Raw genomic sequence first — 115343 nt, 5'->3', positions numbered from 1 at the left:
GAACGGTTCCTCCTGGCGCTCGCGGACGATCGCCGCGGCGATCTTGCCCGCGAACTTCTCCTCGCCGTAGGTGCGCAGCACGCGCGCCAGCTCGTTCGCCGAGTAGGTGTTGAGCACGTCCGCAGCGGTGCGTGGCGCGCCGGGGTCCATCCGCATGTCCAGCGGGGCGTCCTGCGCGTAGGCGAAACCGCGGTCCGCCTCGTCCAGCTGCAGCGAGGAGACCCCGAGGTCGAACAGCGCTGCGTCCACCTCGGACAGTCCGAGGTCGGCGAGCACTTCGGACCACTGGTCGTAGACCGCGTGCACCAAGTGGACCCGCGAGGCGTGGGGCGCGAGCCGCTCCCCGGCCAGCCGGAGGGCGTCGGGGTCGCGGTCCAGGCCGACCAGCGTCAGCCCCGGGTGCGCGGCCAGCATCGCCTCGGAGTGCCCGCCCATCCCGAGCGTGGCGTCCACGACCACCGCGCCGTCGCGGGACAGCGCGGGCTCGAGCAGTTCCAACGTCCGTTCCAACAGCACCGGCACGTGCCTGTCGCGGGCGGACCCGCCCTGATCACACCGCTGTTCGGCCACGGCGGTCCCCTCCCTCCCGCGTGCCGTTCCCGTCGTGCTCCGCCAACCGGCACGCGCGGGCCCGCAGGCCCGCGCGTGGCGATGTCGGTGTTGCCGATCCGTGCAGGGGCTCGGCGGCGCCGGGATCCGGCTGGACATGTTCTGGCATCCCAGTGTCCCCTGCGGACTTCCGGATCCCGTCAGGTCCCCGCCCGCCCGTCGCGTCCTGGTGCCGGGGAAGATGCACCAGGCGTGCGAAAGCCGAGCGGACCGAGGCCTCACGAAACCCGGGTCCCCGCCGTCAACGCCTGCACCGCTCAGAAGACGCCCGGCAACACCTCCTCCCGTGCCTGCGCATAGCCCTCCTCGTGCTCCTCGAGGTAGCTCTGCCACCTCTCCGACTGCCAGATCTCCAGCCGGTTGATCGCACCGATGACCACGCACTCCTTGGTCAGCCCGGCGTAGCGCCGCAGCTCGGCCGCGATCTTGATCCGCCCCTGCCCGTCCGGCTCCTGCTCGTCGGTCCCGGCGAACAGGTAGCGCTGGTAGGCGCGGACCGCCTCGTTGGTGAACGGAGCCTCGGCGACCTTGCGCGCCATCTGCTCGAACTCGTCGCGCGGGAAGACGTAGAGGCAGTGGTCCTGGCCCTTGGTGACCATCAACCCCCCTGCCAGTGCTTCCCGGAACTTCGCCGGCAGCGTCAAGCGCCCCTTGTCGTCGAGCTTCGGGTGGTGGGTGCCGAGGAACATCCCGGTCCACCTCCCCCGATCCCGAGCCGCTCGTCCTGCGGCCCCGGACCCGCCGCAGCGGTGCTGCGACCCCGACGAGGACCTCCCACCGGTCGTACTCAGCGGTGGCCGGTGAAAGCAGTAGGACCCCCGTTTGCCCCACCTTCCCCCACAGTACCCCACTTCACTCCACCGTCAACACGAATCGCCCCGGTTCGCCCACCCGCGTCGACACCGTTTGCGCAGGTAGTCCCCGGTGGGGGCGAGGTGGGGGGCGGCGCGGGCCAAACCTTGATCAACCCCTTCGGGTCCGCGGTTATGCTCAGTGCGCGCCCGCCCCGCCCCCGACCGCGGCCCGCGCCCGGTGGGGCGGAGTGGGGCGGCGCCGGGATCGGTGCGGGGTGGCCCACCGGGTACCACCGGTTTGGCACACTGCACGTGCACACCGCCCCGGCCCAGCCGCCGGGAGCGGGGTGACCCGCGGACCACGCGGAGGCGTCTTGAGCGGCACCCGCGCGCTCCCCTCCGCGCAGGCGCCCCGCGGAGGACGGCGGCAACCCGCTCGGGCCAACCCGGGCGCCGCGACGAGCAGGAGGTGGCGTGACGCCCAGAGCCGAGTTGTCCGGTGCTCCGACGACCGGTGCCGGCGACGCGCCGGAGGTCCCCGGCGTCGACCAGCTGCACGCGACCATCCAGCGCATCGCCGCCAACGTCGAGCAGGTGCTGGTGGGCAAGCCCGAGGTGGTGCGGGTGGCGCTGGTCACCATGCTGGCCGAGGGGCACCTGCTGGTCGAGGACGTGCCCGGGGTCGGCAAAACCTCGCTGGCCAAGGCGCTGGCCCGGTCGATCGACTGCGCGGTCAGCCGCATCCAGTTCACCCCCGACCTGCTGCCCAGCGACATCACCGGCGTGTCGGTGTACAACCGGCAGACGGAGAGCTTCGAGTTCCGCCCCGGGCCGGTGTTCGCCAACATCGTGGTCGGCGACGAGATCAACCGCGCCTCCCCCAAGACGCAGTCCGCGCTGCTGGAGTGCATGGAGGAGAAGCAGGTCACCGTCGACGGCGACACCTACCCGCTGAGCGCGCCGTTCATGGTCATCGCCACCCAGAACCCGATCGAGATGGAGGGCACCTACGCGCTGCCGGAGGCCCAGCGGGACCGGTTCACCGCCCGCGTGTCGATCGGCTACCCCGACATCAAGGCCGAGCTGGCGATGGTCGACGAGCACGCCGGGCACGACCCGCTGGCCGCCCTGCAGCCGGTCGCCGACGGCGCCGAGGTGCAGGGCCTGCTGCGGGCCGTGCGCCAGGTGCACGTCTCCACCGAGGTCCGCCGGTACGCGGTTGAGCTGGTGGCCGCCACCCGCCAGCTGTCCGAGCTGCGGCTGGGCGCCTCGCCCCGGTCGACGCTGCAGCTGGTGCGGGCCGCCCGCGCGCAGGCCGCGCTGGCCGGGCGCGAGTACGCCATCCCGGACGACGTGCAGGCGGTCGCGGTCCCGGTGCTGGCCCACCGCCTGGTGCTGACCGGCGAAGCCCGCGCCGCCCGCCGCTCCACCACCGACCTGGTCCGCCAGCTGCTCAGCCGGACCCCGGTGCCACGCGGCGACACCGAACGCGAACGCAGGTAAGGATGCTGTCCGGCCTGACCATCCGCGGGCGCTGCCTGTTGGCTGCGGGCGTGGCCGCCGGGATCTGCGCGCTGGTCCTCGACGAACGCGACCTGCTGCGGGTTGCCGCGTTCGTGATCGCGCTGCCGCTGCTGGCACTGCTGCTGACCAGCCGCACCCGGTTCGGCGTCACCGCCCGCCGCGAAGTGGAGCCGCCGCGCATCCCGGTCGGCGGGCAGGCCACCGTCCTGCTGCACGTCAGCGCCAGCGGTCGGCTGCCGATCGGCGGGCTGCAGCTGGAGGACGGCACACCGCACGCGCTCGGCGGGCGGCACCGGTTCCGGCTGGACGCCGTGCCCAAGCACGGCGGCACCGTGCTGAAGTACCCGGTGTCGCCCTCGCTGCGGGGCATCCACCAGATCGGACCGCTGCGCACCCACATCGACGACCCCTTCGGGCTGGCCGAGTTCGAGCGCGAGCTGGCCGGTCGCAGCCGGTTCGTCGCGGTGCCGCACGTCGTCGCGCTCCACGGCCTGCCCGCCGGGTCCGGCCTGGGCACCGGTGAGGACGGCGCGACGCGGCTGCGCGCCGGGCACGGCGAGGACGACGCGGTGGTGCGCCAGTACCGGCACGGCGACGACATCCGCCGGGTGCACTGGAAGTCCACCGCGCGCCGCGACGAGCTGATGGTCCGCGTCGAGGAGCGCCCCTGGCACGCCGGGGTGACGGTGCTGCTCGACCGGCGCTCGGCCGCGCACCGGGGCAGCGGCGCGCGCAGCAGCCTGGAGTGGGCGGTGTCCGCGGTGGCCAGCTTCTGCCTGCACCTGCACCAGCACGGCCAGCAGGTGCAGCTGATCACGGAGGACTGCGCGCAGCTGGCGGCCGGGGCCGAGACCTCCAGCGACGGGCACGACGACGCGGTGCTGGACGCGCTGGCCGCGGTGCGCCCCTCGCCGCAGCGCGACCTGGTGTTCAGCCGCGACCCCGGTGCCGGGCAGCAGCTGATCGCGGTGCTGGGCGAGACCACGGCCCCGGCGGTCGACGAGCTGACCAAGCTCCGCCCGCAGGAGACGCGGAGCCTCGCGGTGCTGCTCGACGTCCCCTCCTGGAACGGCGAGGGCAGCGGCTACGACCCGCAGCTGGCCGCGCGGCGGCTGCGCGCGGCGGGTTGGACCGCGGTCGTCGCCGCTGGCCCGCGGACCTCGATCAACGCGGTCTGGCAGCAGCTGTGCCGGGAGACCACCGCGCCGGAATCGGAGGTGCTGCCGTGACCGAGCGCCGGATGGTGGCTGCCGTCGACACCTCGCTGGTGACGACGGCAGCGGCGGCGTTCGCGGTGCTGTGCGCCTCGACGGCGTTCGGCGGCGTGCTGGCCGACAGCCGGTGGGTGTTCCCCGCCGTGCTCACCATCCTCGCCGTCGCGGCGCTCGGGGTGCTGGGGCGCCGGTTGCACTGGCCGCTGGGCGCCACCGCGATCACCCAGCTGGCCGGGGTCCTGGTCATGCTCACCGCGCAGTTCACCGAGCGGGCCGTGCTCGGGGTGCTGCCCGGCCCGGCGGCGATCGGCGAGCTTGGCGGACTGCTGGCCAGCGCCGCCGACATCGTGCGCACCGGGGTCCCGCCGGTTCCCGCCGAACCCGCCCTGCAGGCCCTGGTCTGCCTGGGCCTGGGCGTGGTCGCGATGGTCGTCGACCTCATCGTGGTGGGGTTGCGCAGCCCGGCGGTGAGCGGACTGCTGCTGCTGTGCGTGTTCGCCATCCCCGCCTCGCTGTCCGACGCCATGCTGCCCTGGTGGACCTTCGTCGTGGGCGGGGCGGGTTTCGCCGTGCTGCTCGCCACGGGCGGCCAACACCGCCGCTGGCGCCGCCGCGAGGACCGCGCGCAGGTGACGAACGCGCTGTTCGGGCCCACGACCGCCGCGGTGGCCGGGACGGCCGGGGTGATCGCGATGCTCACCGGCGTGGTGTTCACCGGGGTCGGCACCGAGGGCCGGTTGCCCGGCTCGGTCCCGGAGCAGTTCGGCGGCACCGACGGGATCGGCCTGCAGCCGTTCACCTCGCTGCGCGGGCAGCTCAACCGGGACCGGGAGGTGGAGCTGTTCCGCGTCCGGGGCCTGCGCGAGCCGACCTACCTGCGCGCGCTGACGCTGCGCAAGTTCAACCCGGAGCGCGGCTGGGAGCTGGAGGGCCTGACCCAGGGGGTGGAGGCCAACGGGCAGCTCCCGCTGCCGGAGGGCACCGACATCGACGAGGGCAGCCCCGAGCGGGTCGAGATCTCCCCGGTCGGCTACCGGGACCCGTGGTTGCCGGTGTTCGGCATGCCCCGCTTCCTGTCCGGGATGGGGGTGAACTGGCGCTACGACCCCGCCTCCGGGATCGTCTTCACCCAGACCAACCAGGAGAGCCGCCCCTACGTCCAGCAGCTGGTGGTGCCCAAGCCGTCGCCGGACCAGCTGCGCAACGCGCAAGGGCCGCTGCGGGTGGCGCCGGAGTACCTGGACACCACCGGCATCCCGCCGCAGGTCGCCGACCTGGCCCGCCGGTTGACGGCGAACGCCCCCACCCGGTTCGACAAGGCGGTGGCGCTGAACCGGTTCTTCACCGATCCGCGCAACGGGTTCCGCTACGACCTGCGGACCGCTCCGGCTGGTGGCGGCGACGCCCTCTCCGAGTTCCTGTTCCGCGGCAAGCGCGGGTTCTGCGAGCAGTACGCCTCGTCGATGGCCGCCCTGCTGCGCTCGGTCGGCATCCCGTCGCGGGTGGCCATCGGGTTCACCGCGGGCTACCGGGACGGCGACGAGCGGGTGATCACCACCGAGGACGCGCACGCCTGGGTGGAGGCCTACTTCCCGGGCTGGGGCTGGCAGACCTTCGACCCGACGCCGCTGAGCGACGGCCGCACCGCGCTGCCGCAGTACCTGGACAGCGAGCTGAACCCGGCCCAGCAGCCCGCACCGCCCGGGCAGGAGCTGCCGAGCACGCCGCCGACCGCCGAACCGACCCCCGGCGGTGAGCGCCCGGAGGACCACACCGGTGTCGCGCCCGTGGACCCGCGGGAGACCGAGCCGGGCAACCCGTGGCCGATCGCGACCGGCGTGCTGGTCCTCGTGCTCGCGCTGCTGGCCGCCCCCGGCGCGGTGCGGGAGGTCCGACGGCGCCAGCGCCTGCGCGCGGTGGCCGGTGGAGCGGCGGGCGCGGCCGGTCTGGCCTGGCAGGAGGTGCTCGACGAGTTCCGGGACCGCGGTGATCGACCAGCAGCAGCGGACACCGCCCGCCAGGTCGCGACCAAGCTCCTCGAACACCACGGCCTCGACGAGTCCGGCGCCAAGGCCATGCGAGCCCTGGTGACAGCGGTGGAACGGGAGTGGTACGCCCCACCAGGCGCCGAACCAGACCCCGCCCTCCCAGAAACCCTGCGAACGGTCCTGACGAGCCTCCGCAGCGCGTCCCCCCTGGACCTCCGCTCCCGCCTCTTCCCCCGCTCAGTCCTCCACCTCACCCCCACCACATGAGCCCAGGCCCCGAGCGGGCAACGCGAAACCCACCACCAACCCAGACCCCAAGGTGGTTTCTTGGCGGCCGCCGAACGCCGACCCCACCTCAACCGGGAGAGCCCACACACCCAAGCACACGCGCCCACAAGACAACGAAAATCCGGTGCACGACCAAAGGCCGTGCACCGGATCCACAAGTATCAAGCCCTGCTCAACCGCACCTCAGGGGACCGTGACGCAACCCAACCCCGGAAACCCCCGAACCGCGAAGCCACCTCGAAAGCGCAACCACCACTGAAAAACCCGGAGAGGCGGTACTGAAACCCCGGAGAGGCGGTACTGCGGTACAGCTACTCGAAGCGTTTGCGGAAGCGCTCCTCCATGCGCTGGGCGAAGGAGCTGCGTCCGGCGGTGCCCCGGTTCGAACCCCGCTTGGGGCGCGCGCCGCTGCTGCCCTCCTCGGGCCCCGACTCGATGTCGTCCCCGCCACCGCGCAACGCGGACAGGACGATCACTGCTCCGCCGAACATCACGAGGAAGCCGACCACGCTCAACACGGGGATGGCGGCCGGCCGCAGAGCCGGGATCACCGCACCGATTACCAGCAGGGCCAATCCCAGCACGAAGACGGCGATGCCCTGCAGCCGCCGACGTCGGGATGGGCGTTGCAGTCGTCCTCCGCGCACGGTGGAGGCGAACTTGGGGTCCTCGGCGTAGAGCGCGCGCTCGATTTGTTCGAGCTGTCGCTGCTCGTGCTCGGAGAGTGGCATGACTCCTCCTCCGGCACAGGGTCTCAGTGGCACCGGAGACCGGGATGATCATCTCACCCTGGTCGGGGACCGGCGAACGCTTGGGGGCGTCACCACTGAGGATACGGTTCCCGCGACGCGAGTACTACCCGGTCCTGCCAGCTGGCTGTGCGAGGTTGCCGACATCATCCCCTCGGGGCAGTGATCGTCCCGCGCCTGGACCCGCCCCGGGACACATTGCCCCTGCTCACCCGGTCGAGTGCGGGGCACATCACCGGTCCGGGCGCACCGGTGGTCACACCGAGTGGTCGGCGGTCAGGCGCGGGCGATCGCGTGCAGGCGGGTGGCGATGTCGCGCATCGGGGACCGCACGGCCGCGAGCCGCTCCAGCTCCGCCATCTCGTCGGCCGCCCTCGGGTTGTTGTCCAGCACCGAGCCGGGCACCAGGTCGCTGAGCACGGCCTGCCCCTGGACCAGCTCGACCCGCAGGCCTCCGGCGGTCAGCACCTGTTCGAGGCCTTCGGTGTCGAAGCGCCGCAGGAGGGTGTCCGAGGCGGCGTCGAGCCGACCGTCGACGTCCTGCATCAGCTGCAGGGCGTCGGTGACCCGACCGGCCAGCGCCCGCCCGAGGACCGCCGCGTACCTGTTGGCGACCAGCACCGAGAGAGCACCGCCCGGGGCGGTCGCCGCGGCCAGCGCGGAGACAGCGGCGGCGACGTCGTCGACGACCTCCAGCACACCGTGCGCGAGCACCAGGTCCGCGCCGTCGTCCGGGCTCAGCGCCGCGAGCGCGTCGGTGTCGCCCTGCAGCGGCGTGATCCGGTCGGCGACCCCGGCGTCGACCGCCCGCCGCTGGAGCGTGGCCAGCGCGTTCGGGCTGGGGTCGACCACCGTGACCGCGCAGCCCGCGGAGGCCAGCGGCACCGCCCACACCCCGCTGCCGCCACCGACGTCGAGCACGCGCGGAGGTTGCCCACCGCGTCGCCGCCGGACGTCGGCGAGTTCGGCTTCCAGCACCTGGTGGACGGCGTCGGATCTCATGGTGAGCAGCGTAATGGCCGGTCGCAGGCACCTCCCAGCCACGTGGCGATCGTCTCGGCGCCCCGCACCCGATCCGGTCGCTCAGCTGATCAGCCGAAGCCCGCACCGCCGGGCGAGCCAACGGGATCCGGCGACCGGACAGCCCCCGCCGTCCGCACCGCGGCGGAATCATGGCGAACTCCAGGGACGAGTTCTGAGATGGTCTCCAATTCCGTAGGCTACGGGCGTGCAGACCGTGGCAGTGCTGAGCCTCAAGGGCGGCGTGGGGAAGACGACCGTGGTGCTTGGTCTCGCCTCGGCCGCCATGCGGCGCGGCGTCCGGACGTTGGTGGTCGACCTCGACCCACAGTGCAACGCGACCTCGTGCCTGGAACCGGAGGAGACCACCAAGGGGCTCAGCGACGTGCTCGCCGACCCGCGCCCCGAGGTGCTCCGGGAAGCCGTGACCGGGAGTTCGTGGGGCGAGGAGGTCGACGTCCTGGTCGGCTCCGAGGACGCCGAGAGCCACAACGGCCACCACGACGAGGAACACCTGTCCCGGCTGACCACCGCGTTGTCCGAACTGGACGGTCTGATCGCGGACGGCGAACTGCCCTACCAGCTGGTCCTGCTGGACTGCCCGCCCTCGCTCGGCCGCTTGACCCGCTCGGCGCTGGTCGCCGCGGACCGCGCGCTGCTGGTCACCGAGCCGACGATCTTCGCGGTCTCGGGCGTGCAGCGCGCCTTCGAGGCCGTGCAGGCCGAGCGGAAGACCACCAACCCGAAGCTGCAGCCGCTCGGCGTGATCGTCAACCGGGTGCGCCCCAGGTCCCACGAGCACCAGTTCCGCATCGACGAACTGCGGGACATCTTCGGCCCCCTGGTGCTGCCCGTGGCGCTGCCCGACCGCCTGGCGGTCCAGCAGGCCCAAGGCGCCTGCATGCCGATCCACCAATGGGGCACCCCAGGCGCGCGAGAAGTAGCGCTCGCGTTCAACCTGGTCCTCGCCCGCACCCTCCGAGCAGGCCGCCAACGCCGCCCAGAAGAAGACGAAGACCTCCTCGAAGAAGAAGCCTGACGCCAAGCAACCGGAGCCAACCGGCAGAACCGCGATCACTACCGCCGACGGCACGGGAACTCGTCGAGACCCGCCCCAGGCCTGACGGCGAGCACCAACTCCTGCCTAACCAACCAAGCGACCAGCAAGCTGAACCACGCACACCGAAGAACCAGAACCACCAGCAGCAAGGCGCTCACCCAAGCGCAACCACGTGGTACCAAGCAGTGGCGGAACCACCAGGACCCACCCCTGCTCAACCGCACCTCAGGGGACCGTGAAGCAACCCAGCCACGGAAACCCCCACACTGCAAGCTCACCGCAAAAACGCAACCACCACTGATAATCGCGGAGAGGCGGAACTGGAGGCGGGACCGTGAGTGCTGGGACTTTCACTGCTTTTGCGTTGGTCGCCCTGGTGGGTGTGCTGACGCCGGGGTTGGACACCATGCTGGTCCTCCGGCACTCGCTGCTCGGCGGGCGGCGGGCCGGGGTGGCGGCGTTCCTGGGGATCAACCTCGGCTGCCTGGTCTGGGGCACCGCCAGCATCGCCGGGCTGACCGCGCTGCTGACGGCGTCCCAGCTGGCCTACGACGTCGTGCGGGTGGCCGGTGCGGCGTACCTGCTGTGGTTGGGTGGTTCGGCGCTGTGGAAGTCGTTGCCGCGCAACCAGTCCCCGCAGCCCGCGGACCTGCCGGTGGCGTCGACCGGCGGCTGGGCGGCGCTGCGGGCCGGTCTGACCACGAACCTGCTCAACCCCAAGGTCGGCGTGTTCTACATCAGCCTGCTGCCGCAGTTCCTGCCCGCTGGTCCGGCCGCGTTCGCCTGGGGTCCGCTGCTGGTGGCCACGCACATCTCCATCGGCCTGCTCTGGTCGACCGCGCTGGTGTGGGCCGCCGGTCGCGCGCGGGCGCTGTTCCAGCGGCGGCGGGTGCGCGCGTGGCTGGACCGGATCACCGCGACGGTGCTGGTCGGCCTGGGCATCAAGCTGGCGGTCGAGGGGTGAGCTGACCCTGCCCGAGGGCGACACCGTCTTCCTCACCTGCCACCGGCTGCACGAGGCGCTGGCCGGGCAGGTGCTCACGCGCGGCGAGCTGCGCCACCCGCGCCTGGCCGCGTTGGACCTGTCGGGCCACCGGGTGCGGGAGGTGCGGCCGGTCGGCAAGCACCTGCTGATCCGCTTCGAGGACGGCCACACCCTGCACAACCACCTGCGGATGGACGGTTCCTGGCACCTCTACCCGCCCGGCGCGCGGTGGCGCCGCCCGGCGCACCAGGCGCGGGCGGTGCTGGCCACGGCGGAGCGCGTCGCGGTCGGGTTCAACCTGCACGACCTGCGCTGGCTACCGACCGCGGCGGAGTCCCGGCTGGTCGGCCACCTCGGCCCGGACCTGCTCGACCCGGACTGGGGCGAGGCGCACGAGGCGGAGGCGGTGCGGCGGCTCACCGCCGACCCGGACCGGGAGATCGGCCTGGCGCTCCTGGACCAGCAGGTGGTGGCCGGGGTCGGCAACATGTACCGGGTCGAGGTCTGCTTCCTGCTGGGCCGATCGCCGCGGACGCCGGTTGCCGAGGTCGACGCGACCCGCACGGTCCACCTGTCCCGCGACCTGCTGCTGCGCAACGCCTGGCACCCGGAGCAGTCCACGACCGGACGGACCCGCCGGGGTTCCGAGCACTGGGTCTACGGCCGCCGCACCTGCCTCCGCTGCGGCGGCCCGGTCACCCGCACCACCCAGGGCGAGGACGTCGAAGCCCGGGTGACCTACCACTGCCCCCGCTGCCAACCTTGACCCCGCCGCGCCGGACGCGATCCCCATTGGGCTGATCTCAGTGGAATTCCCCCGGCGCACCACCGGCGTGTCGGCACCCGACACACCAGTAGTGCACAGTTTCAACTGAAACCGTGCCGACAGGTGACTCGCCCGAGAGCTCTGGTGAGATCACTTCGTGGAAATCGCCTGCGGTACGTCGGTGGATCAGGGTTCTCGGGACCTGTCGCGGAAGTCGGCGATGCTGCGGAGCAGCGGGTAGACCAGGACGATGCCCACCGAGCCCCACACGATGCCGGTCACCCGGAGGTCGCCCAGGTGCAGGGTCAGGTCGCCCACCCCGGCGATCACCGCCGTGCCCAGCACCACCAGGTTCACCGGATCGGAGAAGTCGGTGCGCGCGTCCAGCCAGATCCGCACGCCCACCAGGGCCAGCATCCCGAACAGCACCAGCGTCGCCCCGCCGAGCACGCCCAACGGGATGGTGTTGATCAGGGCAGCCAGCTTCGGCGAGAACGAGAGCACGATCGCGGCGATCGCCGCGACCATGCAGGCCGCCGTCGAGTACACCCGCGTCGCCGCCATCACCCCGACGTTCGCCGCGTAGCTGCTCAGCGACGAACCGCCCGCCGATCCCGCCAGCGTGGTCGCCAGCCCGCCGCTGATCAGCGCGTCGCCCACGTGCGGGTCCAGGTCGCGGCCGCTCATCGCGGCCACCGCCTTGAGGTAGGCCACGTGCTCGGCGACCAGCACGATCACCAGCGGCAGCACGAACGGCATCACCGAGACGTGCACCTGCGGCGCGATGAGCTGCGGCAGGCCGAACCAGGGCGCGTCGGACAGCTCCGCCACGCGCTCCGGCACGAGGTACCCGGCCAGCGCCGCGTAGCACCACCCGACGAGCACGCCGATCAGCACCGCGATCCGGGCCGCCATGCCGCGGCTGATCACGATGAGCAGCACGACCGTGCCCAGGGTCAGCGCGGCGGGCACCCGCTGCTGGTCGAAGGACGACACCGACTGCGGGGCCAGGCTCAACCCGATCATCAGGATGATCGCGCCGGTCACCACCGGCGGCATCGCCGTCTCCAGCAGCCGCACGCCCAGCGCCTTGACCGCCACGCCGACGCTGAACACCACGATGCCGACCACCACGATCCCGCCGAGCAGCGCGGCCGGGCTCGCCCCGGCTTCCTTGGCCGCGGCGTTCAGCGGGACCACGAAGGCCACCGAAGCGCCGAGGTAGCCCGGCACCCGGTTGCGGGTGAGCAGCAGGAACAGCAGGGTGCCCAGCCCGGACATCAGCAGGGTGGTGCCGACCGGGAAGCCGGTAAGCAGCGGGACCAGCGTGGTGGTGCCGAACATGGCCAGCAGGTGCTGCACGCCGAACCCGATGGTCAGCGGCCAGCTCAACCGCTCTTCCGAGGCCACGACGGCATCGCGCACCGGGCGTCGACCGTTGCCGTGCACGGTCCACAACGCCACGTCGCCTCCCCCGACCACCCGTTCAGGCGGGTCTCATGTCACGGCCTGTGATGATGAGGGAAGATTACTATTTCGCATCGCACAATCAAGCCCGCACCAGCAGAACCACTGCTACCAGCGGTGATGGCGTGTCGCGGCGAACTACCGACGTCCCCCGGGGCCGAACAGCTCGCGCAACCCATCGGCCAACCCGGCCAACCGGTCGGTCGCGTCCTGCAACAGGTGCTTCTGCTCCGAGGCCCCGCTGGCCGCGACCGCGCGCCCCGCAGCGGCCACCAGGGCGCCGTAACCGTCCACGCCCTCGTCCAGCTCCTCGCGGAGCCGCTCGACGTCCGCGCGCAGCGCGGCCTTCTCCGCCGCTGGCGCGTGCGGGATCGCCGCCTCCACGGCCATCAGCCGCTCCGCGCCCCGCCGCAGCTCCGCAGCGGCGCCGTCCGCGGTCCCACGCGCCTCCGCTGCGGCGCTGCCCGCGCCCGCGGTGGTCAACTGCCCCACCGCCGCGTGCAAGGTCTGCTCCGCGTCGCGCAGCCGCTCCATCGGTTCCCGCGCCGCCGACCCGAACGGCGGCAGCGAGACCGGTTCCGGCGGCGCTTCGGGCAGCGGTGTCCGCTTCAGCCGCCGGTACTTCACCCCAGCTCCGACCGCGGTGGCCCCGCCGAGCACGGCGAGGCCACCCAGTCCGAACGTCGTCACGTCCTGCAGGAGGAACCCCGCAGAACCGCCCCACTCCCACAGTGAGGAGACGGAGGCCGAGGTCACCGCCCCGGCACCGAACACACCCGCGGTCGCCGCGCTGCCGGTCGCGGCCCGCCTGGCCCGCTTGCGCTGCCGGATCGCCCGCGCCCGCGGGTCCCGCCACTTGGCGATCGTCCGGCGCACCGCGGCCATGCCAGGACCACGCAGCTGCTCGAGAGCGGCCTCACCCAGCTGCGCCAGCTCCTGCTTACGGGACGAACTCACCCGGCACCTGCTCAGGCCTGCCCGGCCTGCGGGTTCTGCTGCTGCTGGGGCTCGGCGGGCGTCTGCGCACCGCCGGAGATCTGCTGCTGCTGACCACCGGACACCTGCTGCTGGCCGGTGCCCATGGAGGCGCGCAGCTGGGCCAGCCGGCTGGCACCGGCGGCGTCGATGGACGCCTGCTCGACCTCCATCATGCGGCCCTGCACGCTGTTCTGCGCCAACTCGGCCTGCCCCAACGCGGTGGTGTAGCGGCGCTCGATCTTGTCGCGCACCTCGTCCAGGGACGGCGTGTTGCCCGGCGCGGCCACCTCGGTCATCTGGCGCATCGAGGACGAGACCTGCTCCTGCATCTTCGCCTGCTCGAGCTGGCTGAGCAGCTTGGTGCGCTCGGCGATCTTCTGCTGCAGGACCTGGGCGTTGCGCTCGACAGCCTGCTTGGCCTGCTCGGCGGCCCCCAGCGACTGGTCGTGCAGCGTCTTGAGGTCCTCGACGCCCTGCTCCGCGGTGACCAGCTGGCTGGCCAGCTGGGTGGCGGTCTCCTCGTACTTCTGCGCGTTGGCCTCGTCACCGTTGGCCCGCGCCTGGTCGGCCATCACCAGCGCCTGCTTCGCCGACGCCTGCAGCTTCTCGACCTCGCCGAGCTGCCGGTTGAGCTTCATCTCCAGCTGCCGCTGGTTGCCGATCACCGAGGCGGCCTGCTGGGAAAGCGCCTGATGCTGCCGCTGGGCTTCCTCGATGGCCTGCTGGATCTGCACCTTGGGGTCAGCGTGCTCGTCCACCTTCGACGAGAACGATGCCATCAGGTACTTCCACGCCTTCACGAACGGATTGGCCATCTCCTCCGCCTGCCTTCTCTGCTGCTGCTCGGCTGCCCCACTGCCGACACAACGCACCGGGCGTGTCGGCTGGTTCCATCGTGTCAGGTAGTTGTGTCCGCTTCCACCAAACACTGCAGATCTCCGGGATCACCCGGAGTCACGCCTAAGATCGAACCAGCTCGCCACCAGGCACCGCGCACCGGGTACCGAAAACGGTCGTGAGTGCTGATTCGGGCTTACCCGTTCCAGCACCCACGACCAGACTCCTGCTCCGCCGCGCACCTCAGGCGCGTGCGAAGCCTCGTTCCGCTACGGCCTGAGGCTACGCGGCGACCACCACACCGCCCGGCTTGCGCACCGGGGCGCTGATGCGCTGGCTGAGCATCGGCTGCAGGCGGTCCGCGCAGGCGCGCGGATCCGCGTCCGCGCCCGCTTCGGCCCCGGCCAGCTGCTGCTTCGCCAGCTCGGTCTCGCTGAGTTCGGTGCCGAGCAGGCTGGGCACCAGACGGTCGCCCTCCAGCTCCGCGGCCCGGTCGACGCCGGACGGCACCATCAACGTCTCATCCAGGTCACCGGCCACGGTCACCAGCAGCTCTGGCAACGGCAGGTCGAGGGCGTCGCAGATCGAGGCGAGCAGCTCGCTGGACGCCTCCTTGCGGCCCCGTTCGACCTCGGAGAGATATCCGAGGCTCACCCGGGCAGCGCGCGAAACGTCCCGCAAGGTCCGAGACTGTGCGGTCCGGGCGCGGCGCAGCCGTTCACCGACCGCCTCCCGCAACAATACGGTCATCGCGCGCCTCCCTTCCTTCGTCGCCTACCGCGTGCACCACGCGTGAACGCCCCCTACGTTACTCATCCCACGGCCCGAACGAGAACGATCGTGGACAAGTCCGCCGAGGGCGAACGTCCGGTGCTCGACCGGCCCCGTCCGGGACGACACCGCGTTCCGCCAGCGCACGGCATCTTCCTGGATCAACGCAACAGGTCCGCGAAGTGTTCCAGCGCCACCCGAACGGCCGCAGCCCGCACGCCGTGCCGATCACCCGGCAAGCGCACCGTGCGCACCGCCGCGCCGCCCGGCCCGGCGAACCCCAGGTGCACGGTGCCGGGTGCCACGCCGTCCTGCGGGTCCGGCCCGGCGACCCCGGTCAACCCGATGCCCCAGTCCGCCCGGCACTGGGTGCGCGCGCCCTCGGCGAGCATCTCCGCGACCCGCGGGTGCACCGCACCGCGCTCGGCGAGCAGGTCGCGGTCCACGCCCGCCAGCTCCGCCTTGAGGTCGGTCGCGTAGACGACCAGCCCGCCGCGGACCACGTCGCTGGCACCGGGCACGTCGGTCAGCGCGGCGGCCACCAGTCCGGCGGTCAGCGACTCCGCGGTGGCGACCGTGAGGTCACGGGTGCGCAGCGTGTCGAGCAGTCCCGCCACCTGCGAGAACGGCAGGCCGACCAGCTCCAGGATCATGCGTCGGCCTTCGCCCGCCCGGTCGCGCGCAGCCGGATCGCCCGGACCACGTAGTCCAGCCCGGTCCCGACGGTGGCCACCAGCGCGGCGCCCATCACGATCCAGCGCGGCAGCTCGGCCCAGTCGCCGAAGGGCATCAGGTAGAGGCCGATCGCGACGGCCTGCAGCAGCGTCTTGACCTTCCCGCCGTAGCTGGCCGCGATCACGCCGTGCCGGATGACCCAGAACCGCAGCAGCGTGATGGCCAGCTCGCGGCCGATGATCACCCAGGTGACCCACCAGGCGAGGTCGCCGAGGAGGCTGAGGCCGACCAGCGCGGCGCCGGTGAGCGCCTTGTCCGCGATCGGGTCGGCGACCTTGCCGAAGTCGGTGACCAGGTTGCGGCGGCGGGCCAGGTCGCCGTCGATGCGGTCGGTGATCGAGGCGACCACGAACACCCCGGTGGCGATCCAGCGCCACAGCTCGTCGTGCCCGTCGTTCCAGAACAGCGCGACCAGGAACACCGGCACCAGCGCCAACCGGGACACGGTCAGCACGTTGGCGATGTTGAGCAGGGGCGCCGGCTCGGGCCGGACCGCCTGCGGGTTGGATGCCGCGCCATCGGCCGTCATGGTTGCTCCCCGGACCGGTCCTCCGCGGGCGCGCCGCCCACCGGACGCACGACGAGGTCCACGCCCTCGCTCGCCTCGACCCGGCAGCGCAGCACTTCACCCACGCCGACCTCTCCAGGATCTGCGACGAGGCACTCGCCGTCCACCTCCGGCCCCTGGTGGTCGGCACGCCCGATCACCTCGCCGTCGTCGATCCGCTCGACCAGGACCCGCACCTCGGTGCCGACGCGGTCCTCCGCGCGCTGCGCGATCAGCTCGTCGACCAGGTCGGACAGCTTCTCGACGCGCTCGTCGACGGCGTCCGGGTCGATCTTGTCGGCGAACCCGGCCGCCTCGGTGCCGTCCTCGTCGGAGTAGCCGAACACGCCGACGGCGTCCAGCCGGGCCCGGGTGAGGAAGTCCTGCAGCTCGGCGAAGTCCTCCTCGGTCTCGCCGGGGAACCCGACGATGAAGTTGCTGCGGATGCCCGCCTCCGGCGCCAGCTCGCGGATCTGCCCGATCAGCTCCAGGAAGGACTCGGTGGAGCCGAACCGGCGCATCCGCCGCAGCACCGACTCGCTGGAGTGCTGGAAGGACAGGTCGAAGTAGGGCGCGACACCGGGCGTGGTGGCGATGGTCCGCACCAGGCCGGGCCGGGTCTCGGCGGGCTGCAGGTAGGAGACGCGGACCCGCTCGACGCCCTCGACCGCGGCCAGCCGCGGCAGCAGCAGCTCCAGAGCCCGCGGGTCGGCGAGGTCCTTGCCGTAGGAGGTGGAGTTCTCGCTGACCAGGAACAGCTCCTTGGCGCCGTGCTCGGCCAGCCACACGGCCTCGCCCAGCACCTCCTCGGGCTGCCGGGACAGGAAGGAGCCGCGGAAGGACGGGATGGCGCAGAACGAGCAGCGCCGGTCGCAGCCGGAGGCCAGCTTCAGCGCGGCCACGGGCGAGTCGTCGAGGCGGCGGCGGGCGACCGCGCGCGCGGCGGGCACCCAGCCGTGGCCGGGCACCGCGACGTCGGCGGCCGCGGCGGGACGGGACACCGGCGAGATCGGCAGCATCTTGCGCCGGTCACGCGGTTCGTGCGCCTGGATGGCCTTGCCCTCGAGGACGTCGTCGAGGCGGTCGGCGAGCTGGCTGTAGTGGTCGAAGCCGAGCACCGCGTCGGCTTCCGGCAGGTGCTCGGCCAGCTCGGCGCCGTAGCGCTCGGCCATGCAACCCACCGCGACGACCTTCGCGCCGGTGTCGGAGGCGGCCAGCAGCGTGTCGACGGAGTCCTTCTTGGCCGACTCGACGAAGCCGCAGGTGTTCACGACCACCACGTCGGCGGCGTCCTCGGCCTCGACCAGGTCCCAGCCGCGGCTGTGCAGGTTCCCGGCGAGCTCTTCGGAGTCGACTTCATTGCGGGCGCAACCGAGCGTGACCATGGCGACTCGGCGGTGATTCTGCTCGGCTGACATGCGTCGAGCCTAACCTCTGGGCCTCCGGCTCCTGCCTGAACCCGGCCCTGCGCACCGCTGCCGCCGTCACCCGGGGTGGTGCCGATTTCGCGAGTATTCGCCGGTTCACTCGGGCGGCGGTCGACCGCGCGCCGGAACGACCCCCACCCACGCGCCTGACCTGGGACAGAGCCGAGCAGTGGGCGAGATTACGACCGCGGGTCACTCGACCCCCACCTCTTTTGGTTAGGCTTACCTAACGTGAATGCTCCGGTAGAGATCCGCCCGGCCCGAGTGCGCGACGTCCGCGACATCAAGGCGCTGATCGACCACTACGCCGGGAAGGTGGTGCTGGGCAAGGACCTCGTCACCCTCTACGAGGACGTCCAGGAGTTCTGGGTCGCCGAGTCCGGTGGCGAGCTGGTGGGCTGCGGCGCACTGCACGTGCTGTGGGAGGACCTCGCCGAGATCCGCACCGTCGCGGTCGACCCGGTCTGCAAGGGCCGTGGCGTCGGGCACGCGATCGTGGCCCGGCTGGTCGAGGAGGCCCAGGAGCTCGGCCTGGCCCGGATCTTCGTGCTGACCTTCGAGACGGACTTCTTCGGCAGGCACGGCTTCCTGCCGATCGCCGACACCCCGGTGCCGCCCGAGGTCTACGAGGAGATCCGGCGGTCGCCGGACGAGGGCGTGGCCCAGTTCCTGGACCTGGCCCACGTCAAGCCGAACACCCTCGGCAACACCAGGATGCTGCTGCACCTCGGCGCGTGATGCACACTCCCCCGAGCCGCGGCGCTACGATACCTGCATGAATGACTATGCATTGTCGGCGATAGCGATTCGGCGGGCGCGGATTGCCGACGTCCCGTCGATCAAGGCGCTGGTCGACACCTACGCCGGCGAGGTGCTGCTGGCCAAGAACCTGGTCACCCTCTACGAGGACGTCCAGGAGTTCTGGGTCGCCGAGCTGGCCGAACCCGACCAGGCGACCCGCGTGGTCGGCTGCGGTGCGCTGCACGTGCTGTGGGAGGACCTCGCCGAGATCCGCACCGTCGCGGTCGACCCGTCGGTCAAGGGCGCCGGCATCGGGCACCGCCTGGTCCAGCAGCTGGTGGCGCTGGCCCGCGAGCTGGGCTTGGCCCGGCTGTTCGTGCTGACCTTCGAGACGGATTTCTTCGGCAAGCACGGCTTCCGCACCGTGGACGGCGCCCCGGTCAGCCCGGAGGTCTACGCGGAGATGCGCCGCTCGGTCGACGCGGGCGTGGCCGAGTTCCTCGACCTGGCCAACATCAAGCCCAACACCCTCGGCAACACCCGAATGCTCCTCGACCTCACCTGATCCCGGACTCCGGCGGAACGACCTTCTCCACAAGGCGCCACATGCCGCTGGACGGGTTGCGGAGGTGCTCCCTGCCGAAGTCACAGCGCCGCTTCGCGCGTGCGACTGCTTCGCACACGCCGGACTCGAAATCCACGAACCTCACATCGGTCTTGTCGTAGTCCGGGAGGTGCTTGCGGAGGCGCGCATCCACATCCGCCGGGGTCCGGAAGGCGGTCTCGCAGTCCTCGAAGTGGAGCAGCAGCCAGTACTCGAAGCACAGGTTCGACACAGCGATGTTCACCCCCTCCTCCTCGGCGAGGCGGACGGCTGACTGCACGTCGAACTCATCGACGTCGACCACGCACCAGACCTCGTCGAACTCCGCGGGATGCAGGTCCCGAATCTTGGCGGCCTTGCGCACCAGCGTTCGTGGGTCGACCCCATCCGTCATCACGACCAACCTGGCCGAACGGCCTCGGTACTTGCGGTTCAACGCACGCAAATACTGGCTCTCCGTGCAATTCGCGCCGCACACCACGAGCAGACATTTGGCCGAATCGAACTTCGGAGCTCCGCGCCTCCTCCTGTTCTCACGCCTGGTGAGGCCTCGCCTAGTCACGTTCTCCCCGGACGGCCATCACGAACTCGTCGTGGTCGACGAAGGGAACCGCGCCGTAACTGCCCCTGAGGTACCGACGTTCCGCGTTCTCCCCTTGGCGGGGCTTGAAGTCGCTGAGGGCGTACAAGCTCGTGTCGCCGCGTTCCTCCTTGCTCACGAACCACACTTCGTCGCGCTTGAGCACCTCGTCGCCGAGCATCGTCCCGAGGAGGCTCGTGTCATGCGTGGTGAAGATCAACTGCGCACCGTTCGGGTTGGTCCGCTCGTCGCGGAAGAGGCCGACCAGCCTGGCCGTCAACAGCGGGTGCAGGCTGGAATCGATCTCGTCGACGAGCAGCACTGATCCCCTGTCCAAGGCACTCAGCGCAATGGGGATGAGCCGCAACCAGGACCGGGTTCCATGCGATTCGTCCGAGATGTCGAATGGTGCACCAAGATCACCGTGAACGGTTTTCAGGCGATATACCTTCCTCGGCCCAGCACGGCGCAGGTCGTCCAACCGACTGCGAACCACGTTCCGGTACTCCTCGTCAACGTCACCCGCCTCTTCGGACCTGGCTACCCTCTTCCACTCCGCCTCAGTTCTCTCGAGGTAACGCGACCACCTCGGATCTTCGCACTCCTCCACCAACAAGTCGGTGATTCCCAAATCGGCAGCACGGAGCAGATCCACCACTCTGCTCCGGTTGCCGGGATCACGCGCGACGAACCGACCAAGCGCTTCATTCCCAAGGCGCGACAGCCCTTCGGATTGCGAGAACACCAGGTCACGGGAGATGAAGCTGTACGCGGGCATGGCGAATTCGAGGTTCAGCTGCACAGCAACGCTCAGCAGGAGGGCGTTGCTCCTCGTCATCTGCCCGAGCACACCCAACTCCGCCTTGGAATCCCGCAGCGTGCTGCCGAACTTGACCTCGCCCCCGGCCCTCTCGAAGACGACCCTCTTCCGCTTCTCCGGATACGAGTACAACCACTCCTCGAGGACCCGTTCGTCGTCCAGCGCGAACCCGTAGGTGTAAGCCACGTCGTCCGTCTTGAACTCCACGACGAAGACGGACGGAGCCCCGGCCGCATCCGGCGCGAGCCTGAAGGGAACTCTCGGCACCCCTTCGAGGGCGTCCCAGCGCTGGAAGGACGACGTCACAGCCGACTGCATGAACTCCAAGCCGCTCAGCAGGTTCGACTTCCCCGACGCGTTCGCCCCGTAGACCGCGGTCACCGGCAGCACGTAGCGGGTCTTGTCGCGGCTGGGCATCAACAGCAACTCCTGCTCGGTCAGGAAAGACCTGTGGTTGCCCAGCCGGAAGCTTCGAAGCACGCAGACACCTCCCACGGACAGCTTCGCCGTCTTGTCTGCAAGTAAACCGCACAGAACGGGCTGTGGACATGGTCAAGCTGACAGTTGGCTGAAGATCACCAGGTGGTGTGGTCCACGTGCCCCGCTCCGCACATCCACTCTTCCGGTGGACCCGCCGCAACTGCACCGCGAGCACCACGTGCACCGGCTATAACACGGGGAGTGATCACACCGGATCCGAGGAGACCTGCCGTGCACCGATCCCCCGCTCGCCGCGGCGCGTTCACCACCGCCGTCGCCGCCGGCGCGCTGCTGCTCACCACCGGCACCGCCCACGCCGACCTCAGTCCCGGCGAACTGCGGGCCACCACCGACCAGTACCTCTTCGAGCTCTCCCTCGACGACTTCACCCGGACCAGGGCCCAGCAGCCGCACGCCGACCAGCTCGACTGGTCCTCCGACGGCTGCTCGCTGTCCCCGGACGAGCCGCTGGGCTTCAAGTTCACCACCAGCTGCGACCGGCACGACTTCGGCTACCGCAACTACAAGAAGCAGGAGCGGTTCACCGAACCGAGCCGCAAGGAGATCGACGACAACTTCCGCGACGACATGTACACCGCCTGCGGCGACAACCTGGTGTGCAAGGGCACCGCGAACATCTACTACTTCGCGGTGCGCGAGTTCGGCGGCATGACCGGCTCCACCGCCGAGGCCGTCGAGCACGCGCAAATCCAACTGCTGCCCTCCGCCCCCGGCGAGCTGCGCTACCAGGCGATCAACTCCGCGGGCCAGATCGTCCAGCTCAGCGTGGCCGGATGACGCGGCCGGGGGGCGTGCCCACCCCGGGCACGCCCCGCTCGACCGCGGAGTTCGGCCGGAACCTGGTGCCCTGCCGAGCTGACCGCTGCGACCGGTGGTCGTCCGAGCTCCCGGATCCGCGGCTCCTTCGCGGAGCGCGGAGGTAGTGTCGCCTCGCGACGAAGGGAGCTCGAATGGTCAAGCGGCAACTTCCGCGCTGGTCCGAACTGCGTCCCCTCCTGCGGGTCAAGCCCCCGCAGCTCAACCCCACCGCGCGTCGGCTGTCCGCCGCGCACTCCATCGCCGACCTGCGGACCATCGCCCGCCTGCGCACGCCGCGCGCCGTGTTCGACTACACCGACGGTGCCGCCGAGGCCGAGATCAGCCTGCGCCGCGCTCGGCAGGCCTTCCGCGACGTCGAGTTCCGCCCCTCCGTGCTGCGAGACGTGTCCAAGGTGGACACCTCCACCCCGATCCTCGGCAAGCCCTCGGCACTGCCGTTCTCCTTCGCTCCCACTGGGTTCACGCGGATGATGAACCACGAGGGCGAACCGGCGGTGGCCCGCGTCGCCGAGCGCACCGGCATCCCCTACGCGCTGTCCACGATGGGCACCACCTCGGTCGAGGACCTCGCCACCGCGGCCCCGGACGCCCGCAAGTGGTTCCAGCTCTACCTGTGGAAGGACCGCGAGGCCAGCCGCTCACTGGTCCAGCGCGCGCAGGACGCCGGTTACGAGGCGCTGATCCTCACCGTGGACACCCCCGTCGGCGGCGCTCGGCTGCGCGACACCCGCAACGGCCTGACCATCCCGCCCGAGCTGACGCTCAAGACCATCGTGGACGGCGCGATGCACCCGGCCTGGTGGTTCAACCTGCTCACCACCGAGCCGCTGACCTTCGCCTCCTTCCACCACTGGTCGGGCACCGCGCACGACCTGATCAACGCGATGTTCGACCCGTCGCTGAACTACGCGGACCTGGAGTGGCTGCGGGAGCTCTGGCAGGGCCCGCTGCTGGTCAAGGGCATCCAGAACCCCGACGACGCCCGCCGCGTGGTCGAGCTGGGCGCGGACGGCGTGATCCTGTCCAACCACGGCGGACGCCAGCTGGACCGCGCGCCGACCATGCTGGAGCTGCTCCCCGCGGTGCGCGACCAGGTCGGCGACCGGGCCGAGATCCTGCTGGACACCGGCATCACCAGCGGCGCGGACATCGTCGCGGCGATCGCCCTGGGCGCCGACTCGTGCCTGGTCGGCCGCGCCTACCTGTACGGCCTGATGGCGGGCGGCGAGCGAGGCGTCCAGAAGGCGGTGGACATCCTGCGCACCGAGATCGTCCGCACCCTCCAGCTGCTCGGCGTCCACTCGATCTCCGAGCTGAACAGCACACACGCGGTGCTGCGCCGCTGACCTCGTGAGCGGCGATGGTCGCAAGAGCAACCATCGCCACTCACAACCCCCTCGTGAGCGGCGATGGTCGCAAGAACCACCATCGCCACTCACGAGTCGGTCAGCGGCCCGGGCGCGGGTCCAACGGGCGGACCTGGGGTGGCGCGGCCGTGGTGGCGCCGTCGATCGGGCCGGTGGCGTGGAAGGCCTCGCACGGGCCGCCGATGTACTTCTCGAAGTCGGTGGTGACGTGGATGACCGACTGGCCGTCGCGGGTCGGCAGCAGCGTAGGGCTGAAGTTGCGGCACACGCTGCCCTTGTTGTAGCTGATCTGCACCGGCGACGGGATCTCCCGCCACCCCCGCGCCAGGTCGGAGGGGTTGTCGTTGACCATCAGCGTGCGCCCGTTGCCCGGCGCCCAGCCGCCGTTGTCGTTGGCCAGCATCTGGTAGGCCAGCAGCAGCCTGCCGTTCGGGTTCGGCCCCGGTGCCCAGGCGATGGTCGGCGTGCCCAGCGGCTGGCCACCGGTCTCCGACACGATCTCGGTACCCAGGTCGTACGGGTCGCCGAAGTCCCAGCCGTCCTGGGAGGTGCGCATCCAGACCGTGCAGATGTGCACCGGGTCGTAGTTGCAGACCTCGTAGACCATCACGTAGGTGCCGTCCGGCAGCTGCCGCACGCCCGCCATCCCGGGCCGCACGGTGAACTTGTCGTTCTTGATGGTTTCCCGCAGGTCGGTCCAGCTCCGGCCGTCGGCGGAGCGCATCTGGACCATCTTCTGGTCGTGCTCCGGGTCCCCGTCGTCGGAGTAGAACACGACCAGCTCGCCCTGCGCGGAGACGGTGAATTCCGGTTCCCAGACACCCGGCCCCTGCGGGGCCTGCACGATGGTGGACAGGAAGCTCCAGGTGCGGCCGTGGTCGTCGCTGCGCCACAGGCGGATGCTGCTGCGCCGCTCCTCGGGGTCGGCGCCGACGCCCGCGGTGCCCGCCCACAGCAGCGTCCCGGCGGGCATGTCCCCGACCTGCCGCGGCAGCTCGTACAGCGTCGAGCAGCACATGCCCTTCTCGTCCGCGCCCTCCGGATCGCGGATCTCGCCGACCGGTTGGAACGTGGCGCCGTCGTCCTGGCTCTCGTGGATGACCGCGAATCCGGTGCGGTCCGCGTAGGTCGTCATGCTGACCAGCACCCGACCGTTGGCCGCACCGGAGTTCTGCAACCGCACGAGCCGGGGATAACTGCTGCCGCCGGTGCGCAACAGCTCACCCCGGTCCACATCGGACGGACCGGTGTCCCCGGCCGCGACCTGCTGAAACCCGACCAGCAGCAAAACCGACAGCGAAATGGACAGAACAGCGCGTAATTTCCGGACGAGCATGCGCGAACCTCACGACATCGCGGGCGGACAAGAACCGTCAGCGGGCCGGAGACTATCTCAAAGATGTTGAAATTCGTCCGGTTCGACAATTCCGTTCAGCGCAATTCCACCGCGCAAACGGAGCAGTGCGAATCGAGGTTGAACGAGCGCGGAAATACTGGTGAAAACGCGTGAGCGGCGGTGCCCCCGCACCGCCGCTCACCGCATCACTCGTCGTCCGGCGGTGGTCCACCGCGGATCGAGTACAGGGCGTTCTCCAGCTCGTCGGGCTTGACCAGGACCTCGCGCGCCTTCGAGCCCTCGGAAGGACCCACCACGCCGCGCGACTCCAGCAGGTCCATCAACCGCCCGGCCTTGGCGAATCCGACCCGCAACTTGCGCTGCAGCATCGACGTGGAGCCGAACTGGCTGGTCACCACGAGCTCGGCGGCCTGCAGCAGAACGTCCAGGTCGTCGCCGATGTCGGAGTCGATCTCCTTCTTGTCGCCCGCCTTGGCCGCGGTGACCCCGTCGGTGTACTCGGGTTCGGCCTGGTCCTTGGTGAACGAGACGATGCGGTGGATCTCGTCGTCGGAGACGAACGAGCCCTGCACCCGCGCCGGGCGCGACGCGCCCATCGGCAGGTACAGCGCGTCGCCCATGCCGATCAGCTTCTCCGCACCGGGCTGGTCCAGGATGACCCGCGAGTCGGTCAGCGACGAGGTGGCGAAGGCCAGCCGGGACGGCACGTTGGTCTTGATCAGGCCGGTCACCACGTCCACCGACGGCCGCTGGGTGGCCAGCACCAGGTGGATGCCCGCGGCCCGCGCCTTCTGCGTGATGCGCACGATGGCGTCCTCGACATCGCGCGGCGCGGTCATCATCAGGTCGGCGAGCTCGTCGACGATGGCCAGGATGTAGGGGTAGGGCCGGTACTCCCGCTCACTGCCCAGCGGGGCGGTGATCTCGCCGGACTTCACCTTCCGGTTGAAGTCGTCGATGTGCCGCACCCGGTTGGCCTGCATGTCCTGGTAGCGCTGCTCCATCTCCTCCACCAGCCAGGCCAGCGCGGCGGCGGCCTTCTTCGGCTGGGTGATGATGGGCGTGATCAGGTGCGGGATGCCCTCGTAGGGCGTCAGCTCCACCATCTTCGGGTCGATCAGGATCATCCTGACCTCCTGCGGCGTGGCCCGCGCCAGCAGCGACACCAGCATGGAGTTGACGAAGCTGGACTTGCCGGAACCGGTGGAACCAGCCACCAGCAGGTGCGGCATCTTGGCCAGGTTCGCGGTGACCATGTGGCCCTCGATGTCCTTGCCCAGGCCCATCACCAGCGGGTGGCTGTCCTTGGCTGCCTCACCGGAGCGCAGCACGTCGCCGAGGCGCACCATCTCCCGGTCGCTGTTGGGCACCTCGATGCCCACCGCGGACTTGCCGGGGATCGGCGCCAGCAGCCGCACGTTGTCGGTGGCCGCCGCGTAGGCGATGTTCTTGGTCAGCGCGGTGATCTTCTCGACCTTCACGCCGGGCCCGAGCTCGACCTCGTAACGGGTGACGGTCGGGCCGCGGGTGAAGCCGGTGACCTGGGCGTCGATGTTGAACTGCTCCAGCACCGCGGTGATCGCCTCGATCATCGCGTCGTTGACCCGGCTACGGCTCTTCGGCGGTTCGCCGTCGGTGAGCACGTCCAGCGGCGGCAGCTTGTAGTCGCCCTCGACGCTGCGGCTGATCTGCGGCTTCTCGCTCTTCTTCAGCTTCTCCGGCGCGGGCTGGTTGGCCGGGACCACGGCGGCCTTCGGCTTGGGCTTGGGCTCCTCGGGCACGTCGTCGAGCGACAGCTGCGCGTCCTCGTCGGCCATCGCCGCCTGGCGCCGCCGCGACGGGCGGCGCAGCTTGACCTCGGTCGCCTCCGCGTCCTCGGCCTTCGACCCGGCCTTCGACCGGGGCTTCTTCGGCTCCTCGACGTCCTCCTCGTACTCGCCGCCGCGCAGCCAGTCGCCGATGTCGCGCACCGAGGTGCCGGTGAGCACCAGCAGTCCGAACAGCCCGACCAGCACCAGCACCGGCACGGCGACCCACGCGGTGAGCCCGTACTCCAGCGGACCGCCCGCGACGAAGCCGAGCGCGCCACCGGCCTGCGGCCAGCTGTCGGGCTCCAGCGGGGAGCCGTTGACGATGTGGATCACACCGAGCGTGGTGAAGATCAGCAGCATCGAGCCGATCACCACCCGCGGCCGGGCCTCGGCGGTGCTCTCGGTGCGCATCAGCAGGACCGCGGTGCCCAGCAGCACGAGTGGCAGCACCACGGCGGCCGAGCCGATGACCGAGCGCAGCGCCAGGTCGAACCCGTGCCCGACCGGCCCACCGGCCTGCCACCAGACCCCGGCGGCCGCGATCACGGCGGTGGCCAGGAAGAACAGTGCGAGCCCGTCGCGCCGGTGCGCCGGGTCGAGCTCCCGGGTCCTGCCCATCGCCCGCACCACGCTGCCGACGCCGCGGCCGACCCCGCCGCCGCGGGACTTCGCGGGTCGCTTCGCCGGCTGCCTGCGCGGTGCGTGCGTCGAGCCGCGCGGCTTGGCCGAGCTCCTCCTGCTGGTGCCCGACTTCGCCCGGGGCTTGCCCTGGGTCGATCCGCCACTGCGGGAGGTGGCGCCGCTACTCTTCGTGGCGCTCTTGCTGCGCGCCGAGCCACGCCCCCCGTTCGATGTCCGGCTCGCCATACCCCACACGGTATCCGCACCCGCCTCTCCCGTCACAACAGCCACGGCGGACGCGGGCTCGGACGCTTTCTCGGGCGATGCGCCCCGATCGGGGCATCAAGCGTGAGATCCTCAACCATCATGGTTGCCCTCCCGACCGGTCCGCACGAGCCGACACGCCGAACCGACCGCGAGACGCTGTTCCGCGGCGCGCCACTGCTGTGGCGCGCGCTGACGCGGGTGGACCGCGCGATCATCGGCGCCACCGGACGGCTGGAGGTCACCGGAGACGTGCCGGACGACCTGTGCGGCAAGCCGCTGCTGCTGGCCGCCAACCACATCGGCAACCTGGACGCCCTGGTGCTGATCGCGGCCTGCCGCAGCCGTCGGCTGGCCCCCCGCTTCCTGGCCACCGGCGGGCTGTTCGACGCACCGGTGCTGGGCGGGGTCCTGCGCCGCTGCCGCCACGTCCGCGTGGACCGCGGCAAGAGCACCGCGGGCCAGGCCATGGCCCGGGTGGTCGCGGCGCTGACCAGCGACCACCAACCGGTGCTGGTGTACCCGGAGGGCCGGATCACGCTCGAACCGGACATGTGGCCGGAGCGCGGGAAGACCGGCGTGGCCCGGATGGCGCTGGCCTCCGGTGCGGCCGTGGTGCCGATCAGCCAGTGGGGCGCGCACGAGGCGATGTGCTACGGCATGGTCCGCGTGGAGAGCGCCCGCGACCTGTGGGTCCTGTTCGCCTCGTGGCTGCGCGCGGTGCGCCGCCGCCCGACGCTGCGCGTCCACTTCGGAGCCCCGGTGGACCTCAGCGACCTGTCCGCCGACCGCGTCGGTGACGCGGTCCGAGCCCGCGACCGCATCATGCGGGCCATCACCGACGGCCTCACCCCGCTGCGCGCGGGGGAACTCGGCACCCCGCACCACCTCGACCCGACCCGCCCGGTCACGGACAAACCCAGCCCCTGGCGGCCGAGCGCGAGCTGACCAGTCGGGCGCGACTCCGCGGCCAGGTGAGGCCACCCAGCCGCGGAGCGCGAGGCGGAACCGGGTCGCCCGGGCAGACCATTTCTCGCCAACCAGGCCGCTTTGGCGCGGACCATCCCGTTTACTGTCCACATTGCTCACCGCCCGGTGGGCGCCAACCGGACGAACGGGGGGCTTCAGTGCGAAAAGTCGTCACCGCCGCGCTGGCGGTCGGAATCCTGGCGGGCGCGGCACCCGCGGTCGCGAACGCGGCACCGGAGTACGACCCGCCGCCGGTCCAGTGGGGCCCGTGCACCGACGAGGCGCTGCAGAAGGCGGGGGCGGAGTGCGGGATGCTGCGGGTCCCGCTGGACTACGCCGACCCGGCGGGCGAGCACATCTCGCTCGCGGTGTCCCGCATCAAGCACACCGTGCCCGAGGACCAGTACCAGGGCGTCATGCTGGTCAACCCGGGCGGACCGGGCGGATCCGGCCTGACCCTGTCCGCACTCGGCGCGTACGTGCCCAAGAACGCCGGGGCCGCCTACGACTGGATCGGCTTCGACCCGCGCGGCGTCGGCGCCAGCGAACCCGCGCTCTCCTGCGACCCGGACTACTTCTCCTACGACCGGCCGCACTACGTGCCCACCACGCCGGAGCTGGAGCAGACCTGGCTGGACCGCTCGGAGGGCTACGCCCGCGCCTGCGCCGACTCCGGCGAGCTGCTCGACCACATCAAGACCACCGATGTCGTCGAGGACATGGACAGCATCCGCAAGGCGCTGGGTGCCGAGCAGATCAACTACTACGGCTTCTCCTACGGCACCTACCTCGGCCAGGTCTACGGCACCCTGCACCCGGATCGGATGCGCCGCGTGGTGATGGACGGCGTGGTGAACGTCGAGGACGTCTGGTACCAGGCGAACCTGAACCAGGACGTGGCCTTCGACCGCAACATCAAGGTCTTCTTCGACTGGATCGCCGCGCACGACGCGACCTTCCACCTCGGCGCGACCGGCGCGGAGGTGGAGGCGCTGTTCTACCAGCAGCAGGCCGAGTTGGACCGGGAACCGGCGGGCGGGGTCATCGGCTCCGACGAGTGGACCGACCTGTTCCTGACCGCGGGCTACTCGCAGGCGGCGTGGGACGGCCGCGCCCAGGCGTTCGCCAGCTGGATCCACGACGGCGACTGGCAGGCGCTGAAGAAGGTCTACGACAGCGCGAACCCGCCGGGTGACGACAACGGCTTCGCGGTCTACCTGTCGGTCCAGTGCACGGACGTGCAGTGGCCGCGGAGCTGGCCGAAGTGGCGCCGCGACAACTGGGCGACCCATGAGAAGGCCCCCTTCGAGACCTGGGCGAACGCCTGGTACAACGCCCCCTGCCTGTTCTGGCCCGCGAAGCCGGGCAAGCCGGTCGAGGTGGACGGCAGCCAGGTCGACAGCGCCCTGCTGATCAGTGAGGAGCTCGACGCGGCAACCCCGTTCCCCGGCGCCCTGGAAGCCCGCGACCGCTTCCCCGGAGCCAGTCTGATCAGCCTCCCCGGCGGCACCACCCACTCAGGTTCGCTGAGCGGAAACACCTGCCTGGACGACCAGATCGCGGACTACCTGCTCACGGGCGAGCTCCCATCCCGCAAGCCCGGCCGGGGCCCGGACGCGACCTGCGAACCCCTCCCCCAACCCACCCCGGAGGGCCTGGGCACCCTGTCCAAGCGCCCACACCAACCTGAGTTCCTCCAGGAAGCCCTCCAAGCCAACTGGCGCTGACCCCGGATCGCGCGACGGCCCGGCACTGCGGTGCCGGGCCGTCGTGCGTGCTGGTCAACCGTCGCCGTTGAGCACAGCGGCGGTCAGCACGGTGCCGCCGACACCCCAACCACCGTCGATGACGTCATCGACGAGGACGACCGTGGTCGCGCGGGCTCGCTCCCCGTAGACCTCGGCGAACAGGTCGGTGGTGCGCTCGATGAGCTTCTGCTTGTCGGCCGCGGTGATGGTGCCAGCCGGGACCTTGAAGTGGGCGAATGGCATGGTTGTACTCCTTCTGCAGGGGCTCGGGCGTCACACCAGGCCGCCGTTTGCCCGCAGGACCTGACCGTTGACCCAGTGCCCCTGGGCGCTGGTCAGGAATGCGACGACCGCGGCGATGTCCTCCGGGGTGCCCAGGCGCTCCAGCGGCGGGATCTTGGCCAGTTCCTCGACCCGCTCCTCGGTCTTGCCCTCGAAGAAGAGGGCGGTGGCGGTCGGGCCCGGCGCGACGGTGTTCACGGTGATGTCGCGTCCGCGCAGTTCACGCGCCAGGATCAGGGTCATCGCCTCGACGGCCCCCTTGCTGGCGGCGTACGCCGCGTAGGTGGGGAACTGGGTGCCCACGACGGAGCTCGAGAAGCCCACGAAGGAACCCCCGTCCCGCAGGCGCCGAGCGGCCAGCTGAGCGACGACGAAGGCCCCGCGGATGTTGGTCCGGTGCAGCTGGTCGAGGACGTCCAGGTCGAGTTCGGCGATGGGCGAGAGCGCCATGCGCCCAGCGGCGTTCACGACGACGTCCACGCCCCCGAAGGCGGCCTCGGCCTGGTCGAAGAGCGCGGCGGCGGCCTGCTCGTCGGCGATGTCGGCCTGGACCGCGATGGCCTTCCCGCCAGCGGCGGTGATCGCGGCCACCGCCTCCTCCGCGGCAGCGGCGTCCCCGACGTAGTTGACGACGACGGCCAAGCCGTCAGCGCCGAGCCGACGGGACACGGCCCGGCCGATGCCGCGCGAGGCCCCGGTGACGACGGCGACGCGGCCACCCGCCCCGCCGGTGGTGTCGGTTGAAGTCATGCCTCCACGATGCGGAGCGTCAGCGGGCGGAGCGAGGGGATGTCGTCCCCTGTGTCCGCGCCCCCAGTGACCGCACACTGGATCCATGAAGGCCTCGAAGCACGCCGAGCTCGGCGCGTTCCTCCGGTCCCGGCGCGAGCGCATCCGCCCCGAGGAGGTCGGCCTCGTCCGCGGGCCGCGGCGCCGCGTGCCCGGCCTGCGCCGCGACGAGGTGGCCCAGCTGGCGGGCGCCTCGGTGGACTACTACAACGAGCTGGAACGCGGCGCGGGGTCCCAACCGTCCGAGCAGATGCTCGCCGCCCTCGCCCGGGCGCTGCGGCTCACCGCCGACGAGCGCGACCACCTCTACCACCTCGCGGACCGCCCCCTCCCGGTCCAGGGCGGCCCCGCCTCGCACGTCCACCCCGGCATGCTCGACCTGCTCACCCGGCTGACCTCAACCCCGGCCCAGGTCATCACCGACCTGCACGTCACCCTCGTGCAGAACCCGCTCGCGGTCGCGCTGCTCGGCGACCACTCGCACTTCCACGGCCAGGAGGCGAGCTTCATCCACCGCTGGTTCACCGACCCGGCGGCGCGCTCGATCTACCCGGAGCAGGACCACCCGGCGCACTCCCGGGCCTTCGCCGCCGACCTGCGAGCCGCAGCAGCACGCCGGAACGCCCGCGACACCGAAGCGCGCACGATGATCGACGACCTCCTCGCCCGCTCACCGGAGTTCACGGAGCTCTGGTCCGACCACGAGGTGGCAGTCCGCCGCAACGACCGGAAGCGCATCATCCACCCCGAACTGGGCGTGCTCGACGTGAACTGCCTCAACCTCCTCAGCGAGGACGGCCGCCAACGCCTCCTCTGGTTCACCCCCGCGATCGGCACGGACAGCGCCAGCAAACTAGACCTCCTCACCGTCCTCACCACCGAGCAATTCACCCCCCACAAGAGCTGAACCCATTTCGTTTCGATCAGTTGGTCATCCTGCTGCGCAGGTGAGCACCGATGTAACCGATGTAAATTTTGCCGGTGATGCTGGTCGCGTCGTAGTAGTGCATCCGGGGCTGATCATCCCGGAGTTCGCGATTTTGAAGTGGGCACCCATGAAGATCTGCCCTTCGGGAGCGATTTCCGGAGGCACCGGGAATGTCCTAATTCGAGAAAGCCTGGTGTTGCTACGCACGTCGTTGCTCTCATCCCGCGCGTGCCGATTTACGGAGAAGCCACGGCAATTGTCCGGCAAGTGGCGCAGGTAGTCGTCAACTCCACGCTCGCAGCGGCCTTCCGCTGACGCTCGCGCATAGTCCTTTAAGGCGAGCAGCGCCTCCCACGTCTTGCCCGCCCAAACCCCGGCCCGGTCACGTTCTTCCAGCTTGAACGTCGGTTCATCGTCCCCGGTGAACACGACGTGCTCCAGCTCCTCGATCATCGGCAACACGTCCAGGAAGGAGTCCGGCAGCTTGTACTCGGCTTGGGCCGGTTCCGACCAGGCGTCCGCGTATCGGCGCTCCACTTCGAGCAGACCACGGAGATGCCTGGTGATGGCCTTTCCTTGGCCAGGTCGGCGTTGGCTTCGGCGAGTTCCAGCGTCTCGTCGTCGAGTTGCTCGCTCACTTCGTCGAGCGACTGTTGCAGTTCGGCGGTGCGCTCCTGCAGTTCCTCGAACCGGTCCGTCAGACCCTGCCGCTTCACCTGTTCTCGCTGGCCAATGCGGGCGAAGGCGACGAGCTCACGCAGCCGGTCAGCGGTGAGCTCGGACTCGTCGAGCTCTTCCCGCAGGACCTGAACGATCGCCACATCGCGATCCAGGATCGACGGAGACGCTTCGTCGACACGGGGTGCGACGGAGGCTGCATCCGAAGCTTCACCCTCGACGAGCAGCTGATCGAGTTGCTTTTCGAATTGCCGATCCAGCCGCACCGCGGTATTGGGCAACCGTTGTTCGATCACGATGTCTCGCGCTCGCCAACCGAGGAGGCGGGGCAGCCTCGGCTGCTCGTCCTTGAGAATGCGGCCGGTGCTGAGCACCCGGTGCCGCAGAGCGTCGGTGGTGTCACCTGGCTCAGCGCCCGGCAGGAACGTCCGCATCGTTCCCGGCTTGACCTCGTGACTCTCACCGACTGCGCGCGCGAAGACCCTGGTGGCCTCCGGATCCAGCAAGTAACCGGCACCGATGCCAACGGTCTCGTAGAGCAACCTGCGCGCCAAGTCGAACCAGGGTCCTTGCGGAAGTGATTCCTGGCTGCCAACGACGTAAACCGGCCCCCGGCGTGAGGGATCCCGGATGATGCCAACGAGATCCTCGGCGTCCTCACCTGATACCCGCCACGGTCGGGAATCCAGCCGCGCTGTGCCGTCCGCTGCGGGCAGCACCGTCAGCAGGTCCCGCACCAGTTTCGGTGTCGCCGTCCACTGCCGCCGCCGCGCGGGCTGGTCAGCATCGTCGGAAAGCACTTCGGGGTTGACAATGTCCACCCACACCATCGCCGGGTCACCGCTGCCCGGCACGTGCACAGTCAGCTGACTGGTCCAGATACCACCGGGCTGCTTCTCGGTCACCCGCACCCGAAGCGCGTTCGAGCCGTCTTTGCCCGCCTTTTCCAGCAGCACGCCGTCCGCGTTCGGCCCCAAACTCACCAACGCATCCGGCTTCACTGCATCGCTGTCGTAGTGCTTGCGCCGCAACCACGAATGCAGCTGTTCTCTGACCCGAGCAAGGACGTCGATGCTTCCCTGTTCGACCTGAAAGACGCTGCGATAACCCAGCATGCAGTTTCCCGGCGCTCTCGATCATCGGTGAGATTTCCGAATACCCTGAATGCACCAGGGCCGGTCCGGATATCTCAGCAGGACCGAAAACGCCGGCGGCCGAACGTGATCACCCTGTGACGACTATTCACACGACGAGAGCAACGCCGACGCATCAGCTTTCGCTCGACGCGCCACCCAAGGCTTCAGCCACCGCAGCGAACTCGGACAGCGCAGCCTGCAGATCTTCGACGATCTCAGCGGCAATAACCTCGGGCGAGAGCAGCTCGTCCGCATCGTCGACGGATTCGTCCTTGACCCAGCCGATCAGGTCGAGGTTGATCTTGTCCCGCGCGACGAGGTCGGCGTAGTCGAAGAGCTTGACCCGGTCGTTGGGCTTGCGGTCCTCCGGCCGGTCAGCGGACAGGTACCACTCGACGAAGTCATCAAGGTGCTCGTCGCGCAGTGCCTTCGTCTTGAGCGTGAAGTGCTGGTTGGTCCGGAAGTCGTAGACGGCGAGTTTGCTGGTCAGCGGCTGATCCGCACCGGCAGGCGGTTTCGCCTCGAAGAACAGCACATTCGCCTTCACACCCCCGGCGTAGAAGATTCCGGTGGGCAACCGCAGCAAGGTGTGCACGTCGTAATCGCGCAGCAGGTTCCGGCGAACCGTTTCGCCCGCACCGCCTTCGAAAAGCACGTTGTCCGGCACGACCACTGCCGCCCGGCCGGGAATGTCGAGCTGAGTGGCGATGTGCTGAACAAAGTTGAGCTGCTTGTTAGTGGTGGTGACCCAGAAGTCATGGCGCTTGTACGCGACTTCCTCCCGGGAGGCTTTACCATCCTCATTGACAACCGTGATCGAGGATTTCTTGCCGAACGGCGGGTTGGCCAGCACCAGGCTCGCCTTCCGCCCATTCCTGGCCAGCGCGTCCTCGACCTGAATTCCCGGCTGCTCGCCCCAGGAGCCGATACCGTGCAGCAGCAGGTTCATGGCCGCGAGGCGCGCAGTTCCGTGCACCAGCTCGGTGCCCCAGATGTTCCCAGAGATCTTGCGGAGCTTCTCGCGATTCAGCCCGTTCGGCCGGACATGGGTATCGACGATGTAGGAATGCGCCGCCAGTAGGAAGCCACCGGTACCACAGGCGGGGTCGGTGATCGTGTCGTCTGGGGTCGGCTGCGTGCAGCGCACCATGGCGTTGATCAGCGGACGCGGGGTGAAGTACTGGCCAGCACCCGATTTGGTGTCCGCCGCGCCACGAGACAGCAGCTGCTCATAAGCGTCACCGTTGACATCGGTGCCGTGGATCGACCACGTCTCACGCTCGATCAAATCGTTGATCAGCCGGGAGAGATTCGAGGCGTTCTGGATCTTGTTCTGCGCCTTGGCGAAGATGAGGTGGTGCGGCGTGCCCGGCGCCTGGTCGCCGAGATCGGCGAGCAGTTGCTCGTACCGCCGCTTCAGCTCAGTGCCCTTCTGCCCGACCAGCTCCGACCAGCCGCGCTCCTGCCACCCCTGTGGGAGCAGGTGCTCGGAGACAATCAGATCGTTCTTCTTCTCCTCGGCGATCTTGAGGTAGAGCAGGAACGTCAGTTGCTCGACGTAGTCGATCGTGGAGACACCCTCGTCCCGGAGGACGTTGCAGTAGCTCCACAGCTTGTCAACCAGCCGCCGCGTCTCGGCCTGGCTCTCCGCAGCGTTCACAGCTCACCTCGCAACCCCCACGACAACCCGGCCACTCTACCGACCGGCTACCCGTTGAGGTCGCGGAGGATCTGCTGCGTGATGGGGACCGCGCGGTCCCGGAAGGTGCGCGGGTCCTCCCCTTCGTTCGCCGGGAGCGAGAATCCGGCCCGCCCGGACCGGAAAAGCAGCGTCGACGAGTCCAGCACGGTGGAGATGCAGCTCTGCCCGTCCCCCACCGCCGTGTCGAGACCCAGCACGCCGATGTCCGTGGACGCCTTGCAGAGCTCGTCGTGCGCGGCCGCCTCCCGCTCGTTCCGGTAGTAGGTGACGGTCAGCTCCTTGCCCGTCGTGGGGCCAGACTCGTCGAGCGCCGCGCGGTCCACCCGTCGGCAGGTGTACTCCAGGTAGATGTAGCCGCCCACGCGGCTGTTGAGGATCTGCCGCTCATAGCTGGGAATCCGCTCCTCCACCCAGCCGGAGTCCTGCTTGCCCGTCACCAGCTCGAACGCCGCTGGGCTGAAGACCGCGCAGGCCGACGGCGGCGTGCCGTAGGGCTCCTGGTAGCGGAAGCCCTGTACACCGGTGGCGCCACGCGCGTAGTTGTCCAGCACGGTGTCCACGATCTGGTCGAACAGCTGGCTGGTGGGCACACCCCGGTAGGACTCGAGCGGATCGCTCAGCGTCACCCCGATCAGCTTGCCGTCCCCGAGGGGGACCTTGGCGCGGAAGTCGTACGAGGAGCCAGGTTCGGGCCGGTCAACGTAGAGGACGAGGTCACCCTTGGTCCGGTGCTCGTACCCGTAGTCGAAGACCCGGACATCGTTCTCATGGCTGAACGGAACTGCGTGGAACTCCACCCGGACCGAGGGGAGGATGCCGTCCTCCCTGCCCTGGATCAGGATTAGGCACTCCGCAGGCGCTTGCCGCGAGCGACTGTGTACCTGCGGGTCGGTGACCTGCGGATCGAGGTAGGTGTGCTTGATGTCCACCGGGTAAGCGATGGGAATCCCCAGGCGTTCGAGATCGGCGGGCTGCACCAGCGCACAAGCGTCGGGGAGCGGCTGCCCGCCGAAGTTGACCGCAGGAGCCCGCTCGAACGACCCGGCCAGCAGGTTCGTGCGCGGCTGAGCTGGTTTCCCCGCGTCGTCGTGAGCAGCGGGTTCGGAACTGAGCAGCGGCAGCAGACCGAATCCACCGCCGAGGCCGATGACGAGCCCGGCGACCACCGCGATCACGACCCGCAGCCAAAGCCGCTTCTTCCGAGGTGGTGGAGCGCTCGGCGGTTGCGGCGCCATCCCCTGGATCGGGTACGGCGGCGCGCCTGGCGCCCCTGCTCGGTGCTGACCAAATCCCCCTGCGCCGTACGGGCTCGACAACACTTCTCCCCAGTCACGAGCGAAATCAACCTGGGCACCTTACCGACCGACCACCGCCGACCGCCGGCACTCCCCTGAACCACGCACTGCGACATCCGGGTGAACTCGGGGACACCGTGGGAGCCGCGATAAGGTGACCAGCGCCATAGTGTTACCCGGTCCGATCTGCTGTAGTCACGCGCGGTGATTACAGAGAATGGATCGGCAACACCGAAGGCGTCACAAGAAGGGGGATATTGACGTGAGTGGGTTCCGGGTAAATCCCGATGCGCTCCAGGCCGCGGTGGACGATCTGCGGGGTGCGCACGAGCAGGTCCTGGACATGATCCTGAAAGCCAGGAACATCGACGCTGGAGAACTCACCGCTGGCGATCGAGCCACGCAGGCTTTCAAGGATGAGATCCAGAAGCGAGCCGTAGGAGACGCGGGCTCGCTGGAGACCTTCGCCCAGGCGCTTGCTGACAAGCTTAAGGTGAAGATCGAGGGGTACGAAGCAACGCTCAGGGAGTACGGCGCGCTGGACGAAGCTGCCAGCGTCGACCAGCTTCGAGCCAACCCGCAGGCGTGAAAGTCTTTGTTGATCGCGAGGAGTGACGTGTTGAAACGCGGTGCCGTTCTCGGCGCAAGCCTGGCCATGACCGCCCTCCTGGCGGCATGCGGAAGCCAAGCACCAGATCCCGAGGAGGGGTCTCCACAGACCACTCAGGCGTCGTCCGGACCGCAGATCAACGACCCGAAAGACGCCGCCGCGATCCCGCCCTGCGACATCCTTCCGGAAGGTACCGCGGCGAACCTTGGACTCAAGCCACAGGGGCGAGAGGTTGAAGACTCCTCCAACCGGGTCTGCTCATGGAGCTCACCGGACGACCGTGACCGCCTGGGCTTGTCGGCGATCCCGAACCGCTCCCTGTCTTCCTATCTGGACAACCGGTCGCAGTACGCGGACTTCGCAGAGCTGACCATCGCTGGTCACCCGGCCGTCCGTGCGAACCGAACCGACCCGAAGCAGATGGGCGGCTGCGCCATCTTCCTCGCCACCAAGAACGACCAGGTCTTGAGTTCGCAAGTAGATTTCTTCGACAAGACCAAGGACCCGTGCGGCCTCGCGCAGCAGGCGCTCGAGGCGGCCGTGTCTGCTCTTCCCGCCGCGAAATAAGAATATTGGGGGATAAGAATGTCCACGCCGAGCTTAAGCATGGAGCCGTGCTACCTCAGCGCGGCGAAGGAGTACCGAACCCAGATGGGCGGGGCGCCCGACGCTACTGCGCTGCCTGCTCCGACGGGAGACGGTGCACGACAGTGGGGTGAAGTCGCCGACAGCTTCCAAGAACTCGTTGGCCGGGTCGAGACATCGCTACGCAAGGCCGAGGCCGCGCACGAAGGTAAGGCTGCGGAGGCTGCTAACGCCTCGATCGCCGAAGTTATGCCGATGGCCGAGGCTGCGGCTGGCACTTCGCAGGGCATCCGCAAGGCCGTAGAGCTGCAGGATGCCAACCAGCGGCAGACCTTCACCGCGCTGCCCGCTCAGGGCGAGACGCTGCCGAGTGGCAAGGAGGCCATCCTCGACCCGCCGGAGAAGGGGTGGGTCGAGGACTGGGGGTTGGACTCCAACCCGATCACCGGCTGGATGAGCGACTACGAAGACCGCCAGCAGGCCTTCGCCGAGACCAACCAGCAGGCCAACGACGCGATGACGCAGTACCGGTCGCAGACCGAAGCCGCCATCGCGCAGATGCCGGAGTTCAAGCCTGCTGACCAGCCGCCGCCTCCGCCGCCGCAGAACTCGACGCCGTACCCGAGCACTCCCAGCGGATACTCCAACACCCCCTCCGGTTACACCAGCGGCAGCGGGATCCCGTCCGCCCCGTCGGGCACTTCGTCCGCGTGGGCCGGGTCGCCGACCCCGACGCCGTCGTACACGCCGACCCCGTCGGCTCCCCCGGCCGGGACGAACGCGGTGTGGGCCAACCCGATGCCCTCGCCCGGGCAGGGGCAGGGTCTTCCTCCCGGCGTCCAGCGCGGCCCGGACGGGACGCTCTACCGGCAGAACCCGCAGACCGGTGCGTGGGAGCGGCAGAACCCCTACAACGGTCGCTGGGCTCCGTCGCCGAACGGCGGCCCCGGTGGTACCCGCGGTGGCACGGGCAACGCTGGCGGCATGAGTCGCGGCGTCGGTGCCGGAGGTACCGGGCAGCTCGGCGGCGGGGGTCGTGCCGGTGCCGGTGGCCTCGGCGGCATGGGCTCGGGTTCTGGTCCGGGTGCTGGCGGCTCCACCGCCGCGGGTGCCGGTGGCCGCGGTGCGGCTGGCGGCATGGGCGGCGCCGGTGGCGCTGGCCGCGGCAAGCAGGGCGAGGAGGACCAGGAGCACGAGCGCCCCGGCTGGTTGACCGAGGACGACGACGTGTTCACCAACGACATGGAGAAGGTCGCGCCGCCGGTCTTCGGTGACTGGTCCAACGGGGGCCGGTGATCGTGGCAGGGCGTGAACTCAGCCTTTCCCCCACGGCGGCGACTTACCTCTGCACCAAGTTCGACGTGCAGTTGCACCCGCTGCTGCGGGTTGGCTGGCTGCCGGTGGAAGCCACCGACTCCGATCGCCGCGAGGCGGCGGCGCGCGGGCAACAGGAGCTGACCCAGCAGGGCCTGCTCGACGCGGACGGCCTCCACCCGTTCCTCGAAGACGCCATCCACCTACTGGCCCGGCCACCGCTGGCGGTCGGGCTCGCGGTGAACTCCCGCGACGGCGAGAGCTTCAACGCCGTCCTGGTGGAGCACGGCCGCAGCACGATCCAGGCCTACCAGCCCGATGGTGAACCGCAGAGCCAGCTGCGGGAGATCCGCATCAAGCGCCACGAGCACGGTGGCCCCGCGGGCAACGCCGTGAACCTGCTCGGCCGGATCTCCGCCGGGGAAGGCGCTTCGGTGTCGGTGCCTTACGAGCAGCTGGACCGAGCTGGCAAGCGCATGAGCGGCGGCGACACGAACTTCGGGGCCGCGCTGGCCGCCAACGGGATTCGCGGCAACGACGCCAAGGTCCTGGCGCAGGCGTTCTCCGCGAAGCGGACCCTGGAGGGGCTGTTCACCGTCCGCGCGTACGACCAGAAGGTGCGCCGGATGCACACGCTGCAGTTCAACCTCCAGTTCTTCGCGACCGAAGCGGGCTGCTACCTGGCCCAGCGCAAACCCGGCCGCGACGGCCGCGAGTGGTACACCCTCGCCCCGGCCGACAGCCGCAAGCTCAACTCCACCATCGACGAGATGGTCAAGGTCCTGACAAGACCAGCCGCGCGGCTTTGAGTCCCACGCCCGTGAGCACTTCCTGGTGCCGTTAGCACCAGGAAGTGCTCACGGTTTTCTTGGGTGCGGCCGGTTGACGCACCGGGGAGGGGCGGCATCGCGCCAACCGGCCGCGCGGTTCGATGCCGGGTCGGGGGGCATCAGCATCGAACCGGGTCTTCAGGAGCTCGCAGGCGGACTGCCGCGCTGCTCGTTGACGAGAACCCCGTTGCAGTCCAAGCAGGTCGGCGCACTACACCAGTCCACCTCGCTCGGCTTGGCCATGGCGACCTGCTTGCCGCACACGGTCTCTTCGCTGGGCTGACCTTCCCAACGACGCCCGCGGAAGGCGTGCCGGACGAACGCGCCCGCACCAGCATCCGGCGTCGGCAACCAGAAATGCCGCTGCACCTCGTCGGCCCCGGTCACCGCTGGCCTCCCGAAGCCGCCGCCTGCCGCCGTATCTCCCGCATCGCACGGCGATTCCGGCACCGAGCAAGCCACATCCGCACGGTCGGCAGCTCCCGCACGACCACCACCCACGGCAGAACCGCCACCAACCCCATGAGCAGGAACAACACCACAGACTGCGGATCAAAAAGTGAAGTCATTTTCGCGATCCGATCTCTTGGTTGATCGTGATGCTAACTTAAACCTGCGATCGCAGATTATGTAACTGCCGAATCGGGTGATGTTCCTGCAGGCGCAGAATGCGGAAAACTTACGGATAACAGATCCGAACCGGAGGCGATCGATGGCAACACCCACCGTGCGGCGGCTTCAACTCGGCAACGAACTACGCCATCTCCGCCAGAAAGCCGGCCATGAGCAGGCCGAAGCCGCCGAGGCCCTGGACTGTGGCATCGGCAAGATCAGCCGCCTGGAGCTCGGCCAAGGCGGAATCAGCAAGGGAGACCTGAAACTCCTGCTGGAGTTCTACGACGTCGACCCAGCTGACGCGCAGTGGATGTTCGAGCTTGCGCGCACGCGCAGCAGCCGAGGCCGCTGGAGCGGCTACCGCGCGGTGTTCCCAGAATGGTTCCGCATGTACGTCGACCTGGAGGCCGATGCTGAAGACCTTCGCCAGGTGAAGGCCGAGATCATCCCGGGACTCTTGCAGACGGAGGCGTACATCCGCGCCATGGACACCGCCTCAGCACGCCGCGAAAGCGAGGACATCGACGCCAACGTCGAGGCCAGGCGGGAACGGCAGGGCGTCCTCACCCGCGAGAAGCCCGCGGCGGCAGCGTTCATCCTCTCCGAGTCGTGCCTGCGCCGACGGGTCGGCGGGGTCGACGTCATGCAGGAACAACTTGACTGGCTGTCAGAGATTGCCCTGCAGCAGAACGTGAATCTCCAAGTGCTCCCGTTCGACGCCGAGGCACCGGGCGGCGCGATGGCCTTCGATTTCACAATGCTGCGCATCCCGTCCAACGGCATCGCAGCCGACCTGGAGTTCGTCTACGTCGAATGCCTCGATGACGCCCGCTACCTGGATGACAAGGACGCCGTAGCGACGTACGCAAGGTTGTGGAACCAACTTCAAGCAGCTGCGCTCTCCCCGAAGAAGTCCCTCAACGTCATACGATCGGTGCGTAAGCAATACTCGGAGTGAACGCGAGGTCGCACCATGATCGATCGACCTGTCCTGCCGGATGCGACGTGGTTCAAGAGCAGCTACAGCGCGACGCAGGACGCTTGCGTCGAGGTGGCGATGGTTCCGGGCGTCGTCGGCGTCCGCGACACCAAGGACCGCGACGGCGGCACACTCGTCTTCAACAGCGCCGCCTGGGCGGGCTTCCTGACCCAGGTTAAGAACAGCTGATCCGGCATGGGGTCGTGAGTGCGAAACAGGGCTAGAACACTGTTACGCACTCACGACCTCACAGCCCCAAGTCGAACGCCTCCTGCGTCCCCTTTCCCATCTGCTCCGGCAACGGCCGATCAGCCGGAATCTCCCGCACCGGCTCAGCAGCTTTGACCTGCTTCTTCCGTCTCCGTCTCACCTTCGGAGCATTCGCCCGCGCAGCCCAAATACGCTCAAGCAAAGCAGAAGCAGGCTCATCCCTCGGATCCTGCTCCACCAACCGACCAGAAAACGCCTCCCGAAGAAGAGACTGTCGCAGATGGTTCGCTTGCCGCGCGGTCTTCTTCAGGTCAGCCGCCAATCTGTCAACAGCAGCGAGCTGTCCGTGCACCTGCTGAACAATCTTCTTCTGCTCCGACATCGGCGGAATAGGAAACTCCACCTTCTTGAATCGCCCAGCAGATAGATGAGCAATGTTTGTCGTAATACGCATATCACGCAGGTACCGACGCGATCGCATATGGCGACGAAACACTAGAAGCGCCCATTCCGGATCGACATTTGAATTACTTCTGAACCGAAGGAGACTGTTCGTGAACGCAACCTCCCCCAGCTCGCCTCGGTACATCGCGGGACGCCCAAGGAGCTCAGGCGACTGCCCTTCATTCAGAAGAATATCACCTTCGGCCAGCCGGAACTTCTCGAAGACATCCGGAGGGAAATCCATTTCCATAACATCGGAGGTGTCGATCCGGCCCTCGAAAACATTCGCTACACGCAAGTACGGGCGCATATTCGGACCACTATGCCAGTCCGGGTGCCGCTGTCGGCCAAGCTCCACCGAACCAGCTTCACTAACCGCGGCTCGACGCCAGTGTTCCGGCCCAGGTATAGGGATCGCCTCACGAAGAACCTGCCTAATCAGCGCGTCAACGCGCTGCCACCCACGCCGAACAGATTCAACACCTGCCTCCACGCGGGACAGGTGGTCTTCGAGGGCGGCAACAATGCGGCGCTGCTCCTCCAATGGCGCTATGGCCAACTTCAAGGAAGTAAGATCTTCACGCCGTAAACTTGGAGTCGCAGTGGAGCTACTGTATTGACCAAGATTGGCAGCCGCGATCTGATATGCAAGAAAATTTATGTCAAGACACCGAGGGACCGGGAGATAGAAGACCGTATCGATAGGCCATGTCGGCACTTCAAATACTTGAACCGCTCCAGCATTCCCCTTCCTCCCAACAATGATGCATGGCTCAGAAACTAGCGGACTCGTCGTCGACGACATCACACCCGCAGAGCCAACTACAGGAATGTCAAATGAATCGCCCCGACGATCAGCCGGGAGCGCTTTACCGTAACGCTGCTCGCAAATTTCCCCCAAGGTTGTCCAGGCCCAGCCGGTGGGTAGGTCGGTCACGCGCTCAGCTCCCGGTTCAGGTCTTCGAGGATCGCTTTCGCCTGGTCATGGCCGAAGGCTTTGGCGAAGCCGAGGCTGCCGCCCCGGCTGTTGAATGGTACGTCGTTGAGGTCTGCGGGCTCGAAGGCCACGTTGCTGGCGATGGTCACCACCACCTGGTCCAACCACCACCGCTGGTCGGCGTTGAACGTGCGGCCCTGCTGCTCCTGCCGGGCCAACCAGCCCGCGTAGCGCTCCTCGACGATGCTCCGGTACGGCCGCACCTCATCGTCCAGGCCCAGTTCGTGGCGCAGAATGCCGATGAAATCGGCGACACCGGCGTCCGAACCATTGCGGGCCGCAGCCTTGCCGAGCTTGTCGTAGGCGTCCAGCAGCGCCGACGCCGTCCAGCGCATCGGCGGCTTCTCCAGCTGCTTGGCCAGCGCCTTCAGCCTCGCGAACACCTCGCGCGGGTTGCGCCGTTCCCGGAACGCGATCTCGAACGCCGCGATCTCGCTGGAGTGCGTGTTCAGGTAGTCACGGAACGAATCGACGACCTGCTGGGCACGTTCCTCCGCGGTCAGTCCTTTGCTGACCAGGATCTCGTCAGCGCTCACCTCGTCGATCACCATGTCGTGCGCCCGGCGGACCTGCAGGATCCGCTCCCGCAGCTCCGGCTTGCCCGCGAGCGGCAGGATCGCGTTCTCCTCCAGCTGCCGCACCGCCTTCTCGCCAGCTTCCTCATCACCACCGGCCGCTGCGGTCGCCTGCTCCCACACCTCCGCACGCCGGTCCGGATCGACCGCATCGTGCAGCCCGCGCGCGATGTCCAGCAGCGGCTGGCCGCCCAGCTCCGCCAGTTCCTGCTTCTCGTCGTCCGCCAGCTGCTGGTTCAGCTTCGACAGCCGGGCGGCCAGCGTGGCCACCTCATCGGTGTCCAGCGTCAGGCCACCGGCCTTCTGCAGCAGCTTCTCCAGGCTGATCTTCCGCTCGCTGAACCGCTCCAACGGCCGGGTCTCCGGCCGGGCCGAATCGGTCACGCCCACCGCATCGACGATCACGAAGTGCGTCTTATCCACCGCATCCGGAGTCACCCGCGTCAGGTCCGCCGGATCGATCGTGCGCGCGCCCCGGCCCTTCATCTGCTCGAACAGCGACCACGTGCCCGGCTCACGCAGGAAGAACACGCATTCCAGCGCCTTCACGTCGGTGCCGGTGGAAATCATGTCCACGGTCACCGCGATCCGCGGCAGGCGCGAGTTGCGGAACGCCTTCAACCGCTCCCCCGGGCTCTTCGCCAAGTATGTGATCTTCTGGCAGAACTCGTCGCCCTCGCCGAACACGCTACGCACCGTCTGGACGATTTCCTCGGCATGCTCGTCGGAACGAGCGAAGATCAGCGTCTTGGGCACATACTCGCGTTCCCGGCCCGCCACCGGGGGGAAGATGTGCGTGAACAGTTTGTCGCGGAACTCCTGGATCACCGTGCGCAGGCGACCCTTCGAAATGGTCGTCTTGCCTTCCTGCTTACCGCTGTAGATGTAGTCGTCGTCCAGATCCTCCATCCGCTCCCGGCGCGTCTTCGTATCGCGAACCGGAACCGTGGTGCCTGCCGTGATCGTGGCGCCCTGCTCGCCGATCTTGGTCCGGATCTTGTAGATCTCGAACGGCACGTTGACCCCGTCGACCACCGACCGGTCAAACGTGTACTCGCTGACCAGGTTCCGCTCGAAAAACCCGAAGGTCTCCGGCACCGGAGTCGCGGTGAGCCCGACGAGATAGGCATCGAAGTACTCCAGCACCGCACGCCAGCGCCCATAGATCGACCGGTGACACTCGTCGATCACGATCAGGTCGAACGTCTCCGGCGGGATGTCTGAGTTGTAGCTCACCTCGGCCGGGCCGTCCAGGCGCTTCTCGAACTCCTCGTCATCCCCCGATTTGCCCTCGGGTACCTGCTGCCCGGTCAGCTTCAGCCACATCCGCTGGATCGTGGACACCACGACGTGGCTGGAACCCAGCACCGTCGATCCAGTCAACCAGCCCACATTGAACTGTTCGTGGAACTTCCGCCCGGTATCGGGCGTGGTGAACGTTCTGAACTCGGTCTCCGCCTGGTCCCCCAGCGTTGTCCGGTCCACCAGGAACAGAATCCGCTTTCCCTTGGCATGTTCCAGGAAACGGTAGGAGAAGCTCGCCGCCGTGTAGGTCTTGCCCGCGCCGGTGGCCATCTGGATCAACGCCCGGGGATCGTTGCGCGCCCACGACTTTTCCAGCCCCTTGATGGCCTTGGTTTGCGCGTCTCGAAGCCTCGACTCGTCCAGCGGCACCTCCGGCAGCCGCTGCAACTGCGCCCGCAACGTCGGGTTGGCGGGGTCGTCGTCGGCCTGGCGCATCCAAGCTCGAATGGTCTCCGGCTGGTGAACTGCGAAAACCCGCCTGCTCCGTGGTTTCGGGTCGAGCTGGTTGAGAAACCTGGTTTCGTTTCCGTCGGTGACGTACTGGAACGGCAGCACACCCTCGAGCCAGGCCCGCTTCTTCAGGTTTTCCGTCAGACCCGCCGCATACTTCGCGGCCTGTGCCTGTGCTTTGGTCAGGTCTTCGCCTTCGCGCTTGGCTTCGATCACGCCGACCGGCATCTTGTCAACGTAGAGCAGGTAGTCGGCATAGCCAGCCTCGGTGTGGGCCTCGCGTCGCGCCACACCCAGCTTCGTCAGGTCCAGCTCACCGCTGTCCTGCACCGACCACCCGGCAGCCCGCAACGTCTTGTCCAGCTCCTCCCGCACCTGCGACTCGGTCAACGGCGGTCGGCAAGCCCGGCGCGATCGCCGCAGGAAGTCCTCGCGCTCCTGCGCGGAAACACTCCTGGCGGCAAGGGCTTCCCGCTCATCCTCCAGCTGCTTGATCAGCCCGGTGAGCTCGGCTTCACGTTGCCGCCACCTTTCCTGTTCCGCCTGGAACTGTGCCAGCTCCGACTCGATCTGGGCGCGTGCTGCCTTGGCGTCGAACAACGACTCCTGCGCTTTACTCAACTCCATGCGCAGTTCGACGAGTTCTCGCTCGTACTCACTGATTTTGGCGTTGATCTCGGCCTTGGCCGCGCGATCGGCCGCTGACGTCGGCTCCGGCATGACGGCCGGACGCGGCGGCGGGAAGAACGCCCGCGGAATGCGGTCGCCCGTCTCGGTCTCGTATCGCCATCCGGCCAGGTAGAAGCAGGCCCGGATAGCGTCCAGCGCTTGGCCGCTCTCGACGTAGTACTCGTGCGCGGCCTGGTTGCCGACTCGCTGGGTGGTGCGCAGCATCTGCACCATGGCGTTGTCCATGGCGCCTTCGGCATCCAGCCTGCCGATCAACTGGTTAAAAGTCTTGCCTTGGGGTTTGATTCCGAGTCGCGCACACGCAGTCTTTGCGATCACCTCCCCAAACTGCCGCGCCCGCACTCCCGCCAGGGACGGTTCGGCGAACAAATGCCGTTCGGCGCTGGCCCCCAAGTACCCCAGCAACGGATCGATCTCGCTCAGCAAATCGAAATTCTTTGAACTGGCAACCAGTTCAGCCATCTCAACTCGGTGATCCGCCCGGGCCATCGCGTTCCTTCCCCAGTCAAGTGAACGAGAACAGGACAACGTAGCAGTTCGATCACACAGCGTACAAGGATCTACGCCGAACTCGGACACCGCCCCCGTACCGGGCTACACACAGCAGAAGGGCCGACCTCCGGCGGAGGTCGGCCCTTCTGCTACGTGCGGTGGCTGGTCAGCCTTCCCAGATCGGGGCGTTCACGCAGTAGTTGACCTGCGGGGAGCCGATCGGGGCCACCAGGGCCAGGACGCCCACGTTGTTGCCGCACAGCTGGACCGGCAGCACGCTGACGTTGTTGTCGTTCAGCAGGTTGATGCCGTCGTTGTCGGAGCTGTCGGCGAAGGCCGGGGAACCGATCGCCAGCAGGGCTGCCGTCGCGGCCGCAGCACCGAGAAGTCGAGTGGAAGTACGCACTTGAAGACCCCAATCCTCCGAGTTGGCGGTTCCGCCGGTCCACTTCGGTCCCACGTCGGGGTGGGCCCCTCCCGAACCGGCGTCACCCACCCTGGCAGCGGATCTTCACCACGGCCTGCCGTGTCCCACCAACGTGATCCACAGACCACACGGTGGAGATCAGCACAACACGGAGTAATCGGAGGAATCGGATCTACCGCCCGAATACGCCCCTCGGACGGGTGATCGGGATCAGGAACCGACCGGGAGCACGTTGGGCACGATCATCGGTCGGCGGCGGTAGGTCTCGGCCACCCACCGGCCGACCACCCGGCGCACCGCCTGCGCGATCCGGTGCGTGTCGGTGATGCCCTCCGCCTCGGTGCGCGCCAGCTCCATCTCCACCAGCGGCACCACGTCGTCCAGCGCCTTCGGGTCGTCGGAGAAGCCGCGGCCGGAGATCGTCGGCGACGACACGGCACGCCCCGTCGCGGCCTCCACCGCCACGGTGATCGCGATGAACCCACCCTCGCCCAGCACCAAGCGGTCGGACAGCGTCGACTCCCCCACGTCACCCACGGACAGGCCGTCGACGTAGACGTGGCCGACCTCCACGCGACCGGCGATGCTGGCGATCCCGTCGAGCAGGTCGACCACCACGCCGTCCTCGGCGATCACCACGCGGTCCGCGGGCACCCCGGTCAGCCGCGCGAGCTCGGCGTTCGCCCGCAGGTGCCGCCACTCGCCGTGCACCGGCATCACGTTGCTGGGCCGCACCGCGTTGTAGAGGTACAAAAGCTCACCAGCCGAGGCGTGGCCGGACACGTGCACCTTCGCGTGCCCCTGGTGCACCACCTGCGCACCCAGCCGCACCAGGCCGTTGACCACGCCGAACACCGCGGTCTCGTTGCCGGGGATCAGCGAGCTGGCCAGCACCACCGTGTCACCGGAGCGGATGCGGATCTGCTTGTGCTCGCCGCGCGCCATCCGGGACAGCGCGGACAGCGGCTCGCCCTGCGAACCGGTCGAGACGAACGCCACCTCGTGCTCGGGCATCTCCAGCGCGGTGTCGAGGTCGACCAGCAACCCGTCCGGCACCTGCAGCATGCCCAGGTCCGCCGCGATGCCCATGTTGCGCACCATGGAGCGCCCGACGAAGCACACCTTGCGGCCGTACGCCTCGGCGACCTCCAGGACCTGCTGCACGCGGTGCACGTGGCTGGCGAAGCAGGCCACGATCACCCGCTGCGTCGCCTTGCCGATCACCCGGTCCAGCACCGGCCCGATCTCGCGCTCGGGGGTGACGAAACCCGGCACCTCGGCGTTGGTGGAGTCCACCAGGAACAGGTCCACGCCCTCGTCGCCGAGCCGGGAGAACCCGGCCAGGTCGGTCAGCCGACCGTCCAGCGGCAGCTGGTCCAGCTTGATGTCACCGGTGTGCAGCGCCACCCCGGCAGGGGTGCGGATGGCCACCGCCAACGCGTCCGGGATGGAGTGGTTGACCGCGAAGAACTCCAGGTCGAACGCACCGTGCTGGCTGTGCTGCCCCTCGGAGACCTCGATCAGCACCGGGTTCAGCCGGTGCTCCCGGCACTTCGCGGCCAGCAACGCGAGGGTGAACTTCGACCCCACCACCGGCAGGTCCGGGCGCAGCCGCAGCAGGAACGGCACCGCGCCGATGTGGTCCTCGTGGCCGTGCGTGAGCACCAGGGCGTCGATGTCGTCCAGCCGGTTCTCGATCGCTGCGAAGTCCGGCAGGATCAGGTCGACGCCAGGCGCGTCGTCCTCGGGGAACAGCACGCCGCAGTCGACGATCAGCAGCCGCCCGCCGAACTCGAAGACGGTCATGTTGCGGCCGACCTCGCCGATGCCGCCGAGCGCAACGACGCGCAGCCCACCCTCTGCCAGCGGGGGCGGTGGGGCCGAAGAAATCGGCGTCACCGGGTGGTACTCGGTGGCTGTCGCCTGTGCGCTCAACGCTGCTTCACCTCTGTGCGGCGTCCGGGTTGACCAGTACCAGGCCAGCATCCCACAGGTCGCTGGTGATCAGCCGCACCTGCTCCTCGGTCGCGGCCGGGAGCGGCAGCCGCGGCTGCCCCGTCTCGTAGCCGCACAGCCGCAGCGCGGTCTTGGAAAAGATGACGCCGCCGACGAAGTTCATCGACCGGTACACCGGCAGCAGGCCGTTGTGGATCTCCCGCGCACCGCTGATGTCACCGGCCTCGAAGGCGTCCAGCATGGCGCGCAGCCGGTCGCCCACGACGTGACCGATCACGCTGACGAAGCCGACCGCGCCGACCGACAGCCACGGCAGGTTCAGCGGGTCCTCGCCCGAGTAGTACGCGAGGTTGGTGGCGGCCATGACCTCGCTCCCGGCCAGCAGGTCGTGCTTGGAGTCCTTGACCGCCTTGATCTGCGGGTGCTCGGCGAGCCGCTTGAGCGTGTCGACCTGGATCGGCACCACCGAGCGCGGCGGGATGTCGTAGAGCATCACCGGCAGCTCGGTGGCGTCGGCGACCGTCCAGAAGTGCTGGAACAGGCCTTCCTGGGGCGGGCGCGAGTAGTACGGCGTGACCACCAGCAGGCCGTGCGCACCGGCCTTCTCCGCGGCGCGGGCGAGCTCGACGGAGTGCTCGGTGTTGTTGGTGCCCGCGCCAGCCACGACGGTCGCGCGGTCGCCCACCGCCTCGACCACGGCGCGCAGCAGCTGCTCCTTCTCGTGGTCGCTGGTCGTGGGGCTCTCACCGGTGGTGCCGTTGACGACCAACCCGTCGTTCCCGACGCTGTCCACCAGGTAGGTGGCCAGTTCCTGGGCGAGCTTCACATCGAGCTTGCCGTCCTCGTCGAAGGGCGTGACCATCGCGGTCAGGACGCGGCCGAACGGGCGGCCTGGAATCGCAGTGGGGCAAGCGGTCATGGCCCTGACGCTACCTGGTGACTTCCCTGTTCAGAGCCCCCGGACCAGGGTCACCGCGCATTCCGGAAACCCCGCGCCCGGCACCGGTTCCCAGCCGTGCATCTTCCGGCTGAGCAGGCCTGCCGCGACGGAGTTTCCGGCTCCTGGGGTCAGAACGAGCGGCGCAGGTCCTCCACCGCGAGCACGTCGGCCTCGTTGCCGTCGAACGTGACCTTCGCAGCACGTCGGCTGAACGCGTGCAGGAGCAGCTCGCTGGGCTCGCCGCTGATGCGCACTGTGCGCGGTCCACTCTTGGCCGCGATCTCGGTGCCGTCGGGCCGGCGCAGCACCACGCCCACCGGGCTGCGCCCGTAGAACACCCGCGCGACCCGCCCGAGGGACTTCCACAGCGCTTCCTCGCGCACCGGGTCCACCGGCCGCGGTTGCCAGTCCGGCTGGGCGCGCCGGACGTCCTCGTGGTGCACGTAGAACTCGGCGGCGTTGACCGCCTCGTCCACACCCGCCAGGCCCATCGGGTTCCACTTCGGCGGTCCCTGCCGCACCTGGTCGACGAGCTCGGGCCACGGCAGGGCGCGCAGCTCGTCCTCGATCCGCCCGCTGCGCTCGGCCAGCGACTTCAGCAGCTTGCCCGCCAGCGCGTCCGGGCGGCGCTCGCGCACCACGAGGTGCACCGCGAGGTCCCTGGTCGTCCACCCCTCGCACAGCGTCGGGGCGTCCGGGCCGACCTGCTCGAGCAGGTCGCACAACTGCTGGCGTTCATCACTGGCCACACCCATGTGCCCACCTTAGTGCTTGGCGCCGACCGGGTTCCGGCCTGCGCCCGGCGTGTCCTCACCCGGTGACGGAGGTGTGCAGCTTGTCGCCGTTGGCGCTGTGGACGGCGCAGTGGACGGACTGGTCGCCCGGATCGGCCCCCGCGCTGGTGGCCTTGTTGTTCCAGGTCTGCTTGGACGGGATCAGCGTGACGAAGCGCAGCGCTGTCTGCTTGCTCGGGGTCAGGATCTTGTCGGAGCTGAAGTAGAGCGAGCAGTAGGCCTCGCCGAAGCGGGCCAGTGCCTCCTCGCCGGGGTAGGGCAGGTCCTCGTCGCTGGCGCTGAACGGCTTGGAGTCCGCGATCAGCTCGAAGTCGTGCGGTTTCGAGCAGGACTTGGCCTTGATCAGCTGGGCCCTGGCGGCGAGCTCCCCGTCACCGCACTTCTCCCCGTCGAGGTCGGTCATGTCGATGTCACCGCCCTCGCCGAAGGTCAGCGTCGGTTGCATCGCGACCGGTTCGCTGCCGCCGACCAGCGCGAACCGGCCGATCAGCAGACCGGCGAGGAAGAGCACCACCGCGGTGGTCGCGCTGCCGATCAGCCAGGGCCGCAGCGTGGCCTTCGGCCGCGGGGCGACGCGGGTTCCTGCCTGTCTCGTCCGCTCGGGCGCACCACCGGTCGAAGTGCTGTCCAGCAGCGCGCGGACCTGGGGCGCGGTGAACCTGGCGCGCGGGTCGCTGATCAGCAGGCCGGTGATCACCGACCCGACGGTTCCGTGCGGCCGGGAGAGCTGCGGGGCCTCGTTCAGCACCGCGTTCAGGGTGGCGGCGGTGGTCTGGCGCTCGAAGGGCATCCAGCCCTCCACGGCGAAGAACAGCGTCGCGCCCAACGACCACAGGTCGCTGGCGGGAGTGGCGTCCGCGCCCTGCAACCGCTCCGGTGCCAGGAACGACGGCGAGCCGACGATGGCGCCACTGGTGGTCAGCCGCGGGTCGTCGAAGGCCTGGGCGATGCCGAAGTCGGCCAGCTTGACGCGACCGTCGGCGACCATGATGTTGCTCGGCTTGACGTCGCGGTGCACGATGCCCGCCCCGTGCGCGCTCTCCAACGCGGAGAGCACCTGGCGGGCCAGGTCGGCAGCCTGTTCCGGGCGCAGCGGGCCGTGCTGCGCGACGTGCTGGGCGAGCGTGATCGCCGGTACCAGCTCCATCACGATGTAGGTGGTCCCGGCCTCGGCGAACACGTCGTGCACCGTGACCACCGCGGGGTCGTTGAGTCGCCCGGCCGTGCGCGCCTCGCGGAGCACCCGCTCCTCGTAGACCTGCCGCTCCTCCGGCGGCACCCCGTCGGGCAGGTGCAGTTCCTTGATCGCGACCTCGCGGCCGATGACCTGGTCCCACGCCCGCCAGACGATGCCCATGCCGCCGCGGCCGAGCTCCTGGACCACCTGGTACCGCCCGCCGATCAGCCTGGCCTGGACACCCGACCCGACCTGCTCCACCACGGCGACGTCCTCCACCTGTACTCACGCGCGATCACGAAGCGCAACAACCCGACACCGTCGTTCATCCAATCAGATGAGCGACTTGTCCACTCGGACTGCGTGGAACCGCTGCGGGTTCCCCCTCCGCCGCGCGTTCGGCGGTGGGGACCGCGCGCTCCGAACAGGCACGACTCAGCGAAGCAGAACTCCGGCCGGGTGAGCACGGCGCGTAGCAGGCGGGGGCGGTGCTTCCCGCCGAGACGGCGCGCGAACTGCCCGAACAGGTCCGCCCGAACGCGCGGCCAGCTGCGCTTTCCCGGTGGGGTCGGCACCTCCGCGAGACCCGGGAGCTGCCCGGGTGAACCCGCGGACGTCAGCCCTCGGAGACGAGGGGGCTGGAGGCGACCTCGGTGCCGTCCTTCAGCGCGGTGATCTCGAAGTCGCTGAACACGTTCGGCGCCGCCTTCCGCAGCTGCCGCAGGCACTCGACGGCCAGGGCGCGGATCTCGACGTCGGCGTGCTCGGAAGCGCGCATCGCGATGAAGTGCCGCCAGGCCCGGTAGTTGCCGGTGACCACGATGCGGGTCTCGGTGGCGTTCGGCAGCACCGCGCGGGCGGCCTGGCGGGCCTGCTTGCGGCGCAGCGTCGCCTTCGGCTCGTCGGCGAACTTCTCCTCCAGCCCGGCCAGCAGCTCGGTGTAGGCCGCCACGCTGGCCTCGGTGGCCTGGACGAACTTCTCGTGCAGCTCCGGGTCGTTCGCGATGACGTCGGGCTCGACCACCGCGGCGTCGCGCTCCGGCACGTAGCGCTGCGACAGCTGCGAGTAGGAGAAGTGGCGGTGGCGGATCAGTTCGTGGGTCAGCGAGCGGGACAGCCCGGACAGGTAGAACGACACCGTGCCGTGCTCCAGCACCGAGAGGTGGCCGACTTCCAGGATGTGCCGCAGGTAGCCGGCGTTGGTGGCGGTGGCGGGGTTCGGCTTGCGCCAGGACTGGTAGCACGCCCGACCGGCGAACTCGGCCAGCGCCTGCCCGCCGTCGGCGTCGGTCGACCAGTCCACGTCCTCCGGCGGGAAGAACTCGGTCTTGCCGATGAGCTGCACCTTCGGCCGCACGATCTCGGTCACTGCGGGCGGACCCCTTCCTCGCTCCGCACGGCGGTTGACGGCCGCCGTGCGACGACTCCCCTGTGCTGCCGAGCCTATCCGGCGGCACCGCGGAGATCCCGTGACGCCGGATGACACCATCGGGTCATTGCATGATGTCATCCTCGATGCCACCATGGCGTCATGGATCTGAGCCCCTACATCGACCAGCTCCGCGACGACCTCAGTTCGGCCGCCTCCGCCGGTGACGACCAGACCCGGCAGACGGCGGCGGTGCTGTCCGGCGCGATCGAGCCAGCCGCCCGGCTGGCCATCATGAACGCCCTGTCCGACCTGGCCGCGGAGGTGACGACCCAGCTGGACGGCCCGGTCGTCGACATCCGGCTGGACGGACGCGATGTCCGGGTGGTGGTCAGCGGGTCGACCCCACCACCGACCCCGGACGATCAGGAGGAGGAAGCACCACCACCCCCGCCGCCGAGTGGCGAGAGCGGCGACATCAGCCGCATCACGCTCCGGCTGCTCGAGGAGATCAAGTCGCAGGCGGAGCAGGCCGCGGCGAGCCAGGGCGTGTCCCTGAACACCTGGGTCGCCCAGGCGGTGCAGGGCGCCTTGCACACCGGACGACCACGCGGCCCGTGGGACCACCCGCGGCACGGGCGCGGCGGTCGGCAGTGGGGTCCGCCCGGTGGTGGACCGCGCGGCCGGTGGCGCGGCGAGCCCGGCTCGCGCCTCCGCGGCTGGGTAGAAGGTTGAGAGGCGGTGCTCTGATGACGAACCAAGACATCCCCGAGCCGGACGACCTGCGCGATCCGGTCGGGGGCCGGTCGACGGCCGAGGAGCGGCTCGCGGAACTGGTGCGCAGCCAGGACTTCGACACCTCCGGGCCGATCCGCATCGACGTCGGCAACAGCACCGGACCGGTCACCGTCGAGCTGGCCGACACGGCGGTCACCCACGTCGAGGTCCGGCACGACCCGGCGGCGTCCGGACCGGACTGGCGCACTGGGTTGTCCGGCTTGCTGAACTGGGTCAGCGAGCAGTTCGGCGAGGCCGGCATCCGCACCAGCGGTGATCCCCGCGGGGCGCAGGAGCCGATCACCGAAGCCGTTCGCCGGACCCGGATCGACATGACCGGCAACCGGCTCGCCATCCGGACCCCGGCGGCGGCACCGCTGCGGAACGTGCCGCTGGCGGTCACGGTGCGCGCGCCGCTGGACTCGGAGGTCGGCGTGAACACCAGCTCCGGCGAGGTCCGGGTGACCGGGCCGGCCGGGCGGGTCAACATCCAGTCCGGTTCCGGGACCACGTCGGTCGAGCAGGCCTCGGACCGGGCCACCATCCGCTCCGGTTCGGGCCAGCTCCGCCTCGGAACGATGGCAGGCGGTGTGCACGCCCGCAGCGGCAGCGGCGACGTCGAGATCAGCTCGCTCGAAGCGGCGTCGTCGGTGGCCACCGGCAGCGGGAACGTCTGGTTCGGCACGGTCTCCGCTGACGTGCTGGCCAGGACGGGCAGCGGTGACCTGACCATCTCGGACGCGATCGAGGGCCAGGTGGAGCTGATCACCGGCTCCGGCGAGCTCCAGGTGTCGATCCACCGCGGCACCAAGGCGGAGGTCGACCTCACCTCGTCCACCGGCAGCGTGAGCAGCGATCTGGAGGTGTCCGAGGAAGCACCTGAGGAGGAGCCGAAGCTGCACGTTTTCGGCCGGACGGGAACGGGTGATGCCGTGTTGACGTCAGCTACCGGGTAGGCGCGCGGGGCTCCGGGCGGCCGCTGATCGGTGCGGGCTGCGGACTCGCACGTCGACGGGCTGCGGCGAACTGCAGCGCGGTGCGGGGAAGCGGAGCCGGCGAACGACCTGGCTGGTGCTGGTTCGTTTCTCCGGTGTTCCCATCGGGACGACGTCGGGCGAGCAGCAGCACCTGCGGCCCGGGGTGGACCAGGTCGACATGTTCGCTGCCGTCAACCAGAACCCGCCCGGAGCAGTTCGACATCGGGGGCCGGAACGGCCGCTGGCACCCCGGGGTGGACAACAACGACGAGCAGGCGGCGGCGTCACCGAGATCCCGCTCGGTATCCCGACCGCCGCACTGCCGCCGGAGCGTCATGCGACGGCGGAGCGGGCGATGTCAGCGGTACCGATGTGTTGCCCACCAGGACCACCGGCACCGCTCGACAAGACCACTGTGGGCTGTTCGCTCCGCTTCTGCCGAACGCGGTCATGCCCGCGCGGTCAGGCGGGTCGCTACTGCCGTCAGCGGGTGACTGCGCGGAGGGGCTTGGCCAGGTCTCCGCGGTCGCCGATGACGACTTCGTCGAGGCCCAGCCAAGAGGCCATGTCGCGCAGCGCAGCGGCCAGTTCCGGGACGACCTCGCCCGGGTCGCGGTCCGGTTCGGCGAACGCACCGGGCACCCGCAGCACACCAGCGGCTCGATCGGCCTTGAGGTCGACGCGGGCCACCAGGTCACCGTTGAGCAGGAAGGGGAAGACGTAGTAGCCGTACTGCCGCTTTGGCTCCGGCACGTAGATCTCGATGCGGTAGTGGAAGTCGAACAGCCGCTGGGCGCGGGAGCGCTCCCAGATCAGCGGGTCGAACGGGCACAGCAACGCCCGACCGATGATCTTGCGGGGTATCCGCGCGCCGGAGTACCGGTACGCGGGTTGCCGCCAGCCGTGCACCGAGACGGGGTCGAGCACGCCGTCCTCGACCAGTTCGGCCACCGCTTGTTGGGACCGGGCCGGGGAGAGCCGGTAGTAGTCCCGCAGGTCTGGTTCGGTCGCCACGCCGAGTGCGTGGGCGGACCGCTCGACGAGCGCGCGGATCGCCTCGTCGTCCTCGGGTTCGTGCCCCAGGACGTGCGCGGGGAGCACACGCTCGGGCAGGTCGTAGAGGCGTTCGAAACCACGTCGGGTGCCGATGGTCAGCTCCCCCATCGCGAACAGCAGCTCGCACACCCGCTTGGTGTCGGTGCGGTTCCACCAGGGGCCGCGGCCCTGGCGCTCACCACCGCCGAGTTCGCGCTCCAGCGCGCCCGCGCCGATCGGGCCGAGGTCCTTGACCGCCGCCAGCACGTCGTTGACGAGCTCGGGGGAACGTTCGAGGAGCTCCTTGCTGCGCCGCCGCCACGCGCCGCCGTACTCGCGCATGCGCCAGCGCAGCAGTGGCCAGTCCTCGATCGGGATGAGCGACGCTTCGTGCGCCCAGTACTCGACCAGCCGCCGGGGCTGTCGCGCTCGGTGCGACCAGGCTGCGGTGTCGACCAGCTCGGGTGCGTAGGCGCCGAGGCGGCTGAACAGCGGCATGTAGTGGGCGCGGACCGCCACGTTGACCGAGTCGAGTTGCAGCAGCTTGGTCCGCGACAACGCTCGCTGGAGGTGCCGCCGGGTCACCTCGCCACGCGGTGGCGGGTCGGCGAACCCCTGGGCGGCCAGGGCGATTCGGCGAGCGGTCTCACGGCTCATGGTCTGCACCCGCCCGATGGTGCCAGCGAGGGCTGACAACTGGACACGGGGTCGTGTCGCTCGGTGTCCGCGCATGTGCGCCCCGCAGCGCCGCTCCGGCACGCCCGGGCGTCGACGCGGGCTCCGGAGCTGGATGTGGAGGCCGACGCCGCAGACCAGGGGTGTTCCGCGATGCGGTATCCGGTCCGCCACGCAGTGCGATTGCGGCAACCTCTAGATTGGCCGCATGGCTGATCCCGAGGTGCGGGAAGCGGTGCCGTCCGATGCTGCGGAGATCGCACGCATCCAGTTGACGACGTGGCGGACCGCGTACACCGAGCTGCTGCCCGCCGAGGTGCTGGACGGGATGGACAGCGCCGCGGCCGAGCGGGAGTGGCACCAAGCGTTGACCGGGGGCCCGGCCACCGTGCTGGTGGCCACCGAGGGCTCCTGGGTCGTGGGATTCTGCGCTGCTGGTCCCGCGCCGGAACCGGAGGTGGCCGCGGCGAACGGGGCGGTGCCGCCCGATGCGGACGCCGTGGTGCTGGTCAGCGCGCTGCTGGTGGAGCCGCGCTGGGGGCGGCGGGGCCACGGTGGTCGGCTGCTGGGCGAGATGGCGCGGCGGCTGGCCGGGACCGGCGCCACCCGGGGCATCGCGTGGGTCCCGGAGGCGGACACGGCTTCGATGTCCTTCTTCCGCAGCGCGGGCTGGGCCCCGGACGGTACGGTGCGCACGCTGGACGCCGGTGGCCGCCCGCTGCGGGAGTTGCGCCTGTCCGGCCCGCTGGAGCTGGAGTTCGAGGATTCGTGAGCACGCACCTGTTCGCCTGCGCAGGTCGTGTTCGGCGTTGCTAGGTTCTCGTCAGCTGGTCTGAACGCGCTGGGGGCGAACGTGCTGACCATCATCGGCCTGCTGTCCACCGCATTCGGGGTGTCGGTGGCATCCGCGCTGCTCCCGGTGATCAGCGTCGAGCTGTTCGCGATCGGCTTGGTGCTCAAGGGCCCGGAGATCCCGTGGTGGCTGCTGGCGGCGGTGATCGCCACCGGCCAGATCGGCGGCAAGCTCCTGCACTACTACGCGGCGCGCGGCGCGATCCGCCTACCGAGCTTCTGCCGCCGCAAGAGCGAAACCGAACGACGAGGCCGCTGGCGCCAGTGGCTCGAGCGCTTCCGCTCGAACTGCCAACAACGCCCGGTCTGGACCGGAGCGCTCCTCCTGATCAGCGCCACGGCAAGCCTCCCCCCGTACGCAGCGGTAGCGGTGGTAGCAGGCTGGGCAAAGGTCCCCCTCCCCACATTCGTCATCACAGGCTTCATAGGCCGCTTCATCCGCTTCGCAGCCCTAGCAATAGCCCCAACAGCCATCATCACCTGGCTGTAACCACAACAAGAACAGCGCGAGTCTCCTCGAAGTGCGGTAGCGCTGAAGCGACGAGGGCCGCCCGAAGTGCCGGGACGACACCAAACCCACCAGTCGCCAGACAAGTCGCGAGTAGCCAGTTCCAACACCACCCGACGAGCCGCGCTCACCCCCGCCCCAACGACCGCACGAATTCGAAACCACGTTAGACCCAACGACCGCACGGACATCGAAACAACACAAGCCCCGACGGCCGCACGAGCAACCGGGACTACACCAAAATCCGACGACCGCACGAAAATCGAGACACCACCAGACCCAACGACCGCACGAACATCGAAACGACATCAGATCCGACGGCCGACCGAGGGGTGGTGACGTCTGCAATTTCGATTGAAATTGCCTCACCCCGCCACCGCAGGCTCCGTCAACAACGACGGCAATTTCGATTGAAATTGCAAACCGCCCAACGCAACCACCCACCGCTTCGAACCCAACCCCCACGCCACCGCTCCTAGCCAAGTCCGCGAAGTATCACCACCGATCCCCAAATCGAACACCAAACCCAGCACCCCCAACCGAGCCCGGGCCCGGCACCCCAGGTCGAGCACCGGGCCCGGCCCCGGGATCAGAACGGCAGACCCAACCGCTTCGGCACACCGCTGATCGAGTCGACCAGCCCGAAGACCGGCACCCCGAGCGGCGCGAAGGTCCACTTGTTCTCCAGCCCGCTGGTGTCCGGCTCGTCGACGACGGCCACGCCGTCCTGGCGGGGTGCTTCGGCGAGCGCGACCGGTCCGGCGCTGAGCAGCGCGACTCCGGCGAGCAGGCAGGTGGTGAGCGCACGGCAGGTGTTCCGCTGGGTCATGGCACTTCCTTCCGACTGGTTTCCTAGTCGACCACCGAATCCGCGCCCGGTGGACGCGGACGTGCTGGTCAGGGGTTCAGGACGTCGTGGACCGGGGCCAGCAGCTGGGTGGGCAGCTGCACCGCCGGTTCCAGCAGCGGCCCCAGGTCGACGCCGGGCAGCACCCAGATCGGTTCGGCGGTCGCGACGCCGCCGGTGAGCAGGCAGGCGGTGAGCGCGGCAGCCGAGGCCGCAGCGAGGCGGCGGATGGTCGCGGACATGGTTTCCTCCTTCTGTGCTTGGCCGGTCCGTGCTGGTCCAGCCGAGTCGGGTCAGCCGTTGTCCAGCCCGAGCGGGCCGGAAATGGCGACGATGGTGCCGTTCGGGATCCACTGGCCCGCGGCGGCGCTGTCGTGCTGGTGGCTGGTCATCTGCATGACGTCGACCTGGGCGGAGGCGTAGACAGCGGTCGGGCCGGTGACGTGGTCGCCGCGGGCCGCGAGCCAGCGGCGGAAGCCCGCGAGCGAGGGTGGTTCGCCGCCGAAGCGGGCGGCCAGGGTCATGCCGTAGGTCAGGGAGCGCTGGTCGCGCGGGTCGAACCGGAGCGGGATCGAGGCTCCAGCGACCTGGTTCACCACTGGGCCGTGCAGCAGCCACGGGGCGAGTTGCACGCCGTGGAGGTAGAACTCCCCGCGGTTGGCGTCGTCGAGGGCCGCGGCGGCGCGCGACCACCCGGACACCACGACCAGCGCGCCGTCCCGGTCGTGCCGGACGGGGATGCCTCGCTGCCGGGCTTCCGCGATCACCAGCTCAGCGGCGGCGCGGCCGCGGGGCGAGTCGTCGCCGACCACGTCGATCGCCGGAACGGGGACCTCGGCGAGGTGTCCGATCAGCTGCCGCAGCGCATCGCTGTCCTCCCCGGGCAGTTCGGCGGACGGGCAGCGGTCCAGGACTTCCGGCGCTCCGGCGGCGAAGTCGCCCAGGGCGGCGCTGGCACATTCAGTTCCGTCCGGGCCCACGGCGTCGGGCAGCGGCGGCAGCTGCCCGGGGTCGACCTCCACCGTGTCCTCTTCTGCGCCGCGCCGCACGATCAGGTCGCTGCGCCCGGCGGGCAGTTCGATCTCCGCCCAACTCCCCGAGCTGCCGGGGCGGGGTACGGCGCGGGCAAGTCCGGCGGCGGTTTCCACCACCACGTCGAGCCCGGCGCTCGCCGGGAAGTGCACCAGGTTCCGGCCCGGCCGGTGCGGGCTGACCAGCACCGACGTGCCCGCCGCGGACACCACTCGGGGCACCCCGGGCACGGGCAGGTCCGCCGGGGGTGGGAGCCCCGGAAGCGCGGTCCAGGCGACGACGGACACCAGCACCCCCGCCGCGCCGAACCGGTAGCGCCGACGCACGTCGCGGAGCACGAGGGTCAGCAGCAGGACCCCCAGTGCCGCGACGGCGAGGACCAGCAGTGCCAAGCCGTGTGCGGTTTCCACCAGTCTCCGGTCGAGCAGGCCCGAGGCCAGCAGTTGCGCCGCCCCGGCTCCCGCCAGGGCGAGTGCCGCGGTCAGCGCCACCGGTTCCGGGCGCAGGCCGCTGTCAGGTCGCCACTGCCCTGCGGCGATGCCGAACCAGACCACCGCGACGGCGGCGAAGATTGTGTCCAGGAAGAACTCGAACGAGGCGTGCTCCAGCGCGGCCTCGGCGATGAGCAGCAGGGCCAGCGCGAATCCCAGGTAGGTGGCCACCGCCCGCCAGCGCAGCGCGATCGGCACCGCCAGTGCGAGCAGCGCGTGCGCCACGGCGAAGCCTGTGTTGATGTCGAGCACCGCAGCGGAACTCGCGCTGGCCGCGGCGGCGAGCGCACCGGCGCCCCAGGCCAGCCGAGGCGGCACAGCCACCGCTGGTCGCAGCAGGCCGATGCCCGCCACCAGTGCGGTGCTGGTCAGCAGCACCACCCGCAGCAGGAGCCCCAGCAGGTCCACTTCGGACACTGCGACGTGGGAATGCATGTGCTCCACCGCTTTCTCGTGTTCCAGGGGCAGTTGGGCCGGTGGCACCGGGCGTGCGCGGACGGCGCCACCGACGTGGTCCGCCGCGCGACCGGCATCGCCGCGCGGCGGGTTCGCGATCAGCCCTTGAGGTCCTCGTCGGCGACCACGAACAGTTCGGAGTGCGGTTTGGCGTTGCCGAACTGGCCGTGCGGCCAGGACTTCCGGTTGAAGTTGATGCCCACCTCGCCGGTGACCTCGTCGCGGAAGGCGTCGTCGACCGCGGCCGCCCCGTCCTCGCCCAGCTTCACGATGTTGACCTTGTGGTCACCGTCCAGACCGGAGCGGGCCACGAAGTAGTTCGACACCGCGAGCCGTCGCGGCTGCTGGGTTTCGTGGTAGTAGCCGTCGTCGCCGAGCACGAAGTTGTCGTAGGCGCCCCAGTGCGGGCCGGCCCCGGGCGTGCCGGGGTTGATCGGCGTCGTCCCGGCCAGGCTGGGGCAGTCCGCCTCGGCACCGCCGTGCTCGGCTTCCTCCTTGGTGTCGATGGAGCACTGGTAGTCGGTACCCGCTGCGACCAGCTTCGAGATGTCCAGCACGTAGACGCCGCCGGTGGTGCCGGGGTCGTCGGGGCCGAACGTGCCGGGCTGGCGTCCCTGGATCGCCCGGTACAGGAAGCGGTCGTCCGGGCTGGTCTGGATCCAGCCGCCGTTGGAGCTACCGCCGTTGCGATCGTTGGCCCCGTCGAAGCCGGGGGCCGCGGTGCCGTCGTCGAACACCTGCCGCCAGTGCGGTTCGGCGGCGGTGATGTCCGGCGTGTAGAACACCGCACCGCCCTGCATGGTCTGGGCGAAGGCGCCCTTGTGACCGGGCAGATTGGTGACCGTGGTCTCCATGACCGCGCGGCTCTCCTGGTGCAGCGGGTCGGCCGGGTCGGCGCGCGGGCCGTCGGGCAGGTAGGACACCGCCTTGAGCTTCGGATGGTTGCGGTCGGAGATGTCCCAGGTCCGCACGGTCGGCCGCCGCAGGTACGGCGACGGGGCCTTCACCGGGTCCAGGATGATGTTGCGCGGCTCCACGTAGTCCGCGGTGACCAGCGTGTCCAGGTCCTCGCGGGCCTGGATCCCGTGCGGGTTGGCGCAGGTCGGCTGGCCCAGCCGCGGCAGGTTGTCGCACAGCTCCGGGTTGTCCCCGCCGGGCGTCGCGGCCGGGGATTGGGAGAGCACCTTGGCGTTCTCGTCGAACCGGACCACTTCGCCTGGGCTGCCGGCGAACCCGTTTCCGATGTGCACCGAACCGTCGTCGTAGCGGTACGGCCCGGGTGCGACCGGCCCGCCCATGTACGTCGCGTACGCGGTGCCGTCCTTGAGCACCCAGTACGCGTCGGGCACGGAACCGCCGAGGGTTTGCGACGGCAGGCTGATGCCCTTCAGCTCCACCTCGGGCAGTGCGGTGACGTCGAAGGCGTAGGTCGCCGCGCCGAAGAGCGCACCGGCGTAGATCGTGTCGCCCTTGTGCCACACGTACTGCATGTGGTGCGGTTCGTTCTCCACCAGCGGTCCGACGGTGATGGTGTTGACCACCTCGCCGTACCCGGGTGACCCGGGGGTGGCGTCGATGACCGCGAGGAAGTCCGGGCCGGGCAACGAGTCCGCGATGTCGTCGATGCCGCCGGTGAGGGATCCAGGCAAATCGCGGACCTTCGGCACGACGGTGTCGGCGATGTTCTCGTCCCCGGCCCAGACCAGCAGCCACTCCTTGCGCTTGCCGTCGGACTGGGACTTCTGCAGCGCGCTCTTCACCAGGTGGTTGGTGACGGTGTAGTCCTTGCCGTCGGCACCCTTGATCGACTGGGTGGACACTTCGACGTCGGCGTAGGCGTCCTGCACCGGGAGCGTGACCGCGCCGACGGCCAGCAGTGCGGCGCCGAAACCGGTGGACAGTCTTCGATATCTGCTCTTCATCTGTGCTCCGAGAATCGGTGGGGGTGCCCGTTTTCGGGCGTGCCGGAACAGCCGTGCGGCTGGATTGATCGCCGCACGACGGGGAATGGGTGAATTGCTGCCGAGCTCTCGCAGCGCGCTCTCCTGGTCCCACCGGAGAGCACTTCCTGGCTGCGCAACCGAACCCGGTCGCGAGCTCGTTCGGAACTGGTGGCGGGGACTAACGCACGCGACAGAGCGCGCTGGCCTGCTGCACGAGATCAACGTGCAGGCGAGCGACGAGAGTGCCGAACCTCGACATGCCAGGAATGATCGGCACGCCCCCACTTGCTGTCAACGACGAACCACTGGGTGGGATCGCCCCTGCTGGTCGGCGACGAATGCGCCGCACTCGTCGGCATTCACCCGGGAAGTGGTCGCGGATTCAACACTTCCCACTCCGTTGACCCGGCCGCAACACGAACTCGCGAATCACGATTCGGAGCCGGGAGTTCCGAGGTGCGCTCGGAGCGCGGCGGCACCGGATTCGGCGAGCCAGTCGGCGAAGGTGCGCAGTCCAGGGTGGATCACGCGCAGCGCTTCGATGTCGGCGTGCCACCGGCTGCCCGAGTGTCGCTCGGGCAGATCGCACAGTACGCCGAGATTGGCGCCGAGACGATCTACCGGCACTTCCCGAGCAAGGAGGTCCTGGTCGAGGCGGTGCTCGCCGAGCACGTCGTGGAGCTGGTGACCGCGGCCGAGCGGTGGAGCGCCCGTGCCGCGCCCGACGCCGCGCTGTTCGGGTTCCTGCTCGAAGTGATCGAGAAGTTGGCCGCCCGGAAGCACTTCTGCGACGCGTTCACCGCCGACCGGAGTTGGCCGCGCGCCGTGCTCGCAGAGGCGACGACGCGGTTCCGGGAGGCGTTGAACGACTTGCTGCGCAACGCCAAGCAGGCGGGCGCGGTACGCGCGGACGTGGACGCCGAGGACCTGGCTGCGATGACCATCGGGGGCGCCACGCTGCTGTCAGCGCACCGGAACCGGGCGCGCGGCATGCGGCTGGTGCGGTCCATGCTGAACGGGTTGCGCGACGTCACGGAAATCGACGGGTTCCGTGACACGGCGCCTCTGCACCGTCGCGGGACCTGCGTGGAGTGCGGCGCGCAGCTCAGCGTTCGAACCACCGGGCGGCCACCGCGCTACTGCGGAGCAACGTGCCGCCAGCACGCCCGCCGTCGACGCACCTCCGCGTGATCAGCTCGGCTGGTCCTCGCGTTCCATCTCGATCGCGCGGCGCATCGCCTTACGCCCCCGGTTGCGGTCACCGGCCAGGTCGTAGGCCTGCGCCAAGGCGAACCAGCGGCGCCAGTCCCCCGGCTCCGCCTCCAGCTCGGCCTGCTTCTCGTCGAACCACGCGTCCGCGGCCTCCCGCTCGACGCGGCCGGACGGCCGCAGCGGCAGGTGCGAGACGTCCGGGAGCCTGCCCTCGGCGTCCAGCCGGCGGGCGAGCCGCTCGGTGCTCGCCCCGAAGCGCAGCTGGTCCACCACGAGCACCGCGCCGAGCACCGGCAGCACGAAGATGGCCACGCCCAGCGCGATGAACACTGGCTGCCCGCTGACGACCATCGTGATGGCGCGCTCGCCCATGATCACCAGGTAGACGAGCAGCGCGGCCGCCACCACGAACGCCGAGGTCCGCGGGGTCAGCAACCGGCGCCGCTCCGACTCGGCCAACTCAGACCCCCAGCACGGCTTCGAGCCCGACGGTCAGGCCGGGCCGGTTGCCGATCTCGCGGATCGACAGCAGCACGCCCGGCATGAACGAGCGCCGGTCGAACGAGTCGTGCCGGATGGTGAACGTCTCGCCCTCGGTGCCGAACAGCACCTCCTGGTGCGCCACGAGACCGGTCATCCGCACCGAGTGCACGCGCACCCCGTCCACGTCGGCGCCGCGGGCGCCGTCGAGCTCCTTGGTCGTGGCGTCGGGCATCTCGCCGAGCCCGGCCCCGGCGCGCGCCTGGGCGATCATCTGCGCGGTGCGCGCGGCCGTCCCGGACGGGGCGTCGGCCTTCTTCGGGTGGTGCAGCTCGACGATCTCGACGGAGTCGAAGTACTTCGCGGCCAGCTCGGCGAACCGCATCGACAGCACCGCGCCGATGGCGAAGTTCGGCGCGACCAGCACCCCGACCTCGGGGCGCTCGGCCAGCCAGGACCGGATCTGCGCCAGCTCGGGCTCACCGAGACCGCTGGTGCCCACCACGACGTGGATGCCGTGCTCGACGCAGAACCGGACGTTGTCCAGCACGGCGTCCGGGTGGGTGAGGTCGACGGCGACCTGCGCGCCCGCCGACACCAGACCGGAGAGGTCGTCCTCGCGGTTGATCGCGGCGACCAGCTCGGTGTCCGAGGCCTCGCCGACGGCCCGCACCGCTTCGGAACCCATCCGCCCGCGGGCGCCCAGCACACCGACCTTGATGCTCACCTGATGACCACCTTTCCACCCCGCACCTGGAGACGCCCCGAGTCTATGCACCAACCCACCTCGACCAGGCACCCCGCCCGCCCACGTCACACCCCACCGACGGGAGTCCAGCACATCGCCGGGAGCACGACCCGGCGGGCACGCACCGCGTCGGGCTCGCACCCCAGTCGTCGAACCCAGCCACTTCACCGGACTCACGTCACATCGGACTCTTGCCCATCCGGTGGGTGCGGTTTCCATGGAGCTCGCGGTACTCCGGCGCCTCGGAACCCGACACGTCGGGGCCGTTCGGGACCTCATCCGCGACTTCAGCGGAAATCAGACGTCCAACTTCCGTCGAGGTCGCGTCGGGTCAGACGCCGGTGGGGAGGTCCTCGAGGGTGTCGTAGGGGCCGACGACCGCCGTGGTGAGGGGGCGGCGGAGCAGTTCCGCCGCGAGGGTCGCCACGTCCTCGGTGGACACCGCGTCGATGCGCTCCAGGGTTTGCTCCACCGTGAAGTGGCGGCCGTAGTTCAGCTCGGTCTTGCCGATCCGGCTCATCCGCGCCGCGCTGTCCTCCAGGCCGAGGACCAGGCCACCGCGCAGCTGGCCACGGCCCCGCTCCACCTCCTCCTCGGTCAGGCCGTCCGCCGCGACCCCGGCGAGCACGCCCCGGATCACCGTCGCGACCTCGCCAAGCCGGTCAGGCGTGCAGCCCGCGTAGACCGAGAAGGTCCCCGCGTCGGAATAGGCGGCGGTCGAGGAGTAGACCGAGTAGGCCAGTCCCCGCCGCTCGCGAACCTCCTGGAACAGCCGCGAGCTCATGCCGCCGCCGAGCGCGGCGTTGAGCACCCCGAGCGCGAAGCGGCGCTCGTCGTAGCGGTCGAAGCTGCGGCAGCCCAGCATCAGGTGCGCCTGCTCGGTGTCGTCCGGTTGCAGCACCAGGCGCTTCTGCTGCGGCAGCCGGGCGCGGCCAGTGCGCGGCGGCGCGGGCGGTTCGTCGCCGGTCAAGCGCTCGCCGAGGGCCTTGCGGACCAGGCGCAGCACCTTGCCGTGCTCGACGTTGCCCGCCGCGGCGACCACCATCTTCGGCATCGCGTAGCGGCTGCGGTAGAAGCCGTGCACCCGCGCCCGCGTCATGCCGGTGATCGACTCCTCGGTGCCCAGCACCGACCGGCCGAGCGGGTGGTCGCCGAGCACCGCCGAGTTGAACAACTCGTGCAGCAGGTCCTCGGCGTCGTCGTCGCGCATCGCGATCTCCTCGAGCACCACGCTGCGCTCGACGTCCACATCGGACTTCGCGTTGACCGCGTCGAAGACCACGTCGCAGAGCATGTCCACGGCCAGCGGCAGGTCACGGTCCAGGACGTGCGCGTAGTAGCAGGTGTGCTCCTTGGCGGTGAAGGCGTTGAGCTCACCGCCGACGCCGTCGATCTCCTGCGCGATGTCCACCGCGGTGCGCTTGGCGGTCCCCTTGAACAGCAGGTGCTCGAGGTAGTGCGCGGCACCGGCCTGCGGCCTGCCCTCGTCGCGGGATCCCACGCCGACCCAGATTCCGACCGACGCGGAGCGCACCCCGGGCACCGGTTCGGTCACCACCCGCAGCCCGCCGGGGAGCACGGTGCGCCGGACTGCGGCGTCCCCGCTGCGCCCGAGCACCCGGGTGGTCCCGGGACGTTGCAGGTGGCCACCGACGTTCTGCTTCTGCTGCTTCATGTCCCCACGGAATGGTCGGGCGGGCTGGTGCACCACGACGATACGGCCCGCCCCGGACGAACCGGGACGGGCCGCATCGGCGTCAGTCGCAGATCACTGCTCGGCGGCCTCGGCCTCCGGCTCGGCGGCGGCCTCAGACTTGTCGTCCTCGTCGCTGACCAGCACCAGGCTGATCTTGCCCCGGCTGTCGATGTCAGCGATCTCCACGCGCAGCTTGTCGCCGACGTTCACCACGTCCTCGACCTTGCCGATGCGCTTGCCGTTGCCCAGCTTGGAGATGTGCACCAGGCCGTCCTTGCCCGGCAGCAGCGAGACGAACGCGCCGAACGCCGCGGTCTTGACCACGGTGCCCAGGAAGCGCTCGCCGACCTTCGGCAGCTGCGGGTTGGCGATGGCGTTGATCTTGTCGATCGCGGCCTCCGCGGACGGGCCGTCGGCGGCGCCGACGTAGATGGTGCCGTCGTCCTCGATGGTGATCTCCGCGCCGGTCTCCTCGGTGATCGAGTTGATCATCTTGCCCTTCGGGCCGATGACCTCGCCGATCTTGTCCACCGGGATGCTGACGGAGGTCACGCGCGGGGCGTGCGGGCTCATCTCGTCGGGCTTGCCGATCGCCTCGGCCATCACCTCGAGGATGGTGAACCGGGCGTCGCGGGCCTGGCCGAGCGCCTGGGCCAGCACCTCGGACGGGATGCCGTCCAGCTTGGTGTCCAGCTGCAGGGCGGTCACGAAGTCCTTCGTGCCGGCGACCTTGAAGTCCATGTCGCCGAAGGCGTCCTCGGCACCGAGGATGTCGGTCAGCGCCACGTAGTGGGTCTTGCCGTCGACCTCGTCGGAGACCAGGCCCATGGCGATGCCGGCGACCGGCGCCTTCAGCGGCACACCCGCGTTGAGCAGGGACAGCGTCGAGGCGCAGACCGAGCCCATCGAGGTGGAGCCGTTGGAGCCCAGCGCCTCGGAGACCTGCCGGATCGCGTACGGGAACTCCTCGCGCGACGGCAGCACCGGCACCAGCGCGCGCTCGGCCAGCGCACCGTGGCCGATCTCGCGCCGCTTCGGGCTGCCGACCCGGCCGGTCTCACCGGTCGAGTAGGGCGGGAAGTTGTAGTGGTGCATGTACCGCTTCGTCGTCTCCGGGGACAACGAGTCGATGGTCTGCTCCAGCCGCAGCATGTTCAGCGTGGACACGCCCAGAATCTGGGTCTCGCCGCGCTCGAACAGGGCCGAGCCGTGCGCTCGCGGGATCACGCCGACCTCGGCGGACAGGCTTCGGATGTCGGTCAGCCCGCGGCCGTCGATGCGGACCTGGTCGCGGATGATCCGCTGCCGCACCAGCTTCTTGGTCAGCGAGCGGAACGCGGCGCCGAGCTCCTTCTCGCGGCCCTCGAACTGCTCGCCCTCGCCGGTGCCGACCTTCTCCAGCACCGACGCCTTGATCTCGTCGAGCCGGTTCTCCCGCTCCTGCTTGCCGCCGATCTTCAGCGCCTCGGCCAGCTCGGCGGACACGGCCTGCTCGACCGCGGTGAAGGCGTCCTCGGCGTAGGCCGGGAACACCGGGAACTCCTGGGCGGCCTTGCCCGCGGCCTGCGCGAGCTGCTGCTGCGCGACGCACAGGGACCGGATGAACGGCTTGGCGGCCTCCAGGCCCTGGGCCACGACCTCCTCGGTCGGGGCCTGCGCGCCCTCGCCGACCAGCGCGACGGTCTTCTCGGTGGCCTCGGCCTCGACCATCATGATCGCCACGTCGTCGCCGACGATGCGGCCCGCGACGACCATGTCGAACACGGCCCGCTCCAGCTGCTCGTGGGTCGGGAACGCGACCCACTGCCCGTCGACCAGCGCCATCCGGGTGCCGCCGATGGGGCCGGAGAACGGCAGGCCGGAGGCCTGCGTGGAGGCCGACGCGGCGTTGATCGCCAGCACGTCGTAGAGGTCGCCCGGCGCCAGGCTCATCACGGTGACGACGACCTGGATCTCGTTGCGCAGGCCGTCCACGAAGGACGGGCGCAGCGGCCGGTCGATCAACCGGCAGGTCAGGATCGCGTCGGTGGACGGGCGGCCCTCGCGGCGGAAGAACGAGCCGGGGATGCGGCCCGCGGCGTACATCCGCTCCTCGACGTCGACGGTCAGCGGGAAGAAGTCGAAGTGCTCCTTCGGCTGCTTGGACGCCGTGGTGGCCGACAGCAGCATGGTCTCGTCGTCGAGGTAGGCGACGACGCTGCCCGCGGCCTGCTTGGCCAGCCGTCCGGTTTCGAAGCGGACGGTCCGGGTGCCGAAGGCGCCGTTGTCCAGCACGGCGGTCGCTTCGTACACACCCTCGTCGATCTGGGGTTCGGTCAAGATGACTCCTCATCCTCACGAGGCCCACGGCAGGTGCGTCCGGGTCGTGGTCCGACGAGGCCGGCCATCGATCGAAGCCCCCGGGAACGTCCTTGACGACGACTTGCCCGGCAGCCACTACCGAGGACCGGCGGACGCCTGCCCAGTGCGTACCACCGTGAGCGCTCTTCACTTGCTGCGGCGCGTGAGCGCCGGTTCATGCACCGGGGGGAGCGGCCCCGTGGCCACTCCCCCCGGTGTTGGTCAACGGCGCAGGCCGAGTCGCTTGATCAGCGAACGGTAGCGCTCGATGTCCACCTTGGTCAGGTAGTTGAGCAGGCGGCGGCGACGACCGACCATCAGCAGCAGGCCACGACGCGAGTGGTGGTCGTGCTTGTGCTGCTTGAGGTGCTCGGTCAGCCCGATGATCCGCTTGGTCAGCAGGGCCACCTGGGCCTCCGGCGAACCGGTGTCGCCATCCTTGAGGCCGTACTCGGCCAGGATCTGCTTCTTCTCTGCAGTGGACAACGCCACGAGTTGACTCTCCTTCGATGTCCCGTGTCAAGCGGCACCCGGCCTGTCCGGCCGGGGACGGGTCGGGAGCTCCCGACCGGAGCTGGCCACCACGGACTGCAGCCGCTCCACCGGTCAGGATATCAGGGCGGGCTGCTCCTACTGGGTCAACCCGATGACGTGCGCGTCACCCCGACCCGGTGCACGGTGCGGTGTGCGGGACCGCTTTCCCGCAGGTCACTGTGCACCACGGTGAGCTCGCGGGCCTCCCACCAGGGGCCCGCGTAGCCGGCGAAGAGGCCGGTCAGCAGTTCCCGGTCTCCCCGACCGGCCGCCCAGCGCGCGATGGTGAGGTGCGCGCGGTAGCCGTGCGGGTCGCCCCCTGCCGCGCGCACCAGCGCCCGCAGCGCCCGGTCGTCGCCGGTGGCCTCCGGTTCGACACCGATCCACAGCACGCCGCGGAACGTCCCGCTCCCGCTCAAGCGCAGGCGCGGCGGTGCGGGATCGGCGGTCAGCAGCCGGGCGACCCGGCGGTCCAGCCGCTCGGTGACCTCGTCCTGGTCGGCGTCGTCGCCGTGGAAGCACAGCGTCAGGTGCCAGCGCTCGGGCGCGCTGAACCGGAACTTGCGCAGCCCGGCCGTGGCCGCGGCCAACCGCTTCCGGTCCAGCCGGTCGACAGCGGCGGACAGGTGCCGCACCGCCTCCTCCGACGGCCACAACGCGGTGAACAGGCGCATCAGCCCAAAATACGTCGTGAGTGGCGATGGTGGCTCTAACGACCATCGCCGCTCACGACGCCACGCAGCCACCTCGTGAGTGGCGATGGTGGCTCCAGCGACCATCGCCGCTCACGACGGTCAGTCGCCGTTGGCGGCGCGGCGGAGCAGTCCCGCCAGGCCCGGGTAGCGGCCTTCGAGGAAGGACGCCGCGGCCTCCAGCTCGTTCGGCTTCGCCACCTCACGCAGCACCGGCCAGGCCGCTTCCTCGCCGTTGGCGGCGTGCTTGACCGGCAGGTTGTCCCGGCCCACCGACGGCTGGGACTGCCGCACGTCCTCCAGCGCCTGCCGGATCGCGTCGGGTTCACCGGAGGCCACGCCGGGGATGAGCACCTTGCGCTCGAGCATCACCAGCCGGGCCAGCACCTGCGGGTTGCCGATCTTGGCGCGGCGGCCGCTCATCACCTGGCTGAGCATCGGCGCGCTGATGCCGAGCACGTCGGCCAGCTGCGCCTGCGAGATGCGGAACGCGACGACCAGGCGGCGGACCCGGTCACCCAGCGGTTCGCCGTACCACTGCCGCTGTAGGGCAAGGTTCCGCTGGACGTTGCTGCTCTCCGCCACCTTCGCTCCCCCAATCTCGGCGCCGACCCGATCACGCCTGGCCGATCCGGCTCTGAATACTGCCAGGTCATTGGCCAGACGCGAATGTGAATCGGAAATATGCCCGGAGCTCCTGGCACCGCTCGGCCGCCGAGGTTGCTCCGTTCGGGGAGTGGACATGCCGGGCTTCACCCGTCCGCGGCCAGGACGCGCCTGGTCTCGGCGACGTCCTGGTGCATCTGCTCGATCAGCGCGTCGACGCTGTCGAAGCGCTCCATCGCGCGCAACCGCCGCACGAAGTCCAGGTCCACGTGCTCGCCGTAGAAGTCGGCGTCGATGTCGAGCACGTAGGCCTCGACGGTGCGCTCGGTGCCGGAGAACGTCGGGTTGCTGCCCACCGAGACGGCGGCGGGCATGGTGCGGCCGGGCTCGCTCGACCCCCGGTGGCGGTGGGTGAACCAGCAGGCGTAAACGCCGTCGGCCGGGATCGCCGCGTGCGGCGGGGTGGACAGGTTCGCGGTGGGGAAGCCGAGCTCCTTGCCGCCGCGCCCCGCCCCGCGCACCACGATGCCCTCCAGGCGGTGGTGGCGGCCCAGCGCGGACGCCGCGGCGACCACGTCACCGGCGTCGATGCACGAGCGGATGTAGGTCGAGGAGAAGGTCACCGAAGTGCCCGACGGCTCGTCGTCCCGCTCGACCGGGCCGGACACCAGCGCGTCGGTCTCGACCTCGAAGCCGTACCGCTCGCCCAGCTTGGCCAGCAGCTCGATGTTACCCGCGGCCTTGTGCCCGAAGGTGAAGTTCTCCCCCACCACGACCTCGGCCGCGTGCAGCTTCTCGACCAGGACCTCGTGCACGAACTCCTCGGCGGGCACGCGGGAGACCTCGCGGGTGAACGGCAGCACGCAGAACACGTCGACGCCGAGCTGCTCGGCCAGCTCCGCGCGCCGCCGCAGCGTGGTCAGCTGCGCCGGGTGGCTGCCCGGGCGCACGACCTCCGACGGGTGCGGGTCGAAGGTCATCAGCACGCACGGCACGCCGCGCCGCCGCGCCTGCCGCACCGCGTGCGAGATGAGTTGCTGGTGCCCGCGGTGCACGCCGTCGAAGACACCGATGGTGACCACGCACCGCCCCCAGCCGCCGGGGAGCTGCTCCAAACCACGCCATCGCTGCACGACCACGAAGCCTACTGCTCCACCACCCGAGTGCCGGAAAGCCGTCGCCCGTGCTGCGACGCACATCCCACCGGGACGCCGGGGGCGTGGGCGGCCCACGCCCCCGGGCGGCTCAGCTGACGCCCGCGCCGAAGGCGGAGACATCGACCGTGGAACCGGCGCAGACGGCCCCGAACACGTCCTGCTCGCTGGTGTTCACCGCGACCTCCAGGGCGTCGGCCCAGTCGTCGGAGTTGACCAGGTTCAGCGCGAGCTTGCTCGCGTTCGACCCGCACCCCTCCGCGGTGGTCCACTTCAGCGACAGCACCGCCTGGTCGTAGGCAGGACCCGGCAGGGGCACGCGGGACGGCGCGGGTTCCAGGGTGTGCTGGACGGTCGTCGGCAGCGGCTGGCCGTTCTCGTCGAGCACCCGGAGATCCGGGTACTGGTCGAGCACGCAGGGGTCGCTGGCGTCCTCCTTGGTCACCAGCAGCGTCGCCTCGCCGCCCGTCGGGCTGGCCTGCCCGGACTGGTACTGGGCGGTGAGGTCCCGCCCGGTGCAGGGCCGGTCCTCGTCCGAGCGCCCGTTGTCACCCGAGTCCCCGGTCTGCTCACCCGAGCCCTCGGTCTGCTCGCCGGTCGCGGCCTGCTCGCCCGCTTCGACCGACTGGCCGCCGTCCTGCGGTTCCGGGCTCGTGGGCGACTGCCCCGAGCCCGCCGCGCAGCCGCTCAGCGCCAAACCCGCCGTCAGCACGACGGTCGCCCCGACCACTCGCTTGCGCATGCTGCTCCCACTTCCTCGTCGCTCCTACGGACTCGGCCGTGGGACGGCGCGTGGCGGAACAGGTTCCAGGAGGGTGGCGTGCGTCACCGAAAACGCGTGCGAACTTCGGAGGTACCGGTCAATTCGCCGGGGTGATCACCAGCACCGGCTTGGCGGTCCGGCCGCGGTCGCGGACCAGCGCGACCGCCCGTCCCTCCGGGTCGAACATCCCGTAGGTGCCCTCGACCCCGGCGGCGGGCACCAGCTGGCCGTGGGACAGGGCCCGGGCGACCGCGGAGTCCACGTTGCGGCGCGGGAAGGCCGTCGCCACCGCCTCGTCGAGGCCCATCGACAACCCGGGTTCGGCCTCCAGCTGCTCCAGGGTGCGCGCGGTGGCCAGCCCGAACGGGCCGACCCGGGTCCGGCGCAGCTCGCCCAGGTGCCCGCCGACCCCGAGGCCCGCGCCCAGGTCGCGGGCCAGCGCCCGCACGTAGGTGCCGGAGGAGCACTCGACCAGCACGTCGAGCTCGGTGGTGCGCTCGGTGCGGCGCAGGCCCAGCACGTCGAAGCGGGACACGGTGACCGGGCGGGCCGCCAGCTCGACCTCCTCGCCGCTGCGCGCCAGCTCGTAGGCCCGCCGACCGTTGACCTTGACCGCGCTGACCGCGCTGGGCACCTGCTGGATGTCGCCGGTGAGCTCGGCGATTCCGGCCCGGACCGCCGCCTCGTCCACCGCCGATGCGTCCACTTCGGACAGCACTTCGCCCTCGGCGTCGTCGGTGGTGGTCGTGGCGCCCAGCCGGATGGTGGCCAGGTAGGCCTTGGTGTCCAGCGCCAGGTGGCCGAGCAGCTTGGTGGCCCGCTCCAGCCCCAGCACCAGCACGCCGGTGGCCATCGGGTCGAGGGTTCCGGCGTGGCCGACCTTGCGGGTGCCCATGATGCGGCGGACCCGCGAGACGACGTCGTGCGAGGTCATCCCCGCCGGTTTGTCGACCACGAGCAGGCCGGGCGGGACGGGGGGACGTGCTTTTCGGGAGTGCTCGGACACGGCGCACCATCTTCCCCGACCTCGCCGGAGCAGCACCGCCCGGGTCGCTAGGGTTGGGCCCGAGCGAGGAGGTTGAAGTGGCGTTCCGACCGATCCGGCGATTCGGCGATCCGATCCTGCGGATGGCCGCAGAGCCGGTCACCCAGTTCGACCAGCGGCTGCGCACCATCGTCGCGGACCTGCTGGACACCGTCGACGCCCCCGGCCACGCCGGGGTGGCCGCACCGCAGATCGGGGTCGGGGTGCGGGCCTTCAGCTACAACGTGGACGGCGAGATCGGCTACGTGATCAACCCCGAGGTCGTCGAGCTGTCGCGGAAGACCCAGGACGGCGGGGAGGCGTGCCTGTCGCTGCCCGGGCTCGGGTTCGACACCCGCCGCGCCCAGCACGCGGTGGTGCGCGGGGTCGACGTGGACAACGAGCCGGTGACCGTGTCGGGCAGCGGTCTGATGGCGCGCTGCCTCCAGCACGAGACCGACCACCTCGACGGCATGGTCTACATCCAGCGCCTCGACCCGGAGACCCGCCGCGAGGCCTACCGGCAGGTCCGCGACCAGGACTGGTTCTGGCAGCAGTAGGTCAGGCGGTGGCGGGTTGGGTCCGGGTGGCGCCGGTGACCGCCCAGCGGCCGGAGCGGGCTCGCAGCAGCAGCGTCACCAGGCGCAGGACCATGAACATCGACAGGCCCGTCCAGATGCCCGCCAGCCCCCAGCCGAACGCCAGCGACAGCCAGATCAGCGGCAGGTAGCCGACGAACGCGCTCAGCAGCGTCGCGGTGCGCAGGTAGGCGGCGTCCCCGGCGCCGAGGAACACGCCGTCCAGCGCGAACACCACACCGGCCACCGGCTGCAGGAGCACGAAGAACCACCAGGCGTGCGGGATCTCCGCCAGCACCGCGGCGTCGGAGGTGAACACCGCGGGCAGCGGGACGGCGAGCGCGGCGAACAGGACGCCGAGCACGACCCCGAACGCCAAGCCGTACCAGGTGACCTGGCGGGCGATGCCCTTGGCTCGCGACGCCGAGCCCGCACCCAACGCCGCCCCGACCAGCGACTGCGCGGCGATCGCCAGCGAGTCCAGCACCAGCGACAGGAACGTCCAGAGCTGCCAGACCACCTGGTGCGCCGCCGCGGCTTCGGCGCCGGTCCGGGCCGCCACCGAGGTCGCGGACAAGAAGCACACCTGGAAGGCGAGCGTGCGCAGCACCAGGTCGCGGCCGAGGCCGAGCTGAGCGCGCATCACCGGCAGCTCCGGCTTCAGCGGCGCCCGCTCCACGACGAGTGCGCGGATGAACAGCGAGGCCGCGATGGTCTGGCCGACCAGGTTGGCGATCGCCGACCCCTCCAGGCCCCAGCCGAGCGGGTAGACGAACAGCGGGCACAGCACCGCCGACACACCGTTGCCGACCAGCACGTACCGCAGCGGGCGGGCGGTGTCCTGCACGCCGCGCATCCAGCCGTTCCCGGCCATCGTGATCAGCACGAGCGGAGCGCCGCAGAGCGCGATGCGCAGCCAGGTCGCGGCCGCGTCGGCGACCGGCCCCGGCCCGGCGAGCAGCTCGGCCACCGGCGCTGCCACCAGCTGGGCCAGCAGCGAGAGAACGATGCCTACGGCGACGCCCAGCCAGGTGGCCTGGACGCCCTCGGCCACGGCCTCCTTGCGGCGGCCAGCACCGTGCAGCCGCGCGGTGCGGGCCGTGGTGCCGTAGGTCAGGAAGGTCAGCTGGCTGGAGATCAGCGTGAACAGCGTGCCGCCCAGCGCGAGACCGGCCAGCGGGACCGCCCCGAGGTGCCCGACCACCGCGGTGTCGACGAGCACGTACAGCGGTTCGGCGGCGAGCACGCCCAGCGCTGGGACTGCGAGCGCGAACACCTTCCGCGGCGCGATGCGCTCCCCCGGTTCGGACACACTTCCTCCAGCTCAGTGCCTACTCGGATCGGTCGGGGTCGCGCCGCCCCCGCGCGCGGGCCCCGCGTTCTCGCGGAAACGCCGCCCGGACCGCGCGAGCTAAGCTGCGAACGCGGGTTGCACCCCTGACACCCCAGGCTACGGTAAGGACCGCCGATGGACAACGCTGATTACGCTGCCGTGGCGCTCCGGATCGCCAACGCCGATCTGAGCGACCTCGACGCGGTTCGCGCCGCCCTCCACGACGAACCGTGGTGGGCCGACCGCCTCGCCGAACCGGACCTCCCGGTGCTGCGCGCGGTCGCCGACGGCCTGCGCCGAGCACTGGACGCCCTGGTCGCCGACGACGGCGACACCGTGCTCGCGGAGATCAACGAGCTGCTCGCCGCGCACCCACCCCGCCCGCGGCTGTCCGGCCACGGCGGCCGCAACGGCAACCCGAACTGGCACGTGCACGTCGCAGGCCCGGACGCCCCAGCCGTCGACGAGGTCGCAGCGGCCGCGGCCTGGGGCCTGGCGCAGGGCGTGGTCCAGCACGGCACAACCCGCTGGGGCCGCTGCGGAGCCGACGGCTGCGAAACCTACTTCCTGGACACCTCAACAAACCAGGCCAAGCGCTTCTGCTCCCCTCGCTGCGCGAACCGGATGCACGTAGCAGCCTTCAGAGCCCGCCGCCGCACCTGACCCCCACGGTCTCTCCCAACTCCGAGGTGCCACGGAGACAGGCGGTCCACGACAAGCCCTCCAGCCAGGACCTCACGAGGGGAGCCCGCAACTTCCCACGAGGTGATCGCACCGGAACCTCCCAGGCGATTCACCCGGCGGTACAGTTTCAACTGAAACTGTGAATCAAGCAAGCGGCGAAGCTGCTTCCAGCGGTCCCCGGTGCCGATCGCGGGCCCGCCGTGGTGGTCGCGCCGCCTGCCCTCGGTGGCCGCGGTGGCGGAAGTCAGACGGGCGATTGACCACCCATCAGGAGCTCCGTGCCGGGACCTCGCGAGGTGGAGAGCGGGCCCAGGCGTGCGAATTCCACTGAACTTGCGTTGCGCCGGGGACGGCCGGTCCGGGGAGAGGACACGACGGAGCGGTGGAGACCTGGGTGTGGTGGGTCAGTTGAGGAGGGGGGATTCTTCGAGGGCTTTGCGGATCTCATCGAGGATGTCCTCCGGGTTGCCCTGGGCGGTGAAACCCGAGGCCAGTCGGTGGCCGCCGCCGCCGCAGACCGCCGCCGCGTGGCCGACGTCCAAGCGGCTGTCCGCGCGCAGCGACACCGACCAGCTCTGCGGCGCCATCTCCTTCAGCACCGCCGTCACCTCGGCCTCGCTGGTCGTGCGCAGCACGTCGATGACGCTGTCGAGCTCCTCGCTGCGCAGGCCGTCGGAATCGGCCAGCCGGACCGTGGCGTGCACGAACCCGAGCCCGCGCGCGGCGGACGGCTCCAGCTCCGCAGCGCCGAGCACCCCGGCCAGCATGCCCATCCACCCGAACGGGTGGGTGTCGAGGAGTGGGCGCGTGGTGGCCTCGGGGTCGACGCCCGCTTCCAGCAGGCGGGCCGCCACCCGGTGCGTCCGCGCGCTGGCGTGCCGGAAGGAGCGGGTGTCGGTGACCAGCCCCGCGTACAGGCACCGCGCGGTCGGCAGGTCCAGCTCCGCGCCCAGCTCGTCGAGCAGCCGCAAGATGATCATCACGGTCGCCTCGGCGCGCTCGTCCACCACGTGCAGCGTGCCGTAGCGCGTGTTCGACACGTGGTGGTCGACCACGATCACGTCACCACCGGCCTCGATGGTCCCAGCGACCCGGTCGGCCAACCGCCCGAGCCGCTGCAGGCTGCCGGTGTCGCACACCACCAGGGTCGGCGGCGCGGCGGGCACCTCGTCGACCGGAACCACCAGGCCGTCGCCGTCGAGATCGCGCAGCGAGGCCGGGGGCTGGTCCGGCGTGCCGAACGACACGCGCGTGGTGCACCCCCGCCGGCGCAGCGCACGCCCCAGGGCGAGCGCGCTGCCGAGCGCGTCAGCGTCCGGGTTGACGTGCGCGAACAGCGTCACGTCCGTGGCGTCGGCCAGCTTGCGCGCGGCCTCCACCACGGCGGACGCGACCGGATCCGCACCGGTTGCGGACCGGTCGCCCAGCCCATCGGGTTCGGGTTGCCCGCGCACAGGTTCACCTCCACGGCATGGGCGACCACTCCGGCCGCCCGTGCCCAACGCACCTGATGCCGCGCTGCGACTCAACCACTCTGTGGCCCACGCCGCACATCGGCGTCGGAAAACGACTCCGGTTCCGCACCGTCGGTGTCGGCCTCGTCATCGTCGGTGCTGGTCCGGTACGGGTCGGCGTCCCCGGCGGGCTCCGCGCCGGAGGCCAGTCGGGCCACCTCCGCGTCGGCCTCCTTGGCCTTGGCGAGCAACTCCTCCATCCGCCGGGCGTTGTCCGGCACGGTGTCGGCCACGAACGTCAGCGTGGGGGTGAACCGCACGCCGGTCTGCTGGCCGACGCGGGAGCGCAGCACCCCGGTCGCGCTGGCCAGCGCGGCCGCGGTCGAGGCGTAGTCCGCGTCGTCGCCGAAGACCGTGTAGTACACGGTGGCGTCCCGCAGGTCGGGAGTGACCCTCGCGTCGGTGATGGTCACCATCGCCAGCCGCGGGTCCTTCACCTCGTATTCCAGCCCGGACGCGACGATCTGGGCGATCCGCTTGGCGAGCCTGCGGGCGCGCGGCGCATCAGCCACGGCGCACCTCCTTCGGGAAAGTTCGATTCAGTTCTGCGGCGGCGCTGTCCCAGGGACCCGGCGGACGCTCAGTCCTCGGGGCCGAGCATGCGCTGCCGCGCCGAGAGCAGTTCCAGCTCGGGGCGCGCGGCGACCTGCCGCTCGCAGGCGTCCAGCACTTCGCGCACGTGCGCGGCATCGCCGGACACCGCCGCGACGCCGATCAGCGCGCGGCGGTGGAGGTCCTGGTTGCCCGCCTCGGAGACGGCAACCTCGAAGCGCCGCCGCAGCTCGGCCACCACGGGCCGCACCACGGCGCGCTTCTGCTTCAGCGAGTGGACGTCACCGAGCAGCACGTCCAGCTCGAGCACACCGACATACATGGTTCACCACCGCGAACGCAGGGGGCCGCCGGTCGACGACCCCCTGCGCGTTGCGACTCAGTCGCGCGGCTTCTCGCGCATCTCGTACGGCTCGATGATGTCGCCGACCTTGATGTCGCTGTAGGACCCCAGGGTCAGACCGCACTCGAAGCCCTCGCGGACCTCGGTGGCGTCGTCCTTGAACCGCTTCAGCGAGTTGACGCTGAGGTTCTCGGCGACCACCACGCTGTCCCGCAGCAGGCGTGCCTTGGCGTTGCGCTTGATGATGCCCTCGGTGACCATGCAACCGGCGATGGTGCCGACCTTGGAGGACTTGAAGACCTCGCGGACCTCGGCCTTGCCCAGCTCGACCTCTTCGAACTCGGGCTTGAGCATGCCCTTGAGCGCCTGCTCGATGTCCTCGATGGCCCGGTAGATCACCGAGTAGTACCGGATCTCCACGCCTTCGCGGTTGGCGACCTCGGCCGCCTTGCCCTCGGCCCGGACGTTGAAGCCCAGGACGATGGTGTTCTCCGCGGTGGCGAGGTTGATGTCGGACTCGTTGATGCCACCGACGCCGCGGTGGATGACCCGCAGCTCGACCTCGTCGCCGACCTCGATCTTCATCAGGGATTCCTCGAGCGCCTCGACGGTACCCGAGTTGTCGCCCTTGATGATCAGGTTCAGCTGGTTGGTCTCCTTGAGCACCTTGTCCAGGTCCTCGAGGCTGACCCGCTTGCGCTTGGCCGCGTTCTGCGCCTCCCGGATGCGAGCCCCGCGGCGGTCGGCGATCTGCCGCGCCACCCGGTCCTCGTCGACCACCAGGAAGGTGTCACCCGCGCCCGGCACCGACGTGAAGCCGATGACCTGCACCGGCCGCGACGGCAGCGCCTCGGGCACGTCCTCGTCGTTCTCGTTGATCATCCGGCGGACGCGGCCGTAGGCGTCCCCGGCGACCACCGAGTCGCCGACGCGGAGCGTGCCGCGCTGCACCAGCACCGTGGCCACCGGGCCGCGACCGCGGTCCAGGTGCGCCTCGATGGCCACGCCCTGCGCGGACATCTTCGGGTTGGCCCGCAGGTCCAGCGTGGCGTCCGCGGTGAGCAGGATCGCCTCGAGCAGACTCTCGATGTTGGTGCCCTGCTTCGCCGAGATGTCGACGAACATGGTCTCGCCGCCGTACTCCTCGGCGACCAGGTTGTACTCGGTCAGCTGCTGGCGGATCTTGTCCGGGTTGGCACCCTCGACGTCGATCTTGTTGACCGCGACCACGATCGGCACCCCGGCCGCCTGGGCGTGGTTGATCGCCTCCACCGTCTGCGGCATGACGCCGTCGTCCGCGGCCACCACCAGCACGGCGATGTCCGTGGACTTGGCACCGCGAGCACGCATGGCGGTGAACGCCTCGTGACCCGGGGTGTCGATGAAGGTGATCGGGCGCTCGTTGCCCTCCAGCTCGGTGACGACCTGGTAGGCGCCGATGTGCTGGGTGATGCCACCCGCCTCGCCGGCCTGCACGTTCGACTTCCGGATGGTGTCCAGCAGTCGGGTCTTGCCGTGGTCGACGTGACCCATCACGGTCACCACCGGCGGCCGGGCCGCCAGCTCCTCGTCGGAGCTGCCCGGGTCGCCGTAGCTGATGTCGAAGGACTCCAGCAGCTCCCGGTCCTCGTCCTCCGGCGAGACCATCTCGACCTTGTAGTTCATCTCCTGGCCGAGGAGCTCCAGCACCTCGTCGGAGACCGACTGGGTCGCGGTGACCATCTCGCCGAGGTGGAACATCGCCTGCACCAGCGAGGCCGGGTTGGCGTTGATCTTCTCGGCGAAGTCGGTCAGCGAAGCACCGCGGCGCAGGCGAACGGTCTCGCCGCCACCGCGCGGGAGGCGGACGCCGCCGACCGACGGCGCCTGCATGTTCTCCATGTACTCCTGGCGCTTCTGCCGCTTCGACTTGCGGCCGCGCTTGGCCGGCCCACCGGGACGACCGAACGCACCGGCCGCACCGCCGCGGCCACCGGGACCACCCGGACGGCCACCGCCGCCGGGACGACCGCGGAAGCCACCACCGGCCGGAGCACCGCCGGGCGCACCGCCGCCGCCACCGCGGAAGCCGCCGCCACCGCCGGGACGGCCACCGCCGCCCGGACGACCACCGCCACCACCGGGGCCACCTCGGCCGCCGCCACCGCGGCCACCGCCGGGACCGCCACCGGAGCGGGGCGGACGGGGCGGCATCATGCCGGGGTTCGGGCGCGGGGGCATCATGCCCGGGTTCGGGCGCGGACCGCCCTCACCACGCGGGGCGCCGCCACCGGCCGGTGCGGTACCGGCACCCTGGCCGCCGCCCTGCCGCCGGTCGCCACCCGGACGACCGGGGCCGCCCTGGCCGCCACCCTGCCGGGAACCGGACCCCGGACGCGGCGGGCGCTGCTGCGGTGCACCGCTGCCCACGCCGAACGGGTTGTTGCCGACGCGCGGCTGGCGCGGGCCGGGCTTGGGCGCCTTCGGGCGCGGCGGGACGACGCCGTCCGCGTCGCCACCGGACTTGGGGCCCGGCTTCGGACCCGGCTTGGGCGCCTGCTTCGGCTCGGCCTTCGCGGCCGGGGCCGGAGCCGGAGCCGCGGGCTTGGCCTGCGGTTCGGGCTCGGGCTTGGCCTGCGGTTCGGGCTGCCGGGGACCGGGCTTCGGACCGGGCTTGGGGCCCGGCTTGGGGCGCTCCGCGGCGGGAGCCTCGGGCCGCGGGCCGGGCTTGGGGCCCGGCTTCGGCGCGGCCGAGTCCGGGCGCGCCGACTTGGGCTCGGCCGGAGCGGGCTTGCCGCCGTCGCTCTTCTTGGACGACTTGTTGAGCGCGTCACGCAGCCTGCGCGCCACCGGGGCTTCCACGGTGGACGACGCGGACTTGACGTACTCGCCCTGCTCGGCGAGCTTGTTCAGAACTTCCTTGCTGGTAACACCGAGCTCTTTCGCGAGCTCATGTACGCGGGCCTTGCCTGCCACTGCTCTCCTCATCTGGGTGAGGCCGGGCGGCAGTCCCGCTCGACCTCGTCCTATCGCCGATGCGCGTTCATGGCTTCAGCTTCACGGCTGATTCATGACGGGTCGACCTGCTTTCCTTCAGCTGCCTGGCGCGGGACGGGTCCCGCGTCGGTCCTGTCGTGAGCTGCGTGCTGCGGTTGCCCGGCACCGACGTGCTCGTGCACGGCTGAGGTGTCGAGTGCTCCCCGCACGCGGAGTGCGCGCGGAAACGCCCGGCGCCGCTCGGCCAGACGCAGGCATGCCGGATCGGGGTGCACCCAGGCGCCCCGGCCCGGCCGCCGACGTCGCGGATCGGGAACGACGACGGGGACCCCGTCGCCCTCGGCGACCACGCGCAGCAGCTCAGCTGGCGACGTGCGGGTGCGACATCCCACGCAAGTACGCACCGGCCCACGGCTCTCGCCGTGCTCGCCGGACACACGTGTGCGGATTGTTGCTCCCCTCGCGTCAGCCTGCCTTCAATTCTAACCCGACGACGTCACTCGGCCGAACCCGCGGTCTGCACACCGTCCACCGCGGGGTCCAGATCCGCCGGGTGCGCTGGGGCTGCGCTCGTGGTGGGGTCCGCGTCACTGCGGATGTCGATGCGCCATCCGGTGAGCCGGGCCGCCAGCCGGGCGTTCTGCCCCTCCTTGCCGATCGCCAGCGAGAGCTGGAAGTCCGGCACGACCACCCGCGCGGTCTTGGTGCGCTCGTCGACGACCTCCACCGAGACCACCTTGGCCGGCGACAGCGCGTTGCCGACGAAGGTCGCCGGGTCGTCCGAGTAGTCGATGATGTCGATCTTCTCGCCGCCCAGCTCGCTCATCACGTTGCGCACCCGCGAGCCCATTGGGCCGATGCAGGCGCCCTTGGCGTTGACGCCGGGGACGGTCGAACGCACCGCGATCTTGGAGCGGTGTCCGGCCTCGCGGGCCACCGCCGGGATCTCCACGGTGCCGTCGGCGATCTCCGGGACCTCCAGCGCGAACAACCGCCGCACCAGGTTCGGGTGCGTCCGGGACAGCGAGATCTGCGGGCCGCGCGCGCTGCGCGAGACGCCGTAGACGTAGCACTTGATGCGGGTGCCGTGCTCGTAGCTCTCACCGGGCACCTGCTCGGCGGCCGGGATCACGCCCTCGCTGTCGCCGACCTGCACGATCACCATGCCGCGCGAGTTCGCCCGCGCGTCGCGCTGGATGACGCCGCCGAGGATCTCCCCCTCCTTGGTGGAGAACTCGCCGAAGGTGCGCTCGTGCTCGGCGTCGCGCAACCGCTGCAGGATGACCTGCCGCGCGGTGGTCGCCGCGATCCGCCCGAAGCCCTCCGGGGTGTCGTCCCATTCCTCCTGCACACTGCCGTCGGCGGCCAAGGTGTGCGCGATGACCCGCACGACGCCGGTCTTGCGGTCCACCTCCACCCGGGCGTGCGGCTGGTGCCCCTCGGTGTGGCGGTATGCGGTGAGCAGTGCCGATTCGATCGCTTCCAGGACCGTCTCGAACGGGATGTCCTTGTCGCGTTCGATCGCACGCAGCGCCGCGATGTCGACGTTCACCTCGACTCCTCCGTGTCTTCCCGGTCGTCCCCCTGCTGGGAGGCGCCGCCCGCAGCCCGCTCCAGCTTGACCAAATCCTCCGCCGGTGGCTGCTGGAATTCCACCTCGACCACCGCGCGCTCCACGTCGCGGTAGGCCAGCCGGCGCAGTTCACCGCTCACCAGCACGGTGACACCGTCATCATCGGCTTCCCCGGCGCGGGCCACCAGCTGCTCGCCGTCGGCCAGCCGGATCTTGACCAGGCGGTACCGGGCCCGGCGCCAGTGCCGCGGCCGGGTCAGCGGCCGGTCCACGCCCGGCGAGGTGACCTCGAGCGTGTAGGACCCGGCCAGGACGTGCTCGTGCGCGTCCAGCACCTTCGAGACCTCGCGGCTGATGCCGGAGATGTCGTCGAGCCCGACCCCGTCGTCGGAGTCGATGACGACCTTGACGAGGCGACGGCGGCCTGCCTGCTGCACGCCGAGTTCCTCCAGGTCGAAGCCCATCCGAGACACGGCCTCGGCCACGACGGGCTCCAGCTGCGCGGTGATCTCACCACGCGGCGGGCTGGACACGTTGGCACTCCCAAAGTTCGTTCGCGGTCTGCGTAGACCTGGCGGAGGCGCGGCACCGGTCGGCGCGCGCGAGGTCGGCGACCAGTGCTGCACGTGCCGGTCGCGGTCGCCCAGGGTATCGCGTCCGTCCGCACCCGAGCGCGCCGTGGGATCCCTACGATCGGCGGATCGTGCCGGGGCCGGGTGGATCAGGGCGGGGCTGGTGCCCGGACGCTGGGCGACCTGGTCGCCTGGCAGGATAGATCGGCGTGGAATCCCCCTCCCGAGCCCGGTCCGCGCTGGGGCGGCGCAGCGTCCTGCGGCTGCTCGCGGCGACCCCGGTCGTCGCCGCGCTGAGCACGGCGTGCAGCACCGCGCCCGACGAGCCCGACGAGCTGCTGGCGCTGGCGAACGCGGCGAAGGCGGACGCGAAGCTGGCCAGGGCGGTGGCGCAGGCGCACGCGGGGCTGGCCGAGGCGGCCAACGAGGTCGCCACCGCGCGCAGCACCCACGCGGACGCCCTGCAGCAGGAGATCGACCGCGTCAACCCGCGCGATCCGGAGGACCCGCCGTCGGTGCCGGAGGCGCCGCCACAGCAGGCGCCGGGGTCGGCCAGCTCGGCGTCGAAGGCGCTGGTCGAGGCGCTGACCGGCGCCCGGGACCAGGCTGCGGCGCTGGTGCCCGCGGTGCAGGACCAGTACCGGGCGGGCCTGGTGGGATCGATCTCGGCGAGCTGCGCGAGCCTGCTGGAGGTGTTGGCGTGACCGATCTCTCGGACGAGTCGGGCAAGGCGCTGCGCAGCGCGCTCGGCGCGGAGCACGCGGCGGTGTGGGTGTACGGACTGGCGACCGCGTACGTCGGCGAGACCCGGGTGCGCCACGCGATCGAGGACGCCGCGGAGCAGCACCGCCGGATCCGGGACGTCGCGGAGGGCGTGATCCGCAGCGCGGGGCAGATCCCGCCAGCTCCGCAGCCCGCGTACGACGTGGGCGCGCGGCTGAGCAACCAGAAGTCCGCGATCGAGCTGCTGATCAAGGCGGAGGCGGACTGCCAGGTCGGCTGGCGCTCGGTGCTGGAGAACACCGACGACCCCGGGCTGCGCGGCACCGCGCTGGACGGCCTGACCACCTCGGCGACCCGCGCCACGCGCTGGCGCCTCACCGTCGGGCAGCAACCGGCCGCGCAGGCCTTCCCCGGTCAGGCGTGAGGTCGTGCGCGGCGATGGTGGTCCTGGCGACCACCGCCGCTCACGAAGGGGGTTGCTGGTCCTGCGGCCAGCCGAGCTTGAGCGCCTCGTTGGAGACGTCGAGCAGGGCCAGGTCGCCCTTGTCCGTCTTCTTGTCGTAGTAGGCCGAGTCGCCGATCACCACGAGGCGGTCCTGCTGGCCGGAGGCGTAGGCCTTGTCCGCGAGCTCGGGCAGGTCCTTGGTGTCGTTGCTGCCGTCGTCGACGAGGTCCCGGATGTTGCCGGTGTTGTCCTCGGTGAGCAGCTGGTCGAGCCGCCGCGCGCTGTCCGCGTCGGGCATCAGCACGGTGACGATCGAGGTCAGCACCCGGGAGCCGTCCGGCAGCGTGGTGTCGTACAGGGCCCGGGTGAGGTGCTCGCACTCCGCGTCCTGGAAGAACTCCTGGATCTTGTGGTCCGAGACGTTCTGGCAGCCGCGGAAGCCCTCCTCGCGGCGGATCGGCTTGAAGTCGTACTTCACCGCGAGCGGCGGGTCCTCCGGCTCGGGCGGGTCGGGCTTGATCGCCAGCCAGATCAGGCCGGACACCACGGAGATGGCGAACAACCCGGCCCCGCGCGCGAGCCAGCCCATCGGCGTGATCCGCCTGCTGGACGGCGGCGGCTCGGGTGCGGGCTGCCGACTGGTCGCCGGGTTGGCCGACTGGCGCACCGGTGGGTTGGGCTGCTGCGGTGGCGGACCCGCCTGCTGGTACGCCTGCGGGTTGGGCTGCGGGTGCGCCGGGGGGTTGGTCCGCGGGTGCGCTGGCCGCGGCGCCTGCTGGTGCGGCGGAGCGAAGACGGGTCGGGTGGTCTGCCCCGGCCCGGGGTCGACCGGTGCCCGATCCGGCTGTATCCGCGAGTTGTCGCGGCGGAGCGGAGCGGTTTCACGCTGCGTGTCAGCTTGTTCACCCGTCATGTCTTCGGGTGCACCTCTTCGGTCGGGCACGGAAACCAACGGTAGCGGTTGTGGATTACGAGACGGACACCCCGGACGTTCCCACCAGCGCACGGACTGCCATTTCGACGTCCGCACGGGTGTTGTACAGGTGGAACGCCAGGCGTGCGCGGCCCGCGCGCACCGCGCAGGAGACCCCGGCCGCGGTGAGCTTGGCCATGGCGTCCGGGACCTGCACCGACACGATCGCGGACCCGGCGGGCGGCAGGTCCAGCCGGGTCAGGAACTCGTCGGCCAGGCCGGTGCAGTGCGCGGCGACCTCCGCCATGTCCAGGCCGGTCAGCCAGTCCAGCGCGGCGGCCGCGCCGACGTGGGCGAACCAGGTCGGCGAGAGGTCGAGCGCGCGGGCGTCACCAGCCAGCCGCAGCGGCAGTCCGTAGGTGGTCTCCCACGGGTCCTCGCCCGCGTACCAGTTGGCGCTACTGGGGCGGATCTCCGGCGCGTCGGGGTGGATCGCGAGCCAGGCCGCACCGCGCGGCGACAGCAGCCACTTGTAGGCCGCGCTGACCACCCAGTCCGCCCAGTCAAGCTGCAGCGGCAACCAGCCGACCGCCTGCGTGGCGTCGAGCAGCACCCGCGTCGAGGTCGTTGCGGCGACCTCCCGCAGCGCCGCCAGGTCGACGACGCGGCCGTCGCTGGACTGCGCCACGCTGACCGCGACCACGTCGTGGTCGGCGGCGTGGTCGGCGATCTCCGCCAGGTCCACCGCGGTCACCTGCACCCCGCGGTCCCGCTGCGCGGCGAACGGGAAGAGCACGCTGGTGAAGTCGCCCTCGGCCACCAGCACCCGCGCGCCGTCCGGCAGGCTCGCCGCGACGAGCCCGACGAGCTGGGAGGCCGTGGTGCCGATCGCCACCCGGTCCGCGGTGGTCCCGATCAGCTGGGCGAAGGCCGCGCGGGCGGTGGCAACGGCGGGTTCGAAGTCCCCGGGCCGGTCCAGCCCGCTGCCCCACCTGCGCACCGACTCGGCGACCGCGCGGGCCGCCGCGGCGGGCGGGATCCCGATGCTGGCGGTGTTGAGGTAGCCGTCCGGGACGTCGAACTCCGCGCCGAAAGCCTCTCGCATCCCCGCATCCTCGCACCGGACCGGCCGGTTCCGGAACTGCCGGACTTCGCTCCCGCCGATACCGCACTACGGTGGGGACCATGCACAGCGAGGAGATCGAGGTACGCACCGGATCGGTGGAGGTCGTCCACGACCTGGGCGCCGAGTGCGAGCGGTTCCTGCGCGCGGTCGGGGCCGAGGACGGTCTGCTCAACGTCTGGGTGCCGCACGCGACCGCCGGGCTGGCGATCATCGAGACCGGGGCGGGCAGCGACGACGACCTGCTCGCGGCGCTGCGCGACCTGCTGCCCAAGGACGACCGCTGGCAGCACCGCCACGGCTCGCGCGGGCACGGCCGGGACCACGTGCTGCCCGCCATCGTCCCGCCGTACGCCTCGATCCCGGTGCTGGGCGGGCAGCTGGCGCTGGGCACCTGGCAGTCGGTGTGCCTGGTGGACACCAACGTGGACAACCCGGTCCGCCGCGTCCGCCTGAGCTTCCTCCCCGGCTGAGCTGGCATCCCGGCGGTTCCGGGGCCAGATCTTGCGCGCAGCGTGCCCGCGCGAGCACGCTGTGCGGTCGTGACGACGACAGTGGGGAGCCGACGCCTCGGCCGGGTGGTGTCGGCGGGCGTGGTCGGGACGACGGTCGAGTTCTACGACTTCTTCCTCTACGGCGCGGCGGCGGCGACCGTGTTCGGCCCCGTCTTCTTCCCGCGCGGTGACGGGCTGCTGGGCGTGCTGCTGGCACTGGTGACCTACGCCGTCGGCTTCGCCGCCCGACCGCTGGGCGGGCTGGTGTTCGGGCACTTCGGCGACCGGGTCGGGCGCAAGCGGCTGCTGGTGATCAGCCTGGTGCTGATGGGTTCGGCGTCGGTGCTGATCGGAGTGCTGCCGGGCTACGACCAGATCGGCATCGCCGCACCGCTGCTGCTGACGGCGCTCAGGCTCGTGCAGGGCTTCGCGCTCGGCGGTGAGTTCGGCGGTGCTGTGCTGCTGGTCGCCGAGCACGGGCCCGCGGCGCGGCGGGGCTTCTGGACCGCGTGGCCGCAGACCGGCGGGCCGCTGGGCAACCTGCTGGCCACGGCCGCGCTCGCGGCGGTGGCCGGGAGCACCACGGCCGGGCAGTACGCGGCCTGGGGTTGGCGGATCCCGTTCCTGGCGTCGATCCTGCTGGTCGTCGTCGGGCTGTGGGTGCGGCTGCGGGTCGCCGAGTCACCGCTGTTCCGGGCGGTCGCCGAGCAGCGCCGCGAGGCGCGGGCGCCGGCGCTGGAGGCGTTGCGGCGGTATCCGCGCGAGGTGTTCGCGGCCTTCGCCGCGCGCGTCGGCGAGAACGCGGCCTTCTACGTGTTCACCATCTTCCTGCTGGTGTACGCGGGCAGCATCGGGTTGCCCACAGCGGTCACGACCGCCGCGGTCACCGTCGGCTCGCTGGTGCAGGCGCTGGCGATGCTGGCCGGGGGTGCGCTGTCGGACCGGTGGGGTCGCCGCCCGGTGGCGATCGGCGCGGCCCTGGCTTGTGCACTGTGGACGGTGGTGTTCTTCCCGCTGGTGGCCAGCCGGGAGTCGGTGCTGGTGTTCCTGGCGGTGGCCGTCGGCCTGCTGCTGCACGGCACGTTGACCGGTGCGCAATCCGCTTTCTACGCCGAGCTCTTCGGGACCTCGGTCCGGTACTCCGGGGTGTCGCTGGGCTACCAGGCGGCGACCGTGCTCGCCGGTGCGGCGGCCCCGCTGGCGGGCACCGCGCTGCTGCGGGCCACCGCGTCACCGGCGCCCGTGGTGGTCATGCTGATCGGCTGCCTGGCGCTGACCGCAGTGGGGATGGCGGTCGTGCCCGAGACCGCCCGCAGCGAGCTGACGTCCTGACGTCACTGCCGGTGACCTGGCACGATGGGCGTCGTGACGCGACTCGTGCTGTGGGACATCGACCTGACGCTCGTCGACGCCCGGGGCTTCGGGCCCCGCTGGTACCGGCAGGCGCTGGCGGCGGTGACGGGCCAGGTGCTGGAGCAGATGCCCGACACCGCCGGGCGCACCGAGCTGGCGATCACCACCGACGTCCTGGAGAACCACGGCGTGCCCGCCGACGACTCCACGATCTCGGCCATGTTCACCGCCCTGACCAGCGCAGTCGCCGAAACCCGGGCCGAGTTGGCCGAGCGCGGCAGCGCCCTGCCCGGGGCCGCCGAGGCGCTGGAGGCGCTGTCCCTGAAACCGGGGTTCGTGCAGACCCTGGTGACCGGGAACCTCGCCGAGGTGGCGTTCCACAAGCTCGAGTCCTTCGACCTGCACCACCACGTCGACTTCGAGATCGGCGGGTTCGGCGCGGGTTCGGTGCACCGCCACGACCTGATCGCCGACTCCGTCACCAAGGCCGCCGACCAGCACGGCACCGAGATCGCGCCCAGCTCGGTCGTGGTCGTCGGCGACACCCCGCACGACGTCGCGGGCGCGCTGCGCTTCGGCGCGGTCGCGGTGGGCGTGGCCACCGGCAGCAGCACCGAAGCCGAGCTCCACGCCGCCGGAGCCCACGCCGTGCTCCCCGACCTGGCCGACACCGGAGCCGTGCTCACCGCCTTGTCCTGACCCCTGCAGCACGAAGCCCCCGGGCAGGACCCGGGGGCTTGGCCACGTGAGCTGCGCTCAGCCGCGCACCGCCTCCACGACGTGCGCGACGGCGGCGTCCACCTCGACCTCCACGCGGTCACCGGAGCGGCGGTCGCGGACCTCGACGACACCCCGGGTCAGGCCCTTGCCCACCACCAGGATCGTCGGCACGCCGAGCAGCTCGGAGTCGGCGAACTTCACGCCCGGCGACACCGTGCGGTCGTCCAGGACCACCTGCACCCCGGCCGCGTCGAGCTCGGCGGCGATCGCCTCCCCGCGCTCCCAGATGCTCTCGTCCTTGCCCGCGATGACCACGTGCACGTCGGCCGGGGCCACCTCGCGCGGCCAGACCAGGCCCTGCTCGTCGTGGCTCTGCTCGGCGATCACGGCGACCAGACGGGACACGCCGACGCCGTAGGAGCCCATGGTGATCCGCTTCGGCTTGCCGTCCTGCCCCAGCGCGTCCAGCCCGAACGCGTCGGCGTACTTGCGGCCCAGCTGGAAGATGTGGCCGATCTCGATGCCGCGCGCGGCGACCAGGGTGCCCTTGCCGTCCGGCGACGGGTCGCCCTCGCGGACCTCGGCCGCCTCGATGGTGCCGTCCGGGGTGAAGTCCCGGCCACACACCAGGTCCACCACGTGGTGGTCGGCCTGGTCCGCACCGGTCACCCACGCGGTGCCGGTGACCACCCGCGGGTCGACCAGGTAGCGGACCCCGTTGTCCTGCAGGGCCTTCGGGCCGATGTAGCCCTTGACCAGGAACGGGTTGGCGGCGAAGTCGGACTCCTCCAGCAGCGCCACCTCGGCGGGCTCCAGCGAGGCCTCCAGCCGCTTCATGTCGACCTCGCGGTCGCCGGGCACCCCGATGGCCAGCAACTCCCACTCCTGCGCCCCCGGCTGGCGAGTCTTGACCAGCACGTTCTTCAGGGTGTCGGCCGCGGTGAACTTGCGGTCGGTGTTGGCGTTGAGGAAGTCGACCAGGGTCTCGATGGTCGGCGTGCTGGGCGTGTGGTGCACCGCCGCGGCGGGCTTGCCCTCGATCGGCTCGGCGGGCGGCGCCGGGGTCACCACGGCCTCGACGTTGGCGGCGAAACCGGACTCCGTGCTGCGCACGAAGGTGTCCTCACCGGTCTCGCACTCGGCCAGGAACTCCTCGGAGGCCGAGCCGCCCATCGCGCCGGAGGTGGCCGAGACGATGACGTAGTTCAGCCCGAGCCGGTCGAAGATCCGGGTGTAGGCGTCGCGGTGCAGCTGGTAGGCCGAGGCCAGGCCCTCGTCGTCGAGGTCGAAGGAGTAGGAGTCCTTCATCACGAACTCGCGCCCGCGCAGGATGCCCGCGCGCGGCCGCTCCTCGTCCCGGTACTTGGTCTGGATCTGGTACAGCACGACCGGGTAGTCCTTGTAGGAGCTGTACTCACCCTTGACGGTGAGCGCGAACAGCTCCTCGTGGGTGGGGCCGAGCGCGTACTCGGCGCCCTTGCGGTCCTTCAACCGGAACATCGTCGGGCCGTACTCGGTCCACCGGTTGGTCGCGTCGTAGGGCTCCTTGGGCAGCAGCGCGGGCAGGTGGATCTCCTGGCCCCCGATGGCGTCCATCTCCTGCCGCACGACGTCCTCGATCTTGCGCAGCACCCGCAGGCCCAGCGGCAGCCAGGAGTAGATGCCCGGTGCGATGCGGCGGACGTAGCCGGCGCGGACGAGCAGCTTGTGGCTCGGCACCTCGGCGTCGGCCGGATCCTCGCGCAGGGTACGCAGGAACAACGTCGACATCCTCGTGATCACGGCTACTGGCTCCTCATCCGGGCTGGTTCGTCACGGGCAGGGTAGCGAGTGCCCCCGGGGCCACCACCAGCGGATTACCGGTCGACGGCCGGTGCCGGTGCGCGCCGCTGGCGCGCGGTCGCGGACCCGGATGTCGTCGTGGCGGTGATCGACTGCGCTTCGCGGAGTTCTGGGCGGGCGCGCCGGGTGCCGCGGTCGCCTTCGAGTCCGGCGGTCCGTGGTGCTGGCCGCGAACCGGCCGGGCGGGGTGCGGGTCGGGTGCCCGAGCCCCGCGGCGGGCAGCACCGCGTCCCGAGCGCCGCCGACCGGCAGGCGGAGGTGCGGCGGCCTGTCGAGCTGGGCGAGAACCCGGCCCACGGCCTGTCGTGGACGGTGCTGGCCGCACGTCCCCGGTCGCCTCGATCTCCTGCGGGCTCGTGCTCGACCCGCGGTCCGTCGTGGACGGTGCTGGCCGACGGCGAGTTCTGCGTGGGCACCGAAGGTGACCGCGGGGCTTGCGCTGATCGGCGCATTGTCGCTGGGCCTGTCCTGCGGTTCCCTCGAAGTCAGGTCCACGTCCCCGAGGGGGTCCGATGTCCACTTCGCAGGCCCGCGCTGGGCTCGCCGAGCTCGGTCTCGGCGCCAGGTTGTTCGCGCAGGGAGCGGTGACCTGGTTCTTCGCCAAGCGTGGTGATCCGGTCGCCCGTCTGCTGCACGCGCCGTGGCGGGACAACCCGTACCCGCTCTACCGGGAGCTGCGCGAGCGCGGGCCACTGGTGCGCAGCAAGCTGGGCGCGCTGGTGCTGACGACGCACCAGGTGTGCGACGAGGTGCTGCGCGACCGGCGGTTCGGCATGCGCACCAGCGACGGGTCCTACGGCGACCCGAGCGCGGCCGCCGTCGACCTGCAGCTCTCGCTGCTGGAGCTGGACCCGCCGGACCACTCGCGGCTGCGCAAGCTCGCCGCCCCCGCCTTCCGGCCCCGCCGCCTGGAGTCCTACCGGGAACGCATCGAGCGGATCGCCGACGAGCTGCTGGACCGGGTGGCCGAGCGCGGCGAGTTCGACCTGGTCCGGGACTTCGCCGCGCCGCTGCCGATCCGGGTCATCTGCGAGCTGCTGGGGCTGCCGCCGCTGGACGCCGAGCGGCTGGCGCACCACGGCAAGGTGCTGGCCGGGGCGCTGGACGGGGTCCGCTCGACCCGCCAGCTACGGCAGATGCGCGAGTCGCGCGCCGAGCTCGACGCGATGTTCGAGCGGCTGATCGAGCAGCGCCGGGCCGACCCCGGCGAGGACGTGATCAGCGACCTGGTCGCCGCACTCGACGCGGGCAAGCTCAGCGGCACCGAGCTGGTGCAGCTGTGCGACCTGCTGCTGGTGGCTGGGTTCGAGACGACGGTGAACCTGATTGGCAACGGCACCTCCGCGCTGCTGCGGCACCCGGACCAGTGGGCGCGGCTGCGCGCCGACCCGGACCTGGCACCGGCGGTGGTGGAGGAAGCGCTGCGCTGGGACCCGCCGGTCCAGATGACCATGCGCATCGCGCACGAACCGGTGGAGCTGGCGGGCCGCCAGCTGCCCACGGACACGCCGGTCCTGGCGCTGGTGGCCTCGGCCGGCCGCGACCCGGCGGTGCACCCGGACCCGGACCGCTTCGACCTGGACCGCCCGGACCGAGCCGACCACCTGGCCTTCTCCTCCGGCATCCACTACTGCCTGGGCGCGCCCCTGGCCCGCCTGGAGGCCGAGGTCGCCTTCCGAGCCCTGGCAACCCGCCTCCCCCACCTCCGCCGAGCAGGCGCGGCAACCCACCGCCCCACCTCGATCATCCACGGCCTGTCCGCCCTCCCAGTAACCACCAACCACACCCTCACCCCCACCTGATCCGGGCCACCTCCGGGATCGCAGTTTCAATTGAAACTGCGATCCCGGGTGGGCGGGAGGTGCAGTTTCAATTGAAACTGCGGTTGAGGTTGACCCCAAGGTGCGAAAGTGCCCCGCCGATCTGGTTCCCGGTGTATCCAGCCGCGGGGTTTCCACCTCCTTATGGGCGTGAACGAGATCAGCATCCCGCCCCTGGGAAATGAACACGGACTCTTCCTGCGCGCAGAAGCGCTGGCCGCCGGGATCACCGACCACCAACTGCGGAGCTCAGCCTTCCGGAGGGTCCTGCACGGCGTGTACACGACCTGCGAGACGCCACTCACCCATGAACTGAAGTGCCACGCCGCAGCAATGCGACTACCCCCGACCGCGATGCTCACCGGCCTGTCCGCCGCAACGCTCCACGGCGTGCCGCTCGCCGATTTCTCCACTCCGGTGGACGTGATCGTGCCCCGCGAGTACGGCATGCACCGCCGCCAGGGACTTCGGTGCTCCGCGGTGCGGATCTTCGACTTCGAGTACTCCCCCTGGTACCAGATGCGACTGGCTGGAGTCGAACGAACCGCGTTCGACCTGCTGAAACGCCGTTCCGCGGCAATGGCGGTCGCCCACTGCGACGCGCTCCTGCACGCTGGCCTGATCACGGCCCAAGCAATCGAGAAGTTCCTCTCCGGACGGGGCGACAACGGCGTGGTGCGGGCGCGGCTCCGAATTCCCCACCTGGACGGCCGCGCGGAGTCGATCCAGGAGTCCGTGCTGCGCGTCGAGCTCGCCGCGCGCGGCCTGGAACCAGTTCCCCAGCTCGAGGTCTTCCACCGCGGCCGTTTCGTCGCTCGCGTGGATCTGGCCTTCCCGGCCGAATGTGTCGCCGTCGAGTACGACGGGGAGTGGCACTCCGACCCCGTCCAGATCAGGAAGGACGAGCTTCGGCGGAGACGACTGTCCGATGCGGGGTGGTTGGTCATCACCGTCACGAACCAGGACATGCGCACGTCGATGGACGTCCTCGCCGCGACGATCCGTTCGGCCCTCGCCCGCAGGAGGAACCGCAGTTTCAATTGAAACTGCGGCTGCCAGGCACGAGGGACCGCAGTTTCAACTGAAACTGCGGTCCCCAGCCACATCGAATCGCAGTTTCAATTGAAACTGCGATCCTCGGCTGGGCGGGGCCGGTCTGCGGGGGTGGGTTGGTGTGGTGTTTACCCTGGTGGGGTGTTGGTTCTGCTGCCTCCTTCGGAGACCAAGTCGGTTGGTGGTTCGGGTGCACCGCTGGACTTGGGCGGGCTCTCGCATCCGGAGTTGACCGGGACCCGGCGGCGGCTGGTCGAGGCACTGTCCACTTTGGCTGATGACGTGCCCGCGAGCCTGGACGCGCTCGGGTTGTCCGAGCGCCAGGTCGAGGAGGTCCAGCGCAACGCCGAGCTCTGGGACGCGCCCACCGCCCCGGCGCTCGAGCGCTACACCGGGGTCCTCTACGACGCACTCGACGTGCAGTCGCTGTCCCCGGTGGAGCGCAAGCAGGCCGACGCGCGGCTGGCGGTCGCGTCGGCGCTGTTCGGCATCGTGCACGGGACGGACGCGATTCCCGCTTACCGCCTCTCCGGGGGCAACTCGCTACCCGGCATCGGGACGTTGCGCAGCGTGTGGCGCCCAGTGCTGGAACCCGTCCTGACTGCCGCCGACGACCTCGTCGTCGACCTGCGCTCCGGCGCTTACGCCGCGCTGGCGAAGATCCCGGGCGCGGTGGCGGTCCGCGTGCTCTCCGAGGATGCGAGGGGCAAGCGCAAGGTGGTCAGCCACCACAACAAGGCGCACAAGGGCAAGCTGGCCCGAGCACTGGCCCAAGCCCCCGACGAACCGGAGTCGGTGGAGGACATCCTTGCCGTGGCCAGCGACGCCGGACTCCAGGTCGAGCGCGAGGGCGACCGCGCCCTCTGCGTCGTCGTCCACCCCTGACGTCACACCGACGGCGCCTCCGCAGGCGCGCCGACACGCACCAGCGCAGAGCATGAAACCGCAGGACAGCGCGCCTTCGACCAAGAACACGAGCATGCCCACGTGAGTCGAGAGACCCGACGGCGCTTCGTCCCACTGGTTCAACCCCTGCGCTACCGCGGTCACGGCGGTGGCGCGGAAGAAGAGTGCGATCCGGGGGAAAGCGAGTCCGCACCGGACGGCGGAGCCCCAGCTCCCCGCTGATCGGCCACTGCGGTCCCACGCACCACCAGATCAGCCCGCACACGAATGCGACGGGAAATGGAACGACGAGCGCGTAGCGGCCCTCGGCACTGATCGACAGCGCGCTGACGACGGCACCCACGCAGAACGCAAAGCTCAACGCGGTGATGAGCCACCGCAGGAGGCTCGACCGCCGACAGCACGAGCCGTCAAGTGCCGCTGGTCAGCAGCGCTTCCACGACACTCTGCTACTCGGACACCGCATGCGGTTTCGACGCGCCACGCCGCCGCCTCCGCACCAGCAGCACTCCACAGGACACGAATCCGTTGGCGCACATCAGGAAGGTCATGGCCTGCAAGCTGAATTCGCTGAACTGGCTCGACTGCGACTGCCCGCTCGCTGGCGAGGAGGCTCCTGCGATCATCAACAAGCCGAGGAACGACATGGCCAGCACCAGGGGCAGTGGCCGGTTCAGCTGAGCGAACCGGCGGGCCAGAACCGGGTGGACCTCCTGCAGCGAAGGCCACCTCGACGACTCCTTCCTCCGCGCCTGCCGACGCAGGAGAAGGAGGCACCCCGACGGGGCCGCCAGGAAGAACATGGTCGCCACCAGACCAAGGTCCGCGGTCGGGGACGCACCCGGGGGCGGTACACCGAAGAGGAAACCCAGGAAACCAGCGACCATGCTGTTGGCGCTGAAGACGAAGCAACCGGCCAAGAGCAGCGGGGACCGCTCCTTGACGATGCGTGCCAGGTACCAGGTCGACCGGTGGTCCCAACCCGGTTGCGCCGTGCGCTCCTGCACCTCAGGCCGCATCTCATCGACCGGTTCGCCCGCGACCGGTGGGTCGGCAACCGGCGCGTTCGCGACCGGGGGCGACCCGCCGTAGTAGATGTGAAAATGATTATCACCGTTGTGGACGCCCGCCTGAACGGCTTGACCGACGGTGGCGTTGTCGATGCTGTTGTGGCCCGCCACCGCACCGGTTCGCGCCCCTCCACCGCTCCTCGAGCGCGCCGGACTGCCCTCATCTGCTCCGGCCACGGCGTTACCCCCTCCACACGAGCCGAGATCAAGACGGATTGTATCCACCTCGACACCGCCTGTAGCTGGAACCGGGCACTTCGCGCGACACCACTCCACCTCGGGCAGCGCGCAGGGCAGTCGACCCGCGCCCTCGGAAAACCAGTTGCGCCCATCAGCGCCGGATGTGAACACTGTCGCCATCGCGGTAGTCCCGCGTCGTCAAGCGAGGGGAGGTTCGTCGTGGTGGCCGTTGTGGTGACGGTGCGCGCTTCTTTCGCGCACGGACGCAGTCGAACTTCCATTCCTCCGCTGCGGTTGCGCTGAGCTCTCGGTGCTCGGGCGGAGGTTCTCGCCCTCGTGAGGAGCACCCGATCTTGTCCTCGTACGAGCAGTACGACCCATCACTCTTCCGCAACACCAAGAAGTCCAAGGCGCGCAAGCCGAAGGGCCAGAAGCGGCAGCGCTTCGACGACGAGCCGGTCCGGCGCGGTCGGCTCACCGAGGAGGAGCGCGGGCGGCTCGCCGCGCTGCGCGACGAGCCCGAACCCGCGCCGCTGCCGGGTGGTGCCGACCGGTGGTCCACCTGGGACAGCGGGGAGCGCGGCCCGGAGCCGCACCCGTCCTGGCTGGTGACCGAGCTGGCAGCGGTCGACCACGAGCTGGGCGTGCTCAAGACCGGCAAGGAGGCCGACGTCCACCTGCTGCGGCGGTCGGTGCCCGGCGCAGACTCCTGCCTGCTGGCGTCCAAGCGGTACCGCGACGCCGACCACCGGATGTTCCACCGCGACGCCGGGTACCTGGAGGGCAGGCGGCTGCGCAGGTCCCGCGAGATGCGGGCGATCGAGCACCGCACGTCGTTCGGCAAGGGCATGATCGCCCAGCAGTGGGCGGTGGCGGAGTTCCGCGTGCTCTCCGCGCTGTGGCTGGCGGGCGCCCCGGTGCCGTACCCGGTGCAGCGGGTCGGGACCGAGGTCCTGCTGGAGTTCGTCGGCACCCCGGACGGCACCGCCGCCCCGCGCCTGGCCGCGCTGCGGCCCGACGCCGACGAGCTCGACGAGCTCTGGGCGCAGCTGGTCGAGGCCCTGGTCGTGCTGGCCCAGCGCGGCTTCACGCACGGCGACCTGTCCGCCTACAACGTGCTGGTGCACGACGGGCGGCTGGTGCTGATCGACCTGCCGCAGGCCGTCGACCTGGCGGCCAACCCGCTCGGCCTGGACTACCTGCGACGTGATGCACACAACATCGCTTCGTGGTTCCACGCCCGGGGTGCGGACGCGACCAGGACCGATCCGGACCAGCTCGCGGAACGCCTTGCCACAGCGGCGAACCTGCTTTGGTGACGATGCGCTGACCGGCTCGGGCGCCCCGCCCGGCGGCCGGGCCGGTCAGCTAGACTGCGGGGGAAATCGCCGGGATCACCGGCCCGTGTCCGCTGCGACACGCCTTGACCACCTATCGGCGCCGACGCGCCGGGCTCGTCCTCGTGATCGCCCGCGGACATCCCGCGAAGCCTCCCCGTGACGTGCCACTTCCGGGAGTTCTTCGTGCCTTCACGCTCGTCCACCACGCCCACGCGCTCTGCCCGCCGACCGCGCCGCCGCCGTCCGCAGGGGCAGCCGCAGCAGCCGAAGCGCAGCCTGTTCGACCAGGTCGGGGTGACCGCGGTCGACCCGGCACCGTTCGCCGACCTCGGCCTGCCCACCCGGCTGGTGCGCGCGCTGGCCGACGGCGGGATGGTCGAGGCCTTCCCGATCCAGGCCGCCACCATCCCCGACGCGCTGACCGGCCGGGACGTGCTCGGGCGCGGTCAGACCGGTTCCGGCAAGACGCTGGCGTTCGGCCTGCCGCTGCTGGCGCTGCAGCAGGGCAACGCCCGGCCGCTGCACCCGCGCAGCCTGGTGCTGGTCCCGACCCGCGAACTGGCCACCCAGGTCACCGATTCGCTGAAGCCGCTGGCCAAGGCCCTCGGGCTCTACGTCCGGGAGGTCGTCGGGGGCACCTCGTTCAACCGCCAGGTGGACACGCTGCGGCGCGGCGTGGACGTCCTGGTCGCCACCCCGGGTCGGCTCGCCGACCACGTCCGGCAGGGCACCTGCGTGCTGTCCGAAGTGGAGCGGACCGCGCTCGACGAGGCCGACCAGATGGCCGACATGGGGTTCCTGCCGCAGGTCCGCGAGCTGCTGGACCTGGTCCCGGCGGACGGTCAGCGGCTGCTGTTCTCCGCCACCTTGGACGGTGACGTCGACAAGCTCGTGGACCGGTACATGACCGACCCGGTGGTGCACTCGCTGGCGCCGCCCGCGGCCAGCGTCGACAGCATGGAGCACCACCAGCTCCTGGTGTCCTCGACCGACAAGCAGGCCGTGCTCGCGCGCATCGCGGCGCGCGATGGCCGCACGATCATGTTCGTGCGCACCAAGCACCACGCCGACCGGATGACCAAGAAGCTGCGGGCGGCAGGTGTCCCGGCGGGTGCGCTGCACGGCGGCAAGGCGCAGAACGCCCGGACGCGCATCCTCGACGAGTTCCGCAGCGGTGAGACGTCGACGCTGGTGGCGACCAACGTCGCGGCCCGCGGCATCCACGTCGACGACGTGAGCCTGGTCGTGCACGTCGAGCCGCCGGCCGACCCCAAGGACTACCTGCACCGGGCGGGTCGGACCGCCCGCGCGGGCGCCACCGGCACGGTGGTCACCCTGGTCACCGACGACCAGCGGGAGGCGTTCCGCACCATGGCCGCGCAGGCGGGGGTCAAGGCCAAGACCACGTCGGTCAGCCCCGAGGACGCGGAGCTGGCCCGAGTGACCGGTGCCCGCGAGCCCAGCGGTGTCTCGCTCGTGGCCCCGAAGCAGCAGGCACCGCGCGCTCGCGGTGCCAAGCGCCCGGACCGCGCGGCTGGTGAGTCGAACCGTCGGCGGCGCCCCGCGGAGCGCGGGCAGGCGGAGAGCGGGCGCCGCGGCCAGGCCTCGTCCGGGCGCGGTGCCCGGCGCGGCAACCGCGGTGGAGCTCGACAGGGCTGAGGAGGGAGTACCCGGTGGGTCGTGACCTGGCGGACGTGGGCGAGCAGTTCCGGCAGTTCTGGCGGGAACGCCACCTGAGCACGTTGACGACGGTGCGTCCCGACGGCACGCCGCACGTGGTGCCGGTCGGGGTGACCCTCGACGTCGAGACGGCCACCGCGCGGGTGATCTCCTCCGCCACCTCGCACAAGGTGCGGCAGATCCGCGCGGCCGGGCCCGGTGGGGCGCAGGTCGCGGTCTGCCAGGTCGACGGGCGGCGCTGGTCCACCCTGCAGGGGGTGGCCGTGGTGCGCGACGAGCCCGAGGTGGTGGCCGACGCCGAGCGCCGGTACGAGCAGCGCTACAAGAAGCCCCGCGAGAACCCGGCCCGCGTGGTGATCGAGATTTCCGTGACGAAGGTCCTCGGCAACGCCTGACCACGACGTGGTGAGGTGGTGCGGTGAGCGTTCTCCAGGAGAAGCCGGAGCTGGTCCACGTCGTCGGCATCGGGGCCGACGGCGCGGCGGGCCTGTCCCGGCACGCCCGGACCGTCGTGGAATCAGCCGAGGTGCTGTTCGGCAGCTCCCGCCACCTCGACCTGGTCCCGGAGGCAGCTGGGCAGCGGGTGGCCTGGCCCACCCCGCTGCTGCCCGCGCTGCCCGGCCTGCTCGCCGAGCACGCCGACCGGTCGATTTGCGTGCTGGCCAGCGGTGATCCGATGTTCTACGGGATCGGTGGCACGCTGGTGAGGCTGCTGGGCCGGGATCGGGTGCGGATCATCGCGCACCCGTCGTCGCTGTCGCTGGCCTGCGCGCGGATGGGCTGGGCGGTGCAGGACACCGCGGTCGTGAGCCTGGTCGGCCGCCCGGTTGAGCTGCTGCACCCCCGCGTGCAGCCGGGGAACCGGCTGCTGGTGCTCAGCGCGGACGGCAGCACGCCGCACGAGGTCGCGGCGCTGCTGCGGGCGCGCGGTTACGGGCCGAGCAGCATGACCGCGCTGTCCGCACTCGGCAGCGAGCGGGAAGGGCGCGTCGAGGCCACCGCCGACGACTGGAAGTCCACAGTGGACTCATTGAACGTGGTCGCGGTCGAGTGCTGCGAAGCCCCCGGGGCGCGGACGCTGCCGGTCACGCCGGGACTCCCGGACGACGCCTTCGAGCACGACGGGCAGCTGACCAAGCGCGAGGTGCGGGCGATCACGCTCGCCCGGCTGGCCCCGTCGCCCGGGCAGTTGTTGTGGGACGTGGGTGCGGGCGCCGGTAGCATCGCGATCGAGTGGATGCGCAGTGATCCGTCCTGCCGGGCGATCGCGATCGAGCACCGCGACGACCGGGCGCAGCGCATCACCGCGAACGCGAGCGCGCTGGGCGTTCCCGGGCTCCAGGTGGTCACCGGAGCCGTGCCGCACGCGCTGGACGGGTTGGCCGAGCCGGATGCCGTCTTCGTCGGCGGCGGTGGAACCGCGCCAGGAGCGCTGGAAGCGTGCTGGGCCGCGTTGCGCCCCGGTGGTCGGCTGGTGGTCAACGCGGTCACGTTGGAATTGGAGGCGTTGGTGGCCGACTGGTACCGCCGGTGCGGCGGTGAACTGGTCCGGATCTCGGTGGAGCGCGCCGCGCCGATCGGTGGTTTCACCGGTTGGCGGCCCGCGATGCCGGTGACGCAGTGGGTGGTGAGCAAGCGATGACAGTTCGTTTCGTGGGTGCCGGACCAGGGGCCGCGGACCTGATCACGGTGCGGGGCCGCGACGTCATCGCCGCCTCGCCGGTGTGCCTGTACGCGGGGAGCCTGGTGCCGGAGGAACTCCTGGAGCACTGCCCGCCCGGCGCCAAGCTGGTGGACACGGCCAACCTCACCTTGGACGACATCCTCGCCGAGCTGCGGGCCGCGCACGGAGCCGGGCTCGACGTGGCGCGGCTGCACTCGGGGGACCCGTCGGTGTTCAGCGCGGTCGCCGAGCAGATGCGCCGGCTCGACGCCGCCGGGATTCCGTACGAGGTGGTCCCGGGCGTCCCGGCCTTCGCCGCTGCGGCGGCCGCGCTGAACCGCGAGTTCACCGTCCCGGGTGTCGGCCAGACCGTGGTGCTGACCCGCACCTCCGCCCGCGCCACGCCCATGCCGGAGCACGAGGACCTGGCCACCCTCGGCCAGAGCCGCGCGACGATGGTCCTGCACCTGGCGGTGAACCGCATCGAGCAGCTGGTGGCGGAGCTCGTGCCCAACTACGGCGCGGACTGCCCGGTCGCGGTGGTGGCCAACGCCAGCCGCCCGGACGAGGTCGTCCTCCGCGCGACGCTCGCCGACATCGCCACCCACGTCCGGGCGGCGGGCATCACCCGGACCGCGGTGGTCGTGGTGGGCGAAGTCCTGACGGCCTCGGAATTCCCCGACAGCCACCTCTACTCCCCCAACCGCTGCCGCACCTGACCACTCGGGCGCACGTCTTCGCAACTTCCGACGTGGTGGCGGCCGTTGCGGAATTCGTCGTGCTCACCGGTGCGACGCAGTCGCACCGGTGAGCACGACAATCACGCGCCTGGAACCAGGTGGTGCCCTGAAGGGAATTGGTCCACGCCCGGGCGGGCAGCGTCATCCACATCCGATTGCAGTTCTCCCCTCCCCCGGAATAACTTCGCCACGCAATGGCGGTGCGCCGCAGCGCGGAATTGGCGGAACGGCGCGGAAACCGAGAACGGAGAACATCTTGCCCTTCGCGACCACCCTCAGGCGAGCAGGCGCTTCCGCCCTCGCCATCGGTGTCCTGACCTCGTCGGCCATGCTGGCTGCCACCGTGTCGGCGTCAGCCGCCACCGGCCAGCTCACCGTGTGCTCCCAGGGCGATTACGACTCCTTCGTGGAATTCCCCGCGCGCGGCGGGATGACGACGGTCATCGTGGACAGCGGGCACTGCATGGACTTCGACTTTGGCGACAGCAACGCGTCCGAACCGATCAACGTATTCGGTCTTCAGGACCCGGCCCAGTTCTGGATCGGGAGCGGCAGTTTCCGGCCGAGCGAAGGCGGAACCGTCACCACCCACGGTTCCTCGGCCCACCCGTGGGCATCCATTCCGGACGCCTGACCGGATCGGGCGGTTCACGGGAGCGGAAGTCCACTCATTTCGGTGGACCGCGCTGCGCTTGATACCACCCATCCGGTCAATTCACCGGTCGGGAGCGGGCAATCAGAACCACCCGGTCTGCCTGCTCCCGACCGATCGCGCACGCCGCGAGCAACCGAGTGCGCGTCGCCGCGCAGCGGCCATCGCGGCGGGGTCGGCAACCGCCTCGGTGCGGCCGGAACCCGAATCCGGTCGGGAGGCGCGGACCTACGGCCCGGCCGGGTCGGTCCGGCCGACGACGGTGCCTGCTCGGTCGATGACGATGACGTCGACCTCGATCGGGGCCCCGCGGAGGGTGTCGAGGCAGAACTGGCGGGCCCGGTGGGCGATGAGGTCGCCCAGCGGGAGGTTCGCCGCGGTGCAGAGCTGGAGCGCTTCGAGGGCCGTGTTGGCCCCGGTGATCCGCGTGGTCAGGTCGGGGGTGGCGCCCGCTTCGCGGGCGATCGCCGCGAGCAGGCCGAGGTTGACCTGGGAGCGCTTGGAGTGCAGGTCCAGGTGTCCGTCGGCGAGCTTGGAGATCTTGCCGATGCCCCCGGCCACGGTGAGCCGTGGGACCGGGTGCCTGCGCAGATACTTCAGCACCGCGCCGGCGAAGTCGCCCATGTCCAGCAGGGCTTCGTCGGGCAGGTCGTGGAGCTCGGTGACCACCTTCTCGGAGGTGCTCCCGGTGCACCCCGCCACGTGCTCGATGCCCGCCGCGCGGGCCACGTCGACACCGCGGCGGATGCTGTCGATCCACGCCGAGCACGAGTACGGCACCACGACGCCGGTGGTGCCCAGGATGGACAGTCCACCGAGGATGCCCAGCCGCGGGTTCCAGGTGCGGCGGGCCAGTTCCTCGCCACCGTCGACCGACACCTCCACGACGACGTCACCGCTGCCACCGTGCTCCGCCGCGACCTGCGCGACCACGTCGCTCATCAGCTGCCGTGGCACCGGGTTGATCGCCGGTTCGCCGACCGGCAGCGGCAGGCCGGGTTTGGTGATGGTGCCCACACCCTCCCCGGCCCGGAAGACCACCCCGGCTCCTGGTTCCGCTGGGCGGACCGTCACCGACACCAGCGCGCCGTGCGTCACGTCGGGGTCGTCACCGGCGTCCTTGACCACGCCCGCCGTCGCGAAGTCCGCGCCGAGCCGTTCGCGGGCGAGCGCGAAGGCCGGCCGGTGCCCCTTGGGCAGCAGGACCTCCACCGGGTCCGGGAACGCGCCGGTCAGCAGCGCCGTGTAGGCGGCGGCCGTGGAGGCCGTGGCGCACGCGCCCGTCGTCCAGCCGTACCGGAGGCCCGATCCCCCGCTCATCGTGCGCCTCCGAACTCGTGACCAGGTCGCGTCCACGATAGGCGCTGCCGGTGGGGAGAATGCACTTCATGCGGTCCGGAACACGGCGGGTGCTCATCCTCGGCGGTACCGGCGAGGCCCGGCGGCTGGCCGGGGTGCTCGCCGAGCGGCCCGACCTGCACGTCACCTCGTCCCTGGCGGGCCGGGTGCGGGATCCGCAGCTGCCGCCGGGCGAGGTGCGGGTCGGCGGGTTCGGCGGCGTCGACGGGCTGACCGGCTGGTTGCGCAGCGAGGGCGTGGCAGCCGTCGTGGACGCCACCCACCCCTTCGCCCAGGCCATCACCGACAACGCCGTGGCAGCCGCCCAGCGCGCGGGGTGCCCGCTGCTCGTGCTGCGCCGTCCCGCCTGGGAGCCGGAGGCCGGGGACGACTGGCGACCGGTGCCGTCGATGGCCGCGGCCGCCACGCTGCTCCCGGAGCTGGGCGAACGGATCTTCCTCACCACCGGCAGGCAGGGCCTCGCCCACTTCGCCGGGCTCGACCTGCACTTCCTGGTCCGGGCCGTCGACCCGCCCGAACCACCGCTGCCACCGCGCACGACGGTGCTGCTCGCGCGCGGACCGTTCAGCGTCGCCGACGAGCTCGCGCTGCTGCGGGAGCACCGCGTCGACGCGCTGGTCAGCAAGAACAGCGGTGGTTCGATGACGAGCGCGAAGCTCACCGCGGCCCGCGAGCTCGGGCTGCCGGTGGTGCTGGTGCAGCGCCCGCCCCGGCCCGACGCGCCGTCGGCCGGGACCGTCGAACAGGCCGCGGCCTGGCTCGATGCCGTGCTGGGCGATCACGCCGGGTAACGCCTCGGGGTGTACACGACCTCCGCCCCGTCGGCGCCCTGGACGACCCGCGTGGTCGACGAGCCGATCAGCAGCAGGCAGCGCATGTCCACATCGGACTGGTCGAGGTCGGCGAGCCGCACCACCTCGATGCTCTCCTCCGGACCACCGACGTCGCGTCCGATGACCACCGGCACGTCCGGCGAGCGGTGCTCCAGGACCGCGTCCCGCGCCGCCGCGACCTGCCAGGTCCGGCTGCGCGAGGCGGGGTTGTAGATCGCCATCACCAGGTCGGCGGCCGCCGCGGCCCGCAGGCGCTCGACGATCACCTCCCACGGCTTGAGCCGGTCGGACAGCGACAGCACGCAGAAGTCGTGGCCCAGCGGCGCGCCGACCCGGCTGGCCACCGCTTGCGCGGCCGTCATCCCGGGCAGCACCCGCACCGGCACGTCCGAGCGCTCCGCCGCGACCTCCAGCACCGCGCTGGCCATCGCGAACACCCCGGGGTCCCCGGAGGAGACCACGGCGACCTTCGAGCCGCGCCGCGCCAGCTCCAGCGCGAACTCCGCGCGCTCGGCCTCGACGCGGTTGTCCGAGGCGTGCTTGCGCTGCCGCGGGTTGTCCGGGACGCGGGCGAGGTAGGTGGTGTAACCGACCAGGTCGTCGGCCTCGGCGAGCGCCGCCTGTACCTCCGGCGTCACCCACTCGCGACCGCCCGGGCCGAGCCCGACCACCACGACCTCCCCCCGCCCTGCGGTTCCGGCGGGTGCCGCGCCCTGGGGGGCCGCGGTGGTGGCGTTCGCCGGGCCGGGCAGCAGCGCCAGGGAGAAGTACGGGACGGTGCTCGGGTCGACGTCGGTCAGCGGTTGGCAGCGCTGCCGGTCGGTGGTGGCGCGCTCGACGTACCAGGCCTCGTCCGCCCGGCCCGCCTTCTCGAACGCCTCCCGCACCCCGTCGAAGGTCCGGCCGAGCTTGAGGACCGCGGCCGCGTCGGTCGCGGCGAGCCGCTCGGCGAGGACGTCCGGCGGGAGGGTGCCCGGCAGCACGGTGAAGGTCTCGTCGCGCTCGGCCAGCGGGCGCCCCAGCGCCGCCGACGCCCCGCTGATCGAAGTGATGCCGGGGACCACCTCGGCCCGGAAGCGGCCCGCCAGCCGCTTGTGCATGTGCATGTAGGAGCCGTAGAAGAGCGGGTCGCCCTCGGCGAGCAGCACCACGTCCCGCCCGGCTTCCAGGTGCGCGGCGAGCCGGGCCGCGCAGTCCGCGTAGAACTCGTCGATGGCGCCCTGGTAGCCGCCCGGGTGGTCGGTGGTCTCGGTGGTCACCGGGTAGACCAGCGCTTCCTCGATCTGCCCTGGCCGCAGGTAGGGCTCGGCGACGGACCGCGCGATGCTCCTGCCGTGGCGGGCGCTGTGGTAGGCGATCACCTCGGCCCGCTCGATCAGCCGGGCGGCCTTGATCGTCACCAGCTCCGGGTCGCCGGGGCCGAGTCCCACGCCGTAGAGCGTGCCGTTGCTGCTCACTCTTCCTCGCTCGCGATCGCGTTGATGGCGGCCACCGCCATGGCGCTACCGCCGCGGCGACCGCGCACCACGAGGTGTTCCAGGCCGCTCGGGTGCGCGGCCAGCGCGTCCTTGGACTCGGCCGCGCCGATGAAGCCGACGGGCAGGCCCAGCACCGCGGCGGGTTCCGGGGCGCCGTCCTCGACCATCTCCAGCAGGCGGAACAGCGCCGTCGGCGCGTTGCCGATCGCCACCACCGAACCGGCCAGCTGGTCGCGCCACAGCTCCAGGGCCGCCGCGCTGCGGGTCGTGCCCAGCTCGCGGGCCAGGTCCGGCACGCGCTCGTCGGCCAACGTGCAGATCACCGGGTTGTCGGCGGGCAGGCGCCGCCGGGTCACCCCGGCGGCGACCATCGCGGCGTCGCACAGGATCGGCGCACCACCGCGCAGCGCTTCGCGGGCGTTGCGCACCACGTCCGGGGAGTACGCGAGGTCGTCGACCAGGTCGACCATGCCGCAGGCGTGGATCATCCGCACCGCGACCCCGGCCACCTCCGGTGGCAGGTCGTCCAGCCGGGCTTCGGCGCGGATCGTGGCGAAGGAGCGGCGGTAGATCTCCGCCCCTTCCCGGACGTACTCGGGCACCCCGCGGTAGCGGGAGCTGTTCTCGTTCACACTGTCCTCCGTGCCGCGCCGAGCGCGGCGGATACCTGGTCGACATCGGCTGCGGAAGTCCACGTCGCTCCGTCGAGACCGACTTCGTAGCCGTCACCGGTGGCCAGCACCTCCACGACGCGCCCCGGCGGGCGGCCGCAGCGCCGCTCGCACCCCGACCAGTGCACCGGCAGGTCACCGGGGGGCACCGCGCGTCGGGCGTCCGCGCGGACGTCGGCCCGCGACTTCGCGCACCCGGGCCGACCAGCGCAGGTGGTCACGCCGAGCCCGTCCGAGGCGGGGTCCACGAGCAGTCCCCGCGCGCCGAGCTCCGACAACCACCGGTCGGCTTCGTCGGGCCGCATGCCGGGCAGGACGAGGGTCCGCCACGGCGTCAGGCGCAGTTCGCCCGCGGCCCCGGATGCGGCGGTGATGATATCCACCTGGTCCGGCGCCAGGCGGCCCAGTGGTGCGCCCGCCACCGCGGCGACCGTCCCATCAGGACGGTGCGCGCGCCCGACCTGCGCATGCGTGCTCGGCGGGGCCACCGGCTCGACCGGAACGGCCTCCGCGCCCAGCCGCTCGGCGATCCGCCGCGCGCCGCCGACGAGTTCGGCCAGCCGCCAAGCCTGGCTGCCCTGCGCCGCCTTCTCCGCGAGGAACGCCTCAGCTGCGGCGATGGCGGTTCCCACGGCCCGCTGCGGGGTTTTCCGCACACCGGAGTCCGCTCCGGCCAGCAGCAGCGCGACGGTGTTGGCGTCCAGTGCGCGCAGGCCGACGTCGGCACCGAGCGAGCTGACGTCGCCGCTGCCGTCGTCGATCGCGAACAGGAAGCGACCGGGCAGCTCGGCCAGCGCCGGGGTACCGCAGAGCGCCGCGTCGAGCTCGGCCGCCACCGCGCGCACGTCCACCAGCTCGCGGCCGTCCGCGGAGGGCGAGCCGATGATGTTGCGGACCCGCTCGTGGGTGGCGGAAGGCAGCAGACCCGCTTCGCGCAACCGCGCGGCCAGCTCGTGCTCCGCGCCGGACGGCAAGCCGCGGACCTGCAGGTTCGCCCGCGACGTGAGCTCCCACCCGCCGTCGCCCAACCCCGCCGCCGCGGCGAGCGCGCGGACCTGCGCCGGGGTCAGCGCGCCGCCGGGAACGCGGATCCGGGCCAAGCCCCCGTCGGCGGCCTGGTGCACCCGCAACGCCCCGGGGCACCCGTCGCGCTCTGGTCTGCTGGATCTTCGCAACACCCGGCAGATACTACGGACCCAGGTAGTTGCGGACGCAAACCAAGCTGGGCCACGACGCGCACCATGCCCGCGTGACCCGACGCGAGTGGCGCAGTTTCAATTGAAACTGCGCCACTCAGTCACGTCGGTTCGCAGTTTCAATTGAAACTGCGAATTCTGGTCACCCACCTGCACGACCACCGGCGGGTTCGGAAGGCTCCCCGACGAGGACGTCCCTCCGCCGCCCACCGGGTTACCCGCAGCTCAGGGCACCTCTCGGGTTCCGCCAGGCGACCACCCGTGCAACGCGACCCCAAAAGGTTCTAAGATCGCCCTGTTGCGGAGAGTGGTCGCAACACCCAGCGGCGACGGTGGAGGAAGCCGGTGCGAATCCGGCGCGGTCCCGCCACTGTCACCGGGGAGCGGACTCCACGACGCCACTGTCCTCTTCGGACGGGAAGGCGGAGCGAGCGCTGATCCGGGAGCCAGGAGACTCCGGTCGCCGCAACCTGCGAACCGGGGCGAGGACCCCGAGGGAGGTGCCGTCATGCGCTGCGCACGCGCGCCCTGGCCCAGCGATGCCCGCCGAGCCGAGGAGCGACCCGCATGATCCTGCTTCTGTCCACTTCGGACACAGACCTGCTCAGCGCGCGGGCCGCCGACGCCGACTTCCGGCTCGGCAACCCGGCCCGGCTGGGCATGGACGACCTGCCGCCGCTGCTGGAGGACGTCGACCTGGTCGTGGTGCGGCTGCTCGGCGGCCGCCGGGCCTGGGAAGAGGGGCTGGACGCGCTGCTGGCCGGGCCGCGGCCGGTGGTCGTGCTCGGCGGTGAGCAGGCCCCGGACGCCGAGCTGATGGAGTGCTCGACCGTCCCGGCCGGGGTGTGCGCCGAAGCGCACCGCTACCTCGCCCACGGCGGGCCGGACAACCTCGCCCAACTGCACCGCTTCCTCTCCGACACGATCCTGCTCACCGGGCACGGCTTCGAGCCGCCGGCGGAGACCCCCACCTGGGGCGTGCTCGAACGCACCCCGCGCCGCACCGAGGGCCCGACCGTCGCGGTGCTCTACTACCGCGCGCACCACATGGCGGGCAACACCGCCTTCGCGCACGCGTTGTGCGACGCGATCGAGGACGCCGGTGGCCAGGCCCTCCCGCTGTTCTGCGCCTCGCTGCGCGCGCCCGACCCGGGACTGCTGGAGCAGCTCGGCAAGGCAGACGCGCTCGTGGTCACCGTGCTGGCCGCGGGCGGCACCAAGCCCGCCACTGCCTCCGCCGGAGGCGACGACGAGGCCTGGGACGTCGGCGCGCTCGCCGAGCTGGACATCCCGATCCTGCAGGGGTTGTGCCTGACCAGCAGCCGCGCCGCCTGGGAGGACAACGACGAAGGCCTGTCACCGCTGGACATGGCCACCCAGGTGGCGGTGCCGGAGTTCGACGGGCGCCTGATCACCGTGCCGTTCTCGTTCAAGGAGAACGACGCCGAAGGCCTGCCGGTCTACGTCGCCGACCCCGAGCGGGCCGCCCGGGTCGCCGGGATCGCGGTCCGGCACGGCCGGTTGCGGCACGTCCCGCCGCAGGACAAGCGTCTGGCGCTGATGCTCTCGGCCTACCCGACCAAGCACTCCCGGATCGGCAACGCGGTCGGCCTGGACACCCCGGTCAGCGCGGTCCGCCTGCTGCGGGCGCTGCGCGAGCAGGGCTACGACATCGGCCCGGCGGACGGCCCGGACGCGCTGCCCGGCGTCGCCGACCAGGACGGCGACGCGCTGATCCACGCGCTGATCGCCGCCGGTGGCCAGGACCGCGACTGGCTGTCCGAGGAGCAGCTCAGCGGCAACCCGGTCCGCATCCCCGCCCGCCGGTACGCGGCGTGGTTCGCGACCCTGCCGGAGGACCTGCGCGGCGCGGTCGAGCAGCACTGGGGCCCGCCGCCCGGCGAGCTGTTCGTGGACCGCTCCCAGGACCCGGACGGCGAGATCGTGCTCGCCGCCGTCCGCGCGGGCAACGTCGTGCTGATGGTGCAGCCGCCGCGCGGCTTCGGCGAGAACCCGATCGCGATCTACCACGACCCGGACCTGCCGCCCAGCCACCACTACCTGGCCGCCTACCGCTGGCTGGTCGACGAGTTCGGCGCGCACGCCATGGTGCACCTGGGCAAGCACGGCAACCTCGAGTGGCTGCCGGGCAAGACCGCGGGCATGTCCGCCTCGTGCGCCCCGGACGCGGCGCTGGCCGACCTGCCGCTGATCTACCCGTTCCTGGTCAACGACCCCGGCGAGGGCACCCAGGCCAAGCGCCGCGTGCACGCCACGCTGGTCGACCACCTGGTGCCGCCGATGGCTCGCGCGGAGAGCTACGGCGACATCGCGCGGCTGGAGCAGCTGCTCGACGAGCACGCCAACATCTCCGCGATGGACCCGGCGAAGCTGCCTGCCATCCGCAGTCAGATCTGGACGCTGATGCAGGCCGCCAAGCTCGACCACGACCTCGGGCTGGACGAGCGGCCGCACGACGCGGAGTTCGACGACATGCTGCTGCACGTCGACGGCTGGCTGTGCGAGGTCAAGGACGCCCAGATCCGCGACGGCCTGCACGTGCTCGGCGACGCCCCGGACGGCGAAGCCCGGGTCAACCTGGTGCTGGCGATGCTGCGCGCCCGGCAGATGTGGAGCGGGCAGAGCGCCGCGCTGCCCGGCCTGCGCGAAGCGCTCGGGCTCACCGAGGACGGCAGCGCGGCCCGCGAGCAGGTCGACGACGTGGAGGCCCGCGCGCACGCCCTGGTCCAGGGCATGGAGGACCGCGGGTGGGAGGTCGGCGCCGCGGCGGAGGTGTGCCGGGAGGTCCTCGGCGAGGCCACCGGCGCGGTGGTGCGGGTGCTGGAGTTCGCCGCCACCGAGGTCGTGCCGCGGCTCGCGGCGACGACCGACGAGATGAGCGCGACGCTGCACGCCCTCGAAGGCGGGTACGTCCCCGCCGGGCCGAGCGGATCGCCGCTGCGCGGACTGGTCAACGTGCTGCCCACCGGCCGCAACTTCTACTCCGTCGACCCCAAGGCGGTGCCCAGCCGCCTGGCCTGGGAAACCGGTTGGGCCATCGCGGAATCCCTGCTCGACCGCTACCGCGCCGACACCGGCGAGTGGCCGCGCTCGGTCGGCCTGTCGGTGTGGGGCACCAGCGCGATGCGCACCTCCGGCGACGACATCGCCGAGGTGCTGGCGCTGCTCGGCGTCCGGCCGACCTGGGACGAGGCCTCGCGCCGCGTCAACGGGCTGGAGGTGGTCCCGCTCGACGAGCTGGGCCGTCCCCGCATCGACGTCACGGTCCGCATCAGCGGCTTCTTCCGGGACGCCTTCCCGCACGTGGTGGCCCTGCTCGACGACGCGGTGCGCCTGGTCGCGGCGCTCGACGAACCGGACGAGCAGAACTTCGTGCGCGCGCACGCGCAGGCCGACCTCGCCGAGCACGGCGACGAACGCCGCGCCACCACGCGGATCTTCGGCTCCAAACCGGGCGCCTACGGTGCCGGGATCCTGCCGCTGATCGACAGCCGGAACTGGCGCGACGACGCCGACCTGGCCGAGGTGTACGCGGTGTGGGGCGGCTTCGCCTACGGGCGCGAGCTGGACGGCGCACCGGCGCGCAGCGACATGGAGAGCGCCTACAAGCGGATCTCGGTGGCGGCGAAGAACACCGACACCCGCGAGCACGACATCGCCGACTCCGACGACTACTTCCAATACCACGGCGGCATGATCGCCACGGTCCGCGCGCTGACCGGCAAGGCCCCGGCGGCCTACATCGGCGACAGCACCCGCCCGGACTCCATCCGCACCCGGTCCCTGACCGAGGAGACCTCGCGGGTGTTCCGCGCCCGCGTGGTCAACCCGCGGTGGCTGGCGGCGATGCGCCGCCACGGCTACAAGGGAGCCTTCGAGCTCGCGGCCACAGTGGACTACCTGTTCGGCTACGACGCGACGACCGGTGTGGTGGCCGACTGGATGTACGAGAAGCTCGCCGAGACCTACGTCCTGGACGAGGAGAACCAGCAGTTCCTCACCGAGTCCAACCCGTGGGCGCTGCACGGCATCACCGAGCGCCTCCTGGAAGCGGCCAACCGCCAGATGTGGCAGGAACCGGACCCGAACACCCTGCAGGCCCTCCAGGAGGTCTACCTCCAAACCGAAGGCGACCTGGAGGACGGCCCCCAGCGCTGACCCACCCCGATCCCAGCGGAGCCGGAAGTCCGACCTCCCTGGAGACGGCGGGAAGTCCGCCACAACCCGGACGCCCTCCGGCATGTCGGCAGCACGACATGCCGGGGGGAAACCCGACTTCACGGGTAAGCCACGTCCCCACGGCCGAGAGCCCCTGCGGGCCCTCCAGGAGAACCACCGGCAGGCCAAGCCCCACCCTGGACGGCGACTCCCTGCACCGATCACCGAAATTTCAAGGGAAACCAGACACTGGTTCTCCTTGAAGCGCGGACCCAACAGCCGAAGACCGGGCCGAGCATCAAAGGCCGAAGGCCCGATCCCGCATGCCGCAGGCCGGGTGCCGGGGCCAGGTGACGGGCTCCCAACCCATGGCGTCGGGAATCAGGACCAACCGCCCTGCGGACCTTCCAGGAAACCCACCGGTAGGCCAAGCCCCACCCTGGACGGCGACTCCCTGCACCGATCACCGCGATTTCAAGGGAAACCAGACACTGATTTCCCTTGAAATCGCGGGTCCGACAGCCTGGGGTCGGGTTGGTGTCGGGTTCGGAGGTTGTGGGGACCGGGTCAGCGGCGGGTGTCGGGGGCGAGGTCCGCGACCGGGCCGATGACGATCACCGCGGGCGGCTTGATGTCCGCTGCGCGGACCGCGTCGGCGGCCTCGGCGAGGGTAGTGCGCAGCGTCTGCTGGTTGCGGGTGGTGCCTTCCTGGACCACCGCGACCGGGGACTTCGGGTCGCGGCCGTGCTCGACGAGGACCTCCGCGAACTCCGCGATCCGTTTGACGCCCATCATCAGCACCAGGGTCCCGCGCAACCGCCCGAGGGCGGACCAGTCCACGAGGGACTGCTCGTCGTGCGGCCCGACGTGACCGGACACCACCACGACCTCGTGCGCGACGCCGCGGTGCGTCACCGGGACATCCGCCGCCGACGGGGCGGCGAAGGCGCTGGTGATCCCGGGGACGGTGGTCACCGCGACCCCGGCCTCGACGCAGGCCAGCAGCTCCTCGAAACCGCGCCCGAACACGTAGGGGTCGCCGCCCTTGAGCCGCACCACGAACTTGCCCGCCTTGGCGTGCTCGATCAGCAGCGAGTTGATGACGTCCTGGTTCGCGGCGCGCCCGTAGGGGATCTTCGAGGCGTCCACCACCTCCACGTGCGGGCCGAGCTCCTCGAGCAGCTCGCGCGGCGCCAACCGGTCGGTGATCACCACGTCCGCGCGGCCCAGCAGCTGGCGGCCGCGAACCGTGATCAGGTCCGGGTCGCCGGGGCCACCGCCCACCAGAGCAACGCCCGGTGCTGGGGGCTCGGAGCGCTCGTCGACCACGCCGGTCCGCAACGCCTCGACGAGCGCGTCGCGCACGGCTGCGGACCGGCGGTGCTCACCGCCTGCGAGCACACCGAGCAGCAGCCCGCCGTGCTGTGCCACGGCAGGGGTGACCGCGGTGCCCTGGGACGCGTCGTCCGCGCGCACGCAGAAGATGCGGCGCTCCTCGGCCTCGGCCGCGACGGCCGCGTTCACCTCGCTGCCGGTCGCGCACGCCACCGCGTACCAAGCGCCCTCCAGGTCACCGGCGGCGTAGGGGCGCCGGTGCCAGGTCAGCTCGCCCGCGTCGGCCATCGCCTCGACCGCCGGGGTCGCCTCCGGCGCGATGACCTCGACCCGCGCACCGGAGTTGATCAGGCGCGGCACCCGGCGCTGCGCGACGGTGCCCGCGCCGACGACCACCACCCGCTTCCCGGTGAGGTCCAGACCTGCGAAGTAGTGGTGCTCAAGGTGCTTGGTCATGTCCGTAGTCCATGTCGTGCTTCGCCCCGGCGACCTCGCCGGGGCCTGTGCTCGAGGGGCGCAGCTACGCGGTTGGCCACTCCGTCGTGGCTCACGATCACCGCCCTGACCGCACGGCGCCACCTGGCACGGGCCGGCCGCCGGTCACCCGCACCCGCGGTGCGGCTCCCCGCCGGAACGCGGGGTGTCGACCATCCTGCCATGAAAGCGCCCGGAATCAGAGGCCCGAACAACTGCGGCGCCCACCACGTCCACCCCCACCCCCAACGACCACAGCACCAAGCCCGCAGCCCCAACCCTCCACGATGGACATCCCAACCCACCGACCACCGCCCCCATCCCCCCGGTGACACCAATCACCCAAAATCCAGGAGTCCCCGCTCCCCCACAACGACGCGCCACTCACCACCGCAGGTCAGGGGTCGTGAGTGCGTAACAGTGTTCCAACCCCGTTTCGCACTCACGACCCCCGAACACCCCAAGCAGAGCCGATGCAGCGACCCGCTGCGGAAACCGCAGCCGCCCCGCGACCTCCCAGCAGTGCGCGGCGCACACCACCGCAGGTCGGGGGTCGTGAGTGCGTAACAGTGTTCCAACCCCGTTTCGCACTCACGACCCCCGG

104 protein-coding genes and 1 riboswitch (1 of these 105 running past the window's edge) are annotated in these 115343 nt (G+C 70.7%); of the genes, 42 read left to right on the top strand and 62 right to left on the bottom strand.

What is annotated here, in order from left to right:
- Nucleotides 1-570 carry the 5' portion of a 16S rRNA (cytosine(1402)-N(4))-methyltransferase RsmH gene (gene rsmH, locus ABT324_RS07415; protein WP_351173167.1) on the bottom strand. 417 nt of this gene lie to the left of the window's left edge, so the window shows 570 of its 987 coding nt (coding positions 1-570); its start codon is at nucleotides 568-570; the stop codon falls past the left edge of the window.
- Between the two features lie 296 nt (nucleotides 571-866).
- Nucleotides 867-1298, bottom strand: coding sequence for a division/cell wall cluster transcriptional repressor MraZ (gene mraZ, locus ABT324_RS07410; RefSeq protein ID WP_351173164.1), 432 nt, complete (start codon nucleotides 1296-1298; stop codon nucleotides 867-869).
- 597 nt (nucleotides 1299-1895) lie between these two features.
- Here mraZ and ABT324_RS07405 point away from each other — a divergent pair.
- The 3 genes from ABT324_RS07405 to ABT324_RS07395 are packed head-to-tail and all read left to right on the top strand — an operon-like array spanning nucleotide 1896 to nucleotide 6396.
- Complete coding sequence (locus ABT324_RS07405; RefSeq protein ID WP_351173307.1) at nucleotides 1896-2906, top strand: AAA family ATPase; 1011 nt, start codon at nucleotides 1896-1898, stop codon at nucleotides 2904-2906.
- A 2-nt stretch (nucleotides 2907-2908) separates the two neighbouring features.
- Nucleotides 2909-4156 carry a DUF58 domain-containing protein gene (locus tag ABT324_RS07400; protein ID WP_351173161.1) on the top strand — a complete coding sequence of 416 codons (1248 nt, stop codon included), beginning with the start codon at nucleotides 2909-2911 and terminating at the stop codon, nucleotides 4154-4156.
- Nucleotides 4153-6396, top strand: coding sequence for a transglutaminase TgpA family protein (locus ABT324_RS07395; RefSeq protein ID WP_351173158.1), 2244 nt, complete (start codon nucleotides 4153-4155; stop codon nucleotides 6394-6396). Before ABT324_RS07400 ends, ABT324_RS07395 begins: the two co-directional genes overlap by 4 nt.
- A 332-nt stretch (nucleotides 6397-6728) precedes the next feature.
- On the opposite strand, the gene ABT324_RS07390 is transcribed toward ABT324_RS07395, so the two are convergent.
- On the bottom strand, nucleotides 6729-7148 hold the full coding sequence (locus ABT324_RS07390) for an SCO2097 family morphological protein (RefSeq protein ID WP_351173155.1): 420 nt from the start codon (nucleotides 7146-7148) through the stop codon (nucleotides 6729-6731).
- 294 nt (nucleotides 7149-7442) lie between these two features.
- Nucleotides 7443-8168 (bottom strand): class I SAM-dependent methyltransferase, encoded by a 726-nt coding sequence (locus ABT324_RS07385; RefSeq protein WP_351173152.1) that lies wholly within the window; start codon nucleotides 8166-8168, stop codon nucleotides 7443-7445.
- Nucleotides 8169-8394: 226 nt separating this feature from the next.
- Between ABT324_RS07385 and ABT324_RS07380 the strand changes: the two genes are divergently transcribed.
- The 3 genes from ABT324_RS07380 to ABT324_RS07370 all read left to right on the top strand — a co-directional run bounded on the left by ABT324_RS07380 (nucleotide 8395) and on the right by ABT324_RS07370 (nucleotide 10997).
- The gene (locus tag ABT324_RS07380; protein WP_351173149.1) at nucleotides 8395-9225 is read left to right on the top strand and encodes a ParA family protein; all 831 of its coding nucleotides are present in this window, start codon (nucleotides 8395-8397) and stop codon (nucleotides 9223-9225) included.
- A 355-nt stretch (nucleotides 9226-9580) separates the two neighbouring features.
- Complete coding sequence (locus ABT324_RS07375; RefSeq protein WP_351173146.1) at nucleotides 9581-10210, top strand: LysE family translocator; 630 nt, start codon at nucleotides 9581-9583, stop codon at nucleotides 10208-10210.
- Nucleotides 10211-10217: 7 nt separating this feature from the next.
- Nucleotides 10218-10997, top strand: a complete 780-nt coding sequence (locus ABT324_RS07370) for a DNA-formamidopyrimidine glycosylase family protein (protein ID WP_351173304.1) — start codon at nucleotides 10218-10220, stop codon at nucleotides 10995-10997.
- Nucleotides 10998-11183: 186 nt separating this feature from the next.
- Here the strand turns inward: ABT324_RS07370 and ABT324_RS07365 are convergent, their stop codons facing one another.
- From ABT324_RS07365 to rimO, 7 genes are all read right to left on the bottom strand, one after another.
- Nucleotides 11184-12461, bottom strand: a complete 1278-nt coding sequence (locus ABT324_RS07365) for a uracil-xanthine permease family protein (RefSeq protein ID WP_351173143.1) — start codon at nucleotides 12459-12461, stop codon at nucleotides 11184-11186.
- A gap of 141 nt (nucleotides 12462-12602) precedes the next feature.
- Nucleotides 12603-13421 carry a phage shock envelope stress response protein PspM gene (gene pspM, locus ABT324_RS07360; protein ID WP_351173140.1) on the bottom strand — a complete coding sequence of 273 codons (819 nt, stop codon included), beginning with the start codon at nucleotides 13419-13421 and terminating at the stop codon, nucleotides 12603-12605.
- A gap of 11 nt (nucleotides 13422-13432) precedes the next feature.
- Entirely contained in the window at nucleotides 13433-14257 is an 825-nt protein-coding gene (locus ABT324_RS07355; protein ID WP_351173137.1) for a PspA/IM30 family protein, read from the bottom strand.
- A 304-nt stretch (nucleotides 14258-14561) separates the two neighbouring features.
- Nucleotides 14562-15029, bottom strand: a complete 468-nt coding sequence (locus ABT324_RS07350; RefSeq protein ID WP_351173134.1) for a helix-turn-helix domain-containing protein — start codon at nucleotides 15027-15029, stop codon at nucleotides 14562-14564.
- 182 nt (nucleotides 15030-15211) lie between these two features.
- Nucleotides 15212-15703 carry a CinA family protein gene (locus ABT324_RS07345; protein WP_351173131.1) on the bottom strand — a complete coding sequence of 164 codons (492 nt, stop codon included), beginning with the start codon at nucleotides 15701-15703 and terminating at the stop codon, nucleotides 15212-15214.
- Nucleotides 15700-16314: a CDP-diacylglycerol--glycerol-3-phosphate 3-phosphatidyltransferase gene (pgsA, locus tag ABT324_RS07340; protein WP_351173128.1), complete on the bottom strand. Its 615-nt coding sequence runs from the start codon at nucleotides 16312-16314 to the stop codon at nucleotides 15700-15702. The genes ABT324_RS07345 and pgsA overlap by 4 nt, the downstream gene beginning before the upstream one ends.
- Nucleotides 16311-17750, bottom strand: coding sequence for a 30S ribosomal protein S12 methylthiotransferase RimO (rimO, locus tag ABT324_RS07335; protein WP_351173125.1), 1440 nt, complete (start codon nucleotides 17748-17750; stop codon nucleotides 16311-16313). Before rimO ends, pgsA begins: the two co-directional genes overlap by 4 nt.
- 240 nt (nucleotides 17751-17990) lie before the next feature.
- On the opposite strand from rimO, the gene ABT324_RS07330 reads away from it, so the two are divergent.
- Together ABT324_RS07330 and ABT324_RS07325 are read left to right on the top strand one after the other, a co-directional pair.
- A complete protein-coding gene (locus ABT324_RS07330; protein ID WP_351173122.1) occupies nucleotides 17991-18497 on the top strand; it encodes an amino-acid N-acetyltransferase in 507 nt (168 codons plus the stop codon).
- A gap of 37 nt (nucleotides 18498-18534) precedes the next feature.
- A complete protein-coding gene (locus ABT324_RS07325) occupies nucleotides 18535-19065 on the top strand; it encodes an amino-acid N-acetyltransferase (RefSeq protein WP_351173119.1) in 531 nt (176 codons plus the stop codon).
- Here ABT324_RS07325 and ABT324_RS07320 read toward each other — a convergent pair.
- Nucleotides 19058-19582: an RloB family protein gene (locus ABT324_RS07320; RefSeq protein ID WP_351173301.1), complete on the bottom strand. Its 525-nt coding sequence runs from the start codon at nucleotides 19580-19582 to the stop codon at nucleotides 19058-19060. The genes ABT324_RS07325 and ABT324_RS07320 overlap by 8 nt on opposite strands.
- Nucleotides 19583-19658: 76 nt before the next feature.
- Nucleotides 19659-20984: an AAA family ATPase gene (locus tag ABT324_RS07315; protein WP_351173116.1), complete on the bottom strand. Its 1326-nt coding sequence runs from the start codon at nucleotides 20982-20984 to the stop codon at nucleotides 19659-19661.
- Nucleotides 20985-21215: 231 nt separating this feature from the next.
- Between ABT324_RS07315 and ABT324_RS07310 the strand changes: the two genes are divergently transcribed.
- A complete protein-coding gene (locus ABT324_RS07310; RefSeq protein WP_351173113.1) occupies nucleotides 21216-21782 on the top strand; it encodes a phospholipase in 567 nt (188 codons plus the stop codon).
- 173 nt (nucleotides 21783-21955) lie between these two features.
- Nucleotides 21956-23170, top strand: a complete 1215-nt coding sequence (locus ABT324_RS07305; RefSeq protein WP_351173110.1) for an alpha-hydroxy acid oxidase — start codon at nucleotides 21956-21958, stop codon at nucleotides 23168-23170.
- Between the two features lie 100 nt (nucleotides 23171-23270).
- Here ABT324_RS07305 and ABT324_RS07300 read toward each other — a convergent pair whose 3' ends face one another.
- Together ABT324_RS07300 and ABT324_RS07295 are read right to left on the bottom strand one after the other, a co-directional pair.
- On the bottom strand, nucleotides 23271-24527 hold the full coding sequence (locus ABT324_RS07300) for an exo-alpha-sialidase (RefSeq protein WP_351173107.1): 1257 nt from the start codon (nucleotides 24525-24527) through the stop codon (nucleotides 23271-23273).
- Nucleotides 24528-24733: 206 nt separating this feature from the next.
- Complete coding sequence (locus ABT324_RS07295) at nucleotides 24734-27226, bottom strand: FtsK/SpoIIIE family DNA translocase (protein WP_351173104.1); 2493 nt, start codon at nucleotides 27224-27226, stop codon at nucleotides 24734-24736.
- Nucleotides 27227-27346: 120 nt separating this feature from the next.
- On the opposite strand from ABT324_RS07295, the gene ABT324_RS07290 reads away from it, so the two are divergent.
- Together ABT324_RS07290 and ABT324_RS07285 are read left to right on the top strand one after the other, a co-directional pair.
- On the top strand, nucleotides 27347-28192 hold the full coding sequence (locus tag ABT324_RS07290) for a lysophospholipid acyltransferase family protein (RefSeq protein WP_351173101.1): 846 nt from the start codon (nucleotides 27347-27349) through the stop codon (nucleotides 28190-28192).
- A 179-nt stretch (nucleotides 28193-28371) separates the two neighbouring features.
- Nucleotides 28372-29940: an alpha/beta hydrolase gene (locus ABT324_RS07285; protein ID WP_351173098.1), complete on the top strand. Its 1569-nt coding sequence runs from the start codon at nucleotides 28372-28374 to the stop codon at nucleotides 29938-29940.
- 54 nt (nucleotides 29941-29994) lie between these two features.
- Here ABT324_RS07285 and ABT324_RS07280 read toward each other — a convergent pair whose 3' ends face one another.
- Entirely contained in the window at nucleotides 29995-30204 is a 210-nt protein-coding gene (locus tag ABT324_RS07280; protein ID WP_351173095.1) for a tautomerase family protein, read from the bottom strand.
- A gap of 30 nt (nucleotides 30205-30234) precedes the next feature.
- Nucleotides 30235-30993, bottom strand: coding sequence for an SDR family oxidoreductase (locus tag ABT324_RS07275; protein WP_351173092.1), 759 nt, complete (start codon nucleotides 30991-30993; stop codon nucleotides 30235-30237).
- A gap of 85 nt (nucleotides 30994-31078) precedes the next feature.
- Here ABT324_RS07275 and ABT324_RS07270 point away from each other — a divergent pair, with 85 nt between their 5' ends.
- On the top strand, nucleotides 31079-31939 hold the full coding sequence (locus ABT324_RS07270; protein WP_351173089.1) for a helix-turn-helix transcriptional regulator: 861 nt from the start codon (nucleotides 31079-31081) through the stop codon (nucleotides 31937-31939).
- Nucleotides 31940-31963: 24 nt separating this feature from the next.
- On the opposite strand, the gene ABT324_RS07265 is transcribed toward ABT324_RS07270, so the two are convergent.
- From ABT324_RS07265 to ABT324_RS07250, 4 genes are all read right to left on the bottom strand, one after another.
- Complete coding sequence (locus tag ABT324_RS07265) at nucleotides 31964-32413, bottom strand: hypothetical protein (RefSeq protein WP_351173086.1); 450 nt, start codon at nucleotides 32411-32413, stop codon at nucleotides 31964-31966.
- Nucleotides 32410-33753: a hypothetical protein gene (locus ABT324_RS07260; RefSeq protein WP_351173083.1), complete on the bottom strand. Its 1344-nt coding sequence runs from the start codon at nucleotides 33751-33753 to the stop codon at nucleotides 32410-32412. The genes ABT324_RS07265 and ABT324_RS07260 overlap by 4 nt, the downstream gene beginning before the upstream one ends.
- A gap of 154 nt (nucleotides 33754-33907) precedes the next feature.
- Nucleotides 33908-35434, bottom strand: coding sequence for a class I SAM-dependent DNA methyltransferase (locus ABT324_RS07255; protein ID WP_351173080.1), 1527 nt, complete (start codon nucleotides 35432-35434; stop codon nucleotides 33908-33910).
- Between the two features lie 47 nt (nucleotides 35435-35481).
- Nucleotides 35482-36651, bottom strand: coding sequence for a hypothetical protein (locus ABT324_RS07250; RefSeq protein ID WP_351173077.1), 1170 nt, complete (start codon nucleotides 36649-36651; stop codon nucleotides 35482-35484).
- Nucleotides 36652-37033: 382 nt separating this feature from the next.
- Between ABT324_RS07250 and ABT324_RS07245 the strand changes: the two genes are divergently transcribed.
- From ABT324_RS07245 to ABT324_RS07230, 4 genes are all read left to right on the top strand, one after another.
- Nucleotides 37034-37360, top strand: a complete 327-nt coding sequence (locus ABT324_RS07245) for a hypothetical protein (protein ID WP_351173074.1) — start codon at nucleotides 37034-37036, stop codon at nucleotides 37358-37360.
- Between the two features lie 30 nt (nucleotides 37361-37390).
- A complete protein-coding gene (locus ABT324_RS07240) occupies nucleotides 37391-37948 on the top strand; it encodes a DUF3558 domain-containing protein (protein ID WP_351173071.1) in 558 nt (185 codons plus the stop codon).
- Between the two features lie 273 nt (nucleotides 37949-38221).
- Nucleotides 38222-39262: a hypothetical protein gene (locus ABT324_RS07235; RefSeq protein WP_351173068.1), complete on the top strand. Its 1041-nt coding sequence runs from the start codon at nucleotides 38222-38224 to the stop codon at nucleotides 39260-39262.
- Nucleotides 39259-40089, top strand: a complete 831-nt coding sequence (locus ABT324_RS07230) for an ESX secretion-associated protein EspG (RefSeq protein ID WP_351173065.1) — start codon at nucleotides 39259-39261, stop codon at nucleotides 40087-40089. Before ABT324_RS07235 ends, ABT324_RS07230 begins: the two co-directional genes overlap by 4 nt.
- Before the next feature lie 159 nt (nucleotides 40090-40248).
- On the opposite strand, the gene ABT324_RS07225 is transcribed toward ABT324_RS07230, so the two are convergent.
- A complete protein-coding gene (locus ABT324_RS07225) occupies nucleotides 40249-40497 on the bottom strand; it encodes a hypothetical protein (RefSeq protein WP_351173062.1) in 249 nt (82 codons plus the stop codon).
- 325 nt (nucleotides 40498-40822) lie between these two features.
- Here ABT324_RS07225 and ABT324_RS07220 point away from each other — a divergent pair, with 325 nt between their 5' ends.
- Nucleotides 40823-41683: a helix-turn-helix domain-containing protein gene (locus ABT324_RS07220; RefSeq protein WP_351173059.1), complete on the top strand. Its 861-nt coding sequence runs from the start codon at nucleotides 40823-40825 to the stop codon at nucleotides 41681-41683.
- Nucleotides 41684-41698: 15 nt separating this feature from the next.
- Nucleotides 41699-41893, top strand: a complete 195-nt coding sequence (locus ABT324_RS07215; RefSeq protein ID WP_351173056.1) for a DUF397 domain-containing protein — start codon at nucleotides 41699-41701, stop codon at nucleotides 41891-41893.
- Nucleotides 41894-41951: 58 nt separating this feature from the next.
- On the opposite strand, the gene ABT324_RS07210 is transcribed toward ABT324_RS07215, so the two are convergent.
- The 8 genes from ABT324_RS07210 to thyX all read right to left on the bottom strand — a co-directional run bounded on the left by ABT324_RS07210 (nucleotide 41952) and on the right by thyX (nucleotide 53530).
- Nucleotides 41952-43295 carry a restriction endonuclease subunit S gene (locus ABT324_RS07210; RefSeq protein ID WP_351173053.1) on the bottom strand — a complete coding sequence of 448 codons (1344 nt, stop codon included), beginning with the start codon at nucleotides 43293-43295 and terminating at the stop codon, nucleotides 41952-41954.
- The gene (locus tag ABT324_RS07205) at nucleotides 43292-46837 is read right to left on the bottom strand and encodes a DEAD/DEAH box helicase family protein (protein ID WP_351173050.1); all 3546 of its coding nucleotides are present in this window, start codon (nucleotides 46835-46837) and stop codon (nucleotides 43292-43294) included. Before ABT324_RS07205 ends, ABT324_RS07210 begins: the two co-directional genes overlap by 4 nt.
- A gap of 196 nt (nucleotides 46838-47033) precedes the next feature.
- Nucleotides 47034-47273, bottom strand: a complete 240-nt coding sequence (locus ABT324_RS07200; RefSeq protein WP_351173048.1) for a hypothetical protein — start codon at nucleotides 47271-47273, stop codon at nucleotides 47034-47036.
- Nucleotides 47274-47504: 231 nt separating this feature from the next.
- Nucleotides 47505-49229 (bottom strand): ribonuclease J, encoded by a 1725-nt coding sequence (locus ABT324_RS07195; protein WP_351173045.1) that lies wholly within the window; start codon nucleotides 49227-49229, stop codon nucleotides 47505-47507.
- 7 nt (nucleotides 49230-49236) lie between these two features.
- Complete coding sequence (dapA, locus tag ABT324_RS07190) at nucleotides 49237-50169, bottom strand: 4-hydroxy-tetrahydrodipicolinate synthase (RefSeq protein WP_351173042.1); 933 nt, start codon at nucleotides 50167-50169, stop codon at nucleotides 49237-49239.
- 149 nt (nucleotides 50170-50318) lie between these two features.
- Entirely contained in the window at nucleotides 50319-50945 is a 627-nt protein-coding gene (locus ABT324_RS07185) for a TIGR03085 family metal-binding protein (RefSeq protein WP_351173039.1), read from the bottom strand.
- A gap of 55 nt (nucleotides 50946-51000) precedes the next feature.
- Nucleotides 51001-52440: a serine/threonine-protein kinase gene (locus tag ABT324_RS07180; protein ID WP_351173036.1), complete on the bottom strand. Its 1440-nt coding sequence runs from the start codon at nucleotides 52438-52440 to the stop codon at nucleotides 51001-51003.
- Between the two features lie 337 nt (nucleotides 52441-52777).
- Nucleotides 52778-53530, bottom strand: a complete 753-nt coding sequence (gene thyX, locus ABT324_RS07175; RefSeq protein ID WP_351173033.1) for an FAD-dependent thymidylate synthase — start codon at nucleotides 53528-53530, stop codon at nucleotides 52778-52780.
- 162 nt (nucleotides 53531-53692) lie between these two features.
- On the opposite strand from thyX, the gene ABT324_RS07170 reads away from it, so the two are divergent.
- Both ABT324_RS07170 and ABT324_RS07165 read left to right on the top strand, forming a co-directional pair.
- The gene (locus tag ABT324_RS07170; protein WP_351173030.1) at nucleotides 53693-54265 is read left to right on the top strand and encodes a toxin-antitoxin system HicB family antitoxin; all 573 of its coding nucleotides are present in this window, start codon (nucleotides 53693-53695) and stop codon (nucleotides 54263-54265) included.
- Between the two features lie 14 nt (nucleotides 54266-54279).
- Entirely contained in the window at nucleotides 54280-55263 is a 984-nt protein-coding gene (locus tag ABT324_RS07165) for a DUF4097 family beta strand repeat-containing protein (RefSeq protein WP_351173027.1), read from the top strand.
- A gap of 504 nt (nucleotides 55264-55767) precedes the next feature.
- Here the strand turns inward: ABT324_RS07165 and ABT324_RS07160 are convergent.
- On the bottom strand, nucleotides 55768-56976 hold the full coding sequence (locus ABT324_RS07160; protein WP_351173024.1) for a winged helix-turn-helix domain-containing protein: 1209 nt from the start codon (nucleotides 56974-56976) through the stop codon (nucleotides 55768-55770).
- Nucleotides 56977-57202: 226 nt separating this feature from the next.
- Between ABT324_RS07160 and ABT324_RS07155 the strand changes: the two genes are divergently transcribed.
- Nucleotides 57203-57766, top strand: coding sequence for a GNAT family N-acetyltransferase (locus ABT324_RS07155; protein ID WP_351173021.1), 564 nt, complete (start codon nucleotides 57203-57205; stop codon nucleotides 57764-57766).
- 81 nt (nucleotides 57767-57847) lie between these two features.
- Complete coding sequence (locus ABT324_RS07150; RefSeq protein WP_351173018.1) at nucleotides 57848-58336, top strand: VTT domain-containing protein; 489 nt, start codon at nucleotides 57848-57850, stop codon at nucleotides 58334-58336.
- A 607-nt stretch (nucleotides 58337-58943) separates the two neighbouring features.
- Here the strand turns inward: ABT324_RS07150 and ABT324_RS07145 are convergent.
- The 4 genes from ABT324_RS07145 to ABT324_RS07130 all read right to left on the bottom strand — a co-directional run bounded on the left by ABT324_RS07145 (nucleotide 58944) and on the right by ABT324_RS07130 (nucleotide 63102).
- A complete protein-coding gene (locus tag ABT324_RS07145) occupies nucleotides 58944-59183 on the bottom strand; it encodes a hypothetical protein (RefSeq protein ID WP_351173015.1) in 240 nt (79 codons plus the stop codon).
- A gap of 68 nt (nucleotides 59184-59251) precedes the next feature.
- Nucleotides 59252-59443, bottom strand: a complete 192-nt coding sequence (locus ABT324_RS07140; RefSeq protein ID WP_351173012.1) for a hypothetical protein — start codon at nucleotides 59441-59443, stop codon at nucleotides 59252-59254.
- 51 nt (nucleotides 59444-59494) lie between these two features.
- Nucleotides 59495-61159: a hypothetical protein gene (locus ABT324_RS07135; protein ID WP_351173009.1), complete on the bottom strand. Its 1665-nt coding sequence runs from the start codon at nucleotides 61157-61159 to the stop codon at nucleotides 59495-59497.
- Nucleotides 61160-61278: 119 nt separating this feature from the next.
- Entirely contained in the window at nucleotides 61279-63102 is a 1824-nt protein-coding gene (locus tag ABT324_RS07130) for a hypothetical protein (RefSeq protein ID WP_351173006.1), read from the bottom strand.
- Nucleotides 63103-63579: 477 nt separating this feature from the next.
- Here ABT324_RS07130 and ABT324_RS07125 point away from each other — a divergent pair, with 477 nt between their 5' ends.
- Nucleotides 63580-64314 carry a TetR/AcrR family transcriptional regulator gene (locus tag ABT324_RS07125; RefSeq protein WP_351173003.1) on the top strand — a complete coding sequence of 245 codons (735 nt, stop codon included), beginning with the start codon at nucleotides 63580-63582 and terminating at the stop codon, nucleotides 64312-64314.
- Here ABT324_RS07125 and ABT324_RS07120 read toward each other — a convergent pair whose 3' ends face one another.
- The 10 genes from ABT324_RS07120 to truB all read right to left on the bottom strand — a co-directional run bounded on the left by ABT324_RS07120 (nucleotide 64315) and on the right by truB (nucleotide 74354).
- Nucleotides 64315-64794 carry a hypothetical protein gene (locus tag ABT324_RS07120; RefSeq protein ID WP_502949706.1) on the bottom strand — a complete coding sequence of 160 codons (480 nt, stop codon included), beginning with the start codon at nucleotides 64792-64794 and terminating at the stop codon, nucleotides 64315-64317.
- 1 nt (nucleotide 64795) lies between these two features.
- Nucleotides 64796-65542, bottom strand: coding sequence for a 4-hydroxy-tetrahydrodipicolinate reductase (gene dapB / locus ABT324_RS07115; RefSeq protein WP_351172996.1), 747 nt, complete (start codon nucleotides 65540-65542; stop codon nucleotides 64796-64798).
- A gap of 352 nt (nucleotides 65543-65894) precedes the next feature.
- Nucleotides 65895-67238 (bottom strand): M16 family metallopeptidase, encoded by a 1344-nt coding sequence (locus ABT324_RS07110; protein ID WP_351172993.1) that lies wholly within the window; start codon nucleotides 67236-67238, stop codon nucleotides 65895-65897.
- 93 nt (nucleotides 67239-67331) lie between these two features.
- A complete protein-coding gene (locus tag ABT324_RS07105; protein WP_351172990.1) occupies nucleotides 67332-69578 on the bottom strand; it encodes a polyribonucleotide nucleotidyltransferase in 2247 nt (748 codons plus the stop codon).
- A 243-nt stretch (nucleotides 69579-69821) separates the two neighbouring features.
- Nucleotides 69822-70091: a 30S ribosomal protein S15 gene (rpsO, locus tag ABT324_RS07100; RefSeq protein WP_270946929.1), complete on the bottom strand. Its 270-nt coding sequence runs from the start codon at nucleotides 70089-70091 to the stop codon at nucleotides 69822-69824.
- A gap of 146 nt (nucleotides 70092-70237) precedes the next feature.
- Nucleotides 70238-70807, bottom strand: a complete 570-nt coding sequence (locus ABT324_RS07095) for a 2'-5' RNA ligase family protein (protein WP_351172987.1) — start codon at nucleotides 70805-70807, stop codon at nucleotides 70238-70240.
- Between the two features lie 120 nt (nucleotides 70808-70927).
- The gene (locus ABT324_RS07090) at nucleotides 70928-71410 is read right to left on the bottom strand and encodes a helix-turn-helix domain-containing protein (RefSeq protein ID WP_351172984.1); all 483 of its coding nucleotides are present in this window, start codon (nucleotides 71408-71410) and stop codon (nucleotides 70928-70930) included.
- Between the two features lie 167 nt (nucleotides 71411-71577).
- The gene (locus tag ABT324_RS07085; protein ID WP_351172981.1) at nucleotides 71578-72564 is read right to left on the bottom strand and encodes a bifunctional riboflavin kinase/FAD synthetase; all 987 of its coding nucleotides are present in this window, start codon (nucleotides 72562-72564) and stop codon (nucleotides 71578-71580) included.
- 112 nt (nucleotides 72565-72676) lie between these two features.
- Nucleotides 72677-73327: a DUF4232 domain-containing protein gene (locus tag ABT324_RS07080; RefSeq protein WP_351172978.1), complete on the bottom strand. Its 651-nt coding sequence runs from the start codon at nucleotides 73325-73327 to the stop codon at nucleotides 72677-72679.
- A gap of 118 nt (nucleotides 73328-73445) precedes the next feature.
- Nucleotides 73446-74354, bottom strand: coding sequence for a tRNA pseudouridine(55) synthase TruB (gene truB, locus ABT324_RS07075; protein ID WP_351172975.1), 909 nt, complete (start codon nucleotides 74352-74354; stop codon nucleotides 73446-73448).
- Between the two features lie 77 nt (nucleotides 74355-74431).
- Here truB and def point away from each other — a divergent pair, with 77 nt between their 5' ends.
- The gene (gene def, locus ABT324_RS07070; protein WP_351172972.1) at nucleotides 74432-74932 is read left to right on the top strand and encodes a peptide deformylase; all 501 of its coding nucleotides are present in this window, start codon (nucleotides 74432-74434) and stop codon (nucleotides 74930-74932) included.
- 1 nt (nucleotide 74933) lies between these two features.
- Here the strand turns inward: def and ABT324_RS07065 are convergent, their stop codons facing one another.
- Nucleotides 74934-76262, bottom strand: coding sequence for an MATE family efflux transporter (locus tag ABT324_RS07065; protein ID WP_351172969.1), 1329 nt, complete (start codon nucleotides 76260-76262; stop codon nucleotides 74934-74936).
- Nucleotides 76263-76418: 156 nt separating this feature from the next.
- Here ABT324_RS07065 and ABT324_RS07060 point away from each other — a divergent pair, with 156 nt between their 5' ends.
- The gene (locus tag ABT324_RS07060) at nucleotides 76419-76946 is read left to right on the top strand and encodes a CGNR zinc finger domain-containing protein (RefSeq protein ID WP_351172966.1); all 528 of its coding nucleotides are present in this window, start codon (nucleotides 76419-76421) and stop codon (nucleotides 76944-76946) included.
- A gap of 425 nt (nucleotides 76947-77371) precedes the next feature.
- On the opposite strand, the gene ABT324_RS07055 is transcribed toward ABT324_RS07060, so the two are convergent.
- The 7 genes from ABT324_RS07055 to rimP form a co-directional block, all read right to left on the bottom strand.
- Nucleotides 77372-78349: a DHH family phosphoesterase gene (locus tag ABT324_RS07055; protein WP_351173296.1), complete on the bottom strand. Its 978-nt coding sequence runs from the start codon at nucleotides 78347-78349 to the stop codon at nucleotides 77372-77374.
- 143 nt (nucleotides 78350-78492) lie between these two features.
- Complete coding sequence (gene rbfA, locus ABT324_RS07050; RefSeq protein WP_351172963.1) at nucleotides 78493-78993, bottom strand: 30S ribosome-binding factor RbfA; 501 nt, start codon at nucleotides 78991-78993, stop codon at nucleotides 78493-78495.
- Between the two features lie 68 nt (nucleotides 78994-79061).
- On the bottom strand, nucleotides 79062-79355 hold the full coding sequence (locus tag ABT324_RS07045) for a DUF503 domain-containing protein (RefSeq protein ID WP_351172960.1): 294 nt from the start codon (nucleotides 79353-79355) through the stop codon (nucleotides 79062-79064).
- A 57-nt stretch (nucleotides 79356-79412) separates the two neighbouring features.
- The gene (gene infB, locus ABT324_RS07040; protein WP_351173293.1) at nucleotides 79413-82331 is read right to left on the bottom strand and encodes a translation initiation factor IF-2; all 2919 of its coding nucleotides are present in this window, start codon (nucleotides 82329-82331) and stop codon (nucleotides 79413-79415) included.
- Between the two features lie 92 nt (nucleotides 82332-82423).
- Complete coding sequence (locus ABT324_RS07035; RefSeq protein WP_502949708.1) at nucleotides 82424-82702, bottom strand: DUF448 domain-containing protein; 279 nt, start codon at nucleotides 82700-82702, stop codon at nucleotides 82424-82426.
- A 146-nt stretch (nucleotides 82703-82848) separates the two neighbouring features.
- On the bottom strand, nucleotides 82849-83904 hold the full coding sequence (nusA, locus tag ABT324_RS07030) for a transcription termination factor NusA (protein ID WP_351172954.1): 1056 nt from the start codon (nucleotides 83902-83904) through the stop codon (nucleotides 82849-82851).
- On the bottom strand, nucleotides 83901-84458 hold the full coding sequence (gene rimP / locus ABT324_RS07025) for a ribosome maturation factor RimP (RefSeq protein WP_351172951.1): 558 nt from the start codon (nucleotides 84456-84458) through the stop codon (nucleotides 83901-83903). Before rimP ends, nusA begins: the two co-directional genes overlap by 4 nt.
- Before the next feature lie 248 nt (nucleotides 84459-84706).
- On the opposite strand from rimP, the gene ABT324_RS07020 reads away from it, so the two are divergent.
- Both ABT324_RS07020 and ABT324_RS07015 read left to right on the top strand, forming a co-directional pair.
- Entirely contained in the window at nucleotides 84707-85201 is a 495-nt protein-coding gene (locus ABT324_RS07020) for a hypothetical protein (RefSeq protein WP_351172948.1), read from the top strand.
- A complete protein-coding gene (locus ABT324_RS07015) occupies nucleotides 85198-85644 on the top strand; it encodes a ferritin-like domain-containing protein (protein ID WP_351172945.1) in 447 nt (148 codons plus the stop codon). Before ABT324_RS07020 ends, ABT324_RS07015 begins: the two co-directional genes overlap by 4 nt.
- A gap of 40 nt (nucleotides 85645-85684) precedes the next feature.
- Here the strand turns inward: ABT324_RS07015 and ABT324_RS07010 are convergent, their stop codons facing one another.
- A complete protein-coding gene (locus ABT324_RS07010; RefSeq protein WP_351172942.1) occupies nucleotides 85685-86578 on the bottom strand; it encodes a hypothetical protein in 894 nt (297 codons plus the stop codon).
- Between the two features lie 55 nt (nucleotides 86579-86633).
- Entirely contained in the window at nucleotides 86634-87683 is a 1050-nt protein-coding gene (locus ABT324_RS07005; protein ID WP_351172939.1) for an aminotransferase class V-fold PLP-dependent enzyme, read from the bottom strand.
- Between the two features lie 80 nt (nucleotides 87684-87763).
- Between ABT324_RS07005 and ABT324_RS07000 the strand changes: the two genes are divergently transcribed.
- The 3 genes from ABT324_RS07000 to ABT324_RS06990 all read left to right on the top strand — a co-directional run bounded on the left by ABT324_RS07000 (nucleotide 87764) and on the right by ABT324_RS06990 (nucleotide 90247).
- Nucleotides 87764-88174, top strand: a complete 411-nt coding sequence (locus ABT324_RS07000) for a YjbQ family protein (RefSeq protein ID WP_351172936.1) — start codon at nucleotides 87764-87766, stop codon at nucleotides 88172-88174.
- Between the two features lie 69 nt (nucleotides 88175-88243).
- Nucleotides 88244-89527: an MFS transporter gene (locus ABT324_RS06995; protein WP_351172933.1), complete on the top strand. Its 1284-nt coding sequence runs from the start codon at nucleotides 88244-88246 to the stop codon at nucleotides 89525-89527.
- Nucleotides 89528-89551: 24 nt separating this feature from the next.
- Nucleotides 89552-90247, top strand: a complete 696-nt coding sequence (locus ABT324_RS06990; protein ID WP_351172930.1) for an HAD family hydrolase — start codon at nucleotides 89552-89554, stop codon at nucleotides 90245-90247.
- Between the two features lie 57 nt (nucleotides 90248-90304).
- Here the strand turns inward: ABT324_RS06990 and ABT324_RS06985 are convergent, their stop codons facing one another.
- A complete protein-coding gene (locus ABT324_RS06985) occupies nucleotides 90305-92050 on the bottom strand; it encodes a proline--tRNA ligase (RefSeq protein WP_351172927.1) in 1746 nt (581 codons plus the stop codon).
- Between the two features lie 572 nt (nucleotides 92051-92622).
- Here ABT324_RS06985 and ABT324_RS06980 point away from each other — a divergent pair.
- From ABT324_RS06980 to yaaA, 3 genes are all read left to right on the top strand, one after another.
- Entirely contained in the window at nucleotides 92623-93912 is a 1290-nt protein-coding gene (locus ABT324_RS06980; protein ID WP_351172924.1) for a cytochrome P450, read from the top strand.
- Nucleotides 93913-94080: 168 nt separating this feature from the next.
- Nucleotides 94081-94974 carry a DUF559 domain-containing protein gene (locus ABT324_RS06975; RefSeq protein WP_351172921.1) on the top strand — a complete coding sequence of 298 codons (894 nt, stop codon included), beginning with the start codon at nucleotides 94081-94083 and terminating at the stop codon, nucleotides 94972-94974.
- A 150-nt stretch (nucleotides 94975-95124) separates the two neighbouring features.
- Nucleotides 95125-95868 carry a peroxide stress protein YaaA gene (gene yaaA, locus ABT324_RS06970; protein ID WP_351172918.1) on the top strand — a complete coding sequence of 248 codons (744 nt, stop codon included), beginning with the start codon at nucleotides 95125-95127 and terminating at the stop codon, nucleotides 95866-95868.
- 470 nt (nucleotides 95869-96338) lie between these two features.
- Here yaaA and ABT324_RS06965 read toward each other — a convergent pair whose 3' ends face one another.
- Nucleotides 96339-97136 carry a hypothetical protein gene (locus ABT324_RS06965; RefSeq protein ID WP_351172915.1) on the bottom strand — a complete coding sequence of 266 codons (798 nt, stop codon included), beginning with the start codon at nucleotides 97134-97136 and terminating at the stop codon, nucleotides 96339-96341.
- Between the two features lie 356 nt (nucleotides 97137-97492).
- Between ABT324_RS06965 and ABT324_RS06960 the strand changes: the two genes are divergently transcribed.
- The 6 genes from ABT324_RS06960 (at nucleotide 97493) to ABT324_RS06935 (ending at nucleotide 103196) form a co-directional block, all read left to right on the top strand.
- Entirely contained in the window at nucleotides 97493-98458 is a 966-nt protein-coding gene (locus ABT324_RS06960) for a serine protein kinase RIO (RefSeq protein ID WP_351172912.1), read from the top strand.
- Nucleotides 98459-98662: 204 nt separating this feature from the next.
- Nucleotides 98663-100138 carry a DEAD/DEAH box helicase gene (locus tag ABT324_RS06955; RefSeq protein ID WP_351172909.1) on the top strand — a complete coding sequence of 492 codons (1476 nt, stop codon included), beginning with the start codon at nucleotides 98663-98665 and terminating at the stop codon, nucleotides 100136-100138.
- 14 nt (nucleotides 100139-100152) lie between these two features.
- The gene (locus tag ABT324_RS06950; RefSeq protein WP_351172906.1) at nucleotides 100153-100554 is read left to right on the top strand and encodes a pyridoxamine 5'-phosphate oxidase family protein; all 402 of its coding nucleotides are present in this window, start codon (nucleotides 100153-100155) and stop codon (nucleotides 100552-100554) included.
- A 23-nt stretch (nucleotides 100555-100577) separates the two neighbouring features.
- On the top strand, nucleotides 100578-101801 hold the full coding sequence (gene cbiE / locus ABT324_RS06945; protein ID WP_351172903.1) for a precorrin-6y C5,15-methyltransferase (decarboxylating) subunit CbiE: 1224 nt from the start codon (nucleotides 100578-100580) through the stop codon (nucleotides 101799-101801).
- Complete coding sequence (gene cobM / locus ABT324_RS06940) at nucleotides 101798-102541, top strand: precorrin-4 C(11)-methyltransferase (protein ID WP_351172900.1); 744 nt, start codon at nucleotides 101798-101800, stop codon at nucleotides 102539-102541. The genes cbiE and cobM overlap by 4 nt, the downstream gene beginning before the upstream one ends.
- A 277-nt stretch (nucleotides 102542-102818) precedes the next feature.
- On the top strand, nucleotides 102819-103196 hold the full coding sequence (locus ABT324_RS06935; RefSeq protein WP_351172897.1) for a hypothetical protein: 378 nt from the start codon (nucleotides 102819-102821) through the stop codon (nucleotides 103194-103196).
- Between the two features lie 246 nt (nucleotides 103197-103442).
- On the opposite strand, the gene ABT324_RS06930 is transcribed toward ABT324_RS06935, so the two are convergent.
- The gene (locus tag ABT324_RS06930; RefSeq protein ID WP_351172894.1) at nucleotides 103443-104534 is read right to left on the bottom strand and encodes a cobalt-precorrin-5B (C(1))-methyltransferase; all 1092 of its coding nucleotides are present in this window, start codon (nucleotides 104532-104534) and stop codon (nucleotides 103443-103445) included.
- A gap of 68 nt (nucleotides 104535-104602) precedes the next feature.
- On the opposite strand from ABT324_RS06930, the gene ABT324_RS06925 reads away from it, so the two are divergent.
- Entirely contained in the window at nucleotides 104603-105364 is a 762-nt protein-coding gene (locus tag ABT324_RS06925) for a cobalt-precorrin-6A reductase (protein ID WP_351172891.1), read from the top strand.
- On the opposite strand, the gene ABT324_RS06920 is transcribed toward ABT324_RS06925, so the two are convergent.
- From ABT324_RS06920 to ABT324_RS06910, 3 genes are read right to left on the bottom strand one after another with little or no spacing between them, the layout of a single operon-like run.
- Nucleotides 105352-106863, bottom strand: a complete 1512-nt coding sequence (locus ABT324_RS06920) for a precorrin-2 C(20)-methyltransferase (protein WP_351172888.1) — start codon at nucleotides 106861-106863, stop codon at nucleotides 105352-105354. The two genes, ABT324_RS06925 and ABT324_RS06920, sit on opposite strands and share 13 nt — an antisense overlap.
- Entirely contained in the window at nucleotides 106860-107516 is a 657-nt protein-coding gene (locus ABT324_RS06915) for a precorrin-8X methylmutase (protein ID WP_502949705.1), read from the bottom strand. Before ABT324_RS06915 ends, ABT324_RS06920 begins: the two co-directional genes overlap by 4 nt.
- A complete protein-coding gene (locus ABT324_RS06910) occupies nucleotides 107513-108733 on the bottom strand; it encodes a ferredoxin-like domain-containing protein (protein ID WP_351172885.1) in 1221 nt (406 codons plus the stop codon). Before ABT324_RS06910 ends, ABT324_RS06915 begins: the two co-directional genes overlap by 4 nt.
- Before the next feature lie 353 nt (nucleotides 108734-109086).
- Nucleotides 109087-109208, top strand: a riboswitch (cobalamin riboswitch).
- A gap of 110 nt (nucleotides 109209-109318) precedes the next feature.
- Between ABT324_RS06910 and cobN the strand changes: the two genes are divergently transcribed.
- A complete protein-coding gene (gene cobN / locus ABT324_RS06905; RefSeq protein ID WP_351172882.1) occupies nucleotides 109319-112930 on the top strand; it encodes a cobaltochelatase subunit CobN in 3612 nt (1203 codons plus the stop codon).
- A 567-nt stretch (nucleotides 112931-113497) separates the two neighbouring features.
- Here the strand turns inward: cobN and cobA are convergent.
- Complete coding sequence (gene cobA, locus ABT324_RS06900; protein WP_351172879.1) at nucleotides 113498-114721, bottom strand: uroporphyrinogen-III C-methyltransferase; 1224 nt, start codon at nucleotides 114719-114721, stop codon at nucleotides 113498-113500.
- Between the last annotated feature and the right edge of the window lie 622 nt (nucleotides 114722-115343).

The organism is Saccharopolyspora sp. NPDC000359, assembly GCF_040300525.1.
Classification (GTDB): Bacteria; Actinomycetota; Actinomycetes; order Mycobacteriales; family Pseudonocardiaceae; genus Saccharopolyspora.
Note: the sequence above shows the minus strand (reverse complement) of the source record. Positions and strands in the feature narration are given on the sequence as shown.

What these genes read in the sequence shown, in the direction of transcription:
- mraZ (WP_351173164.1), bottom strand. Translation starts at nt 1,298, where the DNA reads ATGTTCCTCGGCACCCACCACCCGAAGCTCGACGACAAGGGGCGCTTG.
- ABT324_RS07400 (WP_351173161.1), top strand. Translation starts at nt 2,909, where the DNA reads ATGCTGTCCGGCCTGACCATCCGCGGGCGCTGCCTGTTGGCTGCGGGC.
- ABT324_RS07390 (WP_351173155.1), bottom strand. Translation starts at nt 7,148, where the DNA reads ATGCCACTCTCCGAGCACGAGCAGCGACAGCTCGAACAAATCGAGCGC.
- ABT324_RS07385 (WP_351173152.1), bottom strand. Translation starts at nt 8,168, where the DNA reads ATGAGATCCGACGCCGTCCACCAGGTGCTGGAAGCCGAACTCGCCGAC.
- ABT324_RS07355 (WP_351173137.1), bottom strand. Translation starts at nt 14,257, where the DNA reads ATGGCCAATCCGTTCGTGAAGGCGTGGAAGTACCTGATGGCATCGTTC.
- ABT324_RS07350 (WP_351173134.1), bottom strand. Translation starts at nt 15,029, where the DNA reads ATGACCGTATTGTTGCGGGAGGCGGTCGGTGAACGGCTGCGCCGCGCC.
- ABT324_RS07345 (WP_351173131.1), bottom strand. Translation starts at nt 15,703, where the DNA reads ATGATCCTGGAGCTGGTCGGCCTGCCGTTCTCGCAGGTGGCGGGACTG.
- pgsA (WP_351173128.1), bottom strand. Translation starts at nt 16,314, where the DNA reads ATGACGGCCGATGGCGCGGCATCCAACCCGCAGGCGGTCCGGCCCGAG.
- rimO (WP_351173125.1), bottom strand. Translation starts at nt 17,750, where the DNA reads ATGTCAGCCGAGCAGAATCACCGCCGAGTCGCCATGGTCACGCTCGGT.
- ABT324_RS07325 (WP_351173119.1), top strand. Translation starts at nt 18,535, where the DNA reads ATGAATGACTATGCATTGTCGGCGATAGCGATTCGGCGGGCGCGGATT.
- ABT324_RS07305 (WP_351173110.1), top strand. Translation starts at nt 21,956, where the DNA reads ATGGTCAAGCGGCAACTTCCGCGCTGGTCCGAACTGCGTCCCCTCCTG.
- ABT324_RS07300 (WP_351173107.1), bottom strand. Translation starts at nt 24,527, where the DNA reads ATGCTCGTCCGGAAATTACGCGCTGTTCTGTCCATTTCGCTGTCGGTT.
- ABT324_RS07295 (WP_351173104.1), bottom strand. Translation starts at nt 27,226, where the DNA reads ATGGCGAGCCGGACATCGAACGGGGGGCGTGGCTCGGCGCGCAGCAAG.
- ABT324_RS07290 (WP_351173101.1), top strand. Translation starts at nt 27,347, where the DNA reads ATGGTTGCCCTCCCGACCGGTCCGCACGAGCCGACACGCCGAACCGAC.
- ABT324_RS07280 (WP_351173095.1), bottom strand. Translation starts at nt 30,204, where the DNA reads ATGCCATTCGCCCACTTCAAGGTCCCGGCTGGCACCATCACCGCGGCC.
- ABT324_RS07275 (WP_351173092.1), bottom strand. Translation starts at nt 30,993, where the DNA reads ATGACTTCAACCGACACCACCGGCGGGGCGGGTGGCCGCGTCGCCGTC.
- ABT324_RS07270 (WP_351173089.1), top strand. Translation starts at nt 31,079, where the DNA reads ATGAAGGCCTCGAAGCACGCCGAGCTCGGCGCGTTCCTCCGGTCCCGG.
- ABT324_RS07265 (WP_351173086.1), bottom strand. Translation starts at nt 32,413, where the DNA reads ATGATCGAGGAGCTGGAGCACGTCGTGTTCACCGGGGACGATGAACCG.
- ABT324_RS07260 (WP_351173083.1), bottom strand. Translation starts at nt 33,753, where the DNA reads ATGCTGGGTTATCGCAGCGTCTTTCAGGTCGAACAGGGAAGCATCGAC.
- ABT324_RS07235 (WP_351173068.1), top strand. Translation starts at nt 38,222, where the DNA reads ATGGCCGAGGCTGCGGCTGGCACTTCGCAGGGCATCCGCAAGGCCGTA.
- ABT324_RS07220 (WP_351173059.1), top strand. Translation starts at nt 40,823, where the DNA reads ATGGCAACACCCACCGTGCGGCGGCTTCAACTCGGCAACGAACTACGC.
- ABT324_RS07215 (WP_351173056.1), top strand. Translation starts at nt 41,699, where the DNA reads ATGATCGATCGACCTGTCCTGCCGGATGCGACGTGGTTCAAGAGCAGC.
- ABT324_RS07205 (WP_351173050.1), bottom strand. Translation starts at nt 46,837, where the DNA reads ATGGCTGAACTGGTTGCCAGTTCAAAGAATTTCGATTTGCTGAGCGAG.
- dapA (WP_351173042.1), bottom strand. Translation starts at nt 50,169, where the DNA reads ATGACCGCTTGCCCCACTGCGATTCCAGGCCGCCCGTTCGGCCGCGTC.
- ABT324_RS07185 (WP_351173039.1), bottom strand. Translation starts at nt 50,945, where the DNA reads ATGGGTGTGGCCAGTGATGAACGCCAGCAGTTGTGCGACCTGCTCGAG.
- ABT324_RS07170 (WP_351173030.1), top strand. Translation starts at nt 53,693, where the DNA reads ATGGATCTGAGCCCCTACATCGACCAGCTCCGCGACGACCTCAGTTCG.
- ABT324_RS07165 (WP_351173027.1), top strand. Translation starts at nt 54,280, where the DNA reads ATGACGAACCAAGACATCCCCGAGCCGGACGACCTGCGCGATCCGGTC.
- ABT324_RS07160 (WP_351173024.1), bottom strand. Translation starts at nt 56,976, where the DNA reads ATGAGCCGTGAGACCGCTCGCCGAATCGCCCTGGCCGCCCAGGGGTTC.
- ABT324_RS07155 (WP_351173021.1), top strand. Translation starts at nt 57,203, where the DNA reads ATGGCTGATCCCGAGGTGCGGGAAGCGGTGCCGTCCGATGCTGCGGAG.
- ABT324_RS07145 (WP_351173015.1), bottom strand. Translation starts at nt 59,183, where the DNA reads ATGACCCAGCGGAACACCTGCCGTGCGCTCACCACCTGCCTGCTCGCC.
- ABT324_RS07140 (WP_351173012.1), bottom strand. Translation starts at nt 59,443, where the DNA reads ATGTCCGCGACCATCCGCCGCCTCGCTGCGGCCTCGGCTGCCGCGCTC.
- ABT324_RS07135 (WP_351173009.1), bottom strand. Translation starts at nt 61,159, where the DNA reads ATGCATTCCCACGTCGCAGTGTCCGAAGTGGACCTGCTGGGGCTCCTG.
- ABT324_RS07130 (WP_351173006.1), bottom strand. Translation starts at nt 63,102, where the DNA reads ATGAAGAGCAGATATCGAAGACTGTCCACCGGTTTCGGCGCCGCACTG.
- ABT324_RS07110 (WP_351172993.1), bottom strand. Translation starts at nt 67,238, where the DNA reads ATGAAGCAGCAGAAGCAGAACGTCGGTGGCCACCTGCAACGTCCCGGG.
- ABT324_RS07095 (WP_351172987.1), bottom strand. Translation starts at nt 70,807, where the DNA reads ATGCGCCTGTTCACCGCGTTGTGGCCGTCGGAGGAGGCGGTGCGGCAC.
- ABT324_RS07080 (WP_351172978.1), bottom strand. Translation starts at nt 73,327, where the DNA reads ATGCGCAAGCGAGTGGTCGGGGCGACCGTCGTGCTGACGGCGGGTTTG.
- ABT324_RS07060 (WP_351172966.1), top strand. Translation starts at nt 76,419, where the DNA reads ATGGACAACGCTGATTACGCTGCCGTGGCGCTCCGGATCGCCAACGCC.
- ABT324_RS07045 (WP_351172960.1), bottom strand. Translation starts at nt 79,355, where the DNA reads ATGTATGTCGGTGTGCTCGAGCTGGACGTGCTGCTCGGTGACGTCCAC.
- ABT324_RS07010 (WP_351172942.1), bottom strand. Translation starts at nt 86,578, where the DNA reads ATGACGGGTGAACAAGCTGACACGCAGCGTGAAACCGCTCCGCTCCGC.
- ABT324_RS07005 (WP_351172939.1), bottom strand. Translation starts at nt 87,683, where the DNA reads ATGCGAGAGGCTTTCGGCGCGGAGTTCGACGTCCCGGACGGCTACCTC.
- ABT324_RS07000 (WP_351172936.1), top strand. Translation starts at nt 87,764, where the DNA reads ATGCACAGCGAGGAGATCGAGGTACGCACCGGATCGGTGGAGGTCGTC.
- ABT324_RS06990 (WP_351172930.1), top strand. Translation starts at nt 89,552, where the DNA reads ATGGGCGTCGTGACGCGACTCGTGCTGTGGGACATCGACCTGACGCTC.
- ABT324_RS06980 (WP_351172924.1), top strand. Translation starts at nt 92,623, where the DNA reads ATGTCCACTTCGCAGGCCCGCGCTGGGCTCGCCGAGCTCGGTCTCGGC.
- cobM (WP_351172900.1), top strand. Translation starts at nt 101,798, where the DNA reads ATGACAGTTCGTTTCGTGGGTGCCGGACCAGGGGCCGCGGACCTGATC.
- ABT324_RS06930 (WP_351172894.1), bottom strand. Translation starts at nt 104,534, where the DNA reads ATGAGCGGGGGATCGGGCCTCCGGTACGGCTGGACGACGGGCGCGTGC.
- ABT324_RS06925 (WP_351172891.1), top strand. Translation starts at nt 104,603, where the DNA reads ATGCGGTCCGGAACACGGCGGGTGCTCATCCTCGGCGGTACCGGCGAG.
- cobN (WP_351172882.1), top strand. Translation starts at nt 109,319, where the DNA reads ATGATCCTGCTTCTGTCCACTTCGGACACAGACCTGCTCAGCGCGCGG.
- cobA (WP_351172879.1), bottom strand. Translation starts at nt 114,721, where the DNA reads ATGACCAAGCACCTTGAGCACCACTACTTCGCAGGTCTGGACCTCACC.